The organism is Simplicispira lacusdiani (assembly GCF_003604195.1).
GTDB lineage: Bacteria > Pseudomonadota > Gammaproteobacteria > Burkholderiales > Burkholderiaceae_C > Simplicispira > Simplicispira lacusdiani.
The window spans coordinates 1-111531 of the sequence record NZ_QXGR01000004.1; the positions used below are offsets into that span (position 1 = coordinate 1).

The 111531-nt window shown below is 67.5% G+C and carries 106 protein-coding genes, 1 pseudogene and 1 riboswitch; of the genes and pseudogenes, 70 read left to right on the top strand and 37 right to left on the bottom strand.

Annotation, left to right across the window (positions count from 1 at the left end; all coding sequences use genetic code 11):
• Positions 1-224 precede the first annotated feature (224 nt).
• From D8S75_RS06165 to D8S75_RS06220, 11 genes are all read left to right on the top strand, one after another.
• A complete protein-coding gene (locus D8S75_RS06165) occupies positions 225-626 on the top strand; it encodes a MerR family transcriptional regulator (protein WP_119965133.1) in 402 nt (133 codons plus the stop codon).
• A 34-nt stretch (positions 627-660) separates the two neighbouring features.
• On the top strand, positions 661-1122 hold the full coding sequence (locus tag D8S75_RS06170) for a PaaI family thioesterase (protein ID WP_119965135.1): 462 nt from the start codon (positions 661-663) through the stop codon (positions 1120-1122).
• Between the two features lie 36 nt (positions 1123-1158).
• Positions 1159-2349: an isovaleryl-CoA dehydrogenase gene (locus D8S75_RS06175; RefSeq protein ID WP_119965137.1), complete on the top strand. Its 1191-nt coding sequence runs from the start codon at positions 1159-1161 to the stop codon at positions 2347-2349.
• 38 nt (positions 2350-2387) lie between these two features.
• The gene (gene can / locus D8S75_RS06180) at positions 2388-3047 is read left to right on the top strand and encodes a carbonate dehydratase (RefSeq protein ID WP_119965139.1); all 660 of its coding nucleotides are present in this window, start codon (positions 2388-2390) and stop codon (positions 3045-3047) included.
• A 38-nt stretch (positions 3048-3085) separates the two neighbouring features.
• The gene (gene aceK, locus D8S75_RS06185; RefSeq protein ID WP_119965141.1) at positions 3086-4897 is read left to right on the top strand and encodes a bifunctional isocitrate dehydrogenase kinase/phosphatase; all 1812 of its coding nucleotides are present in this window, start codon (positions 3086-3088) and stop codon (positions 4895-4897) included.
• A gap of 36 nt (positions 4898-4933) precedes the next feature.
• The gene (locus tag D8S75_RS06190) at positions 4934-6124 is read left to right on the top strand and encodes an acetyl-CoA C-acyltransferase (RefSeq protein WP_119965142.1); all 1191 of its coding nucleotides are present in this window, start codon (positions 4934-4936) and stop codon (positions 6122-6124) included.
• Between the two features lie 68 nt (positions 6125-6192).
• Positions 6193-6861, top strand: a complete 669-nt coding sequence (locus tag D8S75_RS06195) for an SDR family oxidoreductase (RefSeq protein WP_119965144.1) — start codon at positions 6193-6195, stop codon at positions 6859-6861.
• A 32-nt stretch (positions 6862-6893) separates the two neighbouring features.
• Positions 6894-8024: an acyl-CoA dehydrogenase family protein gene (locus D8S75_RS06200; protein ID WP_119965146.1), complete on the top strand. Its 1131-nt coding sequence runs from the start codon at positions 6894-6896 to the stop codon at positions 8022-8024.
• A 217-nt stretch (positions 8025-8241) separates the two neighbouring features.
• Complete coding sequence (gene ppk2, locus D8S75_RS06210; RefSeq protein WP_119965150.1) at positions 8242-9447, top strand: polyphosphate kinase 2; 1206 nt, start codon at positions 8242-8244, stop codon at positions 9445-9447.
• A gap of 67 nt (positions 9448-9514) precedes the next feature.
• Positions 9515-9922, top strand: coding sequence for a YchJ family protein (locus D8S75_RS06215; protein WP_119965151.1), 408 nt, complete (start codon positions 9515-9517; stop codon positions 9920-9922).
• 53 nt (positions 9923-9975) lie between these two features.
• A complete protein-coding gene (locus tag D8S75_RS06220) occupies positions 9976-10638 on the top strand; it encodes an HAD family hydrolase (protein ID WP_119965153.1) in 663 nt (220 codons plus the stop codon).
• A gap of 33 nt (positions 10639-10671) precedes the next feature.
• Here the strand turns inward: D8S75_RS06220 and D8S75_RS17860 are convergent, their stop codons facing one another.
• The 4 genes from D8S75_RS17860 to D8S75_RS06240 form a co-directional block, all read right to left on the bottom strand.
• A complete protein-coding gene (locus tag D8S75_RS17860) occupies positions 10672-12381 on the bottom strand; it encodes a methyl-accepting chemotaxis protein (RefSeq protein ID WP_119965155.1) in 1710 nt (569 codons plus the stop codon).
• Positions 12382-12596: 215 nt separating this feature from the next.
• On the bottom strand, positions 12597-15764 hold the full coding sequence (locus tag D8S75_RS06230; RefSeq protein WP_119965156.1) for a bifunctional diguanylate cyclase/phosphodiesterase: 3168 nt from the start codon (positions 15762-15764) through the stop codon (positions 12597-12599).
• A 250-nt stretch (positions 15765-16014) separates the two neighbouring features.
• The gene (locus D8S75_RS06235; RefSeq protein WP_119965158.1) at positions 16015-16683 is read right to left on the bottom strand and encodes a glutathione S-transferase family protein; all 669 of its coding nucleotides are present in this window, start codon (positions 16681-16683) and stop codon (positions 16015-16017) included.
• 71 nt (positions 16684-16754) lie between these two features.
• A complete protein-coding gene (locus D8S75_RS06240; protein ID WP_119965160.1) occupies positions 16755-17744 on the bottom strand; it encodes an AraC family transcriptional regulator in 990 nt (329 codons plus the stop codon).
• Positions 17745-17976: 232 nt separating this feature from the next.
• Between D8S75_RS06240 and D8S75_RS06245 the strand changes: the two genes are divergently transcribed.
• The 7 genes from D8S75_RS06245 to D8S75_RS06275 are packed head-to-tail and all read left to right on the top strand — an operon-like array spanning position 17977 to position 25552.
• Entirely contained in the window at positions 17977-19584 is a 1608-nt protein-coding gene (locus D8S75_RS06245; protein ID WP_119965161.1) for a carboxyl transferase domain-containing protein, read from the top strand.
• A gap of 28 nt (positions 19585-19612) precedes the next feature.
• The gene (locus tag D8S75_RS06250) at positions 19613-20122 is read left to right on the top strand and encodes a DinB family protein (RefSeq protein WP_119965163.1); all 510 of its coding nucleotides are present in this window, start codon (positions 19613-19615) and stop codon (positions 20120-20122) included.
• A complete protein-coding gene (locus D8S75_RS06255) occupies positions 20119-20904 on the top strand; it encodes an enoyl-CoA hydratase/isomerase family protein (protein ID WP_119965164.1) in 786 nt (261 codons plus the stop codon). Before D8S75_RS06250 ends, D8S75_RS06255 begins: the two co-directional genes overlap by 4 nt.
• 26 nt (positions 20905-20930) lie before the next feature.
• Positions 20931-21650: a DUF4126 domain-containing protein gene (locus D8S75_RS06260; RefSeq protein ID WP_119965166.1), complete on the top strand. Its 720-nt coding sequence runs from the start codon at positions 20931-20933 to the stop codon at positions 21648-21650.
• On the top strand, positions 21651-23657 hold the full coding sequence (locus D8S75_RS06265; protein ID WP_119965168.1) for an acetyl/propionyl/methylcrotonyl-CoA carboxylase subunit alpha: 2007 nt from the start codon (positions 21651-21653) through the stop codon (positions 23655-23657).
• A gap of 37 nt (positions 23658-23694) precedes the next feature.
• Positions 23695-24615 (top strand): 2-hydroxyacid dehydrogenase, encoded by a 921-nt coding sequence (locus tag D8S75_RS06270; protein WP_119965169.1) that lies wholly within the window; start codon positions 23695-23697, stop codon positions 24613-24615.
• 28 nt (positions 24616-24643) lie between these two features.
• The gene (locus D8S75_RS06275; RefSeq protein WP_119965171.1) at positions 24644-25552 is read left to right on the top strand and encodes a hydroxymethylglutaryl-CoA lyase; all 909 of its coding nucleotides are present in this window, start codon (positions 24644-24646) and stop codon (positions 25550-25552) included.
• 7 nt (positions 25553-25559) lie between these two features.
• Here D8S75_RS06275 and D8S75_RS06280 read toward each other — a convergent pair whose 3' ends face one another.
• Entirely contained in the window at positions 25560-27278 is a 1719-nt protein-coding gene (locus D8S75_RS06280; protein ID WP_119965173.1) for a diguanylate cyclase, read from the bottom strand.
• Positions 27279-27390: 112 nt separating this feature from the next.
• Between D8S75_RS06280 and D8S75_RS06285 the strand changes: the two genes are divergently transcribed.
• From D8S75_RS06285 to D8S75_RS06305, 5 genes are read left to right on the top strand one after another with little or no spacing between them, the layout of a single operon-like run.
• Positions 27391-27882 (top strand): YbaK/EbsC family protein, encoded by a 492-nt coding sequence (locus tag D8S75_RS06285; protein ID WP_119965175.1) that lies wholly within the window; start codon positions 27391-27393, stop codon positions 27880-27882.
• Entirely contained in the window at positions 27879-28130 is a 252-nt protein-coding gene (locus D8S75_RS06290; protein ID WP_119965176.1) for a DUF1289 domain-containing protein, read from the top strand. Before D8S75_RS06285 ends, D8S75_RS06290 begins: the two co-directional genes overlap by 4 nt.
• A gap of 25 nt (positions 28131-28155) precedes the next feature.
• On the top strand, positions 28156-28797 hold the full coding sequence (locus D8S75_RS06295; RefSeq protein ID WP_119965178.1) for a 2-hydroxychromene-2-carboxylate isomerase: 642 nt from the start codon (positions 28156-28158) through the stop codon (positions 28795-28797).
• 45 nt (positions 28798-28842) lie between these two features.
• A complete protein-coding gene (locus tag D8S75_RS06300) occupies positions 28843-30663 on the top strand; it encodes a putative nucleotidyltransferase substrate binding domain-containing protein (protein ID WP_119965180.1) in 1821 nt (606 codons plus the stop codon).
• A complete protein-coding gene (locus D8S75_RS06305; RefSeq protein ID WP_119965181.1) occupies positions 30660-31295 on the top strand; it encodes a 3'-5' exonuclease in 636 nt (211 codons plus the stop codon). Before D8S75_RS06300 ends, D8S75_RS06305 begins: the two co-directional genes overlap by 4 nt.
• 176 nt (positions 31296-31471) lie before the next feature.
• Here D8S75_RS06305 and D8S75_RS06310 read toward each other — a convergent pair whose 3' ends face one another.
• Positions 31472-33178, bottom strand: a complete 1707-nt coding sequence (locus D8S75_RS06310; protein ID WP_198673164.1) for a cation acetate symporter — start codon at positions 33176-33178, stop codon at positions 31472-31474.
• 26 nt (positions 33179-33204) lie between these two features.
• On the bottom strand, positions 33205-33513 hold the full coding sequence (locus D8S75_RS06315; protein ID WP_119965185.1) for a DUF485 domain-containing protein: 309 nt from the start codon (positions 33511-33513) through the stop codon (positions 33205-33207).
• Between the two features lie 409 nt (positions 33514-33922).
• On the opposite strand from D8S75_RS06315, the gene D8S75_RS06320 reads away from it, so the two are divergent.
• Both D8S75_RS06320 and D8S75_RS06325 read left to right on the top strand, forming a co-directional pair.
• A complete protein-coding gene (locus D8S75_RS06320) occupies positions 33923-35599 on the top strand; it encodes an MFS transporter (RefSeq protein WP_119965187.1) in 1677 nt (558 codons plus the stop codon).
• Between the two features lie 138 nt (positions 35600-35737).
• The gene (locus tag D8S75_RS06325; RefSeq protein ID WP_119965189.1) at positions 35738-35935 is read left to right on the top strand and encodes a hypothetical protein; all 198 of its coding nucleotides are present in this window, start codon (positions 35738-35740) and stop codon (positions 35933-35935) included.
• A gap of 69 nt (positions 35936-36004) precedes the next feature.
• On the opposite strand, the gene D8S75_RS06330 is transcribed toward D8S75_RS06325, so the two are convergent.
• Complete coding sequence (locus D8S75_RS06330) at positions 36005-37126, bottom strand: ABC transporter substrate-binding protein (protein WP_119965191.1); 1122 nt, start codon at positions 37124-37126, stop codon at positions 36005-36007.
• 172 nt (positions 37127-37298) lie between these two features.
• Between D8S75_RS06330 and D8S75_RS06335 the strand changes: the two genes are divergently transcribed.
• From D8S75_RS06335 to D8S75_RS06365, 7 genes are all read left to right on the top strand, one after another.
• Positions 37299-43223 (top strand): excinuclease ABC subunit UvrA, encoded by a 5925-nt coding sequence (locus D8S75_RS06335; protein ID WP_119965192.1) that lies wholly within the window; start codon positions 37299-37301, stop codon positions 43221-43223.
• Complete coding sequence (locus D8S75_RS06340; protein ID WP_198673157.1) at positions 43220-43579, top strand: hypothetical protein; 360 nt, start codon at positions 43220-43222, stop codon at positions 43577-43579. Before D8S75_RS06335 ends, D8S75_RS06340 begins: the two co-directional genes overlap by 4 nt.
• 256 nt (positions 43580-43835) lie before the next feature.
• The gene (locus tag D8S75_RS06345) at positions 43836-45494 is read left to right on the top strand and encodes a cbb3-type cytochrome c oxidase subunit I (protein ID WP_119965194.1); all 1659 of its coding nucleotides are present in this window, start codon (positions 43836-43838) and stop codon (positions 45492-45494) included.
• Positions 45484-46104 carry a cbb3-type cytochrome c oxidase subunit II gene (locus D8S75_RS06350; protein WP_119965196.1) on the top strand — a complete coding sequence of 207 codons (621 nt, stop codon included), beginning with the start codon at positions 45484-45486 and terminating at the stop codon, positions 46102-46104. The genes D8S75_RS06345 and D8S75_RS06350 overlap by 11 nt, the downstream gene beginning before the upstream one ends.
• A gap of 8 nt (positions 46105-46112) precedes the next feature.
• Positions 46113-46709, top strand: coding sequence for a c-type cytochrome (locus D8S75_RS06355; protein WP_119965198.1), 597 nt, complete (start codon positions 46113-46115; stop codon positions 46707-46709).
• Between the two features lie 4 nt (positions 46710-46713).
• On the top strand, positions 46714-47349 hold the full coding sequence (locus D8S75_RS06360; RefSeq protein ID WP_119965200.1) for an SCO family protein: 636 nt from the start codon (positions 46714-46716) through the stop codon (positions 47347-47349).
• Positions 47346-47954: a hypothetical protein gene (locus D8S75_RS06365; protein WP_119965202.1), complete on the top strand. Its 609-nt coding sequence runs from the start codon at positions 47346-47348 to the stop codon at positions 47952-47954. Before D8S75_RS06360 ends, D8S75_RS06365 begins: the two co-directional genes overlap by 4 nt.
• 51 nt (positions 47955-48005) lie before the next feature.
• Here the strand turns inward: D8S75_RS06365 and D8S75_RS06370 are convergent, their stop codons facing one another.
• Together D8S75_RS06370 and ctlX are read right to left on the bottom strand one after the other, a co-directional pair.
• A complete protein-coding gene (locus tag D8S75_RS06370) occupies positions 48006-48911 on the bottom strand; it encodes an SMP-30/gluconolactonase/LRE family protein (protein ID WP_119965203.1) in 906 nt (301 codons plus the stop codon).
• Between the two features lie 73 nt (positions 48912-48984).
• Positions 48985-49905 (bottom strand): citrulline utilization hydrolase CtlX, encoded by a 921-nt coding sequence (gene ctlX / locus D8S75_RS06375; protein ID WP_119965205.1) that lies wholly within the window; start codon positions 49903-49905, stop codon positions 48985-48987.
• 135 nt (positions 49906-50040) lie between these two features.
• Between ctlX and D8S75_RS06380 the strand changes: the two genes are divergently transcribed.
• The 3 genes from D8S75_RS06380 to D8S75_RS06390 all read left to right on the top strand — a co-directional run bounded on the left by D8S75_RS06380 (position 50041) and on the right by D8S75_RS06390 (position 53207).
• Positions 50041-50472 (top strand): Lrp/AsnC family transcriptional regulator, encoded by a 432-nt coding sequence (locus tag D8S75_RS06380; RefSeq protein ID WP_119965207.1) that lies wholly within the window; start codon positions 50041-50043, stop codon positions 50470-50472.
• A 124-nt stretch (positions 50473-50596) separates the two neighbouring features.
• Entirely contained in the window at positions 50597-51553 is a 957-nt protein-coding gene (locus D8S75_RS06385) for a tripartite tricarboxylate transporter substrate binding protein (protein ID WP_119965208.1), read from the top strand.
• A gap of 241 nt (positions 51554-51794) precedes the next feature.
• The gene (locus D8S75_RS06390) at positions 51795-53207 is read left to right on the top strand and encodes an NYN domain-containing protein (RefSeq protein ID WP_119965210.1); all 1413 of its coding nucleotides are present in this window, start codon (positions 51795-51797) and stop codon (positions 53205-53207) included.
• An 11-nt stretch (positions 53208-53218) separates the two neighbouring features.
• Here D8S75_RS06390 and D8S75_RS06395 read toward each other — a convergent pair whose 3' ends face one another.
• Complete coding sequence (locus tag D8S75_RS06395; protein WP_119965212.1) at positions 53219-54085, bottom strand: HAD-IIB family hydrolase; 867 nt, start codon at positions 54083-54085, stop codon at positions 53219-53221.
• Positions 54086-54129: 44 nt separating this feature from the next.
• Complete coding sequence (locus D8S75_RS06400; protein WP_157982595.1) at positions 54130-55116, bottom strand: alpha/beta fold hydrolase; 987 nt, start codon at positions 55114-55116, stop codon at positions 54130-54132.
• A 65-nt stretch (positions 55117-55181) separates the two neighbouring features.
• Between D8S75_RS06400 and D8S75_RS06405 the strand changes: the two genes are divergently transcribed.
• Complete coding sequence (locus D8S75_RS06405) at positions 55182-55793, top strand: Crp/Fnr family transcriptional regulator (protein WP_119965214.1); 612 nt, start codon at positions 55182-55184, stop codon at positions 55791-55793.
• A gap of 6 nt (positions 55794-55799) precedes the next feature.
• Here the strand turns inward: D8S75_RS06405 and D8S75_RS06410 are convergent, their stop codons facing one another.
• Positions 55800-57428 (bottom strand): peptide chain release factor 3, encoded by a 1629-nt coding sequence (locus D8S75_RS06410; protein WP_119965215.1) that lies wholly within the window; start codon positions 57426-57428, stop codon positions 55800-55802.
• A gap of 157 nt (positions 57429-57585) precedes the next feature.
• Positions 57586-57663: riboswitch (S-adenosyl-L-homocysteine riboswitch) on the top strand.
• Positions 57664-57729: 66 nt separating this feature from the next.
• Here D8S75_RS06410 and ahcY point away from each other — a divergent pair.
• From ahcY to D8S75_RS06430, 4 genes are all read left to right on the top strand, one after another.
• Positions 57730-59163: an adenosylhomocysteinase gene (gene ahcY, locus D8S75_RS06415; RefSeq protein ID WP_119965626.1), complete on the top strand. Its 1434-nt coding sequence runs from the start codon at positions 57730-57732 to the stop codon at positions 59161-59163.
• A gap of 76 nt (positions 59164-59239) precedes the next feature.
• Entirely contained in the window at positions 59240-60223 is a 984-nt protein-coding gene (locus D8S75_RS06420; RefSeq protein WP_119965216.1) for a TlyA family RNA methyltransferase, read from the top strand.
• Positions 60220-61089, top strand: coding sequence for a methylenetetrahydrofolate reductase [NAD(P)H] (metF, locus tag D8S75_RS06425; protein ID WP_119965217.1), 870 nt, complete (start codon positions 60220-60222; stop codon positions 61087-61089). The genes D8S75_RS06420 and metF overlap by 4 nt, the downstream gene beginning before the upstream one ends.
• Positions 61090-61121: 32 nt before the next feature.
• Entirely contained in the window at positions 61122-61727 is a 606-nt protein-coding gene (locus D8S75_RS06430; protein ID WP_119965218.1) for a hypothetical protein, read from the top strand.
• A 19-nt stretch (positions 61728-61746) separates the two neighbouring features.
• On the opposite strand, the gene D8S75_RS06435 is transcribed toward D8S75_RS06430, so the two are convergent.
• Positions 61747-62640: a 23S rRNA (adenine(2030)-N(6))-methyltransferase RlmJ gene (locus D8S75_RS06435; protein WP_119965220.1), complete on the bottom strand. Its 894-nt coding sequence runs from the start codon at positions 62638-62640 to the stop codon at positions 61747-61749.
• Positions 62641-62872: 232 nt separating this feature from the next.
• Between D8S75_RS06435 and D8S75_RS06440 the strand changes: the two genes are divergently transcribed.
• From D8S75_RS06440 to erpA, 6 genes are all read left to right on the top strand, one after another.
• Positions 62873-64813 carry a serine/threonine protein kinase gene (locus D8S75_RS06440; protein ID WP_119965221.1) on the top strand — a complete coding sequence of 647 codons (1941 nt, stop codon included), beginning with the start codon at positions 62873-62875 and terminating at the stop codon, positions 64811-64813.
• Positions 64814-64989: 176 nt separating this feature from the next.
• On the top strand, positions 64990-65418 hold the full coding sequence (gene rplM, locus D8S75_RS06445; RefSeq protein WP_119965223.1) for a 50S ribosomal protein L13: 429 nt from the start codon (positions 64990-64992) through the stop codon (positions 65416-65418).
• 11 nt (positions 65419-65429) lie between these two features.
• A complete protein-coding gene (gene rpsI, locus D8S75_RS06450; protein ID WP_119965224.1) occupies positions 65430-65822 on the top strand; it encodes a 30S ribosomal protein S9 in 393 nt (130 codons plus the stop codon).
• A gap of 153 nt (positions 65823-65975) precedes the next feature.
• Positions 65976-66692: a DUF6776 family protein gene (locus tag D8S75_RS06455; RefSeq protein ID WP_119965226.1), complete on the top strand. Its 717-nt coding sequence runs from the start codon at positions 65976-65978 to the stop codon at positions 66690-66692.
• A gap of 72 nt (positions 66693-66764) precedes the next feature.
• Positions 66765-67163: a bactofilin family protein gene (locus tag D8S75_RS06460; protein ID WP_119965228.1), complete on the top strand. Its 399-nt coding sequence runs from the start codon at positions 66765-66767 to the stop codon at positions 67161-67163.
• 57 nt (positions 67164-67220) lie between these two features.
• Positions 67221-67583, top strand: a complete 363-nt coding sequence (gene erpA, locus D8S75_RS06465; RefSeq protein ID WP_119965229.1) for an iron-sulfur cluster insertion protein ErpA — start codon at positions 67221-67223, stop codon at positions 67581-67583.
• Positions 67584-67598: 15 nt separating this feature from the next.
• Here erpA and D8S75_RS06470 read toward each other — a convergent pair whose 3' ends face one another.
• Positions 67599-68723: an anhydro-N-acetylmuramic acid kinase gene (locus tag D8S75_RS06470; protein WP_119965231.1), complete on the bottom strand. Its 1125-nt coding sequence runs from the start codon at positions 68721-68723 to the stop codon at positions 67599-67601.
• Between the two features lie 142 nt (positions 68724-68865).
• Positions 68866-70182 carry a M23 family metallopeptidase gene (locus D8S75_RS06475; protein ID WP_370807469.1) on the bottom strand — a complete coding sequence of 439 codons (1317 nt, stop codon included), beginning with the start codon at positions 70180-70182 and terminating at the stop codon, positions 68866-68868.
• A gap of 239 nt (positions 70183-70421) precedes the next feature.
• On the opposite strand from D8S75_RS06475, the gene tyrS reads away from it, so the two are divergent.
• On the top strand, positions 70422-71654 hold the full coding sequence (tyrS, locus tag D8S75_RS06480) for a tyrosine--tRNA ligase (protein WP_119965234.1): 1233 nt from the start codon (positions 70422-70424) through the stop codon (positions 71652-71654).
• 34 nt (positions 71655-71688) lie between these two features.
• Here tyrS and D8S75_RS06485 read toward each other — a convergent pair whose 3' ends face one another.
• Entirely contained in the window at positions 71689-72087 is a 399-nt protein-coding gene (locus D8S75_RS06485) for a bacteriohemerythrin (protein ID WP_232828942.1), read from the bottom strand.
• A gap of 142 nt (positions 72088-72229) precedes the next feature.
• On the bottom strand, positions 72230-73204 hold the full coding sequence (locus tag D8S75_RS06490) for a LysR substrate-binding domain-containing protein (RefSeq protein ID WP_119965237.1): 975 nt from the start codon (positions 73202-73204) through the stop codon (positions 72230-72232).
• Between the two features lie 120 nt (positions 73205-73324).
• Here D8S75_RS06490 and D8S75_RS06495 point away from each other — a divergent pair, with 120 nt between their 5' ends.
• The 3 genes from D8S75_RS06495 (at position 73325) to D8S75_RS06505 (ending at position 76089) form a co-directional block, all read left to right on the top strand.
• Positions 73325-73795: a DUF2917 domain-containing protein gene (locus D8S75_RS06495; RefSeq protein WP_119965239.1), complete on the top strand. Its 471-nt coding sequence runs from the start codon at positions 73325-73327 to the stop codon at positions 73793-73795.
• A 51-nt stretch (positions 73796-73846) separates the two neighbouring features.
• A complete protein-coding gene (gene glmU / locus D8S75_RS06500) occupies positions 73847-75277 on the top strand; it encodes a bifunctional UDP-N-acetylglucosamine diphosphorylase/glucosamine-1-phosphate N-acetyltransferase GlmU (RefSeq protein ID WP_119965241.1) in 1431 nt (476 codons plus the stop codon).
• Positions 75278-75405: 128 nt separating this feature from the next.
• Complete coding sequence (locus tag D8S75_RS06505) at positions 75406-76089, top strand: sensor histidine kinase (RefSeq protein WP_503167744.1); 684 nt, start codon at positions 75406-75408, stop codon at positions 76087-76089.
• A gap of 89 nt (positions 76090-76178) precedes the next feature.
• Here the strand turns inward: D8S75_RS06505 and D8S75_RS06510 are convergent, their stop codons facing one another.
• Together D8S75_RS06510 and D8S75_RS06515 are read right to left on the bottom strand one after the other, a co-directional pair.
• The gene (locus tag D8S75_RS06510; RefSeq protein ID WP_119965244.1) at positions 76179-77288 is read right to left on the bottom strand and encodes a diguanylate cyclase; all 1110 of its coding nucleotides are present in this window, start codon (positions 77286-77288) and stop codon (positions 76179-76181) included.
• A 164-nt stretch (positions 77289-77452) separates the two neighbouring features.
• Positions 77453-77944: an Lrp/AsnC family transcriptional regulator gene (locus tag D8S75_RS06515; RefSeq protein WP_119965245.1), complete on the bottom strand. Its 492-nt coding sequence runs from the start codon at positions 77942-77944 to the stop codon at positions 77453-77455.
• Between the two features lie 136 nt (positions 77945-78080).
• Here D8S75_RS06515 and glmS point away from each other — a divergent pair, with 136 nt between their 5' ends.
• A complete protein-coding gene (gene glmS, locus D8S75_RS06520; RefSeq protein WP_119965246.1) occupies positions 78081-79970 on the top strand; it encodes a glutamine--fructose-6-phosphate transaminase (isomerizing) in 1890 nt (629 codons plus the stop codon).
• A 248-nt stretch (positions 79971-80218) separates the two neighbouring features.
• Here glmS and D8S75_RS06525 read toward each other — a convergent pair whose 3' ends face one another.
• Together D8S75_RS06525 and D8S75_RS06530 are read right to left on the bottom strand one after the other, a co-directional pair.
• On the bottom strand, positions 80219-81613 hold the full coding sequence (locus D8S75_RS06525; RefSeq protein ID WP_119965247.1) for a heavy metal sensor histidine kinase: 1395 nt from the start codon (positions 81611-81613) through the stop codon (positions 80219-80221).
• Positions 81614-82297, bottom strand: coding sequence for a heavy metal response regulator transcription factor (locus D8S75_RS06530; RefSeq protein ID WP_119965248.1), 684 nt, complete (start codon positions 82295-82297; stop codon positions 81614-81616). It abuts the gene before it with no gap.
• A 124-nt stretch (positions 82298-82421) separates the two neighbouring features.
• Between D8S75_RS06530 and D8S75_RS17380 the strand changes: the two genes are divergently transcribed.
• The 10 genes from D8S75_RS17380 (at position 82422) to D8S75_RS06575 (ending at position 89163) form a co-directional block, all read left to right on the top strand.
• Positions 82422-82781: a hypothetical protein gene (locus D8S75_RS17380; protein ID WP_157982596.1), complete on the top strand. Its 360-nt coding sequence runs from the start codon at positions 82422-82424 to the stop codon at positions 82779-82781.
• Positions 82781-84214 (top strand): TolC family protein, encoded by a 1434-nt coding sequence (locus D8S75_RS06535; RefSeq protein WP_119965249.1) that lies wholly within the window; start codon positions 82781-82783, stop codon positions 84212-84214. The genes D8S75_RS17380 and D8S75_RS06535 overlap by 1 nt, the downstream gene beginning before the upstream one ends.
• A 16-nt stretch (positions 84215-84230) precedes the next feature.
• Entirely contained in the window at positions 84231-85643 is a 1413-nt protein-coding gene (locus tag D8S75_RS06540; protein ID WP_119965628.1) for a multicopper oxidase family protein, read from the top strand.
• 27 nt (positions 85644-85670) lie between these two features.
• On the top strand, positions 85671-86165 hold the full coding sequence (locus D8S75_RS06545) for a cupredoxin domain-containing protein (RefSeq protein WP_119965251.1): 495 nt from the start codon (positions 85671-85673) through the stop codon (positions 86163-86165).
• 24 nt (positions 86166-86189) lie between these two features.
• On the top strand, positions 86190-86681 hold the full coding sequence (locus D8S75_RS06550) for a DUF411 domain-containing protein (RefSeq protein WP_119965252.1): 492 nt from the start codon (positions 86190-86192) through the stop codon (positions 86679-86681).
• The gene (locus D8S75_RS06555; protein ID WP_119965254.1) at positions 86678-87025 is read left to right on the top strand and encodes a copper-binding protein; all 348 of its coding nucleotides are present in this window, start codon (positions 86678-86680) and stop codon (positions 87023-87025) included. Before D8S75_RS06550 ends, D8S75_RS06555 begins: the two co-directional genes overlap by 4 nt.
• An 86-nt stretch (positions 87026-87111) precedes the next feature.
• Positions 87112-87591 carry an EMC3/TMCO1 family protein gene (locus tag D8S75_RS06560; protein WP_119965256.1) on the top strand — a complete coding sequence of 160 codons (480 nt, stop codon included), beginning with the start codon at positions 87112-87114 and terminating at the stop codon, positions 87589-87591.
• Between the two features lie 9 nt (positions 87592-87600).
• Complete coding sequence (locus D8S75_RS06565) at positions 87601-87879, top strand: DUF2933 domain-containing protein (protein ID WP_119965257.1); 279 nt, start codon at positions 87601-87603, stop codon at positions 87877-87879.
• Positions 87880-87884: 5 nt separating this feature from the next.
• Positions 87885-88517: a methyltransferase family protein gene (locus D8S75_RS06570; protein WP_119965259.1), complete on the top strand. Its 633-nt coding sequence runs from the start codon at positions 87885-87887 to the stop codon at positions 88515-88517.
• 187 nt (positions 88518-88704) lie between these two features.
• Entirely contained in the window at positions 88705-89163 is a 459-nt protein-coding gene (locus tag D8S75_RS06575) for a c-type cytochrome (RefSeq protein WP_370807470.1), read from the top strand.
• Positions 89164-89224: 61 nt separating this feature from the next.
• On the opposite strand, the gene D8S75_RS17385 is transcribed toward D8S75_RS06575, so the two are convergent.
• Positions 89225-89548, bottom strand: a complete 324-nt coding sequence (locus D8S75_RS17385; protein WP_157982597.1) for a hypothetical protein — start codon at positions 89546-89548, stop codon at positions 89225-89227.
• A 207-nt stretch (positions 89549-89755) separates the two neighbouring features.
• On the opposite strand from D8S75_RS17385, the gene D8S75_RS06580 reads away from it, so the two are divergent.
• The 6 genes from D8S75_RS06580 (at position 89756) to D8S75_RS06605 (ending at position 98736) form a co-directional block, all read left to right on the top strand.
• Positions 89756-92077: a copper-transporting P-type ATPase gene (locus D8S75_RS06580; protein WP_119965261.1), complete on the top strand. Its 2322-nt coding sequence runs from the start codon at positions 89756-89758 to the stop codon at positions 92075-92077.
• Positions 92078-92105: 28 nt separating this feature from the next.
• The gene (locus tag D8S75_RS17720; RefSeq protein ID WP_119965263.1) at positions 92106-92318 is read left to right on the top strand and encodes a GDCCVxC domain-containing (seleno)protein; all 213 of its coding nucleotides are present in this window, start codon (positions 92106-92108) and stop codon (positions 92316-92318) included.
• A gap of 150 nt (positions 92319-92468) precedes the next feature.
• On the top strand, positions 92469-92714 hold the full coding sequence (locus tag D8S75_RS06590) for a DUF2789 domain-containing protein (RefSeq protein WP_119965265.1): 246 nt from the start codon (positions 92469-92471) through the stop codon (positions 92712-92714).
• Positions 92714-93988, top strand: coding sequence for a TolC family protein (locus D8S75_RS06595; protein ID WP_119965267.1), 1275 nt, complete (start codon positions 92714-92716; stop codon positions 93986-93988). Before D8S75_RS06590 ends, D8S75_RS06595 begins: the two co-directional genes overlap by 1 nt.
• On the top strand, positions 93985-95589 hold the full coding sequence (locus D8S75_RS06600; RefSeq protein ID WP_119965268.1) for an efflux RND transporter periplasmic adaptor subunit: 1605 nt from the start codon (positions 93985-93987) through the stop codon (positions 95587-95589). The genes D8S75_RS06595 and D8S75_RS06600 overlap by 4 nt, the downstream gene beginning before the upstream one ends.
• 15 nt (positions 95590-95604) lie before the next feature.
• Entirely contained in the window at positions 95605-98736 is a 3132-nt protein-coding gene (locus tag D8S75_RS06605) for an efflux RND transporter permease subunit (RefSeq protein WP_119965270.1), read from the top strand.
• Here the strand turns inward: D8S75_RS06605 and D8S75_RS06610 are convergent.
• The 3 genes and pseudogenes from D8S75_RS06610 to D8S75_RS06620 form a co-directional block, all read right to left on the bottom strand.
• Positions 98691-98891, bottom strand: a pseudogene (locus D8S75_RS06610) (hypothetical protein); the annotation flags it as partial. The gene D8S75_RS06605 and the pseudogene D8S75_RS06610 sit on opposite strands and share 46 nt — an antisense overlap.
• A 181-nt stretch (positions 98892-99072) precedes the next feature.
• The gene (locus D8S75_RS06615; protein WP_119965272.1) at positions 99073-99516 is read right to left on the bottom strand and encodes a DoxX family protein; all 444 of its coding nucleotides are present in this window, start codon (positions 99514-99516) and stop codon (positions 99073-99075) included.
• Between the two features lie 30 nt (positions 99517-99546).
• Entirely contained in the window at positions 99547-100179 is a 633-nt protein-coding gene (locus D8S75_RS06620; RefSeq protein ID WP_119965274.1) for an NADPH-dependent F420 reductase, read from the bottom strand.
• Between the two features lie 120 nt (positions 100180-100299).
• Between D8S75_RS06620 and D8S75_RS06625 the strand changes: the two genes are divergently transcribed.
• On the top strand, positions 100300-101199 hold the full coding sequence (locus tag D8S75_RS06625; protein WP_119965276.1) for a LysR family transcriptional regulator: 900 nt from the start codon (positions 100300-100302) through the stop codon (positions 101197-101199).
• Between the two features lie 97 nt (positions 101200-101296).
• Here the strand turns inward: D8S75_RS06625 and D8S75_RS06630 are convergent, their stop codons facing one another.
• The 8 genes from D8S75_RS06630 to D8S75_RS06665 form a co-directional block, all read right to left on the bottom strand.
• Positions 101297-101875, bottom strand: a complete 579-nt coding sequence (locus D8S75_RS06630) for a peroxidase-related enzyme (RefSeq protein WP_119965277.1) — start codon at positions 101873-101875, stop codon at positions 101297-101299.
• 50 nt (positions 101876-101925) lie between these two features.
• A complete protein-coding gene (gene acuI, locus D8S75_RS06635) occupies positions 101926-102909 on the bottom strand; it encodes an acrylyl-CoA reductase (NADPH) (RefSeq protein WP_119965279.1) in 984 nt (327 codons plus the stop codon).
• A 52-nt stretch (positions 102910-102961) separates the two neighbouring features.
• On the bottom strand, positions 102962-103600 hold the full coding sequence (gene acuR, locus D8S75_RS06640) for an acrylate utilization transcriptional regulator AcuR (protein ID WP_119965281.1): 639 nt from the start codon (positions 103598-103600) through the stop codon (positions 102962-102964).
• Between the two features lie 97 nt (positions 103601-103697).
• The gene (gene ruvC, locus D8S75_RS06645; RefSeq protein ID WP_119965282.1) at positions 103698-104246 is read right to left on the bottom strand and encodes a crossover junction endodeoxyribonuclease RuvC; all 549 of its coding nucleotides are present in this window, start codon (positions 104244-104246) and stop codon (positions 103698-103700) included.
• 58 nt (positions 104247-104304) lie between these two features.
• Positions 104305-105303, bottom strand: a complete 999-nt coding sequence (locus D8S75_RS06650) for a phosphatidate cytidylyltransferase (RefSeq protein WP_119965284.1) — start codon at positions 105301-105303, stop codon at positions 104305-104307.
• Positions 105304-105307: 4 nt separating this feature from the next.
• Complete coding sequence (locus D8S75_RS06655) at positions 105308-106039, bottom strand: lysophospholipid acyltransferase family protein (protein WP_119965285.1); 732 nt, start codon at positions 106037-106039, stop codon at positions 105308-105310.
• Between the two features lie 43 nt (positions 106040-106082).
• On the bottom strand, positions 106083-106619 hold the full coding sequence (locus D8S75_RS06660; RefSeq protein ID WP_442475181.1) for a low molecular weight protein-tyrosine-phosphatase: 537 nt from the start codon (positions 106617-106619) through the stop codon (positions 106083-106085).
• Positions 106620-106626: 7 nt separating this feature from the next.
• Complete coding sequence (locus D8S75_RS06665; RefSeq protein WP_119965286.1) at positions 106627-107646, bottom strand: GlxA family transcriptional regulator; 1020 nt, start codon at positions 107644-107646, stop codon at positions 106627-106629.
• Between the two features lie 106 nt (positions 107647-107752).
• Between D8S75_RS06665 and D8S75_RS06670 the strand changes: the two genes are divergently transcribed.
• Positions 107753-108373 carry a LysE family translocator gene (locus D8S75_RS06670; protein ID WP_119965287.1) on the top strand — a complete coding sequence of 207 codons (621 nt, stop codon included), beginning with the start codon at positions 107753-107755 and terminating at the stop codon, positions 108371-108373.
• A gap of 95 nt (positions 108374-108468) precedes the next feature.
• Positions 108469-108957, top strand: a complete 489-nt coding sequence (locus tag D8S75_RS06675) for a hypothetical protein (RefSeq protein ID WP_198673159.1) — start codon at positions 108469-108471, stop codon at positions 108955-108957.
• Here the strand turns inward: D8S75_RS06675 and mtgA are convergent.
• From mtgA to D8S75_RS06690, 3 genes are read right to left on the bottom strand one after another with little or no spacing between them, the layout of a single operon-like run.
• On the bottom strand, positions 108954-109688 hold the full coding sequence (mtgA, locus tag D8S75_RS06680) for a monofunctional biosynthetic peptidoglycan transglycosylase (RefSeq protein ID WP_119965289.1): 735 nt from the start codon (positions 109686-109688) through the stop codon (positions 108954-108956). The two genes, D8S75_RS06675 and mtgA, sit on opposite strands and share 4 nt — an antisense overlap.
• Positions 109689-109708: 20 nt before the next feature.
• A complete protein-coding gene (gene aroE / locus D8S75_RS06685; protein ID WP_119965291.1) occupies positions 109709-110563 on the bottom strand; it encodes a shikimate dehydrogenase in 855 nt (284 codons plus the stop codon).
• Between the two features lie 40 nt (positions 110564-110603).
• The gene (locus D8S75_RS06690; protein ID WP_119965293.1) at positions 110604-111464 is read right to left on the bottom strand and encodes an energy transducer TonB; all 861 of its coding nucleotides are present in this window, start codon (positions 111462-111464) and stop codon (positions 110604-110606) included.
• Positions 111465-111531: the final 67 nt, after the last annotated feature.

A 111531-nucleotide genomic window follows, 5' to 3' on the forward strand; every position in this document is an offset into this window, starting at 1 on the left:
AAGTAGGTCATCGTCAGGCTCTTACAGCCCAGCAACGCCCCTCTCAGCAATGAGCGGGGCGTTTCTGCTTTGGGCGTTCGAAATCTGTCCGGTAAGGCTGTTCATGGAGATTGGCTTGGGGTAGGATTTACGTTGACGTAAACGTCATCCTTGAAGCCATTGTAGGGATGATCGGGCTACAGGCCTGTCATCTGTGCAACTTTGCAACAAGCCCGCACGACACCATGGCCAGCACCACATACACCATCAGAGATCTCGCTAAAGAGTTCGACCTCACCACCCGCGCCATGCGCTTTTACGAGGACATGGGTCTCCTGCAGCCCGAGCGCACCGGGCCAGGCGGGCGCACCCGTACCTACAGCCCGCGCGATCGCACGCGCTTGAAACTGACGCTGCGCGCAAAGCGCCTGGGCCTGTCACTCACCGAGGCCAAGGAAATCATCGATCTCTACGATAGCCCGCGCGACACCAACGTGCAGCTACAGAAGTTCCTCAATGTGCTCGAACAGCACCGCAGACAACTCGAAGAACAGATGGCCGATTTGCAGGCCAATCTGGATGAAGTCAAGGAGCATGAAAAAGAGGCGCGCGCCCTGCTGGGCAAAGCAGGCAAAAATCCCGCATAATTGACGTTTACGTAAACGTAAATTAGGACGGCGCATGAACACCCCCCGCTTGGAGCCTCGCGACCCCCACTTCGCACAGCGCGTGCAAGAGAGTTTTGCGCGCCAAGGGGCCATGCAGACGCTCGGCGCACGGCTGGGCCTGTTGGAGCCTGGGGCGGTCGATATCGAGCTGGACTGGGCACAGGCGCTGACGCAGCAGCACGGTTTTCTGCATGCGGGCATGGTGGCTACGGCGCTTGACTCCGCCTGCGGTTACGCAGCCTTCACCCTCATGCCCGCCGACGCGGCGGTGCTCACCATTGAATTCAAAATCAATCTGCTGGCGCCCGCTCAGGGCGAACACTTCCGCATGGAAGGGCGTGTGCTCAAGCCGGGCCGCACCATCACGGTGAGCGAGGGGCGCGCCTATGCGCTGTCCGGCGGGCAGGAAAAACTCGTGGCCACCATGGGCTGCACCCTGATGACCGTCACCGGCCGCCAGGAAATCAAGGGCTGAGAAGGCCCGCAACAACCACTCACACAGGAGAACACCATGAGCATTCCCGCCAACATTCCGGGCCTTAACTTCCAGCTGGGCGAAGAGGTCGATGCCCTGCGCGACGCGGTGCGTGATTTCGCGCAGTCCGAGATCGCACCCCGCGCCGCGGAGATCGACCACAGCGACCAGTTCCCCATGGATCTGTGGCGCAAGATGGGCGACCTGGGCGTGTTGGGCATCACGGTGTCCGAGGAGTACGGCGGCGCCAACATGGGCTACCTGGCGCACATGGTGGCCATGGAGGAAATCTCGCGCGCCTCGGCTTCGGTGGGCCTGAGCTACGGCGCGCACAGCAACCTTTGCGTGAACCAGATCAAGCGCAACGGCAACGACGAGCAGCGGAAAAAATACCTGCCCAAGCTGATCAGCGGCGAGCACGTGGGCGCGCTGGCCATGAGCGAGCCGGGCGCCGGCTCGGACGTCATCAGCATGAAGCTCAAGGCCGAGGACAAGGGCGGTTACTACCTGCTCAACGGCAGCAAGATGTGGATCACCAACGGCCCTGATGCCGACACCCTGGTGGTCTACGCCAAGACCGAGCCCGAACTGGGCGCGCGCGGTGTCACGGCCTTCCTGATCGAGAAGGGCATGAAGGGCTTCTCCATCGCCCAGAAGCTCGACAAGCTGGGCATGCGCGGCAGCCACACGGGCGAACTGGTGTTCCAGGACGTGGAAGTGCCCGCGCAGAACGTGCTGGGTGGCGTGAACAACGGCGCCAAGGTGCTGATGAGCGGCCTGGACTACGAGCGCGCCGTGCTCACCGGCGGCCCGCTGGGCATCATGCAAGCCGTGATGGACAACGTGGTGCCCTACATCCACGACCGCAAGCAGTTCGGCCAGAGCATCGGCGAATTCCAGCTCATCCAGGGCAAGGTCGCCGACATGTACACCCTGCTGCAGGCGGGCCGCTCGTTCGCCTACACCGTGGCCAAGAACCTCGACATGTTGGGCACCGAGCATGTGCGCCAGGTGCGCAAGGACTGCGCCAGCGTCATCCTGTGGTGCGCCGAGCAGGCCACGAAAATGGCGGGCGACGGCATCCAGATCTTCGGCGGCAACGGTTACATCAACGAGTACCCGCTGGGCCGTCTCTGGCGCGACGCCAAGCTGTACGAGATCGGCGCCGGCACCAGCGAAATCCGCCGTATGCTGATCGGCCGCGAACTGTTCGCCGAAACCTGCTGACCACACCCTGTCCCCCAGCCACCACGAGGAAAGAAGCCATGGCCACCGATTCGATTGATGACCTGTTCGTCCACAACCGTGAATGGGCCGCGCAGATGCAGCGCGACCGGCCTGGCTTCTTCACCCAACTGATGGCGCAGCAAAAGCCCAAGTACATGTGGGTGGGCTGCTCGGACAGCCGGGTGCCTGCCAACCAAATCACCGGGCTGGAGCCGGGCGAGGTCTTCGTGCACCGCAACGTGGCCAACGTGGTGGTGCCGACCGATCTCAACTGCCTCTCCACCATCCAGTACGCGGTGGACCAGCTGCAAATCGAGCACCTCATGGTCGTAGGCCATTACGGCTGTGGCGGCGTGCTGGCAGCGTTGCAGGACATCCGCGTGGGTCTGGCCGACAACTGGATCCGCCACGTCAAGGATGTGCGCGACCGCCACCGCGACCTCATCGCCTCGATCGCGCCAGAGTGGCGCCACGACGCGCTGTGCGAGCTCAACGCCATCGAGCAGGTGGTGAACATCGCGCACACCACCGTGATGCAGGATGCCTGGGCGCGCGGGCAGAAGGTGCATCTGCACGGCTGGTGCTACGGTCTCAAGGACGGCCTCATCAACAACCTGCACATGACGGTGGCCGGCAGCCAGGGCATCGACTCCCTCTACAAGGCCGCCGTGGCGGGGGTGGCCGCGGCGCGGCGCTAAAGTCAGGGGGCTCCCGTTCACACTGGACGCCCACGCCCATGTTTCCACAGCGCCTTGATTCGCCCCAAGCCTACGACATCGCCAAGGCGATGATGGACGGGTTCAACCGCCATTACCGCCTGTTCCGCACTGAATCCGCGCGCGCCAAGCACCGCTTCGAGACCGCAGACTGGCACGGCCAGCAGCGCGCCCAGCGCGAGCGCATCGAGTTCTACGACCTGCGCGTCAAGGAATGCACGATGCGGCTGGAGAAGGAGTTCAAGGCCGGCCAGCAGCCCATGGACGTGTGGCACCAGGTCAAGCTGCACTACATCGGCCTGCTGGTGGACCACCACCAGCCCGAACTGGCCGAGACCTTCTTCAACTCGGTCACCACCAAGATCCTGCACCGCACGCATTTCCACAACAACTTCATCTTCGTGCGGCCGGCGGTCAGCACCGAATACATCGAGAACGAGGAGCCCGCCGCGCGCCCCACCTACCGCGCCTACTACCCTTCGCGCGAGAACCTGTTCGAGACGCTGCTGCGCATCGTGGACAACTTCCAGCTGCAGCGCGAGTTCGACGACCTGCCGCGCGACCTGCGCCATGTGCTCGGCGCCATGCAAGGGCGGCTGGACAAGGTGCGCCTGCGCGCCAACTTCCAGATCCAGGTGCTCTCCAGCCTGTTCTTTCGCAACAAGGGCGCCTACGTGGTGGGCAAGATCATCAACGGCTTCAACGAGGTGCCGTTCGCCCTGCCCATCCTGCACAACGAGGCGGGCAAGCTCACCATCGACGCGGCGCTGTTCGGCGAGGACGACCTGCAGATGCTGTTCAGCTTCGCGCGCGCCTACTTCATGGTGGACATGGAGATCCCCAGCGCCTACGTGCAGTTCCTGCGCAGCCTCATGCCGCGCAAGCCGCGCGCCGAGATCTACAACGCCCTGGGCCTGGCCAAGCAGGGCAAGACGCTGTTCTACCGCGACTTTCTCTACCACCTCAAGCATTCCAGCGACCAGTTCCGCATCGCGCCCGGCATCAAGGGCATGGTGATGCTGGTGTTCGACCTGCCGAGCTTTCCCTTCGTGTTCAAGCTCATCAAGGACTACTTTCCGCACCAGAAGGAAACCACGCGCGAACAGATCAAGGGCAAGTACCTGCTGGTCAAGCAGCACGACCGCGTGGGCCGCATGGCCGATACGCTCGAATACAGCGAAGTCGCCTTTCCGCGCGACCGGTTTGACGATGCCTTGATCGCAGAGATCGAGAAATTCGCGCCCAGCCAGCTCGAAATCAGCGACCGCGACGGTGACGGCCAGCAGGAGGTCATCATCAAGCACCTCTACATCGAGCGGCGCATGATCCCGCTCAACATCTACCTGCAGGAGGCCTTCGACACCGGCCTCTCGGACGCGCGCGCGCGCCAGCAGATGGAGCGCAGCGTCATCGAGTACGGCAACGCCATCAAGGACCTCGTGGCCGCCAACATCTTCCCCGGCGACATGCTCTGGAAGAACTTCGGCGTCACGCGCAACGGCAAGGTCGTGTTCTACGACTACGACGAGATTGAATACCTCACCGACTGCAATTTCCGCCGCGTACCCACGCCGCGCAACGAGGAGGAAGAGATGAGCGGCGAGATCTGGTACACCGTCGGCCCGCGCGACGTCTTCCCCGAAACCTTCGGCCCCTTCCTGCTCGGCAACGATGCCGTGCGCGAGGTGTTCATGCAGCACCATGCCGACCTGCTCGGCGTGGAGTTCTGGCAGTCGCACAAGGAGCGCATCCTCGCGGGCCATGTGTACGACGTGTTCCCCTACGACGTCAGCCGCCGCTTCTCGCACGCCCACGAAGCCCAGGGCATCTGATTCCGTTTTCCCCTCATTTCACCTAGGAGATCTTCCATGTCCGCATCCCAAGACCCCATCGTCATCGTCGGCGCCGCCCGCACCCCCATGGGGGGCTTCCAGGGCGATTTTTCCGACCTCGCCGCGCATGACTTGGGCGGCGCCGCCATCAAGGCCGCCGTCGAGCGCGCGGGCGTGGCGCCCGCAAAGGTCGATGAAGTGCTGTTCGGCAACTGCCTGATGGCGGGCCAGGGCCAGGCGCCCGCGCGCCAGGCCGGCTTCAAGGGCGGCCTGCCGCGCAGCACCGGCGCGGTGACGCTGTCCAAGATGTGCGGCGCCGGCATGGAAGCCACCATCCTCGCGCACGACCAGCTCGTGGCGGGCAGCCGCGACGTGATGGTCTCGGGTGGCATGGAGAGCATGACCAACGCCCCCTACCTGCTCAAGAAAGGCCGTGGCGGCTACCGCATGGGCCACGACAAGATCTTCGACCACATGATGCTCGACGGCCTGGAAGACGCCTACGAGGCCGGCCGCTCCATGGGTACCTTTGGCGAGGATTGCGCCGCCAAGTACCAGTTCACGCGCGAGCAGCAGGACGCCTTCGCCATGGCCAGCGTGCAGCGCGCCCAGGACGCCATCAACTCGGGCGCGTTCAAGGCCGAGATTACCCCCGTCACCTTCAGCACCCGCAAGGGCGAGGTCACGGTGGCGCAGGACGAAGGCCCGCTGAAGATCCGCCTGGACAAGATCCCCACGCTCAAGCCCGCGTTCAAGAAGGACGGCACCATCACCGCCGCCGCCAGCTCCAGCATCAACGACGGCGCCGCCGCCCTGGTGCTGATGCGCCAGTCCACCGCTCTGGAACTCGGCTGCAAGCCCCTGGCGAAAATCGTCGCCCACGCCACGCACGCGCAGGAGCCCGAGTGGTTCACCACCGCCCCGGTGGGCGCGACCGAGAAGGCCCTGAAGAAGGCCGGCTGGAAGGTGGACGACGTGGACCTGTGGGAAATCAACGAAGCCTTCGCCGTTGTCCCCATGGCGCTGATGGCCGACCTGAAGGTGCCGCACGAGAAGGTCAACGTCAACGGCGGCGCCTGCGCGCTGGGGCACCCCATCGGCGCTTCGGGCGCGCGCATCCTGGTCACGCTGCTGCACGCGCTGCAGGCGCGCGGCAAGAAGAAGGGCCTGGCCACGCTGTGCATCGGCGGCGGCGAGGCCACGGCCATGGCGATCGAGCTGGTTTGATTGCTATCGAATTAGTAGCTTCTAGCGCTTTTATATAGGGTGCTGGAGGCCTATTTAATTCATATTCAATGCCTACTGTCCTGGTGATCGGCGCTTCGCGCGGCATCGGCCTGGAGCTGGCGCGCCAGTACGCCGCCGAGGGCTGCCGTGTCATCGCCACCGTGCGCGACGAGGCAGGCCGCGCGCGCGTGCAGGCGCTCGGCGCCCAGGCCCTGACCGTGGATGTGGCCAACCCCGCCAGCGTCAGCGGCCTGGCCTGGCAGCTCGACGGCGAGGAGATCGACGTCGCGCTCTACGTGGCCGGCGTGATGCGCCGCCCCGGCGCGCGCACGCCGCCCACGCAAACCGATTTCGACGCCGTGATGCACGCCAACGTGCTCGGCGCCATGCAGGCCATCCCGCAGGTCGCGCCGATGGTGGAGGCCGCGGGCGGCGTGTTCGCCTTCCTGTCCTCGTCCATGTCGCAGATCGGCAGCGTGGGCGAGAGCAGCGCCTGGCTCTACCGCGCCAGCAAGGCCGCGCTCAACATGGCCGTGGCGGCCGCGCAGCACGATTACCCGCGCGCGACGCTGGTCACCATCGACCCCGGCTGGGTGCGCACCGACATGGGTGGCGAGCACGCGCCGCTCAGCGTGCAAGACAGCGTGCGCGGCATGCGCCACACCCTCGCCCACCTCACCCCCGCCGACAAGGGCCGGCTCTTGCACCACGACGGCCAGCGCGCCGCTCACTGGTGAACGCCCACTGAAACCACATTGACGGAGACCCCATGCTGCTGACCCAAGACCAGGAAATGATCCGCGACGCCGTGCGCGCCTTCGCCCAGGAGCAACTGTGGCCCCACGCCGCGCGCTGGGACAAGGAACACCACTTCCCGCGCGACGCCCACCAGGGCCTGGCTGCCTTGGGCGCCTATGGCATCTGCGTGCCCGAAGACCTGGGCGGCGCTGGCCTGGACTACCTCACGCTGGCCCTGGTGCTCGAAGAGATCGCCGCCGGCGACGGCGGCACCAGCACGGCGATCAGCGTGACCAACTGCCCCGTCAACGCCATCCTCATGCGCTACGGCAACGCGCAGCAAAAGCGCGACTGGCTCACCAAGCTGGCGCAGGGCGAGATGCTCGGCGCCTTCTGCCTGACCGAGCCGCATGTCGGCTCCGATGCCTCGGCACTCAGGACGACGGCCGTGAAGCAGGGCGACGAATACGTGATCAACGGCGTCAAGCAGTTCATCACCAGCGGCAAGAACGGCCATGTGGCCATCGTCATCGCCGTCACCGACAAGGGCGCGGGCAAGAAGGGCATGAGCGCCTTCCTCGTGCCCACCAGCAACCCCGGCTACGTGGTGGCGCGTCTGGAAGACAAGCTGGGCCAGCACAGCAGCGACACGGCGCAGATCAACTTCGACAACTGCCGCATCCCGGCCGAGAACCTCATCGGCGCCGAGGGCGAGGGCTACAAGATCGCGCTGGGCGCCTTGGAGGGCGGGCGCATCGGCATCGCCGCGCAGAGCGTGGGCATGGCGCGCAGCGCGTTTGATGCGGCGCTGGCGTATTCCAAGGAGCGCGAGAGCTTTGGCACGCCCATCTTCAACCACCAGGCCGTGGGCTTCCGCCTGGCCGACTGCGCCACGCAGATCGAGGCCGCGCGCCAACTCATCTGGCACGCCGCCGCGCTGCGCGACGCGGGCCAGCCCTGCCTGAAAGAAGCCGCCATGGCCAAGCTCTTCGCCAGCGAGATGGCCGAGCGCGTCTGCAGCGCCGCCATCCAGACGCTGGGCGGCTACGGCGTGGTGAACGACTTCCCGGTCGAGCGCATCTACCGCGACGTGCGCGTGTGCCAAATTTACGAAGGCACGAGCGACGTGCAGAAGATCATCATCCAGCGCGCGCTGGCGTGAGGAGAAGGGGGCAACCCCCTGAGGCGCTGCGCGCCTTCCCCCTTCTCTCTCGCCTCGCTGCGCGATGCGGGGAAGGGGAACGCCACCAGCGCGGCGGGGCGGCCCTTGCGCGGTGGCCGCCGGCCTGGGCCGCGCCGTGGGTGCATGCACTGCGGATGGCTGGCTGTGGGCTGCGGTCGCACTGGTGCGCCTTGCACTCTGGTGACAGAATGTATCCATGAGCGCCAAAGACACCGCACCGGCCGTTGATGCGACGGCCACCGATTCCCCTTCCAGCACCCCGGTCCGCCGCCGTGCGGCACGCGCCACGCCGCAGGCCGCCCGCCCGCGCGCCGCGCGCCGGGGCGACACCGCTCCCACGCTGACACCGTCCGCCGTGGCCCGCCATGTGCAGCGCGAGACCACGCAGGCCGCGCAAGGCAGCCAGTGGGCCGCCGTGCAGGACCTGGTGGCCAACACCGGCCTGCCGGCGCGCCAGCGTGCCTCGGCGCTGCGCGCGATGCTCGAAGGTGCCTCGCAGGACGACCGGGAGGTGCTGCGCCAGGCCCTGCTGGCCGGCGCCGCGCAGGAGGCCGGGTCCATCATCGGCAAGGGCCACCCCGACGACGAACTCGCGCAGGGCTGGCGCGACGGCGGCTATCCCTACAAGCACCTGATGCGCCGCGGTACCTACGAGGAGCAGAAGTACCTGCTGCAGGTGGAACTGCTCAAGCTCCAGGCCTGGGTCAAGGAGACCGGTCAGCGCGTGGTGATCCTGTTCGAGGGGCGCGACGCGGCCGGCAAGGGCGGCGCCATCAAGCGCTTCATGGAGCACCTGAACCCGCGCGGCGCGCGCGTGGTGGCGCTGGAAAAGCCCAGCGACGTCGAGCGCGGCCAGTGGTACTTCCAGCGCTACATCCAGCACCTGCCCACGGCCGGCGAGATCGCGCTGTTCGACCGCAGCTGGTACAACCGCGCGGGCGTGGAGCGCGTCATGGGCTTTTGCTCCGACGGCGAATACCACGAGTTCATGCGCCAGGCGCCCGAGTTCGAGCGCCACCTGGTGCGCAGCGGCGTGCACCTCATCAAGTTCTGGTTCTCGGTGAGCCGGGCCGAGCAGCGCCGCCGCTTCAAGGAGCGCGAGGTGCACCCGCTCAAGCAGTGGAAGCTCAGCCCCATCGACATGGCCTCGCTCGACAAGTGGGAAGACTACACGCGCGCCAAGGAGGCCATGTTCTTCGACACCGACACGGCCGACGCGCCCTGGACCGTCATCAAGAGCGACTGCAAGAAGCGCGCGCGCCTCAACGCCATGCGCTACGTGCTGCACAAGCTGCCCTATGCCAAGAAGGCGGCCGACACCATCGGCAAGCTCGACCCGCTGATCGTGGGCCGGGCGCATGTGGTGTACGAGCGCGGCGAGAAGGCGGGCGCCCTTCTGTGAGTGCCGGGCCGCCCGGGTGGCGGTTCTGGCGACAATGGCGGCTGCCTTGCTTCCGACACCCGCCTCCATGACTTCACCCGCCGACCCCTGCCCCTGCGGCCGCACCGGCGACCGGGGCGTGCCCCGGTCCTACGCCGGATGCTGCGGCCGCTACATCGACCACTGGGACGGCGCGCCCGCTCCCGACGCCGAAAGCCTCATGCGCTCGCGCTACACCGCCTTCGTGCGCGGGCACGCCGACTACCTGCGGGCCACCTGGCACGCCAGCACGCGCCCGGCCGCGCTGGACCTGGACCCGGGCGCGCGCTGGCTCGGGCTGGAGGTGCGCGGCCACCAGGCCACCGGGCCGGAACGGGCCGAGGTCGAATTCGTGGCGCGCTACCGCGTGGGCGGGCGCGCCGTGCGCCTGCATGAACGCAGCCGCTTCGTGCACGAGGCCGGGCGCTGGTACTACGTCGATGGCGACATCCGATAGCAGGGTTTGAATGAAATCGGGCTTTGAGTCCCGCCCCATAAGCGCTAACAGCTATGAAATTTGAAGCAATCCTGTTCGACTGCGACGGCGTGCTCGTCGACAGCGAACCCATCACCAACGGCGTGCTGTGCACCATGCTCAACGAAGCGGGCTGGGCGCTGTCGTCCGAGGAGTGCATGCGCCTCTTCATCGGCAAGACGGTGCGCAGCGAGGCCGCGCGCATCGAGGCGCACACCGGCAAACCCCTCACCGACGCCTGGATGGCGGCGTTCTACGCCCGCCGCAATGCGCGGCTGGAAGCCGAGCTGCAGGCCATCGAGGGCGCGGTCGAGGCCGTGCGCGCCGTGCATGCGCGGCTCGGCGGGCGCATCGCCTGCGCCTCGGGGGCCGACCGTTTCAAGGTCGAGATGCAGCTGGAAAAGGTGGGCCTGGCGCCGTTCTTCGCGGGCCGCGTCTTCAGCGGCCACGAGATGCCGGCCACCAAGCCCGCGCCCGATGTCTACCTGGCGGCAGCCGCCGCCGTGGGCGTGCCACCCGCGCGCTGCCTGGTGGTGGAGGACACGGTGACCGGCGTTGCCGCGGGCGTGGCGGCGGGCGCCACCGTGGTGGGCTACAGCCCCTCGTCCGTGGGCCATGGCTCGCCCGAGGCGCTGCGCGCCGCCGGGGCCGTGCAGGTCATGAAGCACATGGGCGAGTTGCCCGGGCTGCTGGGGTGATTCCCTGTTCCCTGGCGCGGACCCGCGCCGGGGTCAGAACGATTCCCAGTGGGTGTCGTCGGCCGTGGCGGCGGGCAGCTTGGCCGCCGTGGTACGCGGGGCCGGCGCCTGGCGCACGGCGGCTGGTGCCGGACGGGCGGGCGGGCGGTGCGCGGCGGGCGCGCGGACCGGGGCCGATGCCGCGTGGCCCGCGCCCAGCTGGAACACCGCCACCGATTCCACGAGGGCCTGGGCCTGGGCGTTGAGGCTGCTCGCGGCGGCGGCCATTTCCTCCACCAGCGCGGCGTTCTGCTGCGTGGTCTGGTCCATCTGCGTGACGGCCTCGCTCACCTGCGCCACGCCCGACGCCTGTTCGCGGCTCGCCGAGCTGATTTCTCCCATCAGGTCGGTCACGCGGCGGATGCTGTCCACCACCTCGCCCATGGTCTCGCCCGCCTGGTTCACGAGGGTGCTGCCCTGCTGCACCTGCTCCACGCTGGCGTGGATCAGGGCCTTGATCTCCCGGGCCGCGTCGGCGCTGCGCCCGGCCAGGCTGCGCACCTCGCTGGCCACCACGGCAAAGCCCCGGCCCTGCTCGCCCGCGCGCGCCGCTTCCACGGCGGCATTCAAGGCCAGGATGTTGGTCTGGAAGGCGATGCCGTCGATCACGCCGATGATGTCGCTGATCTTGTGGGAGCTTTCGTTGATGCCCTTCATGGTCTGCACCACCTGGCCCACCGCGTCGCCGCCCCGGGCCGCCACGGTCGAGGCGCTCTGCGCCAGCTCATTGGCCAGGCGGGCGCTGTCGGCGTTCTGCCGCACCGTCGCGCCCAGCTCTTCCATCGAGGCCGCGGTCTGTTCCAGCGCGCTGGCCTGGCTTTCCGTGCGCGCGGACAGGTCCTGGTTGCCCTGGGCGATCTCCGCGCTGGCCATGGCCACGCTTTCCGAGCCGCGCCGCACCTGGGACACCACCTCGGCCAGGCCCGCCTGCATGGTGGACAGCTGCGCCAGCAGGCTCTGCGTGTCTCCGGCGCGCACGGCCACCGTGCGCGTGAAGTCACCCTGCGCCACGGCGCGTGCCAGGTCGGCGGCGGTGCGGGGCTCGCCGCCCAGCTCGCGCAGCAGGCTGCGCGTGATCAGCGTGCCCAGGCCCGCAGCCAGCGCCAGCGCCAGCAGGCCCAGCGCGATGAGCGTGGTGCGTGCCGTCTGGTAGGTGGCGGTGGCGGCGCTGGCATCGGCGGCGATGCCGGCCGATTCATGCTCGATCATGGCCGCGATGGCTTCCTTGTAGGCGCCCAGCACGGGCCGCAGCTTGCCGCTCAGGTAGGCCTTGGCCTCGTCCGGCTGGTCGGCCAGGATCAGGGCCACCAGGGCTTCCTGGCCGGCGATGTACCGGCTGCGCTGTTCGGTGACGCGGTTCAGAAGCTGCCGGTCCGGTCCGGCCGTCATGCTTTTCTCCAGCTCCTCGATGCGCGCGCCGATCGTCTTGCGCGCCTGGGCGATCACCTCGACCTGGCGCTGCCGGTCGGCGCCCTCCTGTGTCAGCATCATGTTGCGCAGGGCGATGGCGATGGCGTCAACCTGGGTCAGGATCGTCGTCGATGCCGAGATCCGGGGCCAGCGTTCGTGGGCGATCTGGCCCAGGTCGGCCTTCATGCGGCCCATCGAGACCAGGCCCATGCCGATGCACAGGAGCAGCAGCGCGCAGACGGCGCCAAAGCCGGTGCTCAGGCGCGTGCGCACCTTCCAGGCTGATATATCCATGGGAAGATCTCCGTGAGAGTAGGAGCCGGCCGGTGGGCCGGCGGGTCGTGGCGGGCTGGATGCCGCCCTGGCGGGCAACCCGGTAGGGTTGTGCGAATGAGATGTAACCGCATGTTATTCAGGGCAGGCTTGCAAAAAGCTTGCAGCCAGTGAAAGGGCCTGGCGTCCATAAGGGTTTGCCCGCAGTGGCGTGGCGCGGGAGCGGGGCGGCGGGGTCAGATCTGGATGCCATATCCCGTCCATGTGGCGTCGGGTTTCCAGTGGCGCACCCAGCCGGGCAGCTCGCTGGCGGGCATGGGGCGGGCAATGCCGTAGCCCTGCGCCTGCTCGCAGCCCAGGGGGATCAGCAGGCTGCCGTGCGCGATGGTCTCCACCCCCTCGGCGATGACTTCGCGGCGGAAGGCGTCGGCCAGGCCGATGACGCCCCGCACGATGGCCAGGTCGTCCGGGTCGCTCTGCATGTCGCGCACGAAGCTCTGGTCGATCTTGATGACCTCGGCGTTCAGGCGCTTGAGGTAGGTGAGCGAGGAGTAGCCGGTGCCGAAATCGTCGAGCGCGAAGCGCACGCCCAGCGCCTGGCAGCGGTGCATGATGTCGGAGACATGGGCGATGTCCTCCAGCGCGCTGGTTTCCAGGATTTCCAGCTCCAGGCGGTCGGGCCGCACGTCGGGCTGGGCCGCGAGCAGTTCCGCCAGCCGCTTCACGAAGCCCTCGGTCTGCAGCTGCAGGGCGTCGATGTTCACGCTCACCGCCAGGTCCAGCCCCTCGGTCCGCCATTGCGCCATCTGGCGCAGCGCCGTGGCCAGCACCCATTCACCCACCTCGATGCTGATGGCGTGGCCCGCCATGGCCGGCAGGAAACTGGCGGGCGAGAGCAATCCACGCTCGGGGTGCTGCCAGCGGATCAGGGCCTCCGCACCGAGGACCACGCCGGTGCGCATGTTCACCTTGGGCTGGTAGTGCAGCACGAACTCTTCGCGCGCCAGGGCCTTGCGGATGCGGTCGATCTCCTCGCGCTGGGTCTTCACGGCGGTGTCGTGGGCCACGTCGAACAGGTGGTAGCGGTTCTTGCCCGCCTGCTTGGCCAGGTACATGGCCTGGTCGGCGTGGCGGATGAGCAGGTCGGGCTCCACGCCGTCGGTGGGGTACAGCGTCACGCCGATGCTGGCCGAGACCTGCAGCAGGGCGTCGCCCACGTGCATCGGGTCGGCGGCCGCGTGCAGCATGCGTTCCAGCACGGGCTCGCAGTCCTGCGCGTGCTCCAGGTCCACCAGCACGGCCACGAATTCGTCGCCGCCGATGCGCGAGAGGGTGTCGCCATCGCGCAGAGCGGTCTTGAGGCGGTGGGCCAGCGCCACCAGCAGTTCGTCGCCGCGCTCGTGGCCATGGTGGTCGTTGACGGATTTGAAGCCGTCCAGATCGAGGAAGGCCACCGCCAGCGACTGGCCCGTGCGCTGGCAGCGCAGCATGGACTGCTGCAGCCGGTCGGCCAGCAGCACGCGGTTGGGCAGGCCGGTCAGCGCGTCGTAGTGGGCCACATGCTCCAGCTGGCGCTCGTTCTCCTTGATCTCGGTGATGTCGGTGAACAGCGACACGTAGTGCTGCACTTCCCCGCTGGCGCTGTGCACGGCGCTGATGGTGATGATTTCGGCGAACAGCGAGCCATCCTTGCGGCGGTTCCACATCTCGCCCGTCCAGTGGCCCTGCGCCGTGAGGGTGCGCCAGAGGGCGGCATAGAACTCGGGGCTCTGCCGTCCCGACTGGAGCATGCGCGGGTTGTTGCCCAGCGCCTCCTCGCGCGTGTAGCCGGTGATCTGCGTGAACGTGTCGTTCACATCGATGATGGTGCCGCGCGGGTCGGTGATCATGATGCCCTCGCGCGCGTGGGTGAACACGCTGGCCGCCAGCTGCAGCTTCTCGTGCGACTGCATGCGCTCGGTGACGTCGTGGAACGATCCCACCATGGTGAGAGCCCGGCCCCGGGCGTCACGCTCGGTCACGCGGCCGCGCCACAGGCCCCAGATCCAGCGGCCATCCTTGTGCCGGATGCGCTGCGCGGCCTCGAACTGCTCGGTCACGCCTTTCAGGCAGATGCGCAGCGAGCGGTCCAGCGTGCGCAGGTCGTCGGGGTGCGTCCGGTGCCGCCAGGTGTCCACCGGGAGCTGGGCCATCTCGTCGGGGGTGTAGCCGAAGATGCGCGCCAGGATCTCGTCGCTGTGCACCGTCTGGGTTGGCAGGTCCCAGCGCCACATGCCCATCTGGGCGATCAGCATCGCCTGGTCGATGCGGTCCTTGGCCGCCTGAAGCTCGCGGCGCTGGGCATCGAGCTCGGCCTCGATCCGCAGCCGGTCCGCCACCATGGTGTTGAAGCCCGTGGCCAGTTCGACCAGTTCCACGGGGCCGGAGGGCTCGGCCAGCACGCCTTGCCCACCCTGGCTGAACTCCTGCACGGCCTGCCTCAGCGAGCCGATAGGGCGCTCGATGCGGCGCGCCAGCGCCAGGGCGAACAGCACCAGGCCCAGGATGATGAACATGCCCAGGGCGGCGTTGGTGAGGGCGCGGCTGCGGGTGTGCTCGGCGATCGGGGCGCTGGGCACGCCGAAGAATGCGACCCAGTCGGTTTCCGGGATGGGCGTGGTGGAGTAGTAGCGCGCGATGCCGTCAATGCCGGCCAGCTCGAAATCGCCGCTGCGCATCTCGGCGATCTTGCTGGCCGTGGCCCAGTCGGGCCGGGTGCCGATGAGGCCTCCCGGGTCTTCGTTGCGCCAGATCAGCGTGCCATCGATGCCGATGATGCCGTAGCGGCTGTCCGGCGGCAGCTCCCGTGATCCCAGGCTGGGGCGGAACGCCCGCAGGTTGAGGGGCAGGTGCACCGCGCCCACGACCTCGCCGCCGGGTTCGCGCACGGGCATGCTCAGCACCGAGACCCACTTGCCCGTGATCGGGCCGATGTGGGGCCGCCCGACGCTGAAGCGCTGCTCGGCCATGACCTTCTGGAACCAGTCGGTGCCGCCCACGTTCACCGGCCGGTTGGCCGGCAGCGGCACGGCCGAGCACAGCGTGTTGCCCACGCGGTCGGTGTAGACGATGTTGGAATACTCGGGTGTCAGCGTGTGCAGGTCCGCCAGCACGCTGTCGCACTGCAGGGGGTCCATGGCCTGGACCCGGGGGCGTTCGGCGATCAGGCGCAAGGTCTCGTGCGTGGATGCGATCTTGCGCGACAGGTCGGCGGCGATGCTGGCCGCCAGCGGGCGCTGCGCCGCCCGCGCCTGGGCCAGCGTGTCCTCCGCGTCGCGCAGCACGTTGTAGCCGAGCGTCCCGATCAGCGGGATGACCAGTGCAACCACCAGCAGCAGGAGATAGGCGCGGAGAGGGGCTTTCATCAGGGCGGGTTCAGGGCCGGGAAGAATGGGTGTGCTGGCGTGTCCACGGGATCGCCTTGCGGGCCATTGGGCCTGGGGAAACCGTCCGTGTCCACGGCAAGCACGTACCAAGCATGGGGCGATGGCGGCGCATGTGCTGCCCGCGCGCTCAATCCCCCCTGGGTTGCGAGGGGTTCATGCCGGGGTGAAGGCGTGAAATTGTTTCGACGTGTAAACGTCGTCGCGCCCCGGGGTGGCCGCTAGGCTTGGGTCAGGGCCGTAGATCGGGCGAGGGCGTCGCGGGCACGCCCTGGTCCAGCGCCGCCTGGTGCTGGGCCGCCAGCGCGCGCTGGTAGGCCGGGCGCTGCCGCAGCCGCTGCCAGTAGGCACGCGTGGCGGGGCCGAATTGCGGCTCCAGGCCCAGGTGCCAGGCCAGCAGCAGCGCGTAGCCCACCGCCACGTCGGCCGCGGTGAAGCGGCCGGCGCACAGCCATTCGCCGTGGCCGAGCGCGGCCTCCACGGCGCGCAGCCGCGCCAGGAACCAGCGGCCGTAGTCCTGCGCCACCTGGGGCTGCAGGCGCTCGGGCGGCTCGAAATGCGTGTAGCGCAACACCAGGGTCAGCGGGAAGGTCAGGGTGGCGTCGCTCATGTGCAACCAGTTGAGGTAGCCGCCGAACGCCGGATCGCTGGCCTCCACGCCCAGGCCCGCCTCGGGCTGCAGGGCGGCGAGGTACTGGCACATGGCGCCCGACTCGGTCATGCGCGTCTCGCCATGCACCAGCAGGGGCACGGTGCCCAGCGGGTTGTGGCCGAGAAAATCCCGCGCATGCACGCGCGGCGGGAACGGCAGCATGTGGAGCTGGTAGGGGCGCCGCAGCTCTTCGAGCATCCACAGGGGGCGGAACGAGCGGGCGCTGACGCAGTGGTGGAGGTGGATCATGGGCAGTGAAATTTCCAGCGCCTTCAGTCTATTGGCGGGGGCGGCACAAAAGCTGCCAGCGGCGGCGCGGATCACGCCGGAGAGCGTGCCTTGCGGCGGAATTCGGCGGGAGACTGTCCCGTCCAGCCCCGGAACGCGCGGATGAAGCTCTTGTCGTTGGTGAAGCCCGCCTCGTGCGCCACCTGCTTGATGGGGCGGTCGGTGCGGTGCAGCAGGGCGATGGCGCGCTCGCGCCGCACCTCGTCCTTGAGTCCCTGCAGCGAGGCGCCCTCGTCCTTGAGCTGGCGGTGCAGGGTGCGGGGCGACAGGTGCAGGCGCTGCGCCAGGGCCTCGGCGCTGTGCGCGGCGCCCGGATCGGCGGCCAGGGCATGGCGCACGCGCTGCACCAGCAGGCGGTCGCGCCGGTACTGCAGCACCGTGAGCGGCAGGGCGCGCTGCAGCATCAGGCGCAGCGCGGCCTCGTCGCGTTGCAGCGGGAGCTGCAGGTAGCGCGCGTCGAAGCGGAGGGCGGCCGGGCCGGTGCCAAAGCGCGTGGGGCCCGGGAACAGCACGGCATAGGCGTCGTGGTGCGCGGGCCGGGGGAACGGAAACTGCGCGCCCAGCAGCGGAATGCGCGAGTCGATGAACCAGCAGGCCAGGCCGTGCGCGTTGCGCAGCACCGACACCGGGCAGAACTCGCGGAACGGCCCGAGGTCGCGGTGGGCGGTGAGCGAGAGCGTGGCCGTGCCGCCCTCGCTCTCCAGGTGCAGCGTGACGTCCTCCTGCAGCAGGCCATGGTGGCGGCACCAGCGCAGGAGCGCCACGCCCAGCGTGGGCGAACTGATGGAGGCGCGCGCCAGCAGCCCATAGCTGCCCCAGGGCAGGCGGCGCTGGAACCAGCCCAGCGCCTCGTCGTCCAGCGCCTGCATGGCCAGACCCGACAACCGCTCGAACTGCCAGGCGGTCACGCGGGCGGCAGGGTTTTCCACTTCCTGTGGCGCGATTTGTGCCTGTTGCAGCAGTGGGACGGGGTCGCGCCCGGCCTGCAGGCAGGCCTGCACGATGGCCTGGACGAAGGCCATGGGCGTAACGGCGGGGGACGCCGGTGCGGGCGAGGCCAGGGGGGCGGAGGGCGCGGAGCGGGCGGATGTGTTCACGGGGTGCAGTTTGGCCTTTCGTGGCGTTATTTGCAACCACGCTGGCAACCTTGACGACGCACCCGGGCGTATTCTCGGGGCTGAACCATCGCGCTGGAATGGCGCAGGCAAGAGCCTTCCGGGCTCGTTGCCCCCACCCGCCCCTTGAAAGAGCCCCATGCCTGTTTTGCAGACCCAACTCAATGCCCGCTCGGCCGACTTCCAGGCCAACGCCGCCGCCATGCGCACGGTGGTGGACGACCTGAACGCGCAGATCGCCAAGACCTTCGAAGGCGGTGGCGAGGCCGCGCGCGCCAAGCATGTGGCGCGCGGCAAGCTGCTGCCGCGCGAGCGCGTGGCGAACCTGCTCGACCCCGGCACGCCCTTCCTGGAACTGGCGCCGCTGGCCGCGCTGAACATGTACAACAACGACGCGCCGGGCGCGGGCCTGATCGCCGGCATCGGCCGCGTGAGCGGGGTGGACTGCATGATCGTGTGCAACGACGCCACGGTGAAGGGCGGCACCTACTACCCCATGACGGTGAAGAAGCACCTGCGCGCGCAGGAAGTGGCGGCGCAGAACCGCCTGCCCTGCATCTACCTCGTGGACTCCGGTGGCGCCAACCTGCCCAACCAGGACGACGTGTTCCCCGACCGCGAGCATTTCGGCCGCATCTTCTTCAACCAGGCCAACATGAGCGCGCAAGGCATCTCCCAGATCGCCGTGGTCATGGGCAGTTGCACGGCCGGCGGCGCCTACGTGCCCGCGATGAGCGATGAATCCATCATCGTGAAGAATCAGGGCACCATCTTCCTGGGCGGCCCGCCGCTGGTGAAGGCCGCCACGGGCGAGGTGGTCAGCAGCGAGGACCTGGGCGGTGGCGACGTGCACACGCGCCTGTCGGGCGTGGCCGACCACCTGGCGCAGAACGATCTGCACGCGCTCAAGCTGGCGCGCCACGCGGTCGCGAATTTGAATAAAAACAAGCCGCAAACGCCCGCCGATACTGCGCCAGTAGCTCCTAAATATGCAGCGGAAGAGCTGTACGGCGTGATCCCCGTGGACACGCGCAAGCCCTTCGACGTGCGCGAGATCATTGCCCGCATCGTCGACGGCAGCGAGTTCGACGAGTTCAAGGCGCGCTTTGGCAGCACCCTGGTGTGCGGCTTCGCCCGTGTCGAGGGCATGCAGGTCGGCATCATCGCCAACAACGGCATCCTGTTCAGCGAGAGCGCGCAGAAGGGCGCGCACTTCATCGAGCTGTGCTGCCAGCGCAAGATCCCGCTGGTGTTCCTGCAGAACATCACCGGCTTCATGGTGGGCCGCAAGTACGAGAACGAAGGCATCGCGCGCCACGGTGCCAAGCTGGTGACGGCCGTGGCCACGGCGGCCGTGCCCAAGTTCACCATCATCATCGGCGGCAGCTTCGGCGCCGGCAACTACGGCATGTGCGGCCGCGCCTACAGCCCGCGCTTCCTCTGGATGTGGCCCAACGCGCGCATCTCCGTGATGGGCGGCGAGCAGGCCGCCAGCGTGCTGGCCACCGTCAAGCGCGACGGCATCGAAGGCAAGGGCGGCCAGTGGAGCATGGAGGAGGAAGAGGCCTTCAAGGCCCCCATCCGCCGCCAGTACGAAGAGCAGGGCCACCCCTACTACGCCACCGCGCGCCTGTGGGACGACGGTGTGATCGACCCCGCCGACACGCGCCGCGTGCTGGCGCTGGGCCTCTCGGCCACGCGCAACGCGCCCATCGAGGACACCAAGTTCGGCGTGTTCCGCATGTAAGAACGCACGCCGCCACACGGAACGCACCATGGACGCCGCAGCCCACTTTGGCCAGCTCGCACGCTACAACGTGTGGGCCACCGAGCGCCTGCTTCAAGCCGTGGACGCGCTGCCCGAGGCGGACTACCGGCGTGACCTGGGCCTGTTCTTCCGCGGCATCCACGGCACGCTCAACCACCTGCTGGTGGGCGAGCACCTGTTGTGGTTCGTGCGCTTCGCCGAGGGCGGCTCGCCGCGCGTGGCGCTGGACGCCGAGGTGGAGAGCGACCGCGCGCGCCTGGCCGCGCGCCTGCGCGAGGGCGCGGCGCGCTGGGAGCCGTTGATCGCCGGTATCGAGCCGGCGCGCTGGAGCGGCCTGTTGTCGTACACCACCATGCGCGGCACCCCAGCATCGCTGCCGTTCGCCGCCACGCTGGCGCATGTGTTCAACCACGGCACGCACCACCGCGGGCAGATCACGGCGGCGCTCACCGCGCTCGGCCAGCCCTGCCCAGAGCTCGATCTCGTCTATTTCCTGCAGAACCCGCATTTGCCATGAGCCAGAACCTTTCCATCACCCAGTCGGGCCCGGTCGCGCGCATCACGCTGACCCAGCCCGAGGTGCGCAACGCCTTCAGCGACGAAGTCATCGCCGAGATCACCGCCGCCTTCCTTGACGTGGGGGCCCGTTCCGACGTGCGCGCCGTCATGCTGGCCGCCGAGGGCCCGGCCTTTTGCGCCGGCGCCAACCTCAACTGGATGCGCCGCATGGCCGACTACACGCGCGCCGAGAACATCGCGGACGCGGGCAAGCTCGCCGAGATGCTGCGCGTGATCTACGCCTGCCCCAAGCCGACCGTGGCCCGCGTGCAGGGCGATGTGTACGCTGGCGGCATGGGCCTGGTGGCGGCCTGCGACATGGCCGTGGCGGTGGACACGGCGGGCTTCTGCCTCAGCGAGGTCAAGCTCGGCCTGATCCCGGCCACCATCAGCCCCTACGTGATCCGTGCCATGGGCGCGCGTGCCGCGCACCGCTACTTCCTCACCGCCGAGCGCTTCGGCGCCGCCGAGGCGTTGCGCATCGGCTTCGTGCACGAAGTCGTGGCCGCCGACCAGCTCGATGCCAAGGTCGATGACATCGTCAAAGCCCTGGTCAGCGCCAGCCCGAACGCCGTGCGCGCCTGCAAGCAGCTGGTGCAGGACGTGGCCGAACGCGAGATCGACGCCCCCTTGATTGCCGCCACCGTCGAAGGCATCGCCGACATCCGCGCGAGCGAAGAGGGCCGGGAGGGCGTGCAGTCCTTCCTGCAAAAACGCAAACCGGCGTGGTTGCAGGCCTGAGCACGCACGTATGCGCCTGAACGACCATGGACCAGCTCTGGCTGCACATCGTCCAGTGGCTCCACACCGTGGGGCTGCATGTGGACGCGGGCACCGCGCGGGGCGTGGCCGAGGGCGCGGCACGGGCCACGGCCCAGCTCGACATGCCGGGCCTGCTGGCGCTGGCGGCCGCGCTGGGCTGGGCCAGCGGGTTCCGGCTCTATGCCGTGGTGTTCCTCGTCGGCCTGATGGGCGCGACCGGCTGGTTGGCGTTGCCGCCGGGCCTGCAGGTGCTGCAGCACCCGGCGGTGCTGGCGGTGAGCGGCTTCATGCTGCTGGTCGAGTTCTTCGCCGACAAGGTGCCCTGGCTCGACAGTGCCTGGGATGCGCTGCATACGGTGATCCGCATCCCGGCGGGGGCGGTGCTGGCGGCGGGGGTGTTCGGCGCCGACAACGCCACCATGGCGCTGGTCGCCGGCCTGCTGGGCGGCTCGCTGTCGGCCACGGCGCTGGCCACCAAGATGACCACGCGCGCGGCGGTCAATATCTCGCCCGAGCCGTTTTCCAACTGGGGGCTGTCCTTCCTCGAAGACGGCCTGGTGGTGGCCGTGGTCTGGCTGGCCACGCAGCACCCGCTGTGGTTCGGCGTGGCGCTGGTGTTCATGCTCATCGTGTCGGCGCTGCTGCTGGTGCTGCTTTTCCGATTCCTGCGCGCGGTGCTGCGCCGCGTTGCCTCGTTTTTTTCTGGTTCTCCTGGAGTGGCCTAAATGTTTACCAAAATCCTGATTGCTAACCGCGGCGAGATTGCATGCCGGGTCGCGGCGACTGCCAAGCGCATGGGCGTCAAGACCGTCGCCGTGTATTCCGACGCCGACGCCAATGCCAAGCATGTCGCCGTGTGCGACGAGGCCGTGCACATCGGCGGCAGCGCCCCCAAGGACAGCTACCTGCGCTGGGAGCGCATCATCGAGGCCGCCCAGGCCACGGGCGCCCAGGCCATCCACCCCGGCTACGGCTTCCTCAGCGAGAACGAGGAGTTCGCCCAGGCCTGCCAGGATGCCGGCCTGGTCTTCATCGGCCCGCCGCCCTCGGCCATCAAGGACATGGGCCTGAAGGCCGAGTCCAAGCAGCTCATGGAGAAGGCCGGCGTGCCGCTGGTGCCCGGCTACCACGGCGTCAACCAGGACGCCGCGCTGTTGCAGGCCGAGGCCGACCGCATCGGCTACCCCGTGCTCATCAAGGCCAGCGCCGGCGGCGGTGGCAAGGGCATGCGCGCCGTGGACAAGGCCGAGGACTTCGCGGCCGCGCTGGCGTCGTGCAAGCGCGAGGCGATCAACAGCTTCGGCGACGATGCCGTGCTGATCGAGAAATACGTGCAGCGCCCGCGCCACATCGAGATCCAGGTGTTCGGCGACACGCATGGCAACTATGTCTACCTGTTCGAGCGCGACTGCTCGGTGCAGCGCCGCCACCAGAAGGTGCTGGAGGAAGCCCCCGCGCCCGGCATGACGCCCGAGATGCGCGCCCAGATGGGCCTGGCCGCCGTGGCCGCCGCGCGCGCCGTGCACTACGTGGGCGCGGGCACGGTGGAGTTCATCGTTGAGCAGCGCCCCGATGGCAGCATGAACTTCTTCTTCATGGAGATGAACACGCGCCTGCAGGTCGAGCACCCGGTCACCGAGGCCATCACCGGCCAGGACCTGGTGGAATGGCAGCTGCGCGTGGCCGCGGGCGAGCCGCTGCCGCTGCAGCAGGACGAGCTGCGCATCACCGGCCACGCCATCGAGGCGCGCATCTGCGCCGAGAACCCCGACAACAACTTCCTGCCCGCCACCGGCCAGCTCGCCGTGTACGGCCTGCCCGACTGCGTGGCCTTCGAGCGCGGCGCGGTGCGTGTGGACTCCGGCGTGCGCCAGGGCGATGCCATCAGCCCGTTCTACGACTCCATGGTGGCCAAACTCATCGTGCACGGCGACACGCGCGAGCAGGCGCTGGCGCGCCTGGACGAAGCGCTGGCCCAGACCCACATCGTCGGCCTGGCCACCAACGTGCAGTTCCTGCGCATGGTGGCGCGCACCGATTCGTTCGCCAACGCCAACCTCGACACCGCACTGATCCCGCGCGAGGAGTCCGTGCTGTTCAAGCAGGAGCGCGTGGGCCTGCCGCTGGCGGCTGCCGCCGCCGTGGCCCAGACCCTGCTGCGCGAGCGCGCCACCGAGGGCGCGGACCCGTTCAGCCGCCGCGACGGCTGGCGCTCGCACGGTCTGGTGGAGCGCCGCTTCGAGTTCGACTTCAACGGCGCGCACGCCAAGGCCAGCCTGACCTACCTGCACGACGGCGGCCTGCGCCTGACGGTGGGCGAGGGCGCCCAGGCCGTTTCCGGTCCGCTGGTGTTTCAGGCGGTGGCCGGAGGCATCGAGCTGCAGTACGCGGGTGAACGCACCCGCGCCACGGTGCACGCCATGGGCGAAACCGACCATGTGTTCATGCCCCGGGGCGCCACGCAGATCGTCGCCATCGACCTGCTGGCCCATGCGGGCGAGGACCAGTCCGAGGGCGGGCGCCTGACCGCGCCCATGCCGGGCAAGGTGGTGTCGTTCGCGGTGCAGGCGGGCGACAAGGTCAGCAAGGGCCAGGCCCTGGCCGTGATGGAGGCCATGAAGATGGAGCACACCATCGCCGCGCCCGTGGACGGCGTGGTGCAGGAGCTGCTCTACGCGCCGGGCGACCAGGTGGCCGAGGGCGCCGAGCTGCTCAAGCTTTCCGCGGAGTGACAGAAGTTTCGCGGCGGGCGGGGTACGCTCGGTGGCCATGAAGATCACCTTTTGCTGTACCGATACCAAGGCCGAGCCCTGGCTCCAGGGCCTGCGGGCCGCCTTCCCGCAGGCCGAGATCGCCGTCTGGCAGCCCGGCGCGCCCGTGGCCGACTATGCCGTCGTCTGGGCCCCGCCCCAGCAGTTCATGGACGAGCAGCAGGGTCTCAAGGCCCTGTTCAACATCGGCGCGGGCGTCGATGCGCTGCTGCAGCGCCGCCTGCCGCCGGGGGCGCGCGTGGTGCGCCTGGACGATGCCGGCATGGCCGTGCAGATGGCCGAGTACGTGTGCCACGCCGTCATCCGCCACTTCCGTGAATTCGACCAATACGAGGCCGGCATGCGCGCGGGCCAGTGGGCCTACCGCAAGCCGCGCCTGCGCCAGGACCTGCCCGTGGGCGTGATGGGCCTGGGCGTGCTCGGCGAGCGCGTGGCCCGGGCGTTGGCGCAGTTCGATTTTCCGGTGAACGGCTGGAGCCGCTCGCCCAAGGCGCTCGACGGTATCCGCGCCTTCAGCGGGCCGGAGGGCTTCCACGGCTTCCTGGCCGCCAGCCGCGTGCTGGTGAACCTGCTGCCGCTCACGCCGGATACGGAAAACATCCTGAACCGCGACACCCTCGCGCGCCTGCGGCCGGGCGGCTACCTCATCAACGTCGCGCGCGGCGCGCACCTGGTCGAGGACGACCTGCTGGCGCTGCTGGACAGCGGCCACCTCGCGGGCGCCACGCTGGACGTGTTCCGCACCGAGCCGCTGCCCGCCGGCCACCCGTTCTGGAACCACCCGCGCATCGTCGCCACGCCGCACACCTCGGCGCGCACGCTGCGCGACGAAAGCATCGCCCAGATCGCGGGCAAGATCGGCGCGCTGGAGCGCGGCGAGGCCATTGCCGGTGTCGTGGACCCCGGGCGTGGCTACTGACCGAACCCGATTCACCAAGGACCTTCCCATGAGCATCCCCTCCCGTGTCCAGATCATCGATGTCGGCCCGCGCGACGGCCTGCAGAACGAGAAAACTCCCGTGCCCGCCGAGGTCAAGGTGGCCCTGGTGCACCGCCTGCAGGACGCCGGCCTGCAGGAGATCGAGGTCACCAGCTTCGTCAGCCCCAAGTGGGTGCCGCAGATGGCCGACAACGTGGACGTCATGGCCGGCATCGAACGCAAGGCTGGCGTGCGCTACTCCGTGCTCACGCCCAACCTGCAGGGCTACGAGGCGGCCGTGAAAACGCGGCCCGACGAGATTGTGGTGTTCGGCTCGGCCAGCGAGGCCTTCAGCCGCAAGAACATCAACTGCTCCATCGCCGAGAGCATCGAGCGCTTCGCCCCCGTGGTCGAGGCCGCGCTGGCGGCGGGCATCCGCGTGCGCGGCGCCATGAGCTGCACCGTGGGCTGCCCCTACGAGGGCGAGGTCGCGCCTCGGCAGGTGGCCTACCTCGCGGGGCTGATGAAGGGCATCGGCGTGCAGCGCGTGGACGTGGCCGACACCATCGGCGTGGGCACGCCGTACAAGGTGCAGCGCGCCATCGAGGCGACGCTGCAGCACTACGGCATCGACGCGGTGTCGGGCCATTTCCACGACACCTACGGCCAGGCGCTGTCCAACACGCTGGCCGCGCTGGAGCTGGGCGTGTGGAATTTCCAGGCCTCCGTCTCGGGCCTGGGCGGCTGCCCCTACGCCAAGGGCGCCACGGGCAACGTGGCCACCGAGGATCTGGTGTTCATGCTCCAGGGCATGGGCATCGAGACCGGCATCGACCTCGACAAGCTCGTCGATGCCGGGGCCTATATCAGCGACTTCCTGGGCCGCAAGCCCAATTCGCGCGTGGCCGTGGCGGTGCTGAACAAGCGGGCCGGCTGACGGGCTCTCAGGACGAAGCCTTCTTCCAGAACGCGTGGCCGGTGCCCGCCTGCTTGGCCTGGTACATGGCCTGGTCGGCGCTGCGCATCAGCTCGATGAGGGTGTGGCCGTCCTGCGGGCTGCGCGCGATGCCGGTGCTGGCCCCCACGGTGAGCGCCTGGCCCTGGAAATCCACCGGCTGGCGCACCGCGGCGTCCAGGCGCCGTGCCAGTGCCGCCAACTGATCGTCGGGCAGCGGCGCGGCGAGCAGGACCACGAATTCGTCGCCGCCCAGCCGCGCCACGATGTCGCCCGCGCGGACCTGGGCCTGCAGGCGCGCCGCCACGGCGCGCAGCACGGCGTCGCCCGCGTCGTGTCCGTGGGCGTCGTTGATGGGCTTGAAACGGTCCAGGTCGAGCAGCATCAGCGCATGCGGCAAGTGGTCGGCCAGCATCCGCGTGGCGCCCTGGGCCAGTCCGGTGCGGTTGGCCAGGCCGGTCAGCGGATCGGTGGCGGCGGCCTGCGCCAGGTGCGCGGCATGCAGGCGCAGTTCGATCTGCGAGGCGCGCAGGCCGCTGATGCGGCTGCTCAGCGCGATGGCGAACACCACCATCTCGGCCGCCACGCCGATCTGCAGGCCGTTGGCCAGCAGGAAGGGCGCGTCGATCACCTTCCAGTTGACCAGCACCACGCCCAGCACCGACAAAAACAGCATGGCCTGGCCGCCCAGGTACCACTGCGCGGGCGCGAAATCGCGCCGCAGGATGGCGACGGCCGCCACGGCGGCCAGCAGCGCGCCCAGGCTGGCGGCGGTTTCGTTCAGGGTCTGGGCCGTGGCGAACAGGCCCAGCAGGCCCAGCAGGGCGGTGAACGCGGCCAGCGCGGCAATGGCCTGCACCAGCCGGTCCAGCAGGGGCAACTGCCGCGTGCCCAGGAAGCTGCGCGTGAACAGCGCGCCGAACAGCAGCCACAGGCTGGGCAGCACCACGTTGCCGCGCTCCTGCCACCAGGGCCACTGGCCCCACAGGTAGTGGGCCGCGTGGCCGTTGAAGCTGGCCAGCGTCAGCAGCGCGAAGGCGCACTGGCCGATGTAGAAACCGTAGGTGGCATCGCGGAAGATGCCCGCGAGCGCGAGGTTGTAGACCAGCAGCGCCAGCAGGATGCCGTAGCAGATGCCGTCGAACAGCCGCTTGTGCTGGCGCCATTGCAGGTATTCGGCCGTGTCCCAGACCGACAGGCCCAGGATGGGCGCCGTCTCGCCGAGCAGCCGGGCATAGACCGTGTAGGTGCCCGGGCCGGGCAGCTGCAGGCGCATGAGGTAGCGCTCGCTGCCCAGGGGCCGGGTGGCAAAGGGCTGCGACAGACCGGTGTGCACCGGCGGTGCCAGCGCCCGGCCCTGGGCGTCGAACGGGCCGTGGAAGCGCACGTCCTTCAGCGCCGTGGTCTGCGTGGCCAGCACCCAGTCGCCGCTCTCGGCGCGCTGCTCTAGTTCCACCTTGAACCAGTGCGGCCGCGCGCCGCCGCCACGCGGCGGGTTCGCGGTGGACACGAAGCGCCCGGCGTGTGCGGGGCCGAGAAGGTCGTCCAGCGTCAGCGTGCCGCTGTCGTCCTCCAGCCACTGCAGCGGGACGGTTTCGCCGAGCAGCAAGCCTTGCCGGTGCTCATCGAGGACGATGGGCGTGGCCCGGGCCCCTGACAGGTGGATGGCAAGGAGGCACAGCAGCAGGCAGGCGCGAAGCAGCTTCATGGACAATGGAGGGCAATATCCACACTGTAACCGTGTGTGCACTCAGTTTTCGTGACGCAGCCCTTGCCGGAGGCGTCTTTTGCCAGGTGCGCACCGGCCCGCACAGCCCGCCATGAACCACCTTCCAGAAAGCACCCAACGCGTGGCCGCCGCATTGCAGGCGGCCGGCCATCCCCACGGACCGCGCATGCTCGACGACGCCGCCCGCACCGCGCAGCAGGCGGCCGACCAGCTCGGCGTGCAGCTTGGCCAGATCGCCAAGAGCATCATCTTCCGGCGCAAGGGCGACGACGCGGCCGTGCTCGTCATCACCTCGGGCGACCGGCGCGTGGACGAGAAGAAGGTCGAGGCCCATGTGGGCAAGATCGGTCGGGCCGACGCCGGCTTCGTGAAGGAGCGCACCGGCTTCTCGATCGGCGGCGTGTCGCCCGTGGCGCATGCCACGCCCCCGGTCACGCTGATCGACCGCGACCTGCTGCGCTTCGACGTGGTCTGGGCCGCCGCCGGGCACCCGCACGGCGTGTTTCCGCTCCATCCCGCCGACCTGGAACGGCTCACCGGCGCGCCGGTGGTCGATGTGGTGCAGGAGCCCGCAGCCGCATGAGCGCTACAGAAGGCATAGCTGCTCGCGCCCGTCTGCTGGGCGAAGCGGGCTATTTTGATGCGAATTCCGACGAGGTGATCCCCTCGCCCTGCATTTCCGTGTGCCGCATGTCCGAGGACCGCAGCCACTGCGAGGGGTGCTTCCGCACCATCCCCGAGATCCGCGCCTGGGCGCAGGCCGACAGCGCCGAACGCCTGGCCATCTGGGCGCGGCTGGCGCAGCGCGCCGGCATCGCTTTCCCTCCCTGAAGACCCTCTCGACCTAGGAGCCGCCATGAAGCACATCGTCTTCCACCTGGACTTTGTTTCACCCTATGCCTGGCTGGCCTTCGAGCGCCTGCCCGAGGTGCTGGAGGGCCTGAGCCACAGCGTGGAATACCGGCCGGTGCTGCTGGGCGCGCTGCTCAAGCAGCATGGCAACCCGGGCCCGGCGGGCATCGCTCCCAAGCGCGACTGGACCTACCGCCATGCGGTCTGGCTCGGCCATTCGCTGGGCGTGCCGCTGGCCATGCCGGCGCGCCACCCGTTCAACCCGCTGGCGCTGCTGCGCCTGGCCCTGGCCTGCAGCGAGGACGGCAGCATCAACCGTTTCGTCACCGGCACGGTGTTCCGCCATGTCTGGCAGGGCGGGCAGGATGCGCTCGACGCCGAGCGCCTGACCCAGCTCGCCGCCGAGCTGGAGCCCCAGCGCAAGCCCGGCGACGAGGATGGCGCGCGCGCCAAGGCGCTGCTGCGCGCCAACACCGAGGCCGCCACGGCGCGCGGCGTGTTCGGCGTGCCGGCCCTGGAGGTGGACGGCAAGGTCTTCTGGGGCTACGACAGCCTGCCCATGCTGCGCGCCTACCTGGAGGGCGACGCCTGGTTCGACCAAGGCTGGGACGCCGCTGCAAGCGTGGCGCAAGGCCTGCCGGTTTGAATGCGGGGGCCACGCCCTGGCGCGGCCCCTTCATCGTCTGCACCCATGCCCAGCGCCTTCAATTTCAATGCCTCGCCTTTCGACTGCCTGAGCCTGGACGAGCAGCACCTGGTGCGCGCCAGCGTCGACATCGCCTACTTCCCCGAGGGCGCCGTGGTGCTCGACGTGGGCGTGGCGCCCACGCACCTGTTCGTCCTCATCAAGGGCTACGTCACGCAGACCGAGGGCGACGAGGTGCTGGCCACCTACGGGCCGGACGATTGCTTCGACGGCTGCGGCCTGATGACCGGGCGTGTCAACAGCCGCTTCGTCGCCGCCGAGGAGGTGGTGGCCTACCAGCTCGCCCACGCGGCGGTGAACGAGCTCATCGCGCGCAACACCACCTTCGGCGCGCTGCTGTTCTCCGACCTGGGGCAGAAGCTCAGCGCGCTGGCGCAGCGCGCCGACCAGCACGAGCTGCAGTCGCTCACCCTGGCGCGCGTGGACCAGGCCTTCCTGCGTCCGGCGCACACGGTGGACGCGGCCACCGACATCGTCTCGGTGGTGCGCCTGTTCCAGGCACAGCGCACCACCAACGTGCTGGTCACGGGCCTGCCCGGCGGCGCGCTGGGCATCTTCACCAACACCAGCCTGCAGCGCGCCATCCTCGACGGCCGCCCGCTGGACCGGCTGGCCGTGGGCGAGCTGGCCAGCGGCCCGGTGGTCACCGTGCGGCCGGCGGACCAGCTCGGCGACGCCATGGCGCTGATGCTGCGCCGCCGCGTGCACCGCCTCGTGGTGGTGGAGGAGGGCGGCACGGTGCGCGGCATCCTGGAGGCGCTCGACCTGTTCAGCTTCCTGGCCAACCACTCGCACCTCATCACGGTGCAGATCGAGCATGCGCAGGACCTGGAGGCGCTGGCCCAGGCGGCGGCGCAGATCACGCGGCTGATCGCGGCGCTGTACCGCGCGGGCACGCGCATCGGCCTCATGGCCAAGCTGGTGCAACAGCTCAACGCCCGGCTGTTCGAGCGTGCCTGGACCATGGTGGCGCCGCCCGCGCTGGTGGACAACAGCTGCCTGTTCGTCATGGGCAGCGAGGGGCGCGGTGAGCAGTTGCTCAAGACCGACCAGGACAACGGCCTGGTGCTGCGTGACGGCTACGCGCCGCCCGCCGACCTCGACGCCATCTGCCAGCGCTTTTCCGAGGTGCTGGCGAGTTTCGGCTACCCCGAATGCCCGGGCCGCATCATGGTCAGCAACCCCGACTGGCGCGGCGCGGCGGGCGAGTTCGGCCAGCGCGTGCGCCAGTGGCTGCTGCAGCCCGAGGGCGACAGCCTGATGCAGCTGGCCATCTTCCTCGACGCCCACGCCGTGGCCGGCGACGCCGCGCTGCTGGCCACCGTGCGCGAGGGCGTGGCGGCGCTGGCCGTGGACAACGACGCCGTGCTGGCGCGCTTCGCCGCTGCGGTGGAGAACTTCGGCGGCCCCACGGGCTGGTGGAGCCGCCTGTTCGGCCTGGGCGACGAGGGGCACAGGATCAGTCTCAAGAAGGCCGGCATCTTCCCCATCGTGCACGGCGTGCGCAGCCTGGCCCTGGCACGGCGCGTGGCCGCCACCGGCACGGCCGAGCGCATCCGGGCCCTGGTGGCCGACGGCACGCTCGACGCGGCGCTGGGCGACGAGCTGGTGCAGAGCCTGCACTTCCTCATGGGCCTGCGCCTCAAGGCCGGGCTGGCCGAGACCGACACCGGCCGCCCGGTCACCGGCAATGTCGACCCCGAACGCCTGAGCAGCCTGGAGCGCGACCTGCTCAAGGATGCGCTGGCCGTGGTCAAGCGCTTCAAGGCCCTGCTGCACCACCGGCTGAAGCTGGACGCGCTGTGAGCCTGTTCGAGCGCGTGCGGCGTGCCTGGCTGCTCTACCACCTGGCCGACCCGGCCTATGCCTTCCTGTTCGATCCGCCGCCGCCCGATGAATGGGTGGCGCTGGACTGCGAGACCACGGGGCTCAACGTGCGCAACGACGAAATCATCGCCATCGGCGCGGTGCGCATCGCAGGCAACCGCATCCTGACGAGCGAGCGGCTGGAGCTGCTGGTGCGCCCGGAAAAAGGCGTGTCGGCCGACAGCGTGCGCATCCACCGCCTGCGCAGCCAGGACGTGGCGCAGGGCCTGCCGCTGCAGGAGGCCATGGGCCGGTTGCTGCGCTTCATCGGCAGCCGCCCGCTGGTGGGCTACTACCTCGAATTCGACGTGGCCATGCTCAACCGCGCGCTCTGGCCCATGCTCGGCATGGGGCTGCCGCAGCCCAAGATCGAGGTCTCGGCGATGTACTACGAGCACAAGTTCCGCCAGCTCCCGCCCTACCAGCAGCAGGCCAACGCCGACATCGACCTGCGCTTTTCCACGCTGATGGACGACCTGGGCCTGCCCCGGCGCGACGCGCACGACGCGCTCAACGACGCGGTGATGGCGGCGCTGGCCTTCGTCAAGCTGCGCCAGTTGCGCGGCGGCTGAGCCAATCCAAGCCAAATCGGGCTTCGGGGCCCTTCCGTAAAGCGCCAATAGCTATTGTTTTAATAGCAAAAGCGCCCTGTGCGCAGGCTCCCGGAAATGAAAAACCGGGCACGGGGCCCGGTGGAGGCGGCGCGGCGGAGGGGCCGCCGCGCCAGTGGTTGCGCTTCTTCTTGTGGTCAGTGGCCGGATGCACCCGCTGCGCCGAAGCCGGTTTCGGAGCGCACCTGCTGCGCCGGGAACGCAGCGCGCTCGCGCGCGGCGTTGGCGCTCTTGTCGGTGATCGAGAAGAGCCAGATGCCCACGAAGCCGATGGTCATGGAGAACAGCGCCGGCGAGGTGTAGGGGAACAGCGCCGAGCCGGCCGGGTTGCCCAGCGTGGCTTCCCACACCGAGGGCGACACGATGGTCAGGCCCACCGAGGAGATCAGGCCCAGGAAGCCGCCGATCACCGCGCCGCGCGTCGTGCAGTCTTTCCAGAGCACCGACATGAACAGCACCGGGAAGTTGGCCGAGGCCGCGATGGCGAACGCCAGCGACACCATGAAGGCGATGTTCTGCTTCTCGAAGGCGATGCCCAGCACCACGGCGATCACGCCCAGGGCCAGGGTGGTGATGCGCGAGACCTTCAGCTCGGAAGCGCTGTCGGCCTTGCCCTTCTTGAACACCGTGGCGTACAGGTCGTGCGACACGGCCGAGGCGCCCGAGAGCGTCAGACCGGCCACCACGGCCAGGATGGTGGCGAACGCCACGGCCGAGATGAAGCCGTAGAAGATGTTGCCGCCCACCGACTTGGCCACCAGCACGGCCGCCATGTTGGCCGTGCCCGCGCCGCCGTGGATCACGCCCTTGACCACGTCCGCCATCTCGGGGTTGGTCAGCACCAGGGTGATGGCGCCGAAGCCGATGATGAAGATCAGGATGTAGAAGTAGCCGATCCAGGTCGTGGCCCACAGCACCGACTTGCGCGCTTCCTTGGCATCGGGCACGGTGAAGAAACGCATCAGGATGTGCGGCAGCCCGGCGGTGCCGAACATCAGCGCCATGCCGAACGAGATGGCCGAGATCGGGTCCTTGATGAAGCCGCCCGGGCCCATGATGGACAGGCCCTTCTTGGCGGCGTCCTCGGCCGACATGCCGGTGTTGGCGGCGATCTTGGTGCGCACTTCCACGCCCTTGGCGAACAGCGCCTCGGGGCTGAAGCCGTATTGCGCCAGCACCATGAAGGCCATGAAGCTCACGCCGGCCAGCAGCATCACCGCCTTGATGATCTGCACCCAGGTGGTGGCCGTCATGCCGCCGAACAGCACATACACCATCATCAGCGCGCCGACGATGACCACGGCCATCCAGTACTCCAGGCCGAACAGCAGCTTGATGAGCTGGCCGGCGCCGACCATCTGCGCGATCAGGTAGAACGCCACCACCACCAGCGTGCCCGAGGCCGCGAAGGCGCGGATCGGCGTCTGCTGGAAGCGGTAGCCCGCCACGTCGGCGAAGGTGAACTTGCCCAGGTTGCGCAGGCGCTCGGCCATCAGGAAGGTGATGATGGGCCAGCCCACGAGGAAGCCGATGGAGTAGATCAGGCCGTCGTAGCCGGTGGCCATCACGGCCGCCGAGATGCCCAGGAACGAGGCCGCGGACATGTAGTCACCCGCGATGGCCAGGCCGTTCTGGAAGCCGGTGATGCCGCCGCCGGCGGTGTAGAAGTCGGCGGCCGATTTGGTCTTGGCGGCGGCCCATTTGGTGATCCAGAGCGTGCCGGCGACGAACACGCCGAACATGATGATGGCCGTCCAGTTGGTGGCCTGCTTGGCGGCCTGGCCGACGTCGCCGCCGGCGGCATGGGCGCTGCCCGCTGCCAGCAAGGCGAGGAGCACGAGCATGCTGCTCCCGTGGTTCTTCTTGGCGTTCATTGCGATGCGTCTTTCAGGATGTCTTTGGTCAGGGAGTCGAATTCGCTATTGGCGCGGCGCACGTAGATGCCGGTGATCACGATGGTGAAGACGATCACGCCCATGCCGATCGGAATGCCCAGCGAGGTCACGCCGGCGCCAATGGGCTGGGCCAGGAACTTCTTGTCGAAGGCGATCAGCGCGATGTAGCCGTAGTACGCGAGCAGCATCAGCGCGGTCAGCAAGATGCCCAGGCGGTTGCGCTTGGTGCGCAACTCCAGGTACTTCGGATGGCTTTGTATTTTCTGGACCACCGGGTCACTCATGGATATGTCTCCTCTAGGTTGGGATGCGAAACCGCAATGGGGGCGGCATGGCGCCGCTCACACGTTTTTGATTCTGCAAATGCGCACTGACCAACTCCTTACGCAGTGCAGCATTTTTGTGCAATGCACCAGCCGCAAAGCCAGCATCCATGCGTGTTTGGCGTCAGCGCGCAGACCGGCGCAACGGTCCGGGGAAGGTGCTTTTTCGCATCGGGAAAAGAGGTCCGAGGGTTACTACCAAAGCTGTAAGCCTGGCGGAAGTTTCGCGTCAATCTCTGTAAGAAATGCGTCAGAGCGGTGTCAGTGGCGGCCTTGATAGTGGCCCCACAGGTAATTTTTCGCATTTGCCTGTAATTCAAAAAATCACAGGAGACAAATCATGGCAACCCAGCAACCCGGAATGCGGCCGATGTCAGTCGGCGGCTCCGCGAAAGTGCATCCCGCAGCGAGGCCGATGTCCGCTGAAGAGAAGAAAGTGATCTTCGCTTCATCGCTCGGCACGGTTTTCGAGTGGTACGACTTCTATCTGTACGGCTCGCTCGCCGCCATCATCGCCAAGCAGTTCTTCAGCGGACTGGACGCGGGCTCCGCGTTCATCTTCGCGCTGCTGGCCTTCGCCGCGGGCTTCATCGTGCGCCCCTTCGGCGCGCTGGTGTTCGGCCGCCTGGGCGACATGATCGGCCGCAAGTACACCTTCCTGGTCACCATCCTGATCATGGGCATTTCCACGTTCATCGTGGGCGTGCTGCCGTCCTATGCCAGCATCGGCGTGGCCGCTCCGGTCATCCTGATCTGCCTGCGCATGCTGCAGGGCCTGGCGCTCGGCGGTGAGTACGGCGGCGCCGCCACCTACGTGGCCGAGCACGCTCCGCACGGCAAGCGCGGTGCCTACACCTCCTGGATCCAGACCACCGCCACGCTGGGCCTGTTCCTGTCGCTGCTGGTCATCCTGGGTACCCGCACCGTCATGGGCGAGGCCGCCTTCGGCGACTGGGGCTGGCGCATTCCGTTCCTGGTGTCCATCCTGCTGCTGGGCATCTCGGTGTGGATCCGCCTGTCGCTGTCCGAATCCCCCGCCTTCCAGAAGATGAAGGCCGAGGGCAAGACCTCCAAGGCCCCGCTGTCCGAGTCCTTCGGCCAGTGGAAGAACCTCAAGATCGTGATCCTGGCCCTGATCGGCCTGACCGCCGGCCAGGCCGTGGTCTGGTACACCGGCCAGTTCTACGCGCTGTTCTTCCTGACGCAGCAGCTCAAGGTCGATGCCGTCACGGCCAACCTGATGATCGCCGCCTCGCTGCTGATCGGCACGCCGTTCTTCGTGTTCTTCGGTTCGCTGTCCGACAAGATCGGCCGCAAGCCCATCATCATGCTGGGCTGCGCGCTGGCCGTGGTGACCTACTTCCCCGTGTTCAAGATGCTGACCGAAGCCGCCAACCCCGATCTGGCCGCCGCGCAGGCCAAGAACAAGGTGGTGGTCGTCGCCGACCCGGCCGAGTGCTCGTTCCAGTTCAACCCCACCGGCACGGTGAAGTTCACCAGCTCGTGCGACATCGCCAAGCAGGTGCTGGCCGCCAGCTCGGTGAGCTATGACAACGAAGCCGCTCCCGCCGGCACCCCCGCCGTCATCAAGATCGGCGAGAAGGTGATCCAGGGCTATGCCTCCAAGGGCCTCCCCGCCGACGAGGCCAAGGCCAAGGACGCAGCCTTCAAGAAGGCCGTGGCCGAGACGCTGAAGGCCGACGGCTACCCCGCCAAGGCCGACCCCGCCAAGATGAACAAGGTCATGATGATCGCCATCCTGACCTATCTGGTGATCCTGGTGACCATGGTGTACGGCCCCATCGCCGCCATGCTGGTGGAGCTGTTCCCGACCCGCATCCGCTACACCTCCATGTCGCTGCCCTACCACATCGGCAACGGCTGGTTCGGCGGCCTGCTGCCCACCACCTCGTTCGCCATCGTGGCCCAGACCGGCAACATGTACAACGGCCTGTGGTACCCGATCATCGTGGCTGGCGCCACGGCCATCATCGGCACGCTGTTCATCCGCGAAACCAAGGACGTGGACATCTACGCCGACGACTGATCGATCGCGGTTACGATGCCGCAGGGCCGGCCCCACGGGGGGCGCCCTGTGTTCCAGAAAAGGGCTTCACGCGTTGCGAGAGCACCGTGAGGCCCTTTTGTTGAACAGTCCCCCTTCATTCTTTTTCAGGAGATTCCCATGTGGAAATTGGTCGTTGGCTTCGTTCTGTTCGCGGCGCTGTCGCTCTTCGTCATCATGAAGGCCGGTGACAAGGTGGACATGAGCGGCGAGAAGCATGGCGCCGATGCCGTGCACGCACCGGAAGCCCCCGCGTCGGCGCCCGCCGCAGCGGCATCCGCCGCCGCAGCGCCCGCGTCGGCCGCCAGCGCGCAGTAAACGCACGCAGGCCAAGGGCCGCCACGGCAGCAGGCCTGCCGTGGCGGCCCTTGGCTTTTCAGCGCGGGATCAGCGGCGGAAGCGCCCGTCCGGACCAACGATGGACAGGTCGGCGAAATCCAGGCCTGAGTGGTCGCTGGCGCTGTAGCTCAGCTCCAGGCCGCCCAGGTCGAATTTCTTCAAGCCCTCCAGGGCCGCGTGCAGTTGCGCGCGGTCGGACCTGGGGCCGGCGCGGCGCAGGCCCTCGACCAGCACCTTGGCGGCGACGAAGCCTTCCACCATGGCGGGCGTCAGGTCGCCCGTGCCGCGCGCGCGGGCCAGGTCCATGGCCTCCTTGATGAGCGGCGAGTTCAGCGAGCGTTCGGAGGGAAACACCTGCGTCACCACCACGCCGCGCGCGCTCTCGCCCAGCGCCTTCACGAAGCCGCCCGAGGCGTTGTTCGACAGCGTCACGATCTGCCCCATCACGCCCGCGGCGCGCAGCGCCTTGATGCCGTCCACCACGGCCGCGCCCGTGCCGATGATGACCACGGCCTGCGGCTCGGCCTTGGCCGCGCGCGGCGCGATGGCGCTGAAGTCGGGCTTGGCGCGGTCGAACTTCTCGATGAACAGCGCCGTGATGCCGTTGGCCTTGAAGCCCGACTGCGCGCCCGCCAGGCCGTCGGCGCCGAAGCTGTCGTCCACATGCACCACGCCAATGCGCTGCACGCCCAGCGTGTGCAGGTGGCCGATGGCCTTCTCCACCTCGCGCTGGTAGGGCGCGCGCACGTTGAACACGTATTTCTGCACCGGCTTGTGCAGCACCATGGCGCCGGTGGACGGGCCCACCAGCGGCACGCCATGCTGCTCCAGCAGCGGCAGGATGCCCTGGGTGTGCGGCGTGCCGCGCGTCATGAACAGGGCCAGCACGCCTTTTTGCTCGATCAGCGCGCGCGCGTTCTCCAGCGTGAGCTTGGGGTCGAACTGGTCGTCGAGCGACAGCACCTCCACCTTCTGCCCGCCCACGCCGCCGCGCGCGTTCACATGGTCGATGTAGAGCGCCGCGCCCTGCATGGACTCCTTCACGGTGGCGGCGGCCGATCCGGTGATGCCCACGGTCTGCCCGATCAGCAGCTGGGCCTGGGCGGCACCCACGGCCAGCAGGGCCAGGGCGGCGAGGGCGAGGGTGCGCAGGGCGGCGGTTGAGGGCATGGCGGCTCCAGGGGGAAAGCGAAAGGCGCCAGTGTTGGGGATGCGGCGGCGCGTGCCATCCGTACCATTACGTACCGTGCCCGCCCGTCCATAGGGTCAATCGGTGCCCTGGCGCGCTGCCGCGCCGCGCAGTTCCTAGAATGTTCCGCCTCACAGACCAAAGACACCCACCATGACCCAGGGACAGATCCGCATCCGCGGCGCGCGCCAGCACAATCTCCAGAACCTGGACCTGGACATCCGCACCGGAGAGCTGACCGTGGTCACCGGCCCCAGCGGCTCGGGCAAGTCCAGCCTGGTGTTCGACACCCTCTACGCCGAGGGCCAGCGCCGCTACGTCGAGACCTTCAGCGCCTACGCGCGCCAGTTCCTCGACCGCATGGACAAGCCCGCCGTGGACAAGGTGGAGGGCGTGCCGCCGGCCATCGCCATCGACCAGACCAACCCGGTGCGCAGCTCGCGCTCCACCGTGGGCACGATGACCGAGCTGAACGACCACCTCAAGCTCCTGTTCGCGCGCGCCGGCCAGCTGTTCGACAAGCAGACGGCGCAGCCCGTGCGCCACGATTCGCCCGAGACCATCTACGCCGAGCTGCAGCGCCGCTGTGGCATCGAGCCGCCGCCGGGCCGCCCCAAGGCGGCGAGCGCCCCCTCGGGGGGCAGCGAACCACACGCAGTGGGGAGCGTGGGGGCCATGTCCTATCCGCGCCTGGTCGTGACCTTCCCCGTGGAGCTGCCCGCCAACACCAGCGCCGAGCAGCTGGAGCAGTGGCTGTCGGCCAGCGGCTTCACCAAGGTGCAGGCCGAGCGCGAGGCGGGCGGCGTGAAGCTGCTGGACGTGGTGGCCGACCGCTTCCGCCTGGGCAATGCCGAGCGCGCGCGCGTGGTCGAGGCCATCGAGGTGGCGCTCAAGCGCGGCGGCGGGCGCATGAACGTGTACCGCCTCGTGGAGGAGGGCGAGCCCGAAATCTGGCGGTTCTCCACCGGCCTGCACTGCCCCGACAGCGACCTGCGCTACAGCGAGCCGCTGCCCTCGATGTTCTCGTTCAACTCCGCCGCCGGCGCCTGCGACACCTGCCGGGGCTTCGGCCGTGTGATCGGCGTGGATTACGGCCTGGTCATCCCCGACGAGAAGAAGACGCTGCGCAACGGCGCCATCAAGGCCATCCAGACGCCCGCCTGGCAGGAATGCCAGGACGACCTGATGCGCCACGCAGAGGCCGCCGGCATCCCGCGCGACACGCCCTGGTACCGCCTCACGCCCGAGCAGAAACAGTGGGTGATCGACGGTTCGCCGAACTGGAAGGGCAAGTGGAACCAGCAGTGGTACGGCATCAAGCGCTTCTTCGAGTACCTGGAGAGCAAGGCCTACAAAATGCACATCCGCGTGCTGCTGTCAAAGTACCGCAGCTACACGCCGTGCCCGGTGTGCGCCGGCGCGCGCCTGAAGACCGAGAGCCTGCTCTGGCGCATCGGCAGCAAGCAGGATGCCGACGCCGTGCTCGACCCGGCCCTGCGCTTCATGCCCCAGGGCGTGCAGTGGAGCCGCGCCCAGCTCGAAGCTTTGCCCGGTCTGTGCCTGCACGACCTGATGCTGCTGCCCATCGACCGCCTGCGCCGTTTCTTCGAGCGCATGGAGGCCAGCCAGCGGGCGCCATGTGCTCCTGAAACAGTAGCTTTTGACGCCTTATCCACGGGCGCTGAAGGCTCATTTGACGCAAAGAATGCCGCCGCCACGGGCGAGGCCCAGGCCCTCAAGCTGCTGCACGAGGAGATCGGCACGCGCCTCAAATACCTCAGCGACGTCGGCATCGGCTACCTGACGCTCGACCGGCAGAGCCGCACCCTGTCCGGCGGCGAGGTGCAGCGCATCAACCTCACCACGGCGCTCGGTACCTCGCTGGTGAACACGCTGTTCGTGCTCGACGAGCCCAGCATCGGCCTGCACCCGCGCGACATGGACCGCATCACCCAGGCCATGCTGCGCCTGCGCGACGCGGGCAACACCCTGGTGGTGGTGGAGCACGATCCGGCCGTCATGCTGGCGGCCGACCGCGTGCTGGACTTCGGCCCCGGCCCGGGACGCCAGGGCGGGCGCATCGTCTTCGACGGCACGCCTGAGGCACTGCGCGGTGCCGACACGCTGACCGGCCAGTACCTCGGCGGCCGCAAGCATGTGGGCCATGGCTTCCAGCGCCGCGTGACGGACGCCACGCCGCGCCTCATCCTCGAAGGCGCGCGCGAGCACAACCTGCAGAACCTCACGGTGGAGTTCCCGCTGCAGCGCCTGGTCTGCGTCACCGGCGTCAGCGGCTCGGGCAAGTCCAGCCTGATCCAGGACGTGCTGGCCCCGGCGCTGCTGCGCCACTTCGGCAAGACGACCGAGACGCCCGGCCGCCACGACCGCCTGCTCGGCGCCGACCACCTCTCCGACGTGGTGTTCGTCGACCAGTCGCCCATCGGCAAGACGGCGCGCTCCAACCCCGTGAGCTACGTCGGCGCCTGGGACAGCGTGCGCGAGATCTTCGCCAACGCGCCGCTGTCGCGCCAGCGCGGCTACACCCAGGCCAAGTTCAGCTTCAACAGCGGCGACGGGCGCTGCCCCATCTGCGGCGGCTCGGGCTTTGAGCATGTGGAGATGCAGTTCCTCAGCGACGTGTACCTGCGCTGCCCCGACTGCGACGGCAAGCGCTACCGCCCCGAGATCCTGGAAGTCACCATCGAGCGCGGCGGCCGCCTGCTCAGCGTGGCCGACGTGCTGGAGCTCACCGTGAGCGAGGCCGCGCAGCTCTTCGCCAACGACCGCGACGTGGTGCGCGCGCTGCGCCCCATCCAGGACGTGGGACTGGACTACGTCAAGCTCGGCCAGCCCGTGCCCACGCTCTCGGGCGGCGAGGCGCAGCGCCTCAAGCTCGCCGGCTTCCTGGCCGAGGCGGCCAAATCGGCCAGCAGCAGCCGCCAGGCGCTGGCGCGCAAGGGCACGCTGTTCCTGTTCGACGAGCCCACCACGGGCCTGCACTTCGACGACATCGCCAAGCTCATGCGCGCGTTCGCGCGGCTCATCGACGCCGGGCATTCGCTCATCGTCATCGAGCACAACCTGGACGTGATCGGCGCGGCCGACTGGCTCATCGACCTCGGCCCCGAGGGCGGCGACGCCGGCGGCCTGGTGGTGGCCGAGGGCACGCCGGCCGAGCTGCGCGAGCACCCGCGCTCGCACACTGGCGCCGCGCTGCGCGACTATGCGCGCGCCATCGGCGCGGCCGCCCACGCGGTGCAGGACCGGCCCGCGCCCGTGTGGCACGCCGCGCCGCCGGCGCGCGAGGCCATCGAGATCGTCAACGCGCGCGAGCACAACCTCAAGGGCCTGAGCGTGGAGGTGCCGCGCGGCCGCTTCAACGTCATCACCGGCGTCAGCGGCTCGGGCAAGTCCACGCTGGCGTTCGACATCCTGTTCAACGAAGGCCAGCGCCGCTACCTCGAATCGCTCAACGCCTACGCGCGCAGCATCGTGCAGCCGGCCGGGCGCCCCGAGGTGGACGCCGTCTACGGCATTCCGCCCACGGTGGCGATCGAGCAGCGTCTCTCGCGCGGCGGGCGCAAGAGCACCGTGGGCACGACCACCGAGGTCTGGCACTTTCTGCGCCTGCTCTACGTCAAGCTCGGCGTGCAGCACTGCACCAAGGACGGCGCCGCCGTGCAGCCGCAGACGCCCGAGCGCATCGCCGCGCAGCTGCTCACCGAGTTCCGGGGCCAGCACATCGGCCTGCTGGCGCCGCTGGTGGTGGCGCGCAAGGGCGTCTATACCGAGCTGGCCGACTGGGCGCGCCCGCGCGGCTTCACGCACCTGCGCGTGGACGGCGACTTCCTGCCGACCTCGGGCTTTCCGCGCATCGACCGCTTCAAGGAGCACACCATCGAGCTTCCCGTGCTGAGCCTGGATGTGCAGCCCGAGAACGAGGCGCTGCTGCGCGACGGGCTGGCACAGGCGCTCACGCACGGCAAGGGCGTGGTGCATGTGCTGTCGCATCTGGACGGTCTGCGCGAGGCGCTGGCCGCGCGTGCGCCCACGGCGGGCATCGGGCGCCTGCAGGTGTTCTCGGCCAAGCGCGCCTGCCCGGTGTGCAGCACCAGTTACGCCGAGCTGGACCCTCGCCTGTTCTCCTACAACAGCAAGCACGGCTGGTGCCCCGACTGCGTGGGCACGGGCGTCAAGCTGACCAAGGAGCAGCGCAAGGTGTTCGACGACTCGGTGCTCGCCGACGACCAGAAGGGCCGCGAGCAGACCTTCGCCGAGCCCGAGGTGGAGGACCTGCAGGACACCGCCTGCCCCGGCTGCCAGGGCACCCGCCTCAACGCCACGGCGCGCGCCGTGCGCTTTGGCGCCGACGCGGCCACGGGCCACGCGGGCTGGAGCATCACCGACATCGCGCGCCTGTCGGTCAGCGATATCCGCGCCTGGATCGACACCGTGGCGCTCGCGGGCCGCGAGGCCGAGATCGCGCGCGACCTGGTCCCCGAGATCCGCAGCCGGCTCGAATTCCTCGAAGAAGTGGGCCTGGGCTACCTCACGCTGGACCGGGGCGCGCCCACGCTCAGCGGCGGCGAGGCGCAGCGCATCCGCCTGGCGGCGCAGCTCGGCAGCAACCTGCAGGGCGTGTGCTACGTGCTCGACGAACCCACCATCGGCCTGCACGCGCGCGACAACCAAATTTTGCTGCGCGCGCTGCGCCAACTGAGCGGCAAGGGCAACACCCTGGTGGTGGTGGAGCACGACGAGGACACCATCCGCGCGGCCGACCACCTCATCGACATCGGCCCGAGCGCGGGCAAGCGCGGCGGGCGCCTGGTGGCGCAGGGCGGCGTGGCCGACCTGACCGGGGCCGAGGATTCGCAGACCGGCCGCTACCTGCTGCACGCCATGCGGCACCCGCTGCAGGCGCGCCGTTCCATGGCGTTGGATGCTATTGAAACGGTAGCTGATGGCGCTGTATCCACGGGTGCTACAGGCCAATATGCTTTGAAGGATGACCCCCTGCGCTGGCTCACCGTGCACGGCGCGCAGTTGCACAACCTGCAGAACGTGACCGCGCGCGTGCCGTTGCAGCGCCTCGTCGCCGTCACGGGCGTGAGCGGCTCGGGCAAGTCCACGCTGGCGCGCGACGTGCTGCTGGCCAACGTGGCCGCCTGGGTGCAGCAGCGCAGTACCAAGGCCGGGCGCGACGCCATGGACGCGGGCAACGCGCCCGCGCTCATCGGCTGCACGGGGCTGCAGGGCTTCGAGACCATCGACCGCGTGCTCGAAGTGGACCAGACGCCCATCGGCAAGACGCCGCGCAGCTGCCCGGCCACCTACATCGGCTTCTGGGACACCGTGCGCAAGCTGTTCGCCGAGACGCTGGAAGCCAAGGCGCGCGGCTACGCGGCCGGGCGCTTCAGCTTCAACACCGGCGAGGGCCGCTGCCCGGTGTGCGAGGGGCAGGGCGTGCGCACCATCGGCATGGCCTTCCTGCCCGACGTGAAGGTGCCCTGCGAGGCCTGCCACGGCGCGCGCTTCAACCCCGAGACGCTGGCCGTCACCTGGCGCGGCAAGAGCATTGGCGACGTGCTGCAGATGGAGGTGGACGAAGCCGTGGACTTCTTCGCCAGCATGCCCAGCATCGCGCACCCGCTGCAACTGCTCAAGGACGTGGGCCTGGGCTACCTCACGCTGGGCCAGCCCAGCCCCACGCTGTCGGGCGGCGAGGCGCAGCGCATCAAGCTCGTGACCGAGCTGACCAAGGTGCGCGACGAGGTCGGCCGGCGCGGCCAGAAGGCGCCGCACACGCTCTACGTGCTCGACGAGCCCACCGTGGGCCTGCACATGTCCGACGTGGACAAGCTCATCCGAGTGCTGCACCGCCTTGTCGACGGCGGCCACAGCGTGGTGGTGATCGAGCACGACCTCGATGTGATCGCCGAGGCCGACTGGATCATCGACCTCGGCCCCGAGGGCGGCGCGGGCGGCGGCCGCATCGTTGCCGCCGCTCCGCCCGAGGAGGTGGTGCGCCTGGGCACGCACACGGGCGTGGCGCTGGCGCCGGTGCTGGCACGATGACCGCACCCGGCGCGCCGCGGACACCCCTGCCGCCGGACTGGCAGGTGGTGCACTGGCACCCCGAGGCGCCGCCCAAGCCCCCCGAGGGCGCGCCCTGCAACGGCTGTGGCCTGTGCTGCCTGGCCGAGCCGTGCCCGCTGGGCATGCTGGTGTCGCGCCGCCGCACGGGCGCCTGTGTGGCGCTACGCTGGAGCGAGGCGGACCGGCGCTACCTCTGCGGCATGGTCGCCGACCCTGGCGCGGTGACCGGCTTCACGCGCCCCTGGGCCGTGCGCTGGCAGCAGGCGCTGGCGCGGCGCTGGATCGCCGCCGGCGTGGGCTGCGATGCGCACCTGCAGGCGCTGCCGCCTGCCTGAGCAGGGCGTTTTGTAGCTATTGAAAAGATAGCTGATGGCGCTTTGTGCACGGGCGCTCGGGGTTCTTTTTGCTTGAAATGCCCTTGGTAACACCACGGCTGGCAGGGGCTTGTGCCGGGTCATAAATATTCATTCTTGATGAATCTTAGAATTCGCCGCAGCCGTGCCTAGCACGGATCGCTGTGTGGTCATTTGCACTGCATCAAGAAAGCGGCATGCCCTGCGTGTGCCGGAAAACAAGAAAGGAAACCCACCGATGGACAGTGCCATCCTGAGCCTGCTGGGCGCCTTCCTGCTGTCGATCATGGGGCTGTTCGTCTTCATCTGGTCGATGCGCAAGGGCCTGCTGGTCGAGAACCCCCGGGCGGCTTCGGTCATCTTCGCGCGCGGCGAGATCGGCCAGGCCGACGACCCCGCCTTGCACGAGGCCGGCCGCGCCCACCTGCAGTCCGCGGCCGCCGAGCCGGGCGACGCCGCCCACGCCGCCGATCCGCGCGAGCTGGAGCAGCGCATCGAGGCCGACCGCTCCAGCGCCTTCCCCGTGTTCATGTTCATCGCCTTCGCCATCCTCTGGCTGGTGCTGGGCTCGGTGGCGGGGCTCACGGCGTCGCTCAAGCTGCACATGCCCGACTGGCTGGTGGGCGAGGCCTGGCAGACCTTCGGCCGCGTGCGCACCATGCACCTCACGGCAGTGCTCTACGGCTGGATCACCAACGCCGCGCTCGGCCTCATCGTCTGGCTGCTGCCGCGCTTGCTGCGCACGCGGCTGATCGGTGCGCCCTGGGTGATGCTGGGCGGTGCCTTCATCAACATCGCCATCGCCAGCGCCATCGGCGCCATCGGCGCGGGCTGGAGCGACGGCATGGAGTACCTGGAGATGCCGTGGCAGATCGGCCTGTTCATCGTCGTCGGCTTCGTCTGCATCATCGGCCCGGTGCTGTACACGCTGGTCAACCGCAAGGTCGAGTCGCTGTACGTCAGCGTCTGGTACCTGGTGGCGGCGCTGCTGTGGATCACGCTGCTGTTCCTGGTGGCCAAGCTGCCCGGCGTGCACACCGGCGTGCAGCAGGCCACCACCAACTGGTGGTACGGCCACAACGTGCTGGGCCTGTGGTTCACGCCCATCAGCGTGGGGGCGATCTACTACTTCCTGCCCAAGATCATCGGTCGGCCGGTGCGCTCGTACAACCTGTCCATCCTGGGCTTCTGGACGCTGGCCTTCTTCTACGGCCAGGTGGGCGGGCACCACTTGATCGGCGGGCCGATTCCGGGCTGGCTGAGCACGCTGTCCATCGTGCAGAGCATGATGATGATCATCCCCGTGGCGGCCTTCACCATCAACATGGCGGGCACCATGCAAGGGCGCATGCACCTGGCGCTGCACTCGCCCACGCTGCGTTTCATGATGTTCGGCGGGCTGATGTACATGCTGTCGTCGGTGCAGGGCTCGCTGGAGGCGCTGCGCAGCGTCAACCAGGTGGCGCACTTCACGCATTTCACGGTGGCGCACGCGCACCTGGGGGCCTATGCCTTTGTCACCATGGTGCTGTTCGGCGCCATCTACTTCATGCTGCCGCGCGTGCTGCACTGGGAGTGGCCGTACCCGCGCCTCATCTCGCTGCAGTTCTGGCTCGCGGCCGTCGGCATCCTGATCTATTTCGTGGGCCTCTCCATCGGCGGCTGGCTGCAGGGCCTGGCCATGCTCGATGCCTCGCGGCCCTTCATGGAGTCGGTCACGCTCACCATCCCCTACCTGCAGTGGCGCAGCGTGGGTGGCGCGCTGATGGTGGCCAGCCACCTCGTCTTTGCCGGCCACTTCCTGGCCATGGCGCTGCGCTTCGGCCCGCAGCGCACGGGCGCGGCCCTGTTCGCGCCGCAATCGTCCCAGGCCCTGGAGATCGCCCATGGAAAATGAAGTCAAACTGGCCGCAGGCGCCATGGTGTCGCTGGCCGTGGCCACGGCCGCGCTGGTGGTGCTGCCCTACATGGAGGTGCGCGACATCGCGCCGCCCGAAGGGCTGAAGCCCTACACCAGCGCCCAGCAGCGCGGCCGCGATGTCTACATCGCCAACGGCTGCGTGTACTGCCACACGCAGCAGCCGCGCGACCGCAACCTCGGTCCCGACCATGAGCGCGGCTGGGGCCGCGCCTCGGTGCCGGGCGACTACGTGTACGACAAGCCGCACCTGCTGGGCAGCATGCGCACCGGGCCGGACCTGTTCAACATCGGCGCGCGCCAGCCCAGCAAGGACTGGCACCTGGGCCACCTGTACCAGCCGCGCGCCTATGTGCCGGGGTCCATCATGCCGGCCTACCCCTACCTGTTCGAGACCAAGGCCGCCGCCGAACCGGGCGACGAGGTCGTCAAGCTGCCGCCGGGCCAGGGCCCCGCAGGCAAGGTGGTGGTGGCGCGGCCCGAGGCGCTGGACCTGGTGAAGTACCTGCAGGGCCTGGACCACACCTACCCCGTGCTGCCGCCCCCGCCGCGCAGCGCCGCCGGCCTGGCCGCCGGGTCTGCTTCCTGAGGTTGCCCATGCTCGACCAAGACACTTCGCACCGCGCGCAGGAGCGCGAGAACGCCGATCCCGAGGAGCGCATCCGCCCCGTGCCCCTGATGGCTGCCGCCATCACGCTGGCCATGGTGCTGTTCGGCGTGGGCTATATCTTCCTGTCCGATCCGTTCGGAAACTCCAGCCTGGGCGACCGCCGCACCGTGGCCGACCTGTCCGGCCCCGCGCCGGCCGCCGCGGGCGCGGCCGTGGATGGCAAGGCGCTGTTCGCCGCGCAGTGCGCGGCCTGCCACCAGGCCACGGGCCAGGGCCTGCCGGGGGTGTTCCCGCCGCTGGCGGGTTCGGAATGGGTCACGGGCGAGCCGCGCGTGCTGGCCAACATCCTGCTGCATGGCGTGACCGGCCCGATTACGGTGGCCGGTAAAAGCTACGAGGGCGCCATGCCGGCCTTTCGGCAACTGGGCGACGCCGAACTGGCCGCCGTGGCCAGCTACATCCGCAGCGCCTGGGGCAACCAGGCCGCCGCCGTGGCGCCCGACCTGATTGCGCAGGAGCGCCAGGCCAACGACCGCAGCACGCCGTTCGAGGGCGGCGCCGCGCTCCAAGCCCTGGCGCGCTAAGGCCATGTTGCGCACCGCCGTCCTGAGCCTGCTGCTGGCGCTGTGCGGCTACGCGGCGGCGGATTGGCTCACGCACGGCTTCCAGGTCTGGACAGACGAGGGCGCGCGCCGCCTGGAAGTGGCGCTGCAGCCCGTGGACGCGCCGCGCGTGACGGTGGACGGCCCGGGCGTGGCCGCGCCCGACCTGCCCGCGCTGCTGGCGCAGGGCGGCGGCGTGACCATCGCCGACTTCATCTACACGCGCTGTCAGACGGTCTGCCTTTCGCTGGGCAGCACCTTCCAGCAGCTGCAGGCCGCGCTGCGGGCCGATGCCGAGGCGGGCCATCCTGGCAACGTGCGCCTGCTGTCGATCAGCTTCGACGGTGCGCACGACCACCCGGCCGCACTGCGCGCCTACGCCCAGGGCCTGCGGGCCGACCCGGCGCTGTGGCGCTTCGTGCGCGTGCCCGACGCGGCGCAGGAGCAGGCCCTGCTGCGCCGCCTGGGCGTGGTGGTGGTGCCCGACGGCCGGGGCGACTATGAGCACAACGCCGCGCTGCTGGTGTTCGACGCGCGCGGTCGCATGGTGCGCGTGTTCGACGTCGCCGAGCAGCAGCTCGCGCTGGACTACGCGCGCCACCTCGCCCGGAGCGCGCCATGACGCCCTTTCCACGCTGCACGCCGCGCACCCAGGCCGCCCTGGGGCTGGTCCTGTGCGTGGTGCTGGCCTGGCCCCCGCTGCGCCATGCGCTGGAAGCCAGCATGTGGCGGCACATGGTGCTGCAGTTTCCGCTGCTGATGGCGGCGGGCGCGCTGCTGGCGGCCGCGCTGCCGCCGCGTGCGCGTGGCGCCGTGGCGCGCTGGAACGCCCACGGCATCGCCGGGCTGGTGGGGGTGGCGGTGGTGCTGGGCGTGCTCATGGTGCCGCGCGTGCTCGACCTGGCACTGCGCGACGGCACCATCGAGGCCGTCAAGGGTGCTGCGCTGGTGCTGGCGGGCGCTGCGCTGCGCCTGTCGTGGCGCGCGGCGGGGCTGGTGGTGCAGGGCTTCTTCCTCGGCAACATGCTGCCCATGACCGCTGTGGTGGGCCAGCTCTATATCGATGCGCCGCTGCGCCTGTGCAACGCCTACCTGCTCGATGACCAGGCCCGCCTGGGCCAGTGGCTCATTGCCCTGGCCGTGCTGCTGGCGCTGGGCTGGCTGGCGCAGGTGGGGTGGTGGGTGGTGCGGCGCGAGGGGGCCGCGCTGCTGCCTCACGAGGCCTGAAATGCTCCTGATTTGATAGCTGTTGACGCTTGTTTGGTGGGCGTCAGAGGCCTATTTTTCTTGAAAACCGGCCGCTGGCACGTCGACCCGCGTGGTCCACACGGCGGCCTCGCGCGCGTCCTTGCGCTTGTGCTCCAGGTAGTCGGGCGCCACGCAGAGGAACAGCGTGCGGCCGTCCGGCCCGCCGAGCGCGCAGGCGTACACGCCCAGCGGGCGCGTGGAAATTTCGCCGAGCACCCGGCCGCCCTCGGCCACGCGCAGCACGCGGCGGTGGTTGGCGTCGGCCAGCCACACGGCGCCCTCGGCGTCGAGCGCTGCGCCATCCGGGGCCACCTGGGTCTGCGCGATGACCTGGGCCAGGTGGTCGCCCTGCGGCAGCGGGCCGAAGACGGCCCAGTCGCGGCGCGGTCCCAGGCTACCGTCGGGCAGAGGGTCGAAGGCCGAGAGCCGGTTGCCGAAGGTCTCGCCCACGATCAGCGTGCGGCCGTCGGGCGTGACCATGGAACCGTTGGGAAAGTACAGGCCCTCGGCCACGGCGCTCACCGTGCCGTCGGGCGCCACGCGGGCCAGCCGCGCCGGGGCGAAGGGTGCGCCGCCCATGAGGTTGAAGCCGAAGTTGCCCACGTAGGCATTGCCCTGGCGGTCCACCACCATGTCGTTGGCGTGGCCTTCGGCCACGGCGGAAAGGTCTGCGTGCTCCACCAGCCGGCCATCGGGTTCGCGGCGCAGCAGCTTGCGGTCGCGCATGGAGACGACGAGCAGCCGCCCGTCGGGCAGCCAGCCCAGGCCCGAGGGTTGGCCGGGCACCTCGGCGATGGTCTCCACCGTGCCGTCCAGGTCCACGGCGATGACCTGCCGTGTGTAGAAGTCCGAAAGCCAGAGGCGGCCTTCATGCCAGCGCGGGCCCTCGAAAAAGCTGTAGCCGGACACCAGGGTGGAAAACGTCGGGGTGGGCATGGGGCGGTCTCCAGGATTGCGTGCGGCCATGGTAGGTGGCGCGCGGCAGCGCGTGTGTCGCACGAGCGTCTGTTCACCTTGCCGCCAGGTGGATGCCCGCCAGCATGCAGCGCACCGAGCCGCCCGCCAGTTCGATGGTGGGCACGCGCAGCGGCAGCAGCGTGGCGCTGCGCTCGATCACGGCTTTCTGCGCGGCCGTGAGGCTGGCGGCGGCGCGCTCGGACAGGGCCAGCAGCCGTTGGTCGCCGTGCCCCGTGAGTTCCAGCGCGTTGCCCGCGAACTCGCCGATCTGGCGCGCGTCGAGTTCGATGACTTCGCGCCCGCTCTCGCGCAGCCGCGCGCGCACGGCCTCGCGGCGCCGCGGGTCGGCGATGAGGTGGAAGCCCCCGAGCGCGAAGTCGGTGCCCACGCAGAGCATCACATTGGTGTGGTAGCAGGGCCGGCCCTGCGCGTCGGCGGTGGCGAACGCCATGGGCTCGAAATTGAAATGCGTGCAGAAGCGCTCCAGCGCCACCGGATCGGCGCGGTTCGATTGCGCGGTGTAGGCGATGCGGGCGATGTGGTCCAGCACCATGGCGCCCGTGCCTTCGAGAAACATCCCATCGTGCTCCAGGCCGGAGTAGTCGATCACGTCCTGCACGCGGTACCGGGCCTTGAGCAGCTCGATGATGTCACCGCGCCGCTCGCGCCGCCGGTTGGCGGCGTACATGGGGTAGAGCGCCACATGGCCGCCCGCGTGGGTGGAGAACCAGTTGTTCGGAAATACGGCGTCGGGCGTTGCCGGGTCGTGGCTGTCGAACAGGTGCACGCGCACCCCGGCGGCTTCGAGCCGGGCGGCGGCCTCGGTCACCTCGGCATGGGCCTGTGCGGCCACGCTGGCGGCCGTGGCCGGGCGCTGGAAGGTGTTGTCCGCGGCGGTCTCGGGGTTGGGGTGGAAGTGGTGCGGGCGCACCATGGCGACGGCGGCGGGGGCCTGGAGGGAGGGCGGTGGCATGGTTGTGTGGTGGTTTCAGCGGGGCCCCACAGGAGGGCGGTGCAGGCATTGTGCGAACAGGCCCGACCAACAAAAAGCCGGCAAACTGGTCAAATAGCTGCAAAAATTGGCGAAACGCCAGCCACCACCAGCACCATGACCAAGCTCGACGACACCGACCGCGAAATCCTCAGCATCCTGCGCGCCGATGCGCGCACCCCCGTGGCCACGCTGGCGCACAAGCTGCGCGTCTCGCGCGGCACGGTGCAGAACCGGCTGCGCAAGATGGAGGAGGGCGGCGTGATCGTGGGCTACACCGTGCGCCTGCGGCCCGATTCGGAGCCGCAGCGCATCCGCGCCTGGATGTGCATCGCCGTGGAGGGCAACGCCGCGCCCGAGGTGATCCGCGCGCTGCGCGGCGAACCCATGGTGGGCACGCTGCACACCACCAATGGCCGCTGGGACATCGTGGCCGAGGTGCGCGCCGAGAGCCTGGAGGCGTTTGACGCCGCGCTGGGGCGCATCCGCCTCACGCCGGGCATCGCCAACACCGAGACCAGCATCCTGCTGTCCACCTACAAGGCCTGAGGGGGCGATGCCGACGGCGCTGGCGTGCTGACACATCGGTGACACTGGGTAGGGGCTTTCCGCGATGCTGCGGTGCGTCAACCCAGGTTCAATCGCGGCATCCGATTGCAACCAGGAGCCGCACATGCAACGCCGTCAGATCCTCCAGTGGGGCGCCGCCGCGCTCGCCACCGCCGCCACGGGCGCCCAGGCCCAGAGCTTTCCCGCCAAGCCGATCAAGCTCGTGATCGCCTTCCCGGCGGGTGGGCCGACCGACATCACCATGCGCGCGCTGGCCGACAACGCCAGCAGGGTGCTGGGCCAGCCCGTGATCGTCGAGAACAAGCCCGGCGCCGGCGGCACGCTGCCCGCACAGGCGTTGCAGACGGCGCAGCCCGACGGCTACACACTGGCGCAGATCCCGTTGGGCGTGTTCCGCCTGCCCTACACCACCAAGATCAACTGGGACCCGGTGAAGGACATCAGCTATGTGCTCAACGTCACGGGCTATGCCTTCGGCCTCGTCGTGCCGGCCGATTCGCCGCTCAAGACCTGGACGCACTTCGTCGCCTGGGCCAAGGCCAACCCCGGCAAGCTGAGCTACGGCTCCACCGGCACCATGACCAGCCCGCACCTGACCATGGAGCTGATCGCGCAGAAGCTCGGCCTGGAGCTGCTGCACGTGCCCTACAAGGGCAGCGCCGACCTGATGCAGGCCACGCTGGGCGGGCAGCTCATGGCGGCGGCCGATTCCACCGGCTTCGCCCCGCAGGTCGAGGCCGGCAAGCTGCGCGTGCTCAACACCTGGGGCGCCGAGCGCCTGGCCAAGTTCCCCGATGCGCCCACGCTCAAGGAGCTGGGCCTGGACATCGTGCAGAACTCGCCGTTCGGCATCGGCGCGCCCAAAGGCACGCCGCCCGCCGTGGTCAAGCGCCTGCACGACGCCTTCAAGCAGGCCATGGAGCAGGACAGCTACAAGACGGCCCTGGCCCGCTACGACATGGTGCCCATGTACATGGGCAGCGCGCAGTACCAGAAGTTCGCCCAGGACACCTTCGCGCGCGAGAAGGCGCTGGTGGAAAAGCTGGGGCTGGCGAAGTAGGACTCACCCCCTGAGCGGCTGCGCCGCTTCCCTCTCTCTCGCTGCGCTGCGCTTGCGGGAGGGGGACGCCCCCAGCGCGGCGGGGCGTCCCTTGCGCGGGGGCGCTGGCCTGGGGCGCGCCCGTTGTGTCGTTCCGCTCGCTTGCCGTGGCGGTCGGCACGCATCGGGGGGGCTCTTGATCGGGCCGCCGCGTTCCGTGTGATGATCCGTGCCGACATTGAACGGAACACCGCGAGCACCTATGGCATCTCCCTCCGACAGCATCAGCATGGCCCTGTTTTGCGACTTTGAAAACGTCGCCCTGGGCGTGCGCGATGCGCAGTACGAAAAATTCGACATCAAGCCCGTGTTGGAGCGTTTGCTGCTCAAGGGCAGCATCGTGGTCAAGAAGGCCTATTGCGACTGGGAGCGCTACAAGGGCTTCAAGGCCACCATGCACGAGGCGAATTTCGAGCTGATTGAAATTCCCCACGTGCGCCAGTCGGGCAAGAACTCGGCCGACATCCGCCTGGTGGTGGACGCGCTGGACCTCTGCTACACCAAGTCGCACGTCAACACCTTCGTCATCATCAGCGGCGATTCGGATTTTTCGCCGCTGGTGTCCAAGCTGCGCGAGAACGCCAAACAGGTGATCGGCGTGGGCGTGAAGCAGTCCACGTCCGACCTGCTGATCGCCAACTGCGACGAGTTCATCTTTTATGACGACCTGGTGCGCGAAAACCAGCGCGCGCAGGCCCGCCGCCAAAGCCCGGGCAACCATGCGTCCGCGCCGCGCCGCACGCCCGAGGAAGAACGCCACCGCAAGGAAACCCAGGAAACGCGCCGCAACCAGGGCGTGGAACTGGCGGTGGAGACCTTCGAGGCCCTGCTGTCCGAGCGCGGCGACAGCGGCAAGATCTGGGCCTCGGTGCTCAAGGAGGCCATCAAGCGCCGCAAGCCCGATTTCAGCGAAGGCCGTTATGGCTTCCGCACCTTCGGCAACCTGCTCGAAGAGGCGCAGGCGCGTGGGCTGCTGGAGTTTGGGCGCGATGAAAGATCGGGGGCCTATGTGTACCGTGGCCACGGCGGCGCGGCCGCCCGGCCCGACGCCCTGGGTCCGGCGGATGCACCCACCGAGCGGTCGGGTGGGGGAGGGTACTTCCGCCAGGATCTCCCTGCCGTCGCGCCCGCCCCGCAGGCCGCGCCCGAGGGCGGCGAGGGCCGGGCACGGGGCGGTCGATCGCGGGGGCGCCGACCGGAGGCGCCGGCCGACGAACAGTTGCAACCCGGCGCCGAGGCTGGCGGCGATGCGCCGGCGGAGCGTCCGGTGGGGGGGTATTTCCGCGCCCAGGCGCCGGCCGTTGCGCCAGCCGAGGCAGCGGTCGCACCCATGGAGGTGGCCGGCGATGGCGCACCCGCCGGGGGGGATGGCAGCGTGGTTGCTGCGGCTGAACCGGCCGAGCCCGTGGTGTCCGCCCCCGCACCCCGGAGCCGCCGCGCGGCGCCGGCTGCACGCAAGGCCGGCGGGCGAAAGGCCGCGGCCGCAGAGGACGGCCCGGCGCCGTCCGAATCCGGCGTGCCCACGGGGGATGCGGCATCTCCTGCGGCGACGCCCGCCAAGGCTGCCGCGCCCCGCCCGCGCAAGCCCCGGAACACCGCCAAGCCTGCCGCGTAGCGGCTACGCGCTTACAGCCCGGCGCGCTCCCGGCCCGCCAGGATGGCCCGGGCCACCTCGGCGAATCCCGCGCCGCGCGCGCCCTGTGCCAGGTAGCGCGGCAGGTGGCGCAGTTGCGGCACGAAGCGCGCTACGTTGGCCACGCCCACGCTGTGCGGAAAGTGCTGGAACATCACCTGGTCGTTGAGCGAATCGCCCACGAACACCCAGCGGTCCAGTTCGTCATCGAGCGTGCGGCCCAGCAGCTCGCGCACGATCCAGCGCGCGCCCACCAGCTTGTCGTGCGTGCCGTACCAGCCGTTCACATGGATGCTGCTGACGGTGGCCGTCATGCCGGCCGCGCGCATCAGGGCCACGCACTGGTCGATGCCCGCTTGCGGCAGGTGCGTGAACTCGCTGTGGTCGATGGCGATGTCGGTCTCGCGCCCGGCCGAGTCGCGCGCCAGTTGGGCGCCCGGCACTTCCTCCAGGATCTGGCGCGCCACCTGCTGCATGCGGGCAAAGTGGGCGGCGCGGGTGGCGGCGTCTTGCAGATACCATTTTGATAGCTGCTCGCGCTTGCCTGCATTGGTCTGGAGGCTGATTTCGCTTGTATTTTGCGGCGCGCGTAGCAGTGCCACGGCGCCGGTCTCGGCCACGATGGCATCCACCGGCCAGGTGGCCGCGAAAGGCTCGCTCCAGCCCGCCGGCCGGCCCGTGATGGCGATCACATGCAGGCCGGCGGCGCGCAGCGCGGCCAGCGCATCAAGCGCATCCTGCGTGATGGCGCCCTCGGTGGTGAGGGTGTCGTCGATGTCGGTGAGCACGCCCGCCAGCCCGCGGCAGGCAGCGCGGGGCCAGTCGGACAAGGGGGCGAGGGAGGGTTGCGTCGGCGCCATGCGGCAGGCAAAGCGCGTATTGTTGCACCGGGCTGCGCCCGTCCTCAGTCGGGCGCGTCCAGGAAGGCGCGCACCGCCTGCAACGCGGCTTCGGGCTGTTCGTTGAACAGGAAATGGCCGGCCTGCGGCACCATGACCAGCCGCGCCTGGCGGAAGTGCGCCATGTGGCGCCGCTGCTGGGCCTCGCCCATGGTGGTGCTGCACTGTCCGGCCAGGAACAGTACCGGACCGCCGAAGCGCTCCACGCCGGAGCGGAAATCCAGCGACGCGGCATAGACGGCATCGGACATCATGCGACCCACCGTGGCGTCGAAGGCCGGGCTGCCGGCGCGCCAGCCGTCCACCTGCGGAATGGCGCCATCGCAGGTGTTGGGCACCTGGAAGAGCGGCATCATGGCGCCCACGACAAAGTCGCGCCGGGCGTAGGGATCGCCGTTTGCCGCCACGGTCCACTGCTGCAGCCAGGCGCGGGCCATGCCCCAGGCGACGGTCCAGCCTGGCCAGCCGCCCTGCGGCAGGTGCGCGAGGGAGGCGCTGTCCAGGAAGCCCGGTTCGGCCAGCACTAGGCGCCGCACCTTGCCGGGGTGTTGCCCGGTATAGGCCGATGCCAGCATGGCGCCCCAGGAATGGCCCAGCAAGTGCACGGGGCGGCCCTGGCCGATGTGGTCCACGAAGGCGTCCAGGTCGGCCAGGTAGGTGTCGAGCGAAATCTCCTGCGCCGGCACGCGCGGCGACAGGCCGCTGCCGCGCTGGTCGTAGAACAGGACCTGGTGGTCGTCGGCCAGGGCCTGCAGGCCCAGCAGATAGCGGTAGTCGGCGCCGGGCCCGCCGTGCAGCACGATGAGCACCGGCTTGCCGGCCTGGCCGAAGGTCTGTGCATGGAAACGGTAGCCCCGCAGCGCGATGGTGGGTACGGTGGCGTCGTGCTGCGCGGTGCGCGGCAGGTCGGTGCCCGTGCCGCAGCCGGCGAACAGGCAGACGAATGCAGCGAGGCCGCACAGGATCAGGGTACGCAAGGAGCGCCGTGGCATGGGGGTGGGAAGCGAATGGGACATGCCAGAATGGTGCGGGCATGCCCGGACCGCAGCAACAACAAATGTTATCGACCACCCCCGCAGACCAGGCGCAGGTTCTGCAGATCGCGCAGACGTTCGCGCCGCTGTCCGCGGCCGATTTCGCGCCCGTGCTGCAAGGGCTGCGCTGCGAGGACCTCGCTCCCGGGCAGACGTTGTTCCACATGGGGCAGGCCCGGCCGCAGGAGTGCTTCGTGCTGCACGGGCTGCTGCGCAGCAGCGTGGCCGATGCCCAGGGCCGAGAGGTCACGCTGGGGTTTCATGCCGGCCCGTGCGTGCTGCCGCCCGCCATCACGCGCGGCATGGAGGACCGCTCGCGTGTGGACTGCGTGGCCCTGGAAGCCAGCCGTGTGGCCCTGTTCGATCCCGAGACGCTCGTACAGGCCATGGTGGCCCATGCGCCGGTGCGCGCCTGGGGCGATGCCGTGCTGCGGCACGAACTGTTGCGCATGGCCCAGCGCGAGTGGGCCCTGGCGGCCTGGACCGGCGCCCAGCGCCTGCAGCAGCTGCGCAGGGAGTGCCCCGGCCTGGAAGACCGGGTGCCGCACCGCATGATCGCCAGCTACCTGGGCATGACGCCGGTGAACTTCAGCCGTCTGCGCAACGCGCCCAGGGCGCCCGCGCCGCGCGCCTGAGGCCGGTCAGCCCGCGCGCTGCAGCGACAGCCCCGCATGCTCGCGCAGCGGGTGGAAGTGGATCTTGGGAAAACGCTCCTGTGCCAGGCGCACGTCATACGGGCTGGTGCACAGGTAGGCCAGGGCATCGGCCGCGTCGTGCGCCATGCGCAGGGGGTAGGCGGTCTCGAAATCGCGCAGTTCGGCCGGGGTGTCGGCCGTGATCCAGCGCGCGCCGGTGTACTGGCAGGATTCCAGGCGCACGTCGCAGTCGTACTCGGCCTTCAGGCGGTGCTGCACCACCTCGAACTGCAGCTGGCCCACGGCGCCCAGCAGCATGTTGCCGCCCGCGTCGGGCTTGAAGACCTGGATGGCGCCTTCCTCGCCCAGTTGCATCAGGCCCTGTTGCAGTTGTTTGGTGCGCAGCGGGTTCTTCAGCACCACGGTCATGAACATCTCGGGCGCGAAGAAGGGCAGGCCGGTGAACTGCAGCGCAGGGCCGTCGGTGATGCTGTCGCCCAGCTGCACGCCGCCGTGCGTGGTGAAGCCGATGATGTCGCCCGCGTAGGCCTCTTCCACCGCCTCGCGGCGCTGGCTCATGAAGGTGACGACGCTGGTGGGGCGCAGCTCCTTGCCCGTGCGCTGCACCTTCATCTTCATGCCGGGGGTGTACTTGCCCGAGGCCACGCGCACGAAGGCGATGCGGTCGCGGTGGTTGGCGTCCATGTTGGCCTGCACCTTGAAGACCACGCCGGAGAAGCCCTCGTCCTCGGGGTGCACGATGCGGTCTTCGCGCTGGCGATTGACCTCGGTGTAGGCCACGCGCGCGCCCGGCGGGGGGGACATGTCCACCACGGCGTTGAGCACTTCCATCACACCGAAATTGTTCACGCCCGAGCCGAAGAACACGGGCGTGAGGCGCGCGCCCAGGAACTCCTGGTGGTCCCAGGCGATGGAGGCGCCCACGGCCAGTTCCATGCTCTCGATGGCGTCGTCGTAGGCCTGGCCGAAGCGCGCGCGCAGTTTTTCCACGTCGGAGAGCGGAATGATCTCGAAGTCCTCGGGCCGCTTCTCGCTGCCGGCCTGGAACACCGTCATGCTCTGCGTGCGCAGGTCGATGATGCCGCCGAAGTTCTTGCCCTGGCCCACGGGCCAGGTCATGGGGCAGCAGGGCATGCCCAGTTCGCGCTCCACCTCGTCGAGGATGTCGAGCGGGTCGCGCACCTCGCGGTCCATCTTGTTGACGAAGGTGATGATGGGCGTGTCGCGCTGGCGGCAGACCTCGATCAGGCGGCGCGTCTGTGCTTCCACGCCGTTGGCGGCGTCGATCACCATCAGCGCTGAGTCCACGGCCGTGAGCACGCGGTAGGTGTCCTCGGAGAAATCCTTGTGGCCGGGGGTGTCGAGCAGGTTGATGACGTGGTCGCGGTAGCTCATCTGCATCACGCTGGAGGCCACCGAGATGCCGCGCTGCTTCTCGATCTCCATCCAGTCGGAGGTGGCGTGGCGGCTGGCCTTGCGGCCCTTGACGGCGCCGGCGATCTGGATCGCGCCCGAGAACAGCAGCAGCTTTTCGGTCAGCGTCGTTTTACCCGCGTCGGGGTGGGAAATGATGGCAAAGGTGCGGCGGCGCCGGGTTTCAGAGGCGTAGGACACTAGCGGTTCCAGAAGGTGGGCAGGGCGAGGAGGCCCTGCAGGGGCAAACGGTGGGCCTGCTCCTGCACCTTGTGGGGGAGCGCGGCCGAACCCGCAATTTTACCGGGCATGCACGTGGCGCATAACGGGCTGCCCAACTGCTTTTATAATCCGGCGCATCCGAGGAGCGTTGCAGCGCCCCCAGCATTGGCGGGGCGTGAGGCTCGGAGTCATCAAGCAACGACGCTCATCCACTTTCCGCGTGGTGAGCTTTTTCCCTTCCCCCGGCGAGTGGTTTTTCAAACATGCTTTGGAGCACACCATGAACGCACGCGTCAACGCACCCGCCGCCGACTCCGCCATCGCCGACATCGGCCTGGCCGACTGGGGCCGCAAGGAAATCCGCATCGCCGAAACCGAGATGCCCGGCCTGATGGCCATCCGCGAGGAATTCGCGGCCAAGCAGCCGCTCAAGGGCGCGCGCATCACCGGCTCGCTGCACATGACCATCCAGACGGCCGTGCTGATCGAGACGCTCAAGGCCCTGGGCGCCGACGTGCGCTGGGCCTCGTGCAACATCTTCTCCACCCAGGACCACGCCGCCGCCGCCATCGCCGCCACCGGCACGCCGGTGTTCGCCATCAAGGGCGAAACCCTGGTGGACTACTGGGACTACACCCACCGCATCTTCGACTTCGGCGCCAAGGGCACCGAGGGCGAAGGCCCGAACATGATCCTGGACGACGGTGGCGACGCCACGCTGCTGATGCACCTGGGCAAGCGTGCTGAAAAGGACGCTTCCGTGCTGGCCAACCCTGGCAGCGAGGAAGAGCGCATCCTGTACGCCGCCATCAAGGCCAAGCTGGCCGAGGACAGCACCTGGTACAGCCGCAAGAGCGCCGAGATCCTGGGCGTGACCGAGGAAACCACCACCGGCGTGCACCGCCTGAAGGAAATGTCGGCCAAGGGCACGCTGCTGTTCCGCGCCATCAACGTGAACGACTCGGTGACCAAGAGCAAGTTCGACAACCTGTACGGTTGCCGCGAGTCGCTGGTGGACGGCATCAAGCGCGCCACCGACGTGATGATCGCCGGCAAGGTGGCCGTGGTCGCCGGTTACGGCGACGTGGGCAAGGGCTCGGCCCAGGCGCTGCGTGCGCTGAGCGCCCAGGTGTGGGTGACCGAGATCGACCCCATCAACGCCCTGCAGGCCGCGATGGAAGGCTTCAAGGTCGTGACCATGGAGTGGGCCGCCGACAAGGCCGACATCTTCGTCACCACCACCGGCAACCGCGACGTCATCACCTTCGAGCACATGAAGGCCATGAAGGACCAGGCCATCGTCTGCAACATCGGCCACTTCGACAACGAGATCCAGGTTGCCAAGCTCGAAGAGCACTGCCAGTGGGAAGAGATCAAGCCCCAGGTGGACCATGTGATCTTCCCGGACGGCAAGCGCATCATCCTGCTGGCCAAGGGCCGTCTGGTGAACCTGGGCTGCGGCACGGGCCACCCGAGCTTCGTGATGTCCAACTCGTTCGCCAACCAGACCATCGCGCAGATCGAGCTGTTCACCCACCCCGAGGGCTACGACGTGGGCAAGGTCTACGTGCTGCCCAAGCACCTTGACGAGAAGGTGGCGCGCCTGCACCTGAAGAAGGTCGGCGCCATGCTGACCGAGCTGAGCGACGAGCAGGCCGCCTACATCGGCGTGCCCAAGCAGGGCCCCTACAAGCCCGACAGCTACCGCTACTGAGCACGGTTGCTTCTTTATTGATAGCTGCTGGCGCATGCTGCATGCGCCGTACAGCCCATTTTGACTAGAGAACGCAATGCGTGCAGATGTATTTCTGGTGGAATCCGGCCACGCGAGCACCCGCTCGCAGGCCCAGCGCCTGATCGCCTCCGGCGTGGAATGGCGCCTCGGCCCTGGCGCGCCCTGGACCAAGGTGCTGAAGAACGGCGACGATATTCCGGCGGGTTCCGAGCTGCGCCTGCTCGACGCGGCCGAGGCGCGCTTCGTCTCGCGCGGCGGGCTCAAGCTCGACGGCGCGCTCGAATCCCTGGGCCTGGCGGTGCAGGGGCTGCAGTGCCTGGACGTGGGCCAGTCCACCGGTGGCTTCACGCACTGCCTGCTGGAGCGCGGCGCGCGCCGCGTGGTGGGCGTGGACGTGGGCCACGGCCAGCTGCACGCGCAGCTGCGCGCTGACCCACGCGTGGTCTGCCTCGAAGGCCTCAACGCCCGTGCGCTGACGCCCGAAGCGCTGCAGGCGGCCTGGGAGGACGCCTGGTCCGAGCCGTCCGCCGCGGCCGTGGAGGACGACGCCGAGCCCGACAGCCCGTACCGCTGGATGTCCGGCGACGGCGAGGTGACCGACTACGACGACAGCGACGATGTGAGCGATGACGACGTGGAGGCCGACCTGGCGCGCGAGCGCGGCGCCACCGTGCCTGCCGAGCCCGCCAACCGCCGCCGCCTCAAGGCCTGGGCGGGCGAAAGCACCGCGCCGGTGTTCGACCTGGTCACCGGCGACCTGTCGTTCATCTCGCTCACGCTGGTGCTGCCCGCGCTGGTGCCGTTGCTGGCGCCGGGCGGCCACCTGCTGATGCTGGTCAAGCCGCAGTTCGAGCTGCAGCCGGGCCAGGTGGGCAAGGGCGGCATCGTGCGCGATGCCTCGCTCTACCCCGTGGTGGAGCAGCGCATCCGCGACTGCTGCGCCAGCCTGGGGCTGGAGGTGCGTGCCTGGATGGACAGCCCCATCAGCGGCGGCGACGGCAACCATGAATTCTTTGTTTTCGCGAGGAGGGGCGCATGACCGCTGCCAACGCACCATCCACCGGCCTGCCGGTGAGTTTTGAATTCTTCCCGCCCAAGACGCCCGAGGGCGCCGAAAAGCTGCGCGCCGTGCGCCAGCAGCTCTACGCGCTGCGGCCCGAGTTCTGCTCGGTGACCTACGGCGCGGGCGGCTCGACGCAGGAGGGCACTTTCGCCACCGTGCGCGAGATCCTGCAGGAAGGCGTGAGCGCGGCCTCGCATTTCTCGTGCATCGGCGCCACGCGCGCGTCGGTGCGCGCGCAGCTCGCCACGCTCAAGGCCATGGGCGTGCGCCGCCTCGTGGCCCTGCGCGGCGACCTGCCCAGCGGCTACGGCATGGGCGGCGAGTTCCACTACGCCAGCGACCTCGTGGCCTTCATCCGCGCCGAGACCGGGAGCGACTTCCACATCGAGGTGGCCGCCTATCCCGAGGTGCACCCGCAGGCCAAGTCGCCCGAGGCCGACCTCAAGGCCTACGCGGCCAAGGTGCGGGCCGGCGCCGACGCGGCGATCACGCAGTATTTCTACAGCGCCGACGCGTACTTCCGTTTCGTCGAGGACGCGCGCCGCCTGGGCGCCGAGGTGCCGGTGGTGCCGGGCATCATGCCCATCACCAGCTCCACCCAGCTCATGCGCTTCTCTGACGCCTGCGGCGCCGAGATCCCGCGCTGGGTGCGCCTGCGCCTGCAGGCGTTCGGTGACGACACGGCGTCGATCCGTGCGTTCGGCCTGGATGTGGTCACCGGTCTGTGCGAGCAGCTCGTGGCGGCGGGCGTGCCGGGGCTGCATTTCTACACCATGAACCAGAGCGTGGCCACGCTGGAAATCTGCCAACGCCTCGGCCTCAAGGCCCCGCTGGCGCAGTAACATCCTGCGGTTTCAAATTTTCTCGTGCAGTCATGAAGCGTGTGCTGGCCCTGTTGGTGGCGGTTGTGGGTGTCCTGGGGGTGTCCTCCGTGGGGGCGCAGACGCGCTACCACTGCCGTGATTCCAGCGGCAATGCACTCGTGCTCTCGCGGCCTTGCCCGTCGGAGATGCGGACCACGGCGGTTGTTTCTGGCTCCACGGGTGGGAGCTATGGCCGCAACCATGAGGTGACATCGATCCGCCCGGCGCCCGATGTGCCGGAGCACCACCAATACATGAGCGCGCGCTGCCGTGCCCTGGACGAGAACATGCGCTCGGCCTATTCGCGCGGCATCAAGCCTGACGTGGTGGCGGGCATGCGGCGCGAATACCGGCGTGACTGCAGCGAGGAGGAAGAGGCGGCATATTCGCAGGCCTCCCGCGAGCGGCACAGCCAGCGCGAGCAGCGCCGGGAAGAAGAAAAATCCGCGCGGCTGGAGGCCCAGGTGTCCAGGGAACAGGATGAGCGGTTCCGGCAGCAATGTGCCGAATCGCGCCGCATCCTGGCGGCCAAGCGCGCGCGTACAGACCTGACGGACGGAGAGAAAAACGACCTGCGGCGCTTCGAGGAAGCCTTCATCGCGCGCTGCAAGCGCTGACGATGGGCTTCGCCGGCCGTTAGCCGCCCGCTTCGAGCGTGTGCGTGGCGTTGCGGTCCTGGCCCAGCAGTTCCACCATCTGTGGCAGCGCCGCCTGCAGCGCCGCCTTGAGCGTGTGCGGCGGGTTGATCAGGAACATGCCGCTGGCCGGCAGGCCGGGGCGCTTGGTCTGGCCCTGGGCGGTTTCGGTGATCTTGCCCGACTTGACCGTGAGCGTGGCATGCAGCCAGCTCTTGCCGGCCTTCTGGGCCATGGTCTTGAGGCGGCGCGGCAGGTCATGCGCCTCGGGGCGCGGGATGATGGGGTACCAGACGGCATAGGTGCCGGTGGCGAAACGCTTGAGCGCATCCTGCACCATGTCCAGCACCTTGCCGTAGTCGCTCTTCATTTCATAGCTGGGATCGCACAGCAGCAGCGCGCGGCGGGCTGGCGGGGGCAGGAATTTCTTGACACCCTCGAAGCCGTCCTCGTGCAGCACGGCCACCTGGCGTCCGGCTTCGAGCTGGGCCACGTTGCCGGCGAGCGCGCGCAGGTCGGTGGGGTGCAGCTCGAACAGCTTGAGCTTGTCGTGCGATCGCAACAGGCGCTGGATGATGAAGGGCGAGCCGGGGTAGACCTTGGTGCCGGTGCCCTGGTTGAAGGCGCGGACCATGTCCACGTAGGCCTGCAGCATGGGCGCCAGCGGGGCCTTGGGGGGCTCTGCGGCGATCAGGCGCAGGATGCCCTCGCTGGCTTCGCCGCTGGTGCGGGCGTAGTCGCCATCGAGCCGGTACAGGCCCGCACCCGCGTGGGTGTCGAGCACGGTGAGGGCAGCGTCCTTCTCGGTGAGGTATTGCAGGGCAGCAACCAGCACGGCGTGCTTGAGCACGTCGGCGTGGTTGCCCGCGTGGAAGGCGTGGCGGTAACTGAACATGCGCCTATGGTAACCATGCGCCCGCTGCCGTTGCCCATGGGTGGGTCAGCACGCTGCCCTGGAGGTCCTGGAGGAGGCACAATCGACAATCCTGCGCGAATCGTGACATTTTTTTGCCGCGGTAAGCGTTTTGTTGCGTTTCAACAGCCCTGCCGGGGGATGATTGCGGTTTACTGGCGCCAGAGACCGTTCGTTTCCGGCCGCTTCCGCATGCCTTCTGGGTAATTCCGCCATGACCGATAGTTCCAGTTCCGCCCCCGCGAACGGGGTGCGCCACGTCGATGCGCTGCCGGTGGGTACCCGCCTGGGCGAGTTCGAGATCCTGGCGCTGCTGGGCGTGGGCGGCTTTGGCATGGTCTACAAGGCGTTCGACCATTCGCTGTACCGGGCCGTGGCCATCAAGGAGTTCATGCCGGCGGCCTTGGTGGCGCGCGCGCCGGACGGCTCGCTGCAGGTGCGCTCGCCGGCCGACCAGCCTGCCTTCCTGGCCGGGCTCAATTCCTTCGTGGGCGAGGCGCGCCTGCTGGCGCAGTTCGACCACCCCTCGCTGGTCAAGGTGTTCCGCTTCTGGGAAACCAACAACACCGCCTACATGGTCATGCCCCTCTACAGCGGCATGACCTTCAAGCAGGCGCGCGCGCAGATGCGCACGCCGCCGCCCGAAGAGTGGCTGCGCAAGGTGCTCTGGAGCGTGCTGGGCGCGCTGCGCGTGCTGCACGGCGGACACACGCTGCACCGCGACATCTCGCCCGACAACATCTTCCTGCAGGATGTCGGCCCGCCGGTGCTGCTGGACCTGGGCGCGGCGCGCCATGCCATCAACGACCGCGACCGCAAGCACACGGCCGTGCTCAAGGTCAACTACGCGCCCATCGAGCAGTATTCCGACGGCGATGCCGAGCTGATCCAGGGCCCGTGGAGCGACCTGTATTCGCTGGCCGCCGTGGTGCATGGCTGCTTGTGCAACGACACGCCGCTGCCGTCCACGCTGCGCGCGATCCGCGACCGCATGGTGCCCTTCTCGCGCGTGGCGCGCACGGTCAAGCGCCAGTTCGGCCAGGAATACTCCCCCACGTTCGTGGCGGCCATCTCCCAGTCGCTGGCGCTGCGCCCGCCGGACCGGCCGCAGAACATCGATGCCTTCCTGCAGGTGATGGGCATGACCTCCGCGCCCCCGGGGCTGGAGTATTTCGACTTCCGCGCCGAACTGGGCGATATCTGGGTCGAGCCCACCGACCAGCCCGGCCCGGGGCTGGTGGTGCCCACGGTGGATGTCACGTCGGCCGTGGCGGGGTCGCCTGCCGGCATCGCGGGGCCCGTTTCCGTGCCGGTGCCGGTGGTGAAGGCGGCCGCGCCCGCGCGGGCCGCCGAGCCGCCGCCGCAGGCCGATCCCCTGCAGAAGACGCAGGCCCTGGAGGCCTACGCGGACGAGGGCGACACGGTGTTCCTCGACGCCGGCGACACCGTCGTCATGGAGGACATGCCGGACAGCATGTTCATCGATCCGCAAGCGCAGGCCCCCGCGCCGGCCGGCCGCGCGGAGCCCGCGCTGGAAAGCCGCCCGGCGCCCAGCCCCTCGCGCAGGGCCGCCGCGCGCGCCGCCCGGGAGAGCACCCGGCGCATGGGCGTGGCCTGGTTTGCGGTGGGCGGCGCGGCGCTCCTGGTGGTGGCGGCCAGCGTTTACGGCTGGCGCAGCCGGGCGCCGGTGCCGCCGGTGGACCCGATCATCACCGAACTGGCCGAACCCGCCTCCGCGCCGGCCATGGTGGCAGCGTCGCTGCCGGAGCCTTCCGCGTCCGTGGCCCAGGCGGCCTCCGTAGCCAGCGCGGCCGCCGAATCCGCATCCGCCGCGCCCGCGCCGGCCTTCGTCGTGGCTTCGGGTGCGCGGCCGACCCCGAAACAGCGCCGCCCCGTGCCCGTGGCCAGCGCGCCGGTGGCGGCCGCGGCCGAGCCCCCCTCGGCCGCGCCCCCACCACCGCCTGAGCCCCCACCCGTGGTGGCGCCCCCCCGGCCCGCGCCGCCTCCGGTGCGGCTGTGCGAGAACACCAGCGTGTTGACGCGCAGCATGTGCCTGCGCGAGGAGTGCCGCAAGCCGGCCCATGCGGCGCTGCCGGCCTGCGTGGAGTTCCGCCAGCGCATGGAGCCTCTGGAAAAGCAGCAGATGGCCAATTGATGCCCCGGCGCAGGCGGGCTGCTTCCCACGGGACGCCGGAATTTGTATAATGGTCGGCTTCGCAGCGTTTTTTGGTCCCGCGGCGAAGCATTCTTCCCACCTAAGAGGCTTCCGTCAAAGAGAAGCACCGACCGTGGAAAAGGACCGCCAAACCCTCTTTTGAAAAGAGCAAGCTCATGTCTACTTTCAGCGCCAAGCCCGCTGAGGTCGTGCACGAGTGGTTTGTGATTGACGCCACCGACAAGGTGCTCGGCCGGGTAGCCAGCGAAGTTGCCCTCCGTCTGCGCGGCAAACACAAAGCCATTTACACGCCTCACGTCGATACGGGTGACTACATCGTCATCATCAACGCCGCCAAGCTCAAGGTCACCGGCACCAAGTCCCTGGACAAGGTGTACTACCGCCATTCCGGTTATCCGGGCGGTATCACGGCCACGAACTTCCGCGATCTGCAAGCCAAGCACCCCGGCCGCGCGCTGGAAAAGGCCGTCAAGGGCATGCTGCCCAAGGGCCCGCTGGGTTACGCCATGATCAAGAAACTCAAGGTGTACGGTGGTGCCGAGCATCCCCACACCGCCCAACAGCCCAAAGTGCTGGAACTGTAAGGAGCCTTGAGATGATTGGTGATTGGAACAATGGCACCGGCCGTCGCAAGTCCAGCGTCGCCCGCGTGTTTCTGAAAAAAGGCTCCGGCAAGATCACGATCAACGGCAAGGACATCCAGTCCTACTTCGGCCGTGAAACCTCGATCATGATCGCCAAGCAGCCCCTCGTGCTGACCAACAACCTCGAAACCTTCGATGTCCAGGTCAACGTGCACGGCGGCGGTGAATCCGGCCAGGCCGGCGCCACCCGCCACGGCATCACCCGTGCCCTGATCGACTACGACGCGACGCTCAAGTCGGCACTGAGCCAGGCTGGCTTCGTGACGCGCGATGCGCGTGAAGTCGAACGTAAGAAGGTCGGTCTGCGTTCCGCACGCCGCGCCAAGCAGTTCTCCAAGCGCTAATCCGCGTTTGCTGCCTGCGCAAAGCCGCACCGGGTTCGCCCGCTGCGGCTTTTTGCATTTGGGGTGGCATGGGGGACGGAGGGTATATTGCGGCACCCGGCGCATTCCTTTCCGCGCCCGCTTGCGAGACCGATAGCACAGGAGCTTCCATCCATGCGTTTCCGATTGCTGCGCCGACGCCTCACCATCAGCGCACCCCGCATGTCCGTGCGCAGCGCCATGCCCTGGCCCTTGCGCTGGTTGGTGCTGGCGGTCGTGTTCGGCTTCTGCGCGGCCGTGGCCTTGTGGGCCTTCGAGTTCGGTCGCTCCATCGCGGGGCTCGACGCGGGCATGCGCGACGAGCTGCTGCACCTGCGCTCGGAGGTGGCGCGCTTGCGGGAAGAGGGCCTGCAGCACCAGACGGTGGCCAACACCTCGGACAGTCTGCTGGTGGCCGAGCGCACCGCGCTGGAGCAGCTCACGGCGCGCCTGCGCCAGGCCGAGGCCGAAAACCGCGCGCTGCGCGAGGATCTGGGTTTCTTCCAGAAGCTGATCCCGGCCAATGCCGGCGGCGACGGCATCGCCATCCGGGGCCTGCAGGCCGAAATGGTGGCGGGTACCCATTTGCGCTGGCAGGTGCTGGTGATGAAACCGGTCAAGAACGCCCCTGAGTTCAAGGGGCGGCTGGAGCTTCTGCTGACGGGCGTGCGCGACGGCAAACCCTGGAGCCAGACCGTGGCGGGGGAGGGCCAGGCATTACAGCTGCGCCAGTACCGCCGCATGGAGGGCGTGGTCGATCTGCCGGCCAGGACCGTGGTAAAAACCGTGACGGCCCGGGTCCTGGACGGCAGCGTGCAGCGCGCCGCGCAGACTGTCGAGCTGGGCCAGTGAGCGGCTGCGCGTCCGGCGGGCGCGCAGGCCTTGTTTTCATTCGCGCGGCGGGCCGCGCAAGGAGTGCAATCCATGTTTTCGCGCAACAAGCAGCCCCCCATCAAGAGCCTGATCGCCGAGGGGAGCCGCATCGATGGCAATGTGCATTTCACCGACGGGCTGCGCATCGATGGCGTGGTGGTCGGCGACGTGCGTGCCGGGGACGACAAGCCGGGCCTGCTGGTCATTTCCGCTACGGCCCGGGTCGAGGGCCTGGTGCAGGCTGCCCATGTGATCGTCAACGGCCAGATCAACGGCCCCGTGCATGCCAGCACCATGCTGGAATTGCAGCCCAAGGCGCGCATCGCGGGTGATGTGCACTACAAGACCTTGGAAATGCACCAGGGCGCCACCATCTCCGGAAAGATGTTCCCCGCGGACGTGTTGCTCGAAGAAAAGCCCACACTGAAATTGGCGTCAAGCAACCCGTAAAGTGAAATTCCGGGTGGTTTGCAGTAGCATTCCGCCCAAACCAGAACTGGAGTTCCCATGAGTGCCGTTGCAGAAAACATGCCCCCCGAGATGCCCGACCCGATCATCTTCACCGAAAGCGCTGCGGCCAAGGTGGCGGATCTGATCGCCGAGGAAGGCAATCCGGACCTGAAGCTGCGCGTGTTCGTGCAGGGTGGCGGCTGCTCGGGCTTCCAGTACGGCTTCACGTTCGACGAAATCACCAACGAAGACGACACCGTGATGACCAAGAACGGCGTCTCGCTGCTGATCGACGCCATGAGCTTCCAATACCTCGTGGGTGCCGAGATCGACTACAAGGAAGACCTGCAGGGCGCGCAGTTCGTCATCAAGAACCCGGGCGCCACGTCCACCTGCGGCTGCGGCTCCAGCTTCTCCTGAGCCTCTGAACCACCTTCAGGCGGGGTAGATCCCGCCCAGCACACGGGCGCCTTGGGCGCCCGTGGCGTTTTGGAGGTTGCCCGGCAGGCCGTGCAGCGTCTGGCGCGCCAGCCAGGCGAAGGCGGCCGCCTCCACCTGGAGCGGCGGCAGGCCATGGGTGTCGGTGGTTTCCACCCGCAGGCCGGGCAATAGCGCCCGCAGCCGTGCCATCAGGTGCCTGTTGTAGGCGCCACCGCCGCACACGGCCAGCATTTCACTCCTGTTTTGATAGCTAATGGCGCTTGCTGCACAAGCCTTTGCGGTCAATTCCGTCAATGTTGCCTGGACATCCGCCGCTGTGGCCTGGGCGAAGCGCTCCAGGCGCTGCTGCAGCCACCGTGGATTGAACAGGTCGCGCCCCGTGCTCTTGGGAGGGGGCTGGCGCAGGAAGGGCTCGTCCTCCAGGCGCGCCAGCAGTTCCGGCAGGACCCGGCCGCTGGCGGCCCAGGCGCCATCGCGGTCGAAGGGCTGGCCGGTGTGCTGCTGGCACCAGTGGTCCATGAGGGCGTTGCCGGGGCCGCAGTCGAAGCCCAGCGCGCTGCCATCCGCTCCCAGCACGCTCAGGTTGGCGATGCCGCCGATGTTGAGCACCAGCAGGTCCTGCCCGGGCCTGCCGAACATGTGACGGTGAAAGGCCGGCACCAGCGGAGCGCCCTGGCCGCCGGCGGCCACGTCGCGGCTGCGGAAGTCCGCCACCACGGCGATGCCGGTCAGCTCGGCCAGCAGGGCGGGGTTGTTGAGCTGCAGCGTGTAGCCCGTGCCGTCGAATTCGCCGGGCCGGTGGCGCACTGTCTGGCCGTGGGCGCCGATGGCGCGCACGGAGGCCGGTGCCACCCCGGCTTGCGCCAGCAGGATCTGCACGGTTTGGGCATAGCTGCGCGCCAGCGCGTTGGCGGCCAGCGCGGCGCGGTGCAGTTCGTTGGCGCCCGGGGTGTTGAGGGCCAGCAGCTCGGCGCGCGTGGCGGTGTCGAAAGGCGCGGCGTGGTGGCGCAGCACCGTGCAGCGCGGGCCGGAGAAGTCGGCCAGCACGGCGTCCACGCCATCGAGCGAGGTGCCCGACATCAGGCCGATGTACAGCTCGGGGGGCGTGGAGGAAGTCACCTCGACCAGCAGCCTTGAAGTGCGCGCGGCTCCAGCCAGCAGCCGCCGCGCAAGGGCCGCCCCGCCGCGCTGGCGGTGTCCCCCTTCCCGGCGCCAGCCGAGAGAAGGGGGAAGGCGCGAAGCGCCTCAGGGGGATGCATCGTTATTCAGCGCTGGCCTGCTGGACCAGCTCGGCCGAGGCCAGCTCGGTGCGCATGACGGCGGCCAGGCGGTCGAACGCAGGGCGGCCGGCGGCCGACACGGGCGCGGCGGGCTCGCTCTGGCGGGCGATGACCATCGGGTCCTGGTGCTGGCCGTTGACGCGGAATTCGAAGTGCAGATGCGGGCCCGTGGCCCAGCCCGTGGAGCCCACGGCGCCGATGGTCTGGCCCTGGGACACCGATTCGCCCTTCTTCACGCCGATGCGGCTGAGGTGGGCGTAGACGGTGACGTGTTGATTGCGGTGCTTGACGAAGACCACGTTGCCGAAGCCGTTCTGTACGCCGGCGAACTCGACCACGCCATCGCCCACGGTGCGCACCGGGGTGCCCGTGGGGGCGGCGAAATCGGTGCCCAGGTGGGCGCGCCAGGTCTTGTGGATGGGGTGGAAGCGCATCGCGAAGCCGCTGGAGACACGCGAGAACTCGACCGGCGAGGTCAGATAGGCGCGCCGCAGGCTCTGGCCGTCGGGTGTGTAGTAGGCGCCCTTGCTGGCGCCGGGCTCCTGGAACCACAGGGCCTGGTGCGACTTGCCGTTGTTGTGGAATTCGGCGCTCAGCACGCGGCCGCTGCGCAGCGGCTCGCCGTCGGCTTCCAGCGTTTCATACACCACGGAGAAGCGGTCACCCTTGCGCAGCGCGCGGCGGAAATCGATGTCGCCCGAGAACAGCTCGGCCATCTGCACGGCGACCGGGTCGGGGATGCGCGCCGCGTCGGTGGCGGCGAACAGGGAGCTCTGGATCACGCCACCGGCCAGGCGGCTGGAGGCCGTGAGCGGCGCGGTCTCGATGCGCGAGGCGAAACCCGCGTCGGTCTTCTCGACCACCAGGCGCTTGAACGTGCCGCTGTCATCGGGAGCCCAGCGGGCCGTGAGGCGCAGCAGGCGGTGGTCGTCGGTGGTTTCGGCGGAGACCGAGCGGCCGGTGCGGCCCATCAGGTTCTTCTGCACATGGGCGTCGCGGCGCAGGAAGGCGGCGGCGGCCGGGTCGGCCACGCCCAGGCGTTGCAGCAGGGATTCGGCGGTGTCGCTGCTGCGCAGCTGCTCGGTGCGGAACAGCGAGAAGCCGGGTTGCTCGGTCAGCTCGGCCAGCGAGAGGCCGCTGGCCAGCGAGGGAATGGACTGCTCGATCTGGCGCACCGGCAGGTCGGCCGGATCGGGAGCCAGCGAGGCCACGGCGAACGCGCCGCCACCGCCCGTCAGCAGCAGGGCGGCGAGGATGGCGGTGATGCGTCGGGGGTGTTTCTGGATGCCTTGGATCATCCGGTCGCGCAATGCGAGGCTGGCGGTGGTCAAGCCGGTGTTCAAGAGTCGATCCCCAGGGTGATTGCACGCCCAGCAAGACGCCCTGGCATGGGAACCAGGGGTTGCGGGGCGGGCAGACTGTCAGTGCCGCAGCTTCGGGAGATAGATCCCCTTGGGACGGGCCACTTAGAATCCGCCACTGCGATGTGGGCGCAAGTATAGCGAACCACCAGAGCGGCACACCCAAGAAAACCCTTATGAATCAATCTGTTGTTACATCTGAGCCGGTCACCGATGGTGTAGGCCGGGCGCTGGAAATTTCGCTGCGCGGCGTGGAGGAGCTTCTGCCCCGCGACGAGTGGGTGAAGAAGCTCACGCGCGCCGAGGCCACGGGCCAGCCGCTGCGCATCAAGCTGGGCCTGGACCCGACGGCGCCGGACATCCACATCGGCCACACCGTGGTGCTCAACAAGATGCGCCAACTGCAGGACCTGGGCCACCAGGTGATCTTCCTGATCGGCGACTTCACCAGCCTGATCGGCGACCCCTCGGGCCGCAACAGCACGCGCCCGCCGCTCACGCCCGAGCAGATCAAGGTCAATGCCGAGACCTACTACCGCCAGGCCAGCCTGGTGCTGGACCCGGCGCGCACCGAGATCCGCTACAACAGCGAATGGTGCGAGCCGCTGGGCGCCACCGGCATGATCCAGCTCGCCGCCAAGTACACCGTGGCGCGCATGATGGAGCGCAACGACTTCCACGAGCGCTTCACGGCCGGCAACTCGATCAGCGTGCACGAGTTCCTCTACCCGCTGATGCAGGGCTACGACTCCGTGGCGCTCAAGAGCGATCTGGAGCTGGGCGGCACCGACCAGAAGTTCAACCTGCTCATGGGCCGCCACCTGCAGCAGGAATACGGCCAGGAGCCGCAGTGCATCCTGACCATGCCGCTGCTCGAAGGCCTGGACGGCGTCGAGAAGATGTCCAAGTCCAAGAACAACTATATCGGCATCAGCGAGGACGCCAACACCATGTTCGCCAAGGTGCTGAGCATTTCCGACACGCTGATGTGGCGCTGGTACACGCTGCTGTCCTTCCGCTCGCTCGAAGAGATCGCCCGGCTCAAGGCCGAGGTGGACGGCGGGCGCAACCCCAAGGACGCCAAGGTGCTGCTGGCCAAGGAGATCACCACGCGCTTCCACAGCGCGCAGGCGGCCGACGCGGCCGAGCAGGACTTCATCAACCGCAGCAAGGGCGGCGTGCCCGATGAAATCCCCGAGGTGGCGCTGTCCGGTGCGCCCCTGGGCATCGGCGCCCTGCTCAAGCAGGCCAACCTGGCGCCCTCGACCAGCGAGGCCAGCCGCCTCATCGATGGTGGCGGCGTGCGCGTGGACGGTAGCGTGGTCAGCGACAAGGGCCTCAAGCTCGCCGCCGGCACCTACGTGGTACAGGTGGGCAAGCGCAAGTTCGCGCGCGTGACCCTCGCCTGAGGGCGTCCACCGGCCCGCGCGCGCGGGCCGGCGTTCAGGCCAGGCCCTTGGCCTGGAAGAAGGGCAGGTAGGCACGGTCGACCTTGCAGATGTGGTGCACCAGCCATTCCTTGAGGAAATCGAGCGCCTCGAAGGTGATTTCCTCGCCCATCTCGAAGCGCATCAGCAGCTCCATGGCCTTGCTGGTGAATCCGTCGTGCTCGGCCTTGTGCGCGGGGGTTTCGGGGTAGCCGTGCTGTTGGAACATCACCTCCTCGACGATGAAGTGGTTGTGGGTGTAGTCGACCAGGCCTTCCAGCACCTCGCCGATGGCCTCGCGCCCGGGGGCGGGCTGCGACAGCTCGTCGTGCAGCTTGTTGGTCAGTTGCACCAGCCACTGGTGCTGGCTGTCGATGTCCGCGATCCCCAGCTCCAGCTCGCGGGTCCATGGCATGAACGTCATCCGGATCTCCCTTGCTCCCTTGGTGTGGGTGCTTGCCGGCCGGAAGCACCAGGCTCTGTTGTAGAGGGAGTGGGCGCACTCCTTATTGACGCCCATCAATCCATAACCTTATCGATGATGGGGTCAAGGGTTTTCAGCCGCCGCCGTGGTCGCCCACCGACTGCCGGGTGCGCGCGGCCTCGGCGCGCAGCCAGGCGCAGAAGGCCTGCACCTCCGGGCGCGGGCTGCTGCGCGGGCCAATCAGCAGCCAGTAGGCCAGCGGTGAATCGAGCCGCCGGCCGGGCAGCACCTCCACCAGGTCGCCGCTGGCCAGCGCGTCGGCGATCAGCGGCATGCGCGCCAGCGCCAGGCCCTGGCCGCTGAGGGCGGCCTGCACGATCTGGTGCGCGTAGTTGAAATACAGCCAGCGCGGCGGCTGCAGCAGCGGACAGCCGTGCGCGGCGAACCAGCGGCGCCAGGACAGCCATTCGAGGTGCTGGTTGCGGTGCGCGTCGCCCGCCTCGATCAGGGTGAAACGCTCCACATCGGTGGGCTGGCGCACCGGCTCGGCGCTCTTGAGCAACCAGGGGCTGGCCACCACGGCGAGCTGCTCGCCGAACAGGCGCTCGGCGCCGTCCACGCGCCCGCTGGGCAGGCTGTAGCGCAGGGCCAGGTCCACGTCCGAGGTGTCGAGGTCCACCTGCGCATCGCTGGCGTCGATGCGGATGTCGATGTCCGGGTGCTCGCGCTGGAAGGCCTCCAGGCGAGGGATCAGCCAGGTCGAGGCAAAACTGGCCCAGGTGGTGATGGCCACGCTCTTGCGCCCGGCCGTCTGGCGCACCAGGCGCACGGCGGCGTCCATGCGCTCCAGCGCGGGCACCACGGCGCGCTGCAGTTGCGCGCCCGCGCTGGTCAGCTCCACGGCGCGCGTGTGGCGCAGGAACAGCGGTACGCCCACTTCGTCCTCCAGCGCCTGGATCTGCCGGCTCACGGCCGACTGCGTGAGCGCCAGCTCGTCGGCCGCCGCGCGAAAGTTCAGGTGCCGCGCCACGGCCAGGAAGGCGCGCCAGTGGCCCACCGACACAGGGCGGGTGCGCTGCAACGCGGTGGTGGGATGCGGAGCGGGCATGGGTGTCCTGATTGATGCGTTAAAGGAATCAATAGCGTAGCGCGTTTTCATTGGACCCTGGCGGGAAATCGGAAGAACATGGCTGCACCGGAAACCACTATTGATGCAAAGGAGCCTGCCATGTCTTCCTCTTCGTTGTTGCCCTCGTCCCTGGCCAGCGCGCCCGGCCGCGCACAGGCAGGCCACTGGAAGCTGCCGGCCGGGCGCGCGCTGTCGCTCTATCCGCGCGACCGCGGCGTGCTGGAAATCACCCTGGGCCGCGTCTGGGTCACGGCGCCCGACGGCCACGGCGCCAGCGTGGACCAGGTGCTGGTCGCTGGCGAACGCCTGGTCGTCGGGCCGGATTCCCATGTGGTCATCGAGCCCTGGGGCTGCGCCGGCTGGCCGGCTGCCGCCTTCCGCTGGGACCTGGCACCCAGCGCTGTGCGCGCCGACTGGGAGCATGCCGTGGCGCAGCCCGCGCGCGAACTGGCGGAGGCGCTGTCGCGGGCCGGGCGGGCTGGCGCACGCGTGCTCGCCGGGCTGTGGGACTGGGCGGGTTTGCCGGCCCACGCCGGCGCGGGCCGCGGGGTGCCGTGCGGCGGCGGATAATCCCTCCGCCATCCGGCCGGGGCGGGCCCGTGCCGGAAACCACCCATTGTCATGACACCACTCGACATCCTCATCATGGCGGCCGGCAAGGGCACGCGCATGAAAAGCCGCATCCCCAAGGTCCTGCAGCGCTTGGCGGGCCGCCCGCTCTTGCACCATGTGCTGGACCAGGCCGCCCACCTGCGGGCGCGCAGCGCCATCGTCATCACCGGCCATGGTGCTATGGAAGTAGAAGCAGCTACCGCAGGACTGGCGGGCGCTGCAGGCACATTTGACCTGAAATTCGTGCGCCAGGAGCCCCAGCTCGGCACCGGCCACGCGGTGCAGCAGGGCGTGCCGCACCTGCCGGACGACGGCATGGTGGTGGTGCTCTCGGGCGACGTGCCGCTGACGCGGCCCGAAACCCTGCGCGCGCTGGTCGAGGCCTGCGCGGGCGAGCGGCTGGCGCTGCTCACCGTGGAACTGGCCGACCCCATGGGCTACGGCCGTATCGTGCGGGGTGCCGATGGCGCCGTGCGCGGCATCGTCGAGCACAAGGACGCGAGCGAGGCGCAGCGCAGCATCCGCGAGGTCTACAGCGGCATCATGGCCGTGCCCGCGCGCCACCTCAAGCCCTGGCTGGCGCGTCTGACCAACGACAACGCCCAGGGCGAGTACTACCTGACCGACATCGTCGCCATGGCCGTGGCGGACGGGCTGCCGGTGGTGGCGCACCGCATCCAGGACGCGCTGCAGGTGGCCGGCGTGAACAGTCCATCGCAACTGGCCGAGCTGGAGCGCGCGCACCAGCTGCGCCAGGCCCAGGCGCTGATGGAGCAGGGCGTGCGCCTGGCCGATCCGGCGCGTTTCGACCTGCGCGACGACGCCCGCACCGGCACGCGCGCCGCGCTGGTGTGCGGCCAGGATGTCGAGATCGACGTGGGCTGCATCTTCACCGGCCGCGTGGAGCTGGGCGAGGGCGTGAGCATTGGCGCGCACTGCTGCATCGCCAACGCCAGCATCGCGGCGGGTGCCGTCATACACCCCTACACCCACATCGACGGCGAGAAGCTCGGCGCCCACGTGGGCGCGGGCGCGCTCGTCGGCCCCTACGCGCGCCTGCGCCCGGGCGCGCAGCTGGGCCGCGAGGTGCACATCGGCAACTTCGTCGAGGTGAAAAATTCGATGATGGCCGACGGCGCCAAGGCCAACCACCTGGCCTACCTGGGCGACGCCAGCGTGGGCGAGCGCGTGAACTACGGCGCGGGCAGCATCACGGCCAACTACGACGGCGCGAACAAGCACCGCACCGTCATCGAAGCCGACGCGCACATCGGCAGCAACTGCGTGCTGGTGGCGCCCGTCACCATCGGCGCCGGCGCCACGGTGGGCGGCGGCTCCACCATCACCAAGGATGTGCCCGCGGGCGCCCTGGGCGTGGCGCGTGGCAGGCAGGTGGCCATTGCCAACTGGCAGCGGCCCGCCAAGCAGGCCAAGCCATGAGCGGCGCCCCCTCGGATACTCCGGGGTGCCCCGAGCCGGAGGCGAACCGGTACGAGACACTCGACGCTCCGGCGCTGCGCGCCCTGCTGGCGCAGCGCGATGCGCAACTGGCCGAGCAGGCCGATGCCATGCAGGAGTGGATGCACGCTGTCTCGCACGACCTGCGTGCGCCGCTGCGCCACATCACGTCCTACGGGCCGCTGGTGAGCGAGCTGCTGCAGGAGGCGCCGGGCCTGGAGGCCGAGGCGCGGCAGGAGGCGCTGGCCTTCCTGGCCACCATGGACCAGTCCGCGCGCCGCATGGGCCGCATGCTCGAAGGCCTGCTGGTGCTCTCGCGCATCGCGCGCGCGCCGCTGCGGCGTGAATCCGTGGATCTGGCCGCGCTGGTGGAAGAGGCGCGCGCCGCGCAGGCCGCCGCCGCGCAGGGCCGCGCGGTGCAGTGGCAAATGGCCCCGGATCTGCCCGTGGTGCAGGGTGATGCCCCGCTGTTGCGCCAGATGCTGGCCGAGCTGCTGGGCAATGCGCTCAAGTTCACGCGCGGGCGCGACCCGGCGTGCATCGCCGTGGGCGGCGAGCGCGGCGCGGATGGGCGGGTCACGCTGACGGTGCGGGACAACGGCGCGGGCTTCAACCCCGCGCAGGCGGCCGGGCTGTTCGGCGTCTTCCAGCGCCTGCACCGCGAGAGCGAGTTCGAGGGCGTGGGCGCCGGCCTGGCGGCGGTGCGCGCCATTGCGCGGCGCCATGGCGGCGAGGCCAGCGCCACGGCCGCCGTGGGCGAGGGCTGCACGGTACGCGTGTCCTGGCCGGGGTGATTTTGCTATTGAATCAATAGCTAGTTGCGCTTTCTGGTTATGCGCTGGAGGCCAATTTTTATCAAACCAGATGGCCCGCCGGCAGCCCGTCAGACCGGTTGCGGCTGGGCCGGCGCTGACGGGCCCGCCACCTGGTTGCGCCCCTGGTCCTTGGCGCGGTAGAGCGCGGCATCGGCGTCGTTGATCCAGTCGCGCAGGCTGAGCTGGCTGCGCCGGGTTTCGGCCAGGCCGATGCTGCTGGTCAGGCGCAGGCCGGGCAGCTCGCGCAGCCGCAGGCCGGCAATGCCGTCGCGGATGCGCTCGGCGATGGCGTGGGCCTCGGGCGCACGGGTGTCGCCGCAGACCACGGCGAATTCGTCGCCGCCGTAGCGGCCCGCGTGGTCGTGCGCGCGCACGCAGTCGCGGATGACCTGGCCCACGGCGCGGATCACCTCGTCGCCCACGGTGTGGCCGTGCAGGTCGTTGATGGACTTGAAGTGGTCGATGTCGATCATCAGCAGACAGGCGGGCTCGCCGCTGGCGTGGTAGCGCTCCAGGCTGTCGCTGGCCTGCTCCTGCCAGTGGCTGCGCGCGGCCAGGCCGGTCTGGGCGTCGGTGCGGCGCATGGCTTCGAGCTGGCGGTTTTGCCGGGCCACGGTGCGGATCAGCCGGTAGCTGGCCACGCTGACGGCCAGGCTGTGCACGATGATGAGCGGCAGCGTGCACACGATCACGGTGAGCGAGCTTTCCAGCCGCAGCTCGGGCCGCGCCAGCAGCGTGACCAGAACACCCGTGCCGAACATGCCCGGCAACGAATGCAGCCACAGGCGCTTGATGCCGGTGCTGAACTTGTCGTAGGTGGTCACGGCGGCCAGCACCACGCTGGGTAGCAGGTTGAAGTGCATCAGCGGCACCCACAGGCCGACCATGGCCGAGTCGATCAGCAGGTTGTAGATCTCGGCGCGGAACGGGTTGGTGCTGTGCCGCGCATGCAGGTAGGCCAGGTGCGGCCAGACCAGGAAGGAGAGCACCGCCAGCACCCAGTAATCCCGCAGCGTCTGGTGCTGGTGCAGCACGCTGGCCACCAGCAGGCCGCCCAGGCCCATGCCCAGCACGCGCAGCGGGTAGATGTGGCGGAAGGTGCGCCGCCGCGAGGCCGGGCCGTTGTCGCCAGGGTGGCGCGGGCCGTGCGGCGGTGGGTTCGCGGGGGCGGAAGTCATGGGCGGGCGTGTGGCGCCGGGGCATGGCGCCCCGTGCATGCGAGCCTACCAGGGGGCGGGTACGCGAGTCTTACGCGCCGCGAGGGCGCCAAGCCGCTCGCTCTCGCGCGGGTAGCGCGCGCCATGCGCGTGGCTGATGCTATGTTATTCATAGCTTTTGGCGCTTATGTTTCGGGCGTTAGAGGCACTTTTGTCTCGAATTTTGCCCGGCGCGTCGCGAAAAATGCCTTGACGTTGCGCACGTTGGCGTCGCCCGTGAACAGGCGCTGCGTGAGCTGCAGGTAGGCCGGCATGTCGCGCGTGTGCACCACCAGCACGAAGTCTGGCCCGGGCGAGACGCGCCAGCACTGCTGCACGGCTGCCTCGCGCACGGCGCGGGCCTCGAAGGCGTCGAGCTGCTCGGCGCCCTGGCGGTCGAGCGATACCTCGACGATGCAGGCCAGCCCGTGGCCGCACAGCGCCGCCAGGCGGTCGGGCTGCACGATGGCCACCTGGCGCTCGATCACGCCGGCCTCGTGCAGGCGCCGCACGCGCCGCAGGCAAGTGGGCGGCGAGATATGCACCCGCTCGGCCAGGGCCTGGTTGCTCAGGCCGGCATCGTGCTGTAGCAGGTCGAGCAGCTGCAGATCGGTGGCGTCTAGGGTGATGGATTCCATTTTTTGTTTGTATGTGAAAGAAAATTTCTTTTCTCTGGTTGAGTGAAATTAAATTTCAAATTGCAGCAAAAATCAATCATAAATTAGGCGTCGGCTTCCCTACGATCGCGCCATTCCCTTCCACAGGAGCCTACCCATGTGCGGCATCGTCGGCGCGGTTTCCCAGCGCAACATCGTTCCCATCCTCGTGCAAGGCCTGCAGCGGCTGGAGTACCGGGGCTATGACTCGTGCGGCGTGGCCGTGCACGCCTCCAGCCTCGACCCCGCCCGTCCCGCGGCCCTGCAGCGCGCCCGCAGCACGGCGCGCGTGGCCGAACTGCTGGAGCAGGTGCAGACCGAGCGCATCGAGGGCGCCACCGGCATCGCCCATACCCGCTGGGCCACGCACGGCGCCCCGGCCGTGCGCAACGCCCATCCGCACTTCAGCGCCGGCCCGGGCGGCGACGGCGTGCCCGGCCGCGTGGCGCTGGTGCACAACGGCATCATCGAGAACCATGAGGAGCTGCGCGCGCAACTCCAGGCGCGTGGCTACGTGTTCACCAGCCAGACCGACACCGAGGTCATCGCCCACCTGGTCGACAGCCACTACGGAGGCGACCTGTTCGAGGCCGTGCGGGCCGCCGTGGCCGAACTGCGCGGCGCCTATGCCATCGCCGTGCTGCACAAGGACGAGCCGCACCGCGTGGTGGGCGCGCGCGCCGGCTCGCCGCTGATCCTGGGCGTGGGGCAGGACGGCGCCGAGCACTTCCTGGCCAGCGACGCCATGGCCCTGGCCGGCGTGACCGACCAGATCGTCTACCTGGAAGAGGGCGACCTGGTGGACCTGCAACTGGGCCGCTACTGGATCGTGGGCCAGGGCAAGGAGGCGCTCACGCCCGCCGAGCGCCCCGTGCGCACCGTGCAGGCCTTCAGCGGCGCGGCCGAGCTGGGACCCTACCGCCACTACATGCAGAAGGAAATCTTCGAGCAGCCGCGCGCCATCGCCGACACCCTCGAAGGCGTGCAGGCCATCGTGCCCGAGCTGTTCGACGGCCCGGGCGGCACGGCGGCCTGGCGCGTGTTCAAGGAGATCGACCGCGTGCTCATCCTGGCCTGCGGCACCAGCTACTACAGCGGTTGCACGGCCAAATACTGGCTCGAAGACATCGCCGGCATCCCCACCCAGGTGGAGGTGGCCAGTGAATACCGCTACCGCACCAGCGTGCCCGACCCGCGCACCCTGGTCGTCGTCATCAGCCAGAGCGGCGAAACCGCCGACACCCTGGCCGCGCTGCGCCACGCACAAGCCCTGGGCATGAAGCACACCCTCACCATCTGCAACGTGGCTACCAGCGCCATGGTGCGCGAGTGCGCGCTGGCCTACATCACCCGCGCGGGCGTGGAGATCGGCGTGGCCAGCACCAAGGCCTTCACCACCCAGCTGGCGGGCCTGTTCCTGCTCACGCTGGCGCTGGCGCAGTCGCGCGGCCGCCTCACCGAGGAAGAAGAAGCCGCCCACCTCAAGGCCATGCGCCAACTGCCCAATGCCCTGCAGGCCGTGCTGGCGCTCGAACCCCAGATCATCGGCTGGGCCGAAGTCTTTGCGCGCGTGGAAAATGCCCTGTTCCTGGGCCGGGGCCTGCACTACCCCATCGCACTCGAAGGCGCGCTCAAGCTCAAGGAAATCAGCTACATCCACGCCGAGGCCTACCCGGCCGGCGAACTCAAGCATGGCCCGCTGGCGCTGGTCACCAGCAGCATGCCCGTGGTGACCGTGGCGCCCAACGACGCGCTGCTGGAAAAGCTCAAGAGCAACCTGCAGGAAGTGCGCGCGCGCGGCGGCGTGCTCTACGTGCTGGCTGATGCCGACACCCGCATCGAAAGCAGCGAGGGCCTGCACGTCATCCGCATGCCCGGCCACTACGGCGCCCTCTCGCCCATCCTGCACGTGCTGCCGCTGCAACTGCTGGCCTACCACACCGCCTGCGCGCGCGGGACCGATGTGGACAAGCCCCGAAACCTCGCCAAGAGCGTGACCGTGGAGTAGTTTGCTAGTTGAAGCGCCCCGTATGATCTGCAGGAATAGAGTCTGTCGGGCTGGGAATATTCCCTGTCGGAATGTTGCTTTGCAGCAGACAGCCGCAGCTGTGCTCGTCTTCAACCATGAATATCCTCTGGCGAAGCCATTCGCTGGTGTGATGACGAGTCCAGTTAAATCAGCCCCGCTACTTCGGACTCATTTGCAGCTTTGCTGGGCGCCAACTGCACGCAATTCTGCTGGCCCAACTTTCACTTTCAGATGCCCTGAAGTCTTGGGGAGGGGAAGATCAAGGTGAAGCGCGTTCTCCCCTGGGAGGAATGGGCGGATACGGTACCCCCATGTGCCTCAACGATAGCTTTGGTAATGGACAGTCCTAATCCTGCCCCATCAGATCCTGGATGTGTTCTGGAAGGATCGGCACGATAGAAGCGGTCAAACACCCGGGAGAGATCTTTCGGGTCGATTTCTCTGCCTGTATTTTCGACGGTCACCTCGACGGCCTCTTCATCGCTCGACACGTATATCTGCACCGCTCCCATCTCTGGCGTATGTCGTATCGCATTGGAGAGCAAATTACTCACCGCGCGGCGAAACATCAGTCGATCCCCCTGAATGTCTCCGTCGCCCTGCACACCCAAGCGAATTCCTTTTTCCTCCGCGACAGCGTCATAGAACTCTACAAGCGCTTGAACCTCCCCAGCAGCGGAAAACAGCTCCTTGTGAGGCAAATCTACCCCTCGCTCCGTCTTGGCAAGAAACAACATGTCGGCCACCATTCTGGCCAAACGCTGCAGTTCCTCCGCATTGGAGGCAAGTGTGTCGCGGTAGGTATCGGCGTCGCGCTTGGCAGACAAAGTCACCTGGGTCTGGGTGAGCAGATTGCTGATTGGCGTGCGCAGCTCATGCGCCAAATCGGATGCAAACTCCGATAAGCGCTGGAAATCTTCTTGCAGGCGGCCCAGCATATGGTTGAGTTCGTGTGCCAGATCAGCCATCTCGACGGGCACGGAGTCAACGGGCATGCGCTCCTCCAGCCGTTGCCCAGTGACCGCAGCAGCCCGCTTCTTCATTGCGCGCAGTGGAGCCATGCCTTGATGGGCGGCCAGCCAGCCCAGCAAGCCGCTGATCAACGTGGCAATGGCGGCATAGATGCCAAGGTTGCGCCGCAAATCGGACAAAAACTGCTGGTGATGCTCAATATCAATGGCCACAAAAATGTCAAGATTTGTCGCTGGTGCACTTGATGTGCGGGCCTGAAAATGAATTGCGTTGAACTCGCTTTCACCACTCTTCCAAGCTTCGAATGAAGATCCGTCCGGGGATGGATGTCCCGAATGTGGGCGTTCAGGTACATGGAAGCCTTCTGATTGGAAGAGGGGGGCTCCTTGCGAGTCTTTCACCGCCACATAGAGGCCATGATGATGGCTCAAGGCATCATCCAACCGCCATTTGGCATCCTCTGGCGAATTGGCGTGGGCAAGAATGCTCTCAATCAAGAGTTTCTTGTCTCTGAGGGCAGCACGGTCCAGCTCCTGAAAATGTCGATCGGTGGCAATCATGAACATCGCGCCCAACCCAAGAACAACGGAGGCAGCCACCGTCGTGAAGAAAGCCGTCAGGCGACTGGTGAGCGAAAGACGGCGTAGCACTCACGGCTCCTCGGGGGCTTCCAGCACGTAGCCCATGCCACGTACCGTTTGGATCAGTTTGACATCCTGTCCTTCGTCGATTTTGATGCGCAGGCGGCGCATGGCGACCTCGATCACATTGGTGTCGCTGTCGAAATTCATGTCCCACACCTGCGAGGCGATCAATGAACGCGGCAACACTTCGCCGCTGCGCCGCATCAATAGCTCCAGTAGGCCGAACTCCTTGGCGGTCAGGTCGATGCGTTTACCCGCGCGGGTAACTCGCCTGCGCAACAAGTCAAGTTCAAGGTCCGCCACCCTCAGCGTCGTGCTCTCTGTTCCGCTGCGTCCTCGCCGCAGGATGGTGCGCACACGTGCCAACAGTTCGGCAAACGAGAACGGTTTGACCAGATAGTCGTCTGCACCCAGCTCCAACCCCTTCACCCGGTCCTCCACCTGATCGCGGGCGGTGAGAAACATTGCTGGCATTTGCAGTCCATGTTGCCGCATCGATTGGAGGATTTGCCAACCGCTAAGTCCTGGCAACATGACATCGAGAATCACCAGGTCGTACTTACCTTGCAGCGCCAGGTGCAGGCCATCAATGCCGTTAGATGCCAGATCGACCACAAATCCAGCCTCGCCAAGGCCTTGGCATAAATACTCCCCCGTCTTGGGCTCGTCTTCAACGATCAGAATCCTCACGGTCGCTCTCCACTCCGTTGCGTGGCGATAGTGTGACCAGGTTTTCTGCGCCTTACATGTAGATAACAAAGATGTAATTTGGCGCACAGCTTTGTGTCATGGACATCGTTCAAGAATCTCAACCATGAAAACCGAGATTCACAGCGGATCGTCCAGGCGACTTTCCACTTCTCTGCGCCCAGCGGCGATGAAGCTACCCTGGATGCTGGTATGGGCCGCTACTGCTGCTTCGGCGCAGACCGCTTTGACAAATCCAGCCAGGACACTGGATTCAGTGCCCGGCGAACTGCAGTACGTTTCCGAACTCGGTAGATACCAGCCGTATGTAGACCAGCCTCTGCAGTCATGGCGCGAGGCAAATGATCAAGTGAGGCGAATTGGGGGCTGGCGCTTCTACGCCAAGGAAGCTGCTGTCAATAGCACCAATGAAAAGCCTGCCACCACAAATCCCAATGTCGGCTCCAGTGAGAAGGGAAGGCCGTGATGTGGATTCAGTTGCCGCAGCGCAGAGCCACGCTGGCCTTGGCTGGTTCAGTTATTGCGGTTCTCTCCGGCTGTGCCAGCATCAGCCCTGAGCAGAGCATCGGACGGGTGAACAATGACGTGGCGGCTTTCGCTGAAGGCAAGCTGGTGCTGGCCCGAAGCGCGGAGGAGCGTCAACAGCACACTGAAACCGCCCGCAAGCTCCTGTCGGCCCCTCTTGGTCAAAAAGAGGCGGTCGCATTGGCATTGGTGAACAGCCAAGCGTTGCAGGCATTGTTGGCTCAAGGATGGGCGGAGTCCGCCGAGGCAGCGCAGTCAGGGCGAATTGCCAACCCTGTGTTTGGCTTCGAACGCATAGTTGCAGGTGATGAGCTGGAGTTGGGACGAGCGCTGTCGTTCGGCCTGCTTGATCTTCTCACTCTTCCTGCGCGCCAGCAGATTGCATCCACGCGCATGGAGCTAGCGCAGTTGCGCTTGGCTGGTGAAGTCGTGGACCACGTTACCCGTGTTCGGCAGGCATGGGTGCGCGCAGTTGCCGCACAGCAGACCCATCAGTATGCGCAACAGGTGTTCCAAAGTGCAGAAGCAAGTGCCGAACTGGCCCGTCGGATGCAATCCATAGGAAATTTCAGCCGCCTCAGCCGTGCCCGCGAACAGGTCTTTTTCGCCGATGCCGCCACGCGTCTGGCCACGGCAAGGCACCAGGCAATTTCCAGCCGAGAGGAGCTGGTCCGCTTGCTTGGCCTCGATGCATCTCAGGCTCACATGCTCCTGCTTCCCGATCGGTTACCCGATTTGCCACGGCAAGCGCTGGACCCGCAGGCGGTCGGCGCGTTGGCCACCCAAGCGCGATTGGATATCCGTCTTGCCCAGAACGCTCTGAATGCCGCGGGGAAGGCGCAGAGCTTGACTGTGGTCACCAGCATGACAGACATCGAAATGACGGTCCGCCGTGATACCCAATTCGATAGCGCGGCAGGAGCACGCTCCAACTCCCGTGGGTATGAAATCGGAGTTCGCCTGCCCCTATTCGACTGGGGAAGCATGCAACGCGACGCCTGGAATGCCCGAACGTTGGCTGCCGCCAGTCAGCTTGAAGCAACGGTACGGTCGGCGGCCTCGAATTTGCGAGAGAACTATTCGGCCTACAGAACTGCATTGGATATTGCCCGCCATCACCGAGACGAGGTTATTCCGTTGCGAAAGCTGATCTCAGAGGAAAACCAGCTTCGCTACAACGGAATGATCATTGGCGTGTTCGAGTTGTTGGCCGACGCGCGTGATCAGATCAATACCGTGATGGCGACCATCAGTGCAGAACAGCAGTTCTGGCTGGCGGAGGCGGCCCTTCAGGCCTCGCTGATTGGCCGCCCCACCAATGCATCCCTTTCTGCCGTCTCCCCTGTACCCGGCAGCGATGGCGAAGCCCACTGAGCACCAGGTGCAAGCAATGACATCGAGAAGAGACTTTTTCAGATTTGCAGGTATCGCTGGTGGGGCTGTCGCGGCCAGTACGGTCAGCCGTGTCGCCATGGCAGGACTGCCAGAGCCGATCATCCAGAGTTCGGCGCAAACCATGGCGCCGTTGGTGCCCACTAGCGGTCGTCCCTACAACCCGGTCGTGACCTTGAATGGATGGACGCTTCCCTGGAGGATGAACCAGGGCGTCAAGGAATTTCATCTGGTCGCCGAGCCCGTGGTGCGCGAGATGGCTCCAGGCTTCAAGGCCCATCTGTGGGGCTACAACGGGCAGAGCCCAGGGCCAACGATCGAAGTGGTGGAAGGCGATCGGGTGCGCATCTTTGTCACCAATAAGCTGCCAGAACATACCAGCATCCACTGGCACGGACAGCGTTTGCCCAGTGGCATGGATGGCGTGGCCGGATTGACCCAGCCAGCGATCCAGCCAGGAAAGACATTTGTGTACGAGTTCGTGGCAAGGCGGCCAGGGACCTTCATGTACCACCCACACGCGGATGAAATGACGCAGATGGCGATGGGGATGATGGGCTTCTGGGTCACCCATCCAAAGTCCAGGCACCCGCTGATTGACGAGGTGCAGCGGGACTTTTGCTTCTTGCTCAATGCCTTCGACATTGACCCAGGAAGCTATACGCCCAAGACCATGACCATGCTGGACTTCAATCTCTGGGCTTGGAACAGCCGAATCTTTCCCGGAATCGAGTCGCTCAATGTGCGTTTGAACGACAAGGTGCGCATCCGCATCGGCAATCTCACCATGACCAACCACCCAATTCATGTCCACGGACACGAGTTCGTGGTCACAGGCACCGATGGTGGACCTACCCCGAAAAGCACACGTTGGCCCGAGGTGACGACGGACATTGCTGTCGGCCAGATGCGCCAGATCGAGTTCGTTGCAGACGAGGAGGGTGACTGGGCATTTCATTGTCACAAGAGCCACCACACCATGAACGCGATGGGGCACGACGTTCCGAACCTGATCGGAGTTGACCACCGAGGGGTGGCAAAAAAGATATCCAGCCTCATCCCGGACTATATGGTGATGGGCGAGCGCGGCATGGCGGACATGACCGAGATGGAGATGCCGATCCCTGACAACACAGTGCCCATGATGACTGGCGAGGGGCCCTTTGGCTCCGTCGAAATGGGCGGGATGTTCAGCGTGTTGAAGGTCCGCCGTGATCAAAAACCTGGTGATTACAAGGACCCGGGCTGGTTCAAGCATCCGGAGGGCACGGTCGCCCACGAATACCAAGGGCCGTTGGCTGAGCCGGCCCGATCCAAGGCCAACGGAGGGCAGTCCATGCCCCGCGTCCAGGAGTCCAGCAAATCTTCCGAGGTCAAGGTGCGCAAACCTGGTTCGCACCATGACCACTGACACGCCAACACTACTTCAATGACTTCGATGAAAAGCGCACGCAAGACCCCCCAAAAAATCATCGCCCTGCTGATGTTCGCCGTCACTGGACTGGCCTATGCAAGTGGCAGCCATTCCGGTGGGCATGGTCATGGCACCGATGAAACCGCGATCGGGAAGCCCGGTGAGGCTCGGAAAGCCACTCGCACGATCACGATCAGCATGAGTGACGACATGCGGTACACGCCTTCCACCATCCAGGTCAATCGAAATGAAACCGTGCGATTCATCGTCAAGAACAAAGGTCAGGTCAAACACGAACTGAGCCTGGGCACCCAGAAGGACTTGCTGGAGCATCTGGAGGCGATGAAAAAGTATCCCGAGATGGAGCATGACGAGCCAGGCAAAGTGACGCTGGCTCCGGGAAAGCAAGGGGAGATCGTTTGGCAATTCACGCAGCCCGGTACCGTGGATTTTGCCTGCCTGATGCCCGGCCACTATGAGGCTGGCATGAAGGGCTTGATCAAGGTGGCCCAGAAATAAGTCTCTCCAAGAAGGAATTCAACCATGCGAGAAAAAGCCCCCTCTTCGAAGCCCATGCGTCGCATGTTCCTGTTGAGCATGCTGGCCCTAGGTGCAGTCTCCATGCCTGCCGCCGCCACGTCCCCGTCAATTGCCATGCAGGTATGGAAAGATCCCAACTGCGGATGTTGCAAGGACTGGATCGCGCACCTGGAGCAAAGCGGCTTCCGTGCCAGCGTGGTCGACGAGGGAAACAATGCGGCGCGTGCCCGGCTGGGAGTCGCGCAGAAGTTTGCGTCCTGTCACACCGCGCTGGTGCAGGGCTACGTCATCGAAGGTCATGTACCGGTCGCCGACATCCAACGCCTTCTGAAGGAAAAGCCCAAGGCCCTTGGTCTTGCCGTGCCAGGCATGCCCATCGGCTCGCCGGGCATGGATGGGCCTGCCTATGGCGGGCGCCGGGATGCCTACCAGGTGCTGCTGATCCAGAAAGACGGATCGGCGCAAGTTTTCACATCGCACGCAGGAAAAGCATGAACCTCCTTACCCATCTCCTTGTTGTCTCCGCCCTCGCCGCGGGCTCCTTGCTGCCAACGAGCAGCTTCGCACAGGCCTCCACGGAACATGACCATAGCCATGCGTCTGCGGCCTCCACCGCATCCTTGACCGAAGGCGATGTAAGGAAAGTGGACTTGGAGTCCTCCAAGGTCACGATCAAGCACGGTGAAATCAAACATCTGGAAATGCCGGCCATGACCATGGTGTTCACGGTCAGGGACAAGGGCTTGTTGGCCACGGTCAAGCCGGGCGACAAGATCAAGTTCATGGCGGTGAGCGAGGGAGGCAAGCTGATCGTCACCGATATCCAGCCGCTCCGCTAAGAACACGCTGCAATTGCGTGCCATTGCCGCGCGCTCATGCCTTCCAAGGATGACCACGGCTGTTTCAACCAGGACAGGAGAGAACCATGATCAATATTCGCAAAACCCTGATCGGCATGTGCGTGGCAACGGCGTCGCTGGGTGTTTTCGCCCAAAGCGCCGACGAGCATAAAGACCATCATCCGGAGGGCGCGGCTGCTTCCTCCCCGGCTTCTGTGGTGACAAAGAAGACGCCGGCCCCATCCATGGGTGCGGAAAAAATGGCTGCCATGGATCAGCACATGAAGAACATGCAAGCCATGCGCGAAAAAATGATGGCCGCCCAAACCCCCGAGGAACGTCAGGCGCTGATGTCCGAGCAAATGAAGATGATGCAGGAAGGCATGGCCATGATGAAGCAGATGGGCGGCATGTCCAAGATGGGTGGCATGCAAGGCGGCAAGGGCATGAGCAGCGGTATGTCTGACCGTCAGCAGATGATGGAAAAGCGCATGGACATGATGGAATCCATGATGCAGATGATGATGGATCGCATGCAGTCGCCAATGCCGCCAACGGCCAAGTAAGGGGCGTTCATGAACCACAACCATGCCCCTCAGCCACCGGGACAGCGTGGCCCGAACACTGGCGGCTTTTGGCGCTCACGCTATGCCATCGGGCTCCTGGTGATCGGTGCGGGTGCTGGTTACTTTCTATGGACCGAACACCAAGCCCATCTGGCGCAATGGTGGCCTTACGCGATCTTGCTGCTTTGCCCGCTGATGCACGTTTTCATGCACGGAGGACACGGCAGACACGGCGGACATGCCGAGACAGATACCACCCGGAAGGATGAACATCCTCACAGGAGCTAGGCATCATGGAACACACTGGATCCGCTTACGGGCTCTGGTCACTGGTGGTGGTGAACATCGCTGTGTTCGTCATGTTCGCCTTCAGCTTCTTCAAGCCGGTCAATGCGCGCGACTGGCGCAGCTTCAGCGCGTTCACGGCTTTCATCGTCGCGCTGTTTGTCGAGATGTACGGCTTTCCGTTGACCATCTATTTCCTGTCGGGCTGGCTGGGGCAGAAGTTTCCAGGAGTTGATCTCCTGGGCCATGACGCTGGCCATCTGCTGGAGTTGCTTTTCGGCTGGGGTGGCGATCCGCATTTCGGTCCCTTCCATATCCTCAGCTATGTGTTCATTGGCGGTGGTTTCTGGCTGCTGGCAGAAGCGTGGCCAGTGCTGTATGAGGCCCAGCGCAATGGCCAATTGGCACGTACAGGTCCGTACGCTCGTGTGCGCCACCCGCAGTACATCGGCTTCGTATTGATCATGTTGGGCTTCTTGTTGCAATGGCCGACGGCGCTGACATTGCTGATGTTTCCAACTTTGATGGTGATGTACGCCCGATTGTCCTTGGCGGAAGAGCGCGATAGCGAAATGCGTTTTGGCGATACCTGGAAAGACTATGCAAGCCAAGTTCCTCGTTTTGTTCCAAGACTGGGTTGAGCGAGTTCTGGCCGTAGGTTCTACCCTCTCTCGGAGGCGTCCATGAGTTCAATTCCTCTGCCCATTCGGTTCGGGGCTTCCCATCTGGTTCTTGCCGCATGTCTGCGCGTCAACCGTGGCTGCGGGTATGCCTGAGTTGCCAATGCGCACGAACATGAGGGCTTGGATACTGTGTGGATTGCTGGCCGTGCTGCTGGCTGCGGCCGGCTTGTATGTGCTGAGAGCCAAGGGTGCATGGACTGCCGAGCTGGAACCATATGCACTGCGTCCCGATGACCTGCAGACCGTGCAGGCCGGGGCTCGCATCTATGCACAGCATTGCGCTGCCTGCCATGGAGTCCGTGGCGAAGGGCAACCGAACTGGCGCGAACACGGCCCGAATGGCCTATTGCCAGCGCCTCCGCACGATGAAAGCGGGCATACCTGGCACCATCCTGATGCACAGCTGTTCGCCATTACCAAGCATGGTCTGGCCCAACTGATTCGGCAGCCTGGCTACCGCACCGACATGCCTCGATATGACGGTGTTTTGAGTGACACCGAGATTGTGGCTGTGCTCTCATGGATCAAGGCGCAGTGGCCACAAGAAACCCGCGTACGCCATGACCAGCTCAATGACCAATATCGCAAGTCACTGGAGCGCTGAGGTGTTCCATCAAGACAGGCCCGCTGCAGTAGCAGCGGGCCTTGAGCGCGCAAGACAAAGATCAGTTGGTGTAGAGCGCCTTCATTTGCTCGCGCTCATTGGTGGACTGGTTACGCAGTTCCAGGGAAACCTGCTGCCGCGTTTTGCTGCCAGCAGTTGCCGCATCGGATTTTTGCGCCATCTGCGGGGTCACGGCATCGCCATGGAGCATTTGATCGTGAACGTTCGGATCCAGGGAATGTTTGGCGGTGTTTTGACCGATGTGCTCGGGCGTGAAGTGAACCACGTCACCATTCCCTTGATGCCATGCAGATGTTGCTTGAGCAATACCGGAAAGAGCCGTCAGGGCGACAGCGAGCGCGAGAGAAGTGGTCTTGGCAATCATTTTGAAGTCCTTTTCAGAAGGTTGAGGCGGGATTCCCGGCCTGTGCGAAAGGCACGTACCGACTGTATGAAGCTGCCGCCAACAAAACGATGACGACCAAATTACGTTTCTCTCATTTCGACAGGCGCGTGATTCATTCCCATGGCCTGACGTGACCCTGCCACTGGAATCGTTTTCACAGCGGCGCCAAATCTGGAGCAATCAACCATGCCAGCAAGCACAACGCTGATCTACCACTGCCCCATGCATCCGGAAGTTCGGCAGGACCACCCGGGGCGCTGCCCCAAATGCCAGATGCTTCTGGTGCCGGAGGGGGAGCCGAACCATGGTCATCAGCATGGCCATCATCACGGCCATGTTCATGGTGAAGCACCGGCGCCGCGCGCCGCATCCGCGCAAGTCGATGTGCCAGGTGAAGCAACGCCAGCTCCTTCTGGCACCGTCTACACCTGTCCCATGCATCCAGAAGTACGGCAGGACCATCCCGGCAATTGCCCCAAGTGCGGCATGACGCTGGAGCCCATCATTCCCCTGGACGAGGACGACAACCACGAGTTGCGCGATTTTCAGCAGCGCTTCTGGTGGACGTTGCCGCTCACCGTGCTCGTGACGGTCCTGGCGATGTTTGGGCATCGTCTCGGATGGTTCGACATGAAGGCGCAAACCTGGGTGGAGTTGGCGCTGTCGCTGCCAGTCGTAGTGTGGACGGGTGGACCTTTCTTTGTCAGGGGCTGGCAATCCCTGGTCCAGCGCAGCCCCAACATGTGGACCCTGATCGGCCTGGGCACGGGCGCGGCCTTCGCCTACAGCCTGGTGGCCACGCTGGCGCCGGGCGTGTTCCCTGAATCGTTCGTCTCCATGGGCCGCGTGGCGGTCTATTACGAGGCGGCCGTGGTCATCATCTCGTTGACCATGTTGGGCCAGATCATCGAACTGAAGGCACGATCACAAACTTCTGCCGCGATCAAGGCGCTCCTGGGCCTGGCGCCCAAGACCGCGCGCCGTATCAATGTGGATGGCAGCGAAGAGGATGTGCCGCTGAACCATGTGCACGTCGGGGATCTGCTGCGCATCCGCCCCGGCGAGAAAGTGCCGGTCGATGGTGTGGTGACAGAGGGCAGCAGCGCCGTGGATGAGTCCATGCTGACAGGCGAGCCCGTGCCAGTGACCAAGCGGGTCGGTGACAATGTGATCGGTGCTACCCTGAACACCAGTGGCGCCCTGGTGATGCGCTCCGAGAAGGTTGGCGCTGCCACCATGCTGTCGCAGATCGTGCAGATGGTGGCCAATGCGCAGCGCTCGAAGGCCCCGATGCAGCGCATGGCCGACGTGGTGGCTGGAAAATTTGTGGTGGCGGTGGTGCTCATCGCGGCGGCCACCTTTCTGGCCTGGGGCCTGTTTGGTCCCGAGCCGAGCTGGGTATTCGGCCTGATCAATGCAGTGGCGGTGCTCATCATCGCTTGCCCATGTGCCTTGGGCTTGGCCACCCCCATGTCCGTGATGGTCGCCACCGGCCGTGCCGCTACCCAAGGCGTGTTGTTCCGGGATGCCGGCGCCATTGAAAAGATGCGCGAGGTCGACACCCTGATCGTGGACAAGACCGGTACGCTGACCGAAGGCAAACCTGCGTTTGACACGGCCGTGGCGGCCCCGGGTTACACGCCCGACGATGTACTGCGTCTGGCCGCCAGCCTGGACCAGGGCAGCGAGCATCCACTGGCAGACGCAATCGTGAGCGCTGCGCGCGGTAAGGGTATGGCGCTGGTCCCACCCGCTGATTTCGAATCTGGCAGCGGCATCGGTGTACGAGGCACGATCGATGGTCGCCGACTGGTGCTGGGCAATGCCGCACTGATGCAGCAAGAAGGCGTGGCGACCGATGCACTCAAGGTAGACGGCGAGCGACTCCGTAGCGAGGGCGCCAGCGTGATGCATCTTGCGGTGGATGGGGAGTTTGCCGGTATCTTGGCCGTCACCGATCCGATCAAGGCCACCACGCCCGATGCGATCCAGTCGCTGCATGCCAGTGGTCTGCGCATCGTGATGGCGACCGGTGACGGCCTGACCACAGCAAGGGCCGTGGGTGCGAAGCTCGGTATCGACGAAGTGCATGGAGAGGTCAAGCCCGCCGACAAGCTGGAGCTTGTAGAGAAGCTTCAGAAGAAAGGCCATATCGTCGCCATGGCTGGTGATGGCATCAATGATGCCCCTGCGTTGGCCAAGGCTGACGTCGGCGTTGCCATGGGCACCGGTACGGATGTCGCCATGAACAGTGGTCAGGTCACGCTGGTAAAGGGCGATTTGCGTGGCATTACAGCGGCACGGGACATTTCCGTCGATACCGTTAGGAACATGCGCCAAAACCTGCTCTTCGCCTTTGTCTACAACGGCCTTGGGGTGCCGATCGCAGCCGGCGTGCTGTACCCATTCACCGGGTGGTTGCTGTCCCCCCTGATCGCAGCGTTGGCAATGAGCCTCAGCTCAGCTTCGGTGATTTTCAATGCGCTGCGACTGCGCCGTGGCCATTGAGGGCGCAGGGACCTCTTCGCGAAAATCTATGAATGCCCCTCTTCTCGAATCCGTACTGACCTGCCCGCACTGCGGCTTCGCTCGGCAAGAAGCCATGCCCACGGATGCCTGCCAGTTTTTCTACGAATGTCGCCAATGCAAGGTACTGCTGCGGCCTCGTCCCGGCGATTGCTGCGTGTTTTGCTCTTACGGTTCCGTGCCTTGCCCGCCGGTTCAGTTGCAGCGCGGTTGCTGCGAGTAGCCGCCAGCCGCAGATGACAGAAAAGTAATCTACGGCTCATCCCTCTATCAGGCCGCCCTGCCGAGAATGGCTGCATGGGATGGCGCTGCAGAACCGGCGCGCTGGCAGAACACTGCTGACACCGTGAAAGACACTGAGGGAATCAACGCAATGGATCCAACCTACCATCGGTTCACCGAGCTATTTCAACAACTGGGGCTGGCTGCCGACACCCAGAGCATCCGGGAATTTCTGGTGCGCCACAGCCCACTCCCCCCCTCCATCAGGCTGGAAAACGCCCCGTTCTGGACTCAAGCGCAATCATCCTTGCTACGGGATGAGTTATTGCTGGATGCGGATTGGGCGGAAGTCGTTGATCAACTGAACGCGGCCTTGCGTGGAGCGGAGGGCAAGTGATGGCCACGATCCGCTTGAGACGATCCATCGGTGCCGCTCTGCTGGCACTTGTTTTTACCCAGACAAGTTTCAGTCAAGAGGGGCGACTTGGCGCCCATCTGGAGGGGCTGCTGATTGCGGCGCGAGAGGGCAACCCGGAGTTTGCCAGCATGCAGTTTGAGGCCGATGCTGCCGCAGAGCGAGTCCTGCCTGCTGGTGCTTTGCCAGACCCCAAGTTCAGTATGGAACTGCGTGATCTCACTCGGATGGGCGAGCGCAATCCGACGCTGTTGCCAGGGCGCGTGGGCAGCACGCGCTACTTGATTACACAGGAGTTGCCGTGGTTTGGAAAGCGGGGGCTCAAGCGTGACGTTGCCGAACTGCAGGCCGAGGCGGCTTGGGGACGGGTGTCTGGGACTTGGAGTGAATTGGCCACCAGGATCAAGACAACATACGCACAGCTTTACTACCTGGACCAGAACGAGCGGCTCACCCGGGAAATCCTGGATTTGATGTCCCGCCTGGAAAAGGTTGCGCAGGTGCGCTACGCCAGTGGTTTGGCGGCACAGCAAGACGTGATCCGTGCGCAGCTGGAACAGACCACCATGCGCAATGAATTGATCGCTCTCGAAGCTGAGCGTAGCCAGCTGCAAGCCAGATTGAAGGCGCTCGTGGGGCGTCCAGCCAATGAGCCGCTGGCTGCGCCGGAGCGTATTCGCTCGCTCCCCGCCTCCGAGAGCATGCGCTTTGAGGTTCTGGAGCAGCGCGCACGAGCCAGCAATCCGCTCTTGCGAACCGAGGAATCACAGATCCGGGCAGCGGAAAAGAACCGCGAGCTCACCTACAAGAACCGCTATCCGGATTTCGCGGTAGGGGTGTCGCCGATCCAGTATGGCAAGTCGATCCGGGAATGGGAGCTGATGGTCGAGGTCACCATCCCTCTGCAGCAGGATACTCGGCGCGCGCAGGAGCGGGAGGCGCAAGCCATGCTGGATGCCGCGCGTTCCCGTCGCGAAGTCGCCACCAACCAGGTGCTCGCCGATCTATATGAAAACGTCGCTGGCCTGGAGGCAGCGCGCCGCACGCTGGCATTGACCACGGAGAGCCTGCTGCCCCAGTCGGAACTGACCTATCGATCTGCGTTGGCAGGCTATGAATCCGGCAAGGTGGACTTCGCCACCCTGCTCGACGCCCAGAGGCAAATACGCCAGGCCAAGCTCAATCAGGTCAAGGCAGGCGTCGCCGCGCAAACGCGGCTGGCAGACATCGAGCGCATCGTTGGAGAAGAACTATGACAACAAATCTCAAGGTAGGCGCGCTCGTGCTGGCGGCGGTGGCACTGGCTGCGGGGGGGGGCTACTGGTATGGCCAGCGGCAGTCCGCTGTGCATGGATCGGAGCCGGCGGCTTCGATGGCGGCCTCGGCAAGCGAGAAGAAAGAGCGCAAAGTCCTGTACTACCGCAACCCAATGGGTCTGCCCGACACATCTCCCACGCCCAAGAAAGATCCGATGGGGATGGACTACATCCCGGTCTATGAAGGCGAACAGGAGTCGGAAGCTGAAAGTACCAATCAGATCAAGATCAGCACCGACAAGGTTCAGAAGCTCGGGGTACGCGTCGAGGCTGCCACCTTGCGCACGCTGGACAAGACGGTACGTGCCGCCGGCCGCATTGAACCCGATGAGCGACTGAGCTACGCCATCACGCCCAAGTTCGAGGGCTACGTCGAACGCTTGCATGTCAATGCCACCGGTCAGGCGGTGGGCAAGGGCCAGCCATTGTTCGAGGTCTACAGCCCGGAACTGGTGTCGGCACAACGCGAGTACGCCATTGCCGCCCAGGGGGTTGATTCCTTGAAGAGTGCCAGCGAGGAAACGCAGAACGGCATGCGGCAACTCGCAGAATCCAGCCTGATGCGCCTGCGCAACTGGGATATTTCGGACGAGCAGGTGAAAGCGTTGGCCCAGTCTGGCAACGCGCGCCGCACGCTCACGTTCCGCTCGCCGGTGGCGGGCATCGTGACCGAGAAAAAGGCCGTGCAAGGCATGCGCTTCATGCCAGGTGATGCGCTCTACCAAGTCACCAACCTGTCCTCCGTGTGGGTGATCGCCGATGTGTTCGAGCAGGACATTGGCTTGGTCAAGCCCGGCACGAAGGCCACGGTTCATATCAACGCCTACCCGGACAAAGTCTTCACTGGATCCATCACCTACGTGTATCCGACGCTCACGGCGGAAACCCGCACCGTGCCCGTGCGCGTGGAACTGACCAATGCAGGCGGCTTACTGAAACCGGGCATGTTCGCTCAGGTGGAACTGCCTGCCGCCTCCAAAGGGGCCGTCTTAACGGTGCCAACGTCGGCGGTTATCGACAGTGGAACACGCCAGATTGTTTTGGTGCAACTCAAGGAGGGACGTTTCGAGCCCCGTGAGGTCAAGATCGGCGCACGCAGTGAAGACCGCGTCGAAATCATCAATGGAGTACAGGACGGCGAAATGGTCGTGGTGGCCGCCAACTTCCTCATCGACGCGGAAAGCAACCTCAAGGCTGCCGTCGGAAGCCTGGGACATGCAGGGCACGGTGCGCAACCCTCCACGGACGGAGCCCCCAGTACCAAGGTCGTCACCGGCGTAGGCCATCAAGCCGAAGGCACGGTAGAGGACGTGGACGCGAAAACCTCCACGGTCACCCTGGCGCACGGCCCGGTGGCCAGCCTCAAGTGGCCGGCCATGTCCATGGAGTTCAAGGTGGCCCATGGCGGCTTGCTGAAGGAGCTCAAGCCCGGCGCAGCGGTGGCGTTCGAATTCGTCGAACGCGGGCAGGGCGAGTGGGTGATCACCGCCGCCAAGCCCGCAGGTAAAGCTGCGGCCAATTCGCACGCCGGCCACAACTGATCCTCGGGAGACACCATGCTTGCGAAGATCATTGATTGGTCGGGGAGAAACCGTTTCCTGGTACTGCTGGCGACCCTGTTCGTTATCGTCGGTGGCGTCTATGCCGTGCTCAAGACGCCGCTGGACGCGCTGCCCGACCTGTCGGACGTGCAGGTCATCGTCTACACCGAGTACCCGGGCCAGGCCCCGCAGGTGGTCGAGGACCAGGTCACCTATCCGCTGACCACCTCCATGCTGTCGGTGCCCAAATCCAAGGTGGTGCGCGGCTTTTCCTTCTTCGGCGCTTCGTTCGTCTACATCATCTTCGAGGACGGCACCGACATCTACTGGGCCCGCTCGCGCGTGCTCGAATACCTCAACTTCGCCGCCGGGCGCATGCCCAAGGGCGTGACGCCCCAGATCGGGCCGGACGCGACCGGCGTGGGCTGGGTCTACCAGTACGCACTGCTGGCCAAGGACAAGACCCTGGCCGAGCTGCGCACGTTGCAGGACTGGTACCTGCGCTACCAGCTCACCAAGGCCCATGGCGTGGCCGAAGTGGCGTCCATCGGCGGCTTCGTGCAGACCTACCAGGTCACCGTCGATCCCGTGAAACTGCGCGCCTACGGCATTCCTCTGGCCAAGGTGTCGCAGGTGGTGCGCGATTCCAACCGCGACGTGGGCGGGCGCGTCGTCGAGATGGCCGAGACCGAGTACATGGTGCGCGGCAAGGGCTACCTGCGCGGCGTGGCCGACATCGAGAACCTGGTGGTCAAGGCTAACAAGGGCACACCGGTCCTCATCCGCGACATCGCCCGGGTGGAATTGGCGCCCGACGAGCGCCGTGGCCTGACCGAACTCAACGGCGAGGGTGAGGTGGTCTCGGGCATCGCCATGGCGCGCTACGGCCAGAACGCGCTGGAGGTGATCCACAACCTGAAGGAAAAGATCACCGAAGTCTCGACCGGCCTGCCCGAGGGCGTAACCATCGAGGCGGTGTACGACCGCTCCGACCTGATCCACCGCGCCATCGACACGCTCAAGCGCACGCTGCTCGAAGAAAGCCTGATCGTCGCGCTGGTCTGCATGGTTTTTCTCATGCATGTGCGCTCGGCGCTGGTGGCGATCCTGATGCTGCCCGTGGGGGTGCTGATCGCCTTCATCGCCATGCGCCTGCTGGGCATGAACTCCAACCTGATGAGCCTGGGTGGCATCGCCATTGCCATCGGTGCCATGGTGGACGCAGCCATCGTCATGATCGAGAACGCGCACAAGCACCTGGAGCGGCTGCCCCAGGAACACACAGACACAGAGCGCGTGGACGCCATGATCACGGCCTGCAAGGAAGTCGGACCGGCACTGTTCTTCTCGTTGCTCATCATCACCGTGTCCTTTCTTCCGGTGTTCACGCTGGAATCGCAGGAAGGCCGCCTGTTCTCGCCACTGGCCTACACCAAGACCTTCGCCATGGCTGGGGCCGCGCTGCTGTCGGTGACGCTGGTGCCCGTGCTGATGATGCTGTTCATCCGTGGGCGGATCATGCCGGAGGCCCGCAATCCGGTGAACCGCTTCCTGATCTGGGTCTACCGTCCCATCATCGCCGCCGTGATGCGCTGGAAGAAGCTGACCGTGGCGGCAGCCCTGGTGGTGCTGGGCGTGTCGTTCTACCCGGCCAGCCAGCTCGGGTCGGAGTTCATGCCCACGCTCAACGAGGGCACGCTGCTGTACATGCCAGCGTCGCTGCCCGGTATGTCGATCACCAAGGCCGCCGAGCTGATGCAGACGCAGAACAAGATCATCAAGAGCTTCCCGGAGGTGGCCTCGGTCTACGGCAAGGCCGGCCGCGCCAACACGGCGACCGATCCGGCGCCGACCGAGATGTTCGAAACGGTGATCAATCTGAAGCCCGAATCCGAATGGCGCGACGGCATGACGATGGACAAGCTGATCGCCGAGCTGGACCAGGCATTGCAGTTCCCCGGGGTGTCGAACGCCTGGACCATGCCCATCAAGGCACGCATCGACATGCTGTCCACCGGCATCCGAACGCCTATCGGCATCAAGGTCTTCGGCAAGGACCTTGCCGAGATGGAGCGCCTGGCACGCGAGATCGAAGCCGTGGTCAAGCAGGTGCCTGGAACGACCTCCGCGTTCGCCGAGCGCATTACGGGGGGCTTCTACCTCAACATCGAACCTGACCGGGCACAACTGGCGCGCTATGGTCTTGGGGTTGGGGAACTGCAAGAGGTCATTGGCACGGCCCTGGGGGGCGAGATGGTGACCACCACGGTCGAGGGGCGTGAGCGCTTCGGTGTCACGGTGCGCTACCCACGCGAACTGAGAGCCGACCCGCAGCAGATCGCCAGAGAAGTGCTGGTGCCCACCATGGATGGTTCCATGGTGCCGCTGGGGCAGGTGGCGCGTGTGGAGGTTGCCAAGGGTGCTCCTGGCATCCGGACCGAGAACGCACTGCTGTCAGCCTACATCTTCGTCGACATCCGGGACCGCGATATCGGTGGCTACGTGGCGGATGCGCGCAAGGCGGTGAACGAGCAGGTTCAATTCCCACCCGGCTACTACGCGACCTGGAGTGGTCAGTTCGAGTCCATGGAGCGTGCGGTGCAGAAAATGAAAGTGGTCATTCCGGTCACGCTGCTCATCATCTTCTTGCTCCTGTACCTGAACTTCAAGCGGCTGACCGAAACCTTGATCGTCATGCTATCGGTGCCGTTTGCCTTGGTGGGCGGTATCTGGCTCATGTGGTGGCTGGGCTACAACATGTCGGTCGCCGTCGCGGTGGGTTTCATCGCATTGGCGGGGGTTGCCGCTGAGACGGGCGTGATCATGCTGATCTATCTTGACCACGCGTGGGAAGAGATTCAGTCCCGACGGCGTGCCGAAAACAAGGAGCCTAGCGTGGCAGATCTCTATGAAGCCATCATGGAAGGCGCGGTCGAGCGGGTGCGTCCCAAGATGATGACGGTGGTTGCCATCATGGCCGGCCTGCTGCCTATCCTGTGGGGGACCGGCACAGGCTCGGAAGTGATGAGCCGTATCGCTGCGCCGATGGTCGGAGGAATGATCTCCTCGACCGTACTCACGCTGGCAGTAATCCCGGCGATTTACGGTTTGGTCAAACAATGGAGATTGAAGAGCGTGGTGGCATAGGTGTCGCATCCCGGACGATCGGAGGGGCGCTTGTGGAATAGCTGCGGGGGTGTTTGGTACCACTCTTTCATGGCCTGCATAGGCGTCTTGCTGTCCAGCGTTGACTGCGGCAACTGGTGGTTGCGCAAGGCCACATAGCGCAGCAAGGTCGAGTCCGTCGTCGCCCATGTGCGGCCATGTGGCGGACGTCGGCAGCAGGGCGTTCAGGTCCGTGGGCATGGTGCATCCCCGTTCAATGTGTCGGTAAGCAGAATGCCATGGACGGCGACGCCATGGCACCCTTGCGGCCAACAGCGACCGGCCTGCCCAACCCTTTCGGGTTGGACGGGCAGAACGTCAGCGCTCACCCGCCAGGGCGCGGTCCACCGAGAGCCGGCCCGCGCCGCTGAACAGCAGCGACAGCGAGGCCGCGAACAGGGCCAGCGCATACTCGTAGCCGCCCTTGTCGAGGAAGAAGCCCTTGCTGAAGTGCACCGCGAAGATGGCGACCAGCATGGCGAACGCCAGCGCGGCGGCGGCCGGGCGCACCAGCAGGCCCACGACCAGCGCCAGGCCGCCGAAGAATTCGGCCGCGCCGGCCAGCAGCGCCATCAGGTAGCCGGGGTTCAGGCCGATGGAGCCAAAGAAATGCCCCGTGCCGTCCAGGCCATAGCCGCCGAACCAGCCGAAGAGCTTTTGCGCGCCATGCGCGGCGAAGATGATGCCCACAGGGACGCGCAGGGCCAGGGCGCCAGCGCCGTTGCCGGTGGCCATCAAACGATGAACGAGAGCGTTGTTCATGGTGTTCTCCAGAGGTGTCGGATGGATAGCTCAGGCCTTGCGGATCCAGGTGGGCGCGATCACCGTGCCCAGCCCGGCACCGTAGCCGAGGTAGATGTTCAGGCCGGCCACCGGCTCAAGGTAGCGCGCGTTCTTCAGGCCGCCCGCATCGATGACATCAAAGCCCATGCTCTCGGCCAGCGCGCTGGCGGTCTGCTTGGCGCGCGGGCTGTCGCTGGCGACGAAGACCGTGACCTTGCGGCCGTTGCCGAAATCGGCGCCTTCGGCCAGCACCTGCGCGAACACGGTGTTGAAGCCCTTGACCACCTCGGCGCCCGGCACGGCCTGGGCAATTTCTTCCGCGGCCGAGGTGCTGTGGCCCAGCGTCAGGCCCATGTAGTCGGGCGTCAGCGGGTTGGTGATGTCGATGACGACCTTGCCTTGCAGGTCGCCCACGGCGTGCAGCGCGCCCACGGCGTCGGCATAGCCGGTCGCCAGCACGACCACGTCGGCGCCAGCGGCTGCGCCGGCCGTGGCGACGGGCTGGGCGCCCGGGTGGGCCGCCGCCACTTGCGCCGCCTTGGCGCTGTCGCGGGCGGTCACGCTGACCTGGTGGCCGGCGCGCACGAGTTGTTTGACGAAGGCCGAACCCATATTGCCGGCGCCGATGACTGTGACTTTCATGATGTTTCCTTCGGGTGATACAGCGTGCTGCTGCGATGGAGTGAACTTTAATAGTCACGTAAAAATCAATAAATAAGATATTTATTGATTTATTGAGCCGAAAATCGGCACAATAGAGCCATGGACAAATTCCAGGAAATGCGGGCCTTTGTGGCCGTGGTTGATGCCGGGAGCTTTGTGCGCGCGGCCGATGCGCTGAATCTTTCGAAGACAGCGGTGTCGCGCCTGGTCGGCGACCTGGAGGAGCGGCTGGGCGCCCGGCTGCTGCAACGCACGACGCGCAAGCTTTCGTTGACGGCCGAAGGCGCGGTCTTCCACGAGCGCTGCCGGCAGCTGCTCGACGGCGTGGCCGAGGCCGAAGCCGAGTTGTCGTCCCAGGCGGGCGAAGCGATCGGCCAGCTGCGGCTCAATGTGCCGGTCACCTTCGGCCTGCTGCATCTGGCGCCGCTGTGGCCTGGCTTCATGGCGCTGCACCCCAAGGTGGAGCTGGACGTCACGCTGTCGGACCGGCTGGTCGATCTGGTGGACGAAGGTTATGACCTGGCGGTGCGCATCGCGCGGCTGCAGACCTCATCGCTGGTGAGCCGCCAGCTCACGTCCACGCGGCTCATCCTGTGCGCCTCGCCCGCGTATTTGCAGCGCCACGGCACGCCCGCGCACCCTTCGGAGCTGGCGCGGCACGTGGTGTTTGCCTATTCGCTGCTGGCCTCGGGCGACCAGTGGACCTTCGAAGGGCCGGACGGGCCCGTGAGCGTGAAGGTGGCGCCGCGCATGCGCACCAACAGCGGCGACACCTGCTGCACTGCGGCGCTGCAGCACCAGGGCATCGTGCTGCAGCCCTCTTTTCTGGTGGGCGCGCACCTGGCGTCGGGCGCGCTGGTGGAAATCCTGCCGCAGTTCCGTTCCCATGAACTCGGCGTGTACGCGGTGTACCCGAGCCGCAAGCACCTGACGCCGAAGGTGCGCGCGCTGATCGACTTTCTCGTCGATGCCTTCCGCATGCGGGCCTGGCCGGCCTGATGCGGATTCCGCACGGGCCAGGAATGGCGTGCGTTGCTATATAAACAATAGCTGATGGCGCTTGCTGGGTCTGCGGTTCAGGCCATTTGTGCTTGAATCATCGGCCCAGCGCGTAGAACTCCGTGTTGGGGCGCATGTTCGTCACGTTGGCCATCCGGTTGGACAGCCCGAAGAACGCCGAGATGGCGGCGATGTCCCAGACATCTTCCTCGTTGAAGCCATGGGCCTTGAGCGCGTCGAAATCGGCTTCGCCCACCTGTTGCGCAGTTTGCGAGACCTTCATGGCGAAGTCGATCATGGCTTTCTGGCGGGGCGTGATGTCGGCCTTGCGGTAGTTGGTGGCGACCTGGTCGGCGATGAGCGGGTTCTTGGCGCGGATGCGCAAGATCGCGCCATGCGCGACCACGCAGTACTGGCACTGGTTCATGCTGCTCGTGGCCACCACGATCATTTCCCGCTCGGCCTTGGTGAGGTTGCCGGGCTTCTCCATCAAGGCGTCGTGGTAGGCGAAGAAGGCGCGGAATTCGTCCGGCCGGTGGGCCAGCGCCAGGAAGACGTTGGGGATGAATCCGGATTTCTCCTGCACCGCCACGATCCGCTGGCGGATGTCGTCGGGCATGTCCTGCAGTTCAGGGACGGGAAAGCGGCTCGCGGGCGCGGGCTGGGGCTGCGTCATGGCTTTTTCCTTTGAGGGGTGAGATGGTGCAGGGCCTTGCGGCCCAGGGGTCAGCGGTGGACGTCCACGACGATGCGGCCGCGCACTTCGCCGTTGAGCAAGCGGCTGGCCAGGGGAATGGCGTCGGCCAGTCCCACTTCGTGACCGATCGCGCCGAGCTTGTCCATGTCCAGGTCGGTGCCCAGGCGCTGCCAGGCCCGCAGGCGGTCGGCGCGCGGGCACATCACGCTGTCAATGCCGGCCAGGGTGACGCCGCGCAGGATGAAGGGCGCCACGGTGGCGGGCAGGTCCATGCCACCGGCCAGGCCGCAGGCGGTGACCACGCCCCGGTACCGGGTGGTGGCGCACACGTTGGCCAGGACATGGCTGCCCACCACGTCCACGGCGCCCGCCCAGCGTTCCTTGCCCAGGGGCTTGCCGGGGGATGTGAACTGGGCGCGGTCCAGCACCTCCGCCGCGCCGAGTTGGCGCAGGTAGTCCGCGTCCTGCGGGCGGCCCGTGGCCGCGACCACGGTGTAGCCCAGCCGGCTCAGGATGGCGATGGCCACGCTGCCCACGCCGCCCGCCGCGCCGGTGACCAGGATCTCGCCGTCGGCCGGCTTCACGCCATGCTTTTCCAGCGCCAGCACGCACAGCATGGCGGTGTAGCCGGCGGTGCCGATGGCCATGGTCTGCAGCGGCGCGATGGCAGAGGGCAGGGGGATCAGCCAGTCGCCATTGAGGCGCGCCTTCTGCGCCAGGCCGCCCCAGTGCGCCTCGCCCACGCCCCAGCCGTTGAGCAGCACGGCGTCGCCGGGGCGATGGTCCGGGTGGGTGCTGCTCTCGACGGTGCCCACCAGATCGATGCCCGGGACCATGGGGAACTTGCGCACCACCGGGCCCTTGCCGGTGAGGGCCAGGGCATCCTTGTAGTTCAGCGTGGAGTGGCTCACGCGCACCGTCACATCCCCGTCCGGCAGCCGTGCGTCGTCGATGTCCCGCACGGCGGCCCGGTAGCCCGCGTCGTCTTTCTCGATCAGGATGCCCTTGAACATGTGGTTCCTCCTTTGGATTTAGACCAGTCGTCTATTGGGGTGCAAAAAAAAGCTACCGGGCCCGGAAGCCGGCAAAGAAAAAACCGGCGAACAGGTCCAGCGGCGCTGGGGATTGTTCGAGCTTGGCGCGCAGCACCGCGCCTTCCCAGCCGATCCAGAAGAAGGCCGCCACCTGCCGGGGGTCCACGTCGCGCGCCAGCTCTCCCGCCTCCTGGGCCTCGGTGAGGCACGCGGCGAAGCGGCACTGCCAGTCCTCGAATGTGTCCTGCAGGCGCGTGCGGAAGCTCTCGGGCAGCGCGCCCATCTCCTGGCCCAGGTTGCCAATCAGGCAGCCACGGCGGTAGCCAAAGCGCGCCATGCCCGCCTTGGCGTCGTCGATGAAGGCGTGCAGGCGGCCCAGCGGCGACAGGGCCGTGTTGCGCAAATGGCGATCGAGCTTGCGGGCGAAAAAATCGCCGTAGCGCTGGATCAGCTCCAGGCCGAAGGCTTCCTTGCTGTCGAAGTAGTGGTAGAAGGAGCCTTTGGGCACCCCCACGCGCCCCAGGATTTCATCGATGCCGGTGGCCGAGAAGCCCTTTTCGGTCAGCACCTCCAGGCCGGCGCGCAAGAGCAGCTCGCGCGTGTCGACCAGGCCAGCGCGCTGGCGTGGCGGCCTGCCACGGCGGCGGGGGGCTTGCACTTGCGGGTCCATGGGTGAATATTAGACCGATTGGCTTGTAAATGCAAATCCGCAGCACGGCGGCCAAGGTTCGCCATGCGCGCTTCCGTGAATCCGGAGGAGAGGGCCGTCAGTAGCTGCGCCCGCCCTTGTACATGGCGTGCTGGCGCCGCTGCAGGGTGGCCACCTCGGCCACGCGCGCCATGGCCGCGCCCGCATGGGCGTGCGTGATGGCCAGGCCCAGCGCGTCGGCCGCGTCGGTGCCGGGCAGGCCGGGCAGGTCGAGCAGGCGGCGCACCATCTCCTGCACCTGGGATTTGGCGGCGCGGCCGTGGCCGACCACGGCCTTCTTCATCTGCAGCGCGGTGTATTCGGCCACGGGCAGGTCGCGCGCCACCAGCGCGGTGATGCAGGCGCCGCGCGCCTGGCCCAGCAGCAGCGTGGACTGCGGGTTGACGTTGACGAAGACGATCTCCACCGTGGCCACGTCGGGCTGGTAGCGCGCCGCCACCTCGCCGATGCCGTCGAACAGCACCTTCAGGCGCCCGGGCAGGTCGCCCAGCGCGAGCTGGGTGGTGCGGATAGTGCCGCTGGCCACGTAGCGCAGCTTGTGGCCCTCCACGTCGAGCACGCCAAAGCCGGTGGTCTGCAGGCCGGGGTCGATCCCAAGGATTCTCATATGCTATTGAATTTGTAGCTATTGGCGCTTTATGGTAAAGCGCCAGAGGCCATTTTGCTTATAAACCGAAGTACCAACGCACCGAATGGAAGAACACCGGCGCGGCGAAGCACAGCGCGTCCACCCGGTCCAGCAGGCCGCCCGCGCCCGTGACCGACTGGCCCTGCATGCCCCAGCTGGTGATGCCCCGGTCGCGCTTGAGCGCCTTCATCACCAGATGCCCCAGGCTGCCCGCCACGCAGGCCAGCAGCGCCATGCCCAGCGCCTGCCCCGGCTTGAACGGCGTGATGAACGACAGCAGCCCGCCCACCAGCCCGCCCACGGCCACACCCGCCAGCCAGCTTGCCCACTGGAAGCTCTGGCTCACGGCCGGCGCCACGGGCGCGTGTGGAAAGCGCCGCCCCAGCAGGTGCTGCACCACCATGCAGGTCTGCACCGCCAGCACCAGGTAGAACACCAGGAAGGCGCCCCGGCCTGGCTCCTGCCCCGGGAAGTCGAGCAGCAGCAGCGCGGGCACATGGCTCATGCCGTAGACGCAGACCATGATGCCCCACTGCAGCTTGGCGCTGCGCTCCAGGAAGCGCTGCGGGTCGTTGGCCAGCGCGCTCACCACGGGCAGCGCCAGGAACACGTAGACCGGGATGAACACCGTGAACAGGTCGAAATGCCGCGTGCCCACCAGCACGAACTGCGCCGGCAGCACCACGAAGAAGGCCAGCACCAGGCTGCGGTGGTCGCCGCGCCGCGTGGGCGAGAGCGTGATGAACTCGCGCAGCGCGAAGAATGCCACCAGCGCGAACAGCACCGTGGCCGCCGTGTCGCCCAGCACCCAGCCCACCCAGAACACCGTGGCCATGGCCCAGGAAGTCTGCAAGAGCCCGCGCAGGCGGCGCCCCTTGGCCTTGCGCACGGCTGCGGCGTCGGCATCGCCCGCAGGCGTTTCGCGCAGGCCGCGCGCGAAGGACCAGAGCGTGACCAGCGAGAGCACGCCGAAAACCACGAGGAACAGCGCCCCGATCTGCTGGGTGGTGCTGAGGCTGCGCAGGAAGGCATTCATGGCGTCACACCTCGCGCAGGGCCATGACGGCGCGGCGTGCGCGGTCCAGGAAGGGGCGGCGCTCCTCGCCGGGTTCCAGCTGGATGGGCGCGCCGAACGTCACCGAGCACAGGATGGGCACCGGCACCACCTCGCCCTTGGGGATGACGCGCTGCACGTTGTTGATCCAGGCCGGCACCAGCACCACGTGGGGGAACATCTGCGCCAGCCGGAACAGGCCCGACTTGAAAGGTTGCGGGTCGTCCGCATGGCCGCGCGTGCCCTCGGGGAAGATGATGATCGAATCCCCGCTCTCCAGCGCGCGCACCAGCGGCGCCAGCGGGTCGCCCTCGGGCAGCGCGGCGCGCAGGGCCTCGGGGGTGGGCGGGGGCGGCGCCTCGGCGGTCGGCTCCGGCCCGCCGGGAGGCGCGCCGCCCGCGTCCGCCGCCGGGCCGGCCGGGGCCGCAGGCGGGGAGGCCGCCTGGCGCTCCACGTAGATGGCGTTGAACACCGCGCTGGTGATCCACTGCCGGAAGGGTGATTTCGTCCAGTAGTCGCGCGCGGCGATGGGGCGGGTGATGCTGCGCAGCTCCTCGGGCAGCGCGGCCCAGATCATCACCAGGTCGGCATGGCTCTGGTGGTTGGCGAAATAGATGCGTTGCTCCGCCTTGGGCGGGCAACCGTACCAGCGCGCCTGCGAGCCGGTGAGCACGCGCACCAGGCCCAGCAGGAAGAAACCCATCAACTTGGCAAGCATGGCGGGATCATAGGGCGCGAACGGGGCGGCGCCGAGCCGCCCGTTAGGTGCGGCTCCCGGTGGCGGATTCCAGCACGGCGAGCACGCCCCGGCAGGCGTCCTCCACGATATCGAGCACCTGCTCGAACCCGGCCGCGCCGCCGTAGTACGGGTCGGGCACCTCGCGGGCCGGCACGGTGGTGCAGAAGTCGGTCAGGCGGCGCAGGCGGTGGTGCTGCCCCGGCGGGCACAGCGGGCGGGCGTGGGACTCGTTGGCCGCGTCCATGACCAGCACCAGATCGAACGCCTCGAAATCGCGGGCCACGAGGCGGCGCGCGCGCTGGGCCGAGAGATCGTAGCCGCGCCGCGCGGCGTGCCGCTGGGCGCGCTCGTCGGGCGGCTCGCCCACGTGGTAGCCGTGGGTGCCGGCCGAATCGACGGTGACTTGGCGCGCCAGGCCGGCGTCGGCCACCATTTTTTCCAGCACGCCGTGGGCGGTGGGGCTGCGGCAGATGTTGCCCATGCAGACCATGAGGACGCGGACGGGCCCGGCGCGGTCGGCGAGATGGGGCAGGGCGGGGAGCGAGGGGGTGTGGTGCATGGGGAGGTCAATCAGGGGTGGAGGCACGCTGCGCGCGCAGCGCGCCGGGGCTCTGGCCCAGGTGCTGGCGCATCAGCCGACCCAGGCTGGCGGCGCTGGCCAGACCCACCTCGCCGGCGATGGCGGCCAGGCTGTGGTGCGAGTGCTGCACGCGCCACTGCGCATGCTCCAGGCGCATGCGGGTCCAGTGCTCGTGCGCGCTGACGCCGAAGCGCTCCCGGAACAGCCGATCGAGGTGGCGGCGCCCGATGCCGATGCGCCGCGCCAGTTCGGGAATGCCCATGGGCTCGCCCAGCGAGCTGCGCATCAGCGCGATGGCGCGCGAAAGGTGCCGGCCCAGGCTCGGGTCGCCCTCCATCGAGCGCAGGGGGTGCGCGGGGTGGCGGGGCTCGTCCACCAGCATGTCGGCCAGGCCCTTGCAGGCACGCGCGCGGCCGCAGTGGCGCGCGAGCAGTTCCACCGCCATGTCGATGGCGGCGGTGCCGCCGGCGCAGGTGATGCGGTCGCGGTCGAAGCAGTAGATCAGCTCGCTGCGCACCGCGATGCGCGGGAAGGCGCTGCGGAATTCGGCCACGTGGCGCCAGTGCAGCGCCACCTCGTGGCCGCGCAGCAGCCCGGCCCGCGCCAGCAGGAAGCTGGCGTTGTCGATAGCCACCAGCGGCAGACCGTGGCGGCTGGCGGCGCGCAGCACGGGTGCGTAGGTGCCGGCCAGGGCCATGGACTTTTCCACCGTGCGGCTGCCGAACACCACGAGGTAGTCGAATGCGCGGAAATCCACGTCGGCGGGCGTGGTGTCGGTCTCCACGCGCACGCCGCTGCTCGACGTGACGCTCTGGCCGTCGACGCCCAGCAGCGTCCAGGCGCAGTGGCGCTGGCGGCTGAGGTCCGCGTCGTCGGCGGAAAAGCGCAGCTTGTCGAGGAAGGCGCCGAACGGCAGCAGGGTGAATTCCGGCAGCGGCAGCAGCAGCAGGCGCACGTCGGGCCGCTCGGGTGCCGGTGCGGGAGAAGGGTGCGTGGTCAGGCCCATGAGAATGTCCAGATTGGCTGCAATATAAGCCAGATCGGATATGTGGCAAATCTACCGGCGGGCCTAGACTGCACCGCTGTTTCCACGACTTTTCCGGAGTGCCGCGATGGCCTGGTCCACCTGGTTCGTGTATCTGCTGGCATCGGTGGGCCTGTCGCTCACCCCCGGCCCCAACAGCCTGCTGGTGCTGGCGCACGGCGCGCTGCACGGGCGCCGGCGCACGCTCTGGACGATCGCGGGCGGTGCCCTGGGCTTCGCGTTGCTGATCGGCCTGTCCATGCTGGGCATCGGCGCGCTGCTGCGCGCCTCGGCCGACGCGCTGACCCTGCTCAAGTGGGGTGGCGGCGCCTATCTGGTGTGGCTGGGCATCCAGCTCTGGCGCGCCCCGCCGCTGCAACTGGACATGCCCGAGATCGATGGCCAAAAAGGCCCGATCCGCCGCTCGGTGATGTTCCGCCAGGGCCTGCTCGCGGCCATCTCCAACCCCAAGGCCTTGCTGTTCTACGGTGCCTTCCTGCCGCAGTTCATCGAGCCGGGACGCAGTCTGTGGCTGCAGTACGCCGTCATGGCGGGCACCTTCGGCGTGATCGAGTGCGTGGTGGAGTTCGGCCTTGCCAGCCTGGCGCACCGCGTGCGCCCCTGGCTCCAGCGCGTGGGGCGGCGCTTCAACCAGGGCTGCGGCCTGTTGTTCGCGGCGATGGGGGCGGCGCTGCCGTTGACGAACTGAGCTTGGACGAGGAAAGCGGCCGAGAAAACCGTGCTGCGGCAGTGCGTGACAATCCTTGCTGCGCCGTATGGGCGATGGGGAAAGAGAGTGACCGCATGCATGCAGCGAAGCGCATTTCGTCGGGGACCGTCGTGACACCGAGAACTTCGGTGCTGATGGTCATGGGTGCGTGTCTCGCCGTGCTGGCTATCGCTTGGTACATGACCGGTCAGTGGCCTTCTGCCATGGACTGGTTCCAGTTGGTTTTGGGGAGCGGTCTTGCGGCGGCGATCATGGGGATCGCAACGATGGGGATGGTGGATGAGGTCTGGGATCTTGGCGATCACCTCTTGGTTCGGAAGGGTGGGACCCAGGCGCGCATTGGTCTCGCGAACATCCTGAAAGCCGAGGCATCCGTGAACAGCAGCCCTGAACGGGTGACGGTTTTCCTGGTCAAGCCCTGTGTTTTTGGCCGTCAGGTGGCGTTCCGGCCCGCCGGCCGTCCGCGCAGACTTCCCGGGTTGCGGCACCCCTTGGCGGAAGAGTTGATGCACCGGGCGCACCAGGCTAGGACAGTGCCTTTGAGCAAGGCGCCCGCCGGCTAAGGCAGTTCCGCCCCGCCCATGCGCGCCAGGATGGTGCGCGTGCGCCCGCTCAGGTAGGCCGAGTTCGGCGTCTTCTCGAAGCGCTTGGGCGCGGGCAGCATGACGGCCAGGCGGGCGGCCTCGTGCGGGGCCAGGTCGGCGGCGCTCTTGCGGTAGTAGTGGCGCGCGGCGGCCTCGGCGCCGAAGATGCCGTTGCCCCATTCGACGTTGTTCAGGTAGATCTCCAGGATGCGTTCCTTACTCAGGAACTGCTCCAGTGCCAGCGTGAGCACGAACTCCTGCCCCTTGCGCACCAGGGTGCGCTCGCCCGAGAGCAGCAGGTTCTTGGCCAGTTGCTGGGTGATGGTGGAGCCGCCCCGGATCTTGGGCGCGCGCACCGGCTTGTCGGGCGCGCGGGCCTGGGCCTTGGCGGTTTGTGCCTCGGCCTTGGCGTTGCGTTCCCAGGCCTTTTCGATGGCGTTCCAGTCCACGCCCTCGTGGTTGACGAAGCCGTCGTCCTCCGAGGCGATCACGGCGCGCTTGAGGTGGCCGCTGATCTGCGCATAGGGCACCCATTGCTGGCGCCAGCGCAGCGGGCCGCCACCGGCGATCTGCGCCCAGGCCTCGGAACGCTGGAAGGTCGTGGATTCGGGATTCACCACCGCCATGGCGGCGATGCGCAACACGAAGAACAGCTCCAGCGCCAGCGCCGCGAACGCGACGAGGCCGATCCAGCGCAGCAGGGCTTTCATGGTTGGACGCGCGCGCCGGGTCAGTGCGACGCCATCAGCGCGCGCAGCTCGGCCAGCACCTGGCGGCTGGGCGGGCGCACCCCGCGCCAGAGGGCAAAGGCCTCGGCGGCCTGTTCCACCAGCATGCCCAGGCCGTCGCGCGGCGTCGCGCCGTGCTCGCGCGCCCAGCCGAGGAAGCCCTCGGCGGCGGGACCGTACATCATGTCGTAGGCCAGGCTGCCGGGGCGCAGCACGCGCGAGGGCACGGGCACCTCGGCACCGGCCAGGCTGCTGGCGGTGGCGTTAACGATGAGATCAAAATCATGCTCTAGCGCTTGCGGGGATTGCGCGAGTAGCTCTGTTTTTTGTAGCGCTGCGAGCGCGGCGTGCGATTGCACCAGCGCCTGGGCGCGCTCCAGCGTGCGGTTGGCCACCACCACGCGGCGCGGCCCGGCGGCCAGCAGCGGGCCCAGGGCCCCGGCGGCGGCGCCGCCCGCGCCGACGAGCAGCACGTCGCGCCCGGCCAGGGCGAAGCCGGCGCCTTGCTCAATGTCAGCCACCAGGCCCAAGCCGTCGGTGTTGTCGGCATGGAGGGCGCCGTCGATGAAGCTCAGGGTGTTGGCCGCGCCCGCGAGCTGCACGCGCTCGCTGCGCACGCTGGCGGCCTGCGCGGCTTCGAGCTTGAAGGGCACGGTGATGTTGCAGCCGCGCCCGCCCGCCTCGGCGAAGTCGCGCAGCGCCTGGGCGAAGCCATCGAGCGGCACCAGGCGGCGTTCGTACACCAGGGCCTGGCCCGTGAGTTCGGCGAAGCGTGCATGGATCCACGGCGAGCGGCTGTGCTCGACGGGGTTGCCCATCACGCAGTACAGATCGGGGGAGGGTGCGGAAAAGGTCATGGGACGTGTCTTCCAGGTGCGCCCGGCGGCGCTCCGGCGGTTACCTCACGCTGGTTTCCAGGGTCTGGTCGCGCGTGAACTTGAAGCGCGAGACGACGGCGATCTGGTCGGCCTTCTTGCGCATTTCCTGGTTGAACGGGCCGAACGGCCCGGCGGCCAGGGCCACGGCCTCGGCATGGCGGTCGAGCCGGTGGTTGCCCGAGCCTTGCACGATCTCGGTGGCGACGACACGGCCGTCGTGGTTCACGGTGACGATCATGGTCAGCTCGCCATAGAGCTTGCGGCCGCCGTATTCGGGGAAGTTGACCGTGCCCTTGTCCTCGACCTTGCGGCGCATGGCGTCGTAGTAGACGGCGTACACCTCCTCGCGCGTGGCGGGGCTGATGTAGCGTTTCTTCGGGCGGGCGTTTTCCTCGTTGATGCGCTTCTCGATCTCGGCCAGTATTTTCACGAGCTGGCGGCGGCGCTCTTCCTGGGCGCTCTGGTCGGCGTTCTGGCTGGGCTTGCGCGGGTCGGGCGGGGGCAGGTCGGCGATCTGCTTGCGCAACTGGGCGAGCAACTGGGTCTGCTGCTCCTGCAGCGCGTCCATCTTGCGCTGGGCATCCTCGAAGTCGTCGCCGATGCTGGTCAGCGCGGAGTAGGGCAGCGGGCTGGTGGCGCGGCCCTTCTCGGCGTCGCCGCCGCCGGCCAGCGCGAACTGGGCGATGGCCTGGGCCTTCTCCGGCTTCTCGGACGACTTGGCGTTGACCAGGATGACTTCCAGCGGCGTGTCCTGGAACACGCGGTTGAAGCCCTCGGGGTCGACGAAGCGCACCGAGAGGATGGCTGCGTGCAGTGCCACCGACACGCCCAGCGTGAGCTGCAGCGTGCTGAAGCGGGTGAGGAAGGCGGGGAGTTTCATCGCCGGGCCGCCCCAAGATGAAAAGCGGCCCCCTCGGGGGGCAGCGAGCACACGAAGTGAGGGAGCG

Bases quoted from the DNA above. Each gene is read 5' to 3' on its own strand.
- D8S75_RS06340 (WP_198673157.1), top strand. From the start codon at position 43,220: ATGACCGCACCCGGCGCGCCGCGGACACCCCTGCCGCCGGACTGGCAG.
- D8S75_RS06550 (WP_119965252.1), top strand. From the start codon at position 86,190: ATGCGAGAAAAAGCCCCCTCTTCGAAGCCCATGCGTCGCATGTTCCTG.
- D8S75_RS06570 (WP_119965259.1), top strand. From the start codon at position 87,885: ATGGAACACACTGGATCCGCTTACGGGCTCTGGTCACTGGTGGTGGTG.
- aroE (WP_119965291.1), bottom strand. From the start codon at position 110,563: ATGACCTTTTCCGCACCCTCCCCCGATCTGTACTGCGTGATGGGCAAC.
- D8S75_RS06190 (WP_119965142.1), top strand. From the start codon at position 4,934: ATGTCCGCATCCCAAGACCCCATCGTCATCGTCGGCGCCGCCCGCACC.
- ahcY (WP_119965626.1), top strand. From the start codon at position 57,730: ATGAACGCACGCGTCAACGCACCCGCCGCCGACTCCGCCATCGCCGAC.
- D8S75_RS06195 (WP_119965144.1), top strand. From the start codon at position 6,193: ATGCCTACTGTCCTGGTGATCGGCGCTTCGCGCGGCATCGGCCTGGAG.
- D8S75_RS06220 (WP_119965153.1), top strand. From the start codon at position 9,976: ATGAAATTTGAAGCAATCCTGTTCGACTGCGACGGCGTGCTCGTCGAC.
- can (WP_119965139.1), top strand. From the start codon at position 2,388: ATGGCCACCGATTCGATTGATGACCTGTTCGTCCACAACCGTGAATGG.
- D8S75_RS06655 (WP_119965285.1), bottom strand. From the start codon at position 106,039: ATGCTTGCCAAGTTGATGGGTTTCTTCCTGCTGGGCCTGGTGCGCGTG.
- D8S75_RS06350 (WP_119965196.1), top strand. From the start codon at position 45,484: ATGGAAAATGAAGTCAAACTGGCCGCAGGCGCCATGGTGTCGCTGGCC.
- D8S75_RS06330 (WP_119965191.1), bottom strand. From the start codon at position 37,126: ATGCCCTCAACCGCCGCCCTGCGCACCCTCGCCCTCGCCGCCCTGGCC.
- D8S75_RS06270 (WP_119965169.1), top strand. From the start codon at position 23,695: ATGAAGATCACCTTTTGCTGTACCGATACCAAGGCCGAGCCCTGGCTC.
- D8S75_RS17380 (WP_157982596.1), top strand. From the start codon at position 82,422: ATGAAAACCGAGATTCACAGCGGATCGTCCAGGCGACTTTCCACTTCT.
- D8S75_RS06560 (WP_119965256.1), top strand. From the start codon at position 87,112: ATGATCAATATTCGCAAAACCCTGATCGGCATGTGCGTGGCAACGGCG.
- D8S75_RS06430 (WP_119965218.1), top strand. From the start codon at position 61,122: ATGAAGCGTGTGCTGGCCCTGTTGGTGGCGGTTGTGGGTGTCCTGGGG.
- D8S75_RS06280 (WP_119965173.1), bottom strand. From the start codon at position 27,278: ATGAAGCTGCTTCGCGCCTGCCTGCTGCTGTGCCTCCTTGCCATCCAC.
- aceK (WP_119965141.1), top strand. From the start codon at position 3,086: ATGTTTCCACAGCGCCTTGATTCGCCCCAAGCCTACGACATCGCCAAG.
- D8S75_RS06595 (WP_119965267.1), top strand. From the start codon at position 92,714: ATGGCCACGATCCGCTTGAGACGATCCATCGGTGCCGCTCTGCTGGCA.
- D8S75_RS06240 (WP_119965160.1), bottom strand. From the start codon at position 17,744: ATGGCCTTCGTCCAGGCCATCGTGCAGGCCTGCCTGCAGGCCGGGCGC.
- D8S75_RS06250 (WP_119965163.1), top strand. From the start codon at position 19,613: ATGGACGCCGCAGCCCACTTTGGCCAGCTCGCACGCTACAACGTGTGG.
- D8S75_RS17860 (WP_119965155.1), bottom strand. From the start codon at position 12,381: ATGGATATATCAGCCTGGAAGGTGCGCACGCGCCTGAGCACCGGCTTT.
- D8S75_RS06235 (WP_119965158.1), bottom strand. From the start codon at position 16,683: ATGATCCACCTCCACCACTGCGTCAGCGCCCGCTCGTTCCGCCCCCTG.
- glmU (WP_119965241.1), top strand. From the start codon at position 73,847: ATGACACCACTCGACATCCTCATCATGGCGGCCGGCAAGGGCACGCGC.
- metF (WP_119965217.1), top strand. From the start codon at position 60,220: ATGACCGCTGCCAACGCACCATCCACCGGCCTGCCGGTGAGTTTTGAA.
- D8S75_RS06495 (WP_119965239.1), top strand. From the start codon at position 73,325: ATGTCTTCCTCTTCGTTGTTGCCCTCGTCCCTGGCCAGCGCGCCCGGC.
- D8S75_RS06245 (WP_119965161.1), top strand. From the start codon at position 17,977: ATGCCTGTTTTGCAGACCCAACTCAATGCCCGCTCGGCCGACTTCCAG.
- D8S75_RS06460 (WP_119965228.1), top strand. From the start codon at position 66,765: ATGTTTTCGCGCAACAAGCAGCCCCCCATCAAGAGCCTGATCGCCGAG.
- ruvC (WP_119965282.1), bottom strand. From the start codon at position 104,246: ATGAGAATCCTTGGGATCGACCCCGGCCTGCAGACCACCGGCTTTGGC.
- D8S75_RS06230 (WP_119965156.1), bottom strand. From the start codon at position 15,764: ATGAAAGCCCCTCTCCGCGCCTATCTCCTGCTGCTGGTGGTTGCACTG.
- D8S75_RS06690 (WP_119965293.1), bottom strand. From the start codon at position 111,464: ATGAAACTCCCCGCCTTCCTCACCCGCTTCAGCACGCTGCAGCTCACG.
- D8S75_RS06660 (WP_442475181.1), bottom strand. From the start codon at position 106,619: ATGCACCACACCCCCTCGCTCCCCGCCCTGCCCCATCTCGCCGACCGC.
- erpA (WP_119965229.1), top strand. From the start codon at position 67,221: ATGAGTGCCGTTGCAGAAAACATGCCCCCCGAGATGCCCGACCCGATC.
- ctlX (WP_119965205.1), bottom strand. From the start codon at position 49,905: ATGCCACCGCCCTCCCTCCAGGCCCCCGCCGCCGTCGCCATGGTGCGC.
- D8S75_RS06670 (WP_119965287.1), top strand. From the start codon at position 107,753: ATGGCCTGGTCCACCTGGTTCGTGTATCTGCTGGCATCGGTGGGCCTG.
- D8S75_RS06440 (WP_119965221.1), top strand. From the start codon at position 62,873: ATGACCGATAGTTCCAGTTCCGCCCCCGCGAACGGGGTGCGCCACGTC.
- glmS (WP_119965246.1), top strand. From the start codon at position 78,081: ATGTGCGGCATCGTCGGCGCGGTTTCCCAGCGCAACATCGTTCCCATC.
- D8S75_RS06675 (WP_198673159.1), top strand. From the start codon at position 108,469: ATGCATGCAGCGAAGCGCATTTCGTCGGGGACCGTCGTGACACCGAGA.
- D8S75_RS06665 (WP_119965286.1), bottom strand. From the start codon at position 107,646: ATGGGCCTGACCACGCACCCTTCTCCCGCACCGGCACCCGAGCGGCCC.
- D8S75_RS06345 (WP_119965194.1), top strand. From the start codon at position 43,836: ATGGACAGTGCCATCCTGAGCCTGCTGGGCGCCTTCCTGCTGTCGATC.
- D8S75_RS17720 (WP_119965263.1), top strand. From the start codon at position 92,106: ATGAATGCCCCTCTTCTCGAATCCGTACTGACCTGCCCGCACTGCGGC.
- D8S75_RS06285 (WP_119965175.1), top strand. From the start codon at position 27,391: ATGAACCACCTTCCAGAAAGCACCCAACGCGTGGCCGCCGCATTGCAG.
- D8S75_RS06485 (WP_232828942.1), bottom strand. From the start codon at position 72,087: ATGCCATGGACCCGCGAGCTGGAGCTGGGGATCGCGGACATCGACAGC.
- ppk2 (WP_119965150.1), top strand. From the start codon at position 8,242: ATGAGCGCCAAAGACACCGCACCGGCCGTTGATGCGACGGCCACCGAT.
- D8S75_RS06650 (WP_119965284.1), bottom strand. From the start codon at position 105,303: ATGAATGCCTTCCTGCGCAGCCTCAGCACCACCCAGCAGATCGGGGCG.
- D8S75_RS06590 (WP_119965265.1), top strand. From the start codon at position 92,469: ATGGATCCAACCTACCATCGGTTCACCGAGCTATTTCAACAACTGGGG.
- D8S75_RS06400 (WP_157982595.1), bottom strand. From the start codon at position 55,116: ATGCCACGGCGCTCCTTGCGTACCCTGATCCTGTGCGGCCTCGCTGCA.
- D8S75_RS06395 (WP_119965212.1), bottom strand. From the start codon at position 54,085: ATGGCGCCGACGCAACCCTCCCTCGCCCCCTTGTCCGACTGGCCCCGC.
- D8S75_RS06545 (WP_119965251.1), top strand. From the start codon at position 85,671: ATGAAAAGCGCACGCAAGACCCCCCAAAAAATCATCGCCCTGCTGATG.
- D8S75_RS06295 (WP_119965178.1), top strand. From the start codon at position 28,156: ATGAAGCACATCGTCTTCCACCTGGACTTTGTTTCACCCTATGCCTGG.
- D8S75_RS06435 (WP_119965220.1), bottom strand. From the start codon at position 62,640: ATGTTCAGTTACCGCCACGCCTTCCACGCGGGCAACCACGCCGACGTG.
- D8S75_RS06515 (WP_119965245.1), bottom strand. From the start codon at position 77,944: ATGGAATCCATCACCCTAGACGCCACCGATCTGCAGCTGCTCGACCTG.
- D8S75_RS06405 (WP_119965214.1), top strand. From the start codon at position 55,182: ATGTTATCGACCACCCCCGCAGACCAGGCGCAGGTTCTGCAGATCGCG.
- acuI (WP_119965279.1), bottom strand. From the start codon at position 102,909: ATGTTCAAGGGCATCCTGATCGAGAAAGACGACGCGGGCTACCGGGCC.
- D8S75_RS06600 (WP_119965268.1), top strand. From the start codon at position 93,985: ATGACAACAAATCTCAAGGTAGGCGCGCTCGTGCTGGCGGCGGTGGCA.
- D8S75_RS06380 (WP_119965207.1), top strand. From the start codon at position 50,041: ATGACCAAGCTCGACGACACCGACCGCGAAATCCTCAGCATCCTGCGC.
- D8S75_RS06535 (WP_119965249.1), top strand. From the start codon at position 82,781: ATGTGGATTCAGTTGCCGCAGCGCAGAGCCACGCTGGCCTTGGCTGGT.
- D8S75_RS06630 (WP_119965277.1), bottom strand. From the start codon at position 101,875: ATGACGCAGCCCCAGCCCGCGCCCGCGAGCCGCTTTCCCGTCCCTGAA.
- D8S75_RS06540 (WP_119965628.1), top strand. From the start codon at position 84,231: ATGACATCGAGAAGAGACTTTTTCAGATTTGCAGGTATCGCTGGTGGG.
- D8S75_RS06335 (WP_119965192.1), top strand. From the start codon at position 37,299: ATGACCCAGGGACAGATCCGCATCCGCGGCGCGCGCCAGCACAATCTC.
- D8S75_RS06320 (WP_119965187.1), top strand. From the start codon at position 33,923: ATGTCAGTCGGCGGCTCCGCGAAAGTGCATCCCGCAGCGAGGCCGATG.
- D8S75_RS06355 (WP_119965198.1), top strand. From the start codon at position 46,113: ATGCTCGACCAAGACACTTCGCACCGCGCGCAGGAGCGCGAGAACGCC.
- D8S75_RS06310 (WP_198673164.1), bottom strand. From the start codon at position 33,178: ATGCTCGTGCTCCTCGCCTTGCTGGCAGCGGGCAGCGCCCATGCCGCC.
- D8S75_RS06260 (WP_119965166.1), top strand. From the start codon at position 20,931: ATGGACCAGCTCTGGCTGCACATCGTCCAGTGGCTCCACACCGTGGGG.
- D8S75_RS06365 (WP_119965202.1), top strand. From the start codon at position 47,346: ATGACGCCCTTTCCACGCTGCACGCCGCGCACCCAGGCCGCCCTGGGG.
- D8S75_RS06555 (WP_119965254.1), top strand. From the start codon at position 86,678: ATGAACCTCCTTACCCATCTCCTTGTTGTCTCCGCCCTCGCCGCGGGC.
- D8S75_RS06300 (WP_119965180.1), top strand. From the start codon at position 28,843: ATGCCCAGCGCCTTCAATTTCAATGCCTCGCCTTTCGACTGCCTGAGC.
- acuR (WP_119965281.1), bottom strand. From the start codon at position 103,600: ATGGACCCGCAAGTGCAAGCCCCCCGCCGCCGTGGCAGGCCGCCACGC.
- D8S75_RS06215 (WP_119965151.1), top strand. From the start codon at position 9,515: ATGACTTCACCCGCCGACCCCTGCCCCTGCGGCCGCACCGGCGACCGG.
- D8S75_RS06165 (WP_119965133.1), top strand. From the start codon at position 225: ATGGCCAGCACCACATACACCATCAGAGATCTCGCTAAAGAGTTCGAC.
- D8S75_RS06175 (WP_119965137.1), top strand. From the start codon at position 1,159: ATGAGCATTCCCGCCAACATTCCGGGCCTTAACTTCCAGCTGGGCGAA.
- D8S75_RS06505 (WP_503167744.1), top strand. From the start codon at position 75,406: ATGCAGGAGTGGATGCACGCTGTCTCGCACGACCTGCGTGCGCCGCTG.
- D8S75_RS17385 (WP_157982597.1), bottom strand. From the start codon at position 89,548: ATGATTGCCAAGACCACTTCTCTCGCGCTCGCTGTCGCCCTGACGGCT.
- D8S75_RS06510 (WP_119965244.1), bottom strand. From the start codon at position 77,288: ATGACTTCCGCCCCCGCGAACCCACCGCCGCACGGCCCGCGCCACCCT.
- D8S75_RS06455 (WP_119965226.1), top strand. From the start codon at position 65,976: ATGCGTTTCCGATTGCTGCGCCGACGCCTCACCATCAGCGCACCCCGC.
- D8S75_RS06625 (WP_119965276.1), top strand. From the start codon at position 100,300: ATGGACAAATTCCAGGAAATGCGGGCCTTTGTGGCCGTGGTTGATGCC.
- D8S75_RS06170 (WP_119965135.1), top strand. From the start codon at position 661: ATGAACACCCCCCGCTTGGAGCCTCGCGACCCCCACTTCGCACAGCGC.
- D8S75_RS06565 (WP_119965257.1), top strand. From the start codon at position 87,601: ATGAACCACAACCATGCCCCTCAGCCACCGGGACAGCGTGGCCCGAAC.
- D8S75_RS06200 (WP_119965146.1), top strand. From the start codon at position 6,894: ATGCTGCTGACCCAAGACCAGGAAATGATCCGCGACGCCGTGCGCGCC.
- D8S75_RS06385 (WP_119965208.1), top strand. From the start codon at position 50,597: ATGCAACGCCGTCAGATCCTCCAGTGGGGCGCCGCCGCGCTCGCCACC.
- rpsI (WP_119965224.1), top strand. From the start codon at position 65,430: ATGATTGGTGATTGGAACAATGGCACCGGCCGTCGCAAGTCCAGCGTC.
- D8S75_RS06620 (WP_119965274.1), bottom strand. From the start codon at position 100,179: ATGAAAGTCACAGTCATCGGCGCCGGCAATATGGGTTCGGCCTTCGTC.
- D8S75_RS06315 (WP_119965185.1), bottom strand. From the start codon at position 33,513: ATGAGTGACCCGGTGGTCCAGAAAATACAAAGCCATCCGAAGTACCTG.
- D8S75_RS06255 (WP_119965164.1), top strand. From the start codon at position 20,119: ATGAGCCAGAACCTTTCCATCACCCAGTCGGGCCCGGTCGCGCGCATC.
- D8S75_RS06390 (WP_119965210.1), top strand. From the start codon at position 51,795: ATGGCATCTCCCTCCGACAGCATCAGCATGGCCCTGTTTTGCGACTTT.
- D8S75_RS06420 (WP_119965216.1), top strand. From the start codon at position 59,240: ATGCGTGCAGATGTATTTCTGGTGGAATCCGGCCACGCGAGCACCCGC.
- D8S75_RS06370 (WP_119965203.1), bottom strand. From the start codon at position 48,911: ATGCCCACCCCGACGTTTTCCACCCTGGTGTCCGGCTACAGCTTTTTC.
- mtgA (WP_119965289.1), bottom strand. From the start codon at position 109,688: ATGAAAGCCCTGCTGCGCTGGATCGGCCTCGTCGCGTTCGCGGCGCTG.
- D8S75_RS06360 (WP_119965200.1), top strand. From the start codon at position 46,714: ATGTTGCGCACCGCCGTCCTGAGCCTGCTGCTGGCGCTGTGCGGCTAC.
- D8S75_RS06265 (WP_119965168.1), top strand. From the start codon at position 21,651: ATGTTTACCAAAATCCTGATTGCTAACCGCGGCGAGATTGCATGCCGG.
- D8S75_RS06325 (WP_119965189.1), top strand. From the start codon at position 35,738: ATGTGGAAATTGGTCGTTGGCTTCGTTCTGTTCGCGGCGCTGTCGCTC.
- D8S75_RS06275 (WP_119965171.1), top strand. From the start codon at position 24,644: ATGAGCATCCCCTCCCGTGTCCAGATCATCGATGTCGGCCCGCGCGAC.
- D8S75_RS06605 (WP_119965270.1), top strand. From the start codon at position 95,605: ATGCTTGCGAAGATCATTGATTGGTCGGGGAGAAACCGTTTCCTGGTA.
- rplM (WP_119965223.1), top strand. From the start codon at position 64,990: ATGTCTACTTTCAGCGCCAAGCCCGCTGAGGTCGTGCACGAGTGGTTT.
- D8S75_RS06490 (WP_119965237.1), bottom strand. From the start codon at position 73,204: ATGCCCGCTCCGCATCCCACCACCGCGTTGCAGCGCACCCGCCCTGTG.
- D8S75_RS06475 (WP_370807469.1), bottom strand. From the start codon at position 70,182: ATGATCCAAGGCATCCAGAAACACCCCCGACGCATCACCGCCATCCTC.
- tyrS (WP_119965234.1), top strand. From the start codon at position 70,422: ATGAATCAATCTGTTGTTACATCTGAGCCGGTCACCGATGGTGTAGGC.
- D8S75_RS06615 (WP_119965272.1), bottom strand. From the start codon at position 99,516: ATGAACAACGCTCTCGTTCATCGTTTGATGGCCACCGGCAACGGCGCT.
- D8S75_RS06290 (WP_119965176.1), top strand. From the start codon at position 27,879: ATGAGCGCTACAGAAGGCATAGCTGCTCGCGCCCGTCTGCTGGGCGAA.
- D8S75_RS06580 (WP_119965261.1), top strand. From the start codon at position 89,756: ATGCCAGCAAGCACAACGCTGATCTACCACTGCCCCATGCATCCGGAA.